The sequence below is a fragment of the Bacillus sp. FJAT-25509 genome, from assembly GCF_001420605.1.
Classification (GTDB): domain Bacteria; phylum Bacillota; class Bacilli; order Bacillales; family Bacillaceae_G; genus Gottfriedia.
Genome location: NZ_LJIZ01000019.1, coordinates 57672 through 173014, shown reverse-complemented (window position 1 = coordinate 173014; position 115343 = coordinate 57672). Strand labels below are relative to the sequence as shown.

General features: G+C 32.1%; 128 protein-coding genes and 3 pseudogenes (1 of these 131 only partly in view). 31 read left to right on the top strand and 100 right to left on the bottom strand.

The window, feature by feature from the left end; all coding sequences use genetic code 11:
• The 3 genes from argF to AN960_RS12830 form a co-directional block, all read right to left on the bottom strand.
• Positions 1–209: the start of an ornithine carbamoyltransferase gene (gene argF / locus AN960_RS12840; RefSeq protein WP_082459491.1), read on the bottom strand. 829 nt of this gene lie to the left of the window's left edge; only the first 209 of its 1038 coding nucleotides appear in the window; the start codon lies at positions 207–209; its stop codon lies beyond the left edge, outside the window.
• Between the two features lie 253 nt (positions 210–462).
• The gene (locus AN960_RS12835; RefSeq protein ID WP_056471992.1) at positions 463–906 is read right to left on the bottom strand and encodes a Dps family protein; all 444 of its coding nucleotides are present in this window, start codon (positions 904–906) and stop codon (positions 463–465) included.
• Between the two features lie 62 nt (positions 907–968).
• Complete coding sequence (locus AN960_RS12830) at positions 969–1742, bottom strand: nucleotidyltransferase domain-containing protein (protein ID WP_056471990.1); 774 nt, start codon at positions 1740–1742, stop codon at positions 969–971.
• A gap of 71 nt (positions 1743–1813) precedes the next feature.
• On the opposite strand from AN960_RS12830, the gene AN960_RS12825 reads away from it, so the two are divergent.
• Positions 1814–2098: a YciI family protein gene (locus AN960_RS12825; RefSeq protein WP_056471987.1), complete on the top strand. Its 285-nt coding sequence runs from the start codon at positions 1814–1816 to the stop codon at positions 2096–2098.
• A 238-nt stretch (positions 2099–2336) separates the two neighbouring features.
• Here AN960_RS12825 and AN960_RS12820 read toward each other — a convergent pair whose 3' ends face one another.
• From AN960_RS12820 to AN960_RS12775, 9 genes and pseudogenes are all read right to left on the bottom strand, one after another.
• Complete coding sequence (locus tag AN960_RS12820) at positions 2337–2945, bottom strand: YgaN family protein (protein ID WP_056471986.1); 609 nt, start codon at positions 2943–2945, stop codon at positions 2337–2339.
• 945 nt (positions 2946–3890) lie between these two features.
• Positions 3891–4244 carry a hypothetical protein gene (locus AN960_RS12805; RefSeq protein ID WP_056471978.1) on the bottom strand — a complete coding sequence of 118 codons (354 nt, stop codon included), beginning with the start codon at positions 4242–4244 and terminating at the stop codon, positions 3891–3893.
• 306 nt (positions 4245–4550) lie between these two features.
• Positions 4551–5015: a hypothetical protein gene (locus AN960_RS12800; protein ID WP_056471976.1), complete on the bottom strand. Its 465-nt coding sequence runs from the start codon at positions 5013–5015 to the stop codon at positions 4551–4553.
• Between the two features lie 123 nt (positions 5016–5138).
• The gene (gene plsY, locus AN960_RS12795) at positions 5139–5711 is read right to left on the bottom strand and encodes a glycerol-3-phosphate 1-O-acyltransferase PlsY (protein WP_056471973.1); all 573 of its coding nucleotides are present in this window, start codon (positions 5709–5711) and stop codon (positions 5139–5141) included.
• Between the two features lie 163 nt (positions 5712–5874).
• Complete coding sequence (locus tag AN960_RS25355; protein WP_082459498.1) at positions 5875–6234, bottom strand: SMI1/KNR4 family protein; 360 nt, start codon at positions 6232–6234, stop codon at positions 5875–5877.
• Between the two features lie 167 nt (positions 6235–6401).
• Positions 6402–7355, bottom strand: coding sequence for an aminoglycoside phosphotransferase family protein (locus tag AN960_RS12790; RefSeq protein ID WP_056471970.1), 954 nt, complete (start codon positions 7353–7355; stop codon positions 6402–6404).
• A 45-nt stretch (positions 7356–7400) separates the two neighbouring features.
• The gene (locus AN960_RS12785; RefSeq protein ID WP_056471969.1) at positions 7401–8663 is read right to left on the bottom strand and encodes an MFS transporter; all 1263 of its coding nucleotides are present in this window, start codon (positions 8661–8663) and stop codon (positions 7401–7403) included.
• A gap of 19 nt (positions 8664–8682) precedes the next feature.
• Positions 8683–9347: pseudogene (locus AN960_RS12780) on the bottom strand (HAD-IA family hydrolase).
• 71 nt (positions 9348–9418) lie between these two features.
• Entirely contained in the window at positions 9419–9964 is a 546-nt protein-coding gene (locus tag AN960_RS12775; RefSeq protein ID WP_056471966.1) for a GNAT family N-acetyltransferase, read from the bottom strand.
• Positions 9965–10317: 353 nt separating this feature from the next.
• Between AN960_RS12775 and AN960_RS12770 the strand changes: the two genes are divergently transcribed.
• A complete protein-coding gene (locus AN960_RS12770) occupies positions 10318–10929 on the top strand; it encodes a DedA family protein (RefSeq protein WP_056471963.1) in 612 nt (203 codons plus the stop codon).
• A 26-nt stretch (positions 10930–10955) separates the two neighbouring features.
• Here the strand turns inward: AN960_RS12770 and AN960_RS12765 are convergent, their stop codons facing one another.
• Positions 10956–13082: a heavy metal translocating P-type ATPase gene (locus AN960_RS12765; RefSeq protein WP_056471960.1), complete on the bottom strand. Its 2127-nt coding sequence runs from the start codon at positions 13080–13082 to the stop codon at positions 10956–10958.
• Positions 13083–13113: 31 nt separating this feature from the next.
• A complete protein-coding gene (locus AN960_RS12760) occupies positions 13114–13497 on the bottom strand; it encodes an ArsR/SmtB family transcription factor (RefSeq protein WP_056471958.1) in 384 nt (127 codons plus the stop codon).
• A 162-nt stretch (positions 13498–13659) separates the two neighbouring features.
• Between AN960_RS12760 and AN960_RS24485 the strand changes: the two genes are divergently transcribed.
• On the top strand, positions 13660–13824 hold the full coding sequence (locus AN960_RS24485; protein WP_156339677.1) for a hypothetical protein: 165 nt from the start codon (positions 13660–13662) through the stop codon (positions 13822–13824).
• Positions 13825–13908: 84 nt separating this feature from the next.
• Here AN960_RS24485 and AN960_RS12755 read toward each other — a convergent pair whose 3' ends face one another.
• From AN960_RS12755 to AN960_RS12740, 4 genes are all read right to left on the bottom strand, one after another.
• On the bottom strand, positions 13909–14424 hold the full coding sequence (locus AN960_RS12755) for a PCYCGC motif-containing (lipo)protein (protein ID WP_056471955.1): 516 nt from the start codon (positions 14422–14424) through the stop codon (positions 13909–13911).
• A 76-nt stretch (positions 14425–14500) separates the two neighbouring features.
• Positions 14501–14881, bottom strand: coding sequence for a hypothetical protein (locus AN960_RS12750; protein ID WP_056471953.1), 381 nt, complete (start codon positions 14879–14881; stop codon positions 14501–14503).
• Between the two features lie 32 nt (positions 14882–14913).
• Entirely contained in the window at positions 14914–15426 is a 513-nt protein-coding gene (locus tag AN960_RS12745; RefSeq protein ID WP_056471952.1) for a GNAT family N-acetyltransferase, read from the bottom strand.
• A gap of 58 nt (positions 15427–15484) precedes the next feature.
• Positions 15485–16192, bottom strand: coding sequence for a DNA alkylation repair protein (locus tag AN960_RS12740; RefSeq protein ID WP_056471951.1), 708 nt, complete (start codon positions 16190–16192; stop codon positions 15485–15487).
• Between the two features lie 88 nt (positions 16193–16280).
• Here AN960_RS12740 and AN960_RS12735 point away from each other — a divergent pair, with 88 nt between their 5' ends.
• Complete coding sequence (locus AN960_RS12735) at positions 16281–17066, top strand: carbonic anhydrase (protein WP_056471948.1); 786 nt, start codon at positions 16281–16283, stop codon at positions 17064–17066.
• A 290-nt stretch (positions 17067–17356) separates the two neighbouring features.
• On the opposite strand, the gene AN960_RS12730 is transcribed toward AN960_RS12735, so the two are convergent.
• Complete coding sequence (locus tag AN960_RS12730; RefSeq protein ID WP_056471945.1) at positions 17357–17920, bottom strand: beta-class carbonic anhydrase; 564 nt, start codon at positions 17918–17920, stop codon at positions 17357–17359.
• Between the two features lie 284 nt (positions 17921–18204).
• On the opposite strand from AN960_RS12730, the gene AN960_RS12725 reads away from it, so the two are divergent.
• Positions 18205–19029 (top strand): aldo/keto reductase, encoded by an 825-nt coding sequence (locus AN960_RS12725; protein WP_056471943.1) that lies wholly within the window; start codon positions 18205–18207, stop codon positions 19027–19029.
• Between the two features lie 149 nt (positions 19030–19178).
• On the opposite strand, the gene AN960_RS12720 is transcribed toward AN960_RS12725, so the two are convergent.
• On the bottom strand, positions 19179–19820 hold the full coding sequence (locus tag AN960_RS12720; RefSeq protein ID WP_056471940.1) for an alanyl-tRNA editing protein: 642 nt from the start codon (positions 19818–19820) through the stop codon (positions 19179–19181).
• Between the two features lie 145 nt (positions 19821–19965).
• Between AN960_RS12720 and AN960_RS12715 the strand changes: the two genes are divergently transcribed.
• Entirely contained in the window at positions 19966–20502 is a 537-nt protein-coding gene (locus tag AN960_RS12715; protein WP_056471937.1) for a DUF4269 domain-containing protein, read from the top strand.
• Between the two features lie 75 nt (positions 20503–20577).
• Here AN960_RS12715 and AN960_RS12710 read toward each other — a convergent pair whose 3' ends face one another.
• The 8 genes from AN960_RS12710 to AN960_RS12675 all read right to left on the bottom strand — a co-directional run bounded on the left by AN960_RS12710 (position 20578) and on the right by AN960_RS12675 (position 27144).
• Positions 20578–21039: a hypothetical protein gene (locus AN960_RS12710; RefSeq protein WP_056471935.1), complete on the bottom strand. Its 462-nt coding sequence runs from the start codon at positions 21037–21039 to the stop codon at positions 20578–20580.
• 201 nt (positions 21040–21240) lie between these two features.
• Complete coding sequence (locus AN960_RS12705; protein ID WP_056471932.1) at positions 21241–22629, bottom strand: sensor histidine kinase; 1389 nt, start codon at positions 22627–22629, stop codon at positions 21241–21243.
• Between the two features lie 14 nt (positions 22630–22643).
• Complete coding sequence (locus AN960_RS12700) at positions 22644–23312, bottom strand: response regulator transcription factor (protein ID WP_056471929.1); 669 nt, start codon at positions 23310–23312, stop codon at positions 22644–22646.
• Positions 23313–23720: 408 nt separating this feature from the next.
• Positions 23721–24284: a Gmad2 immunoglobulin-like domain-containing protein gene (locus AN960_RS12695; protein ID WP_056471925.1), complete on the bottom strand. Its 564-nt coding sequence runs from the start codon at positions 24282–24284 to the stop codon at positions 23721–23723.
• 137 nt (positions 24285–24421) lie between these two features.
• Positions 24422–25333, bottom strand: a complete 912-nt coding sequence (locus tag AN960_RS12690; protein WP_056471923.1) for an AEC family transporter — start codon at positions 25331–25333, stop codon at positions 24422–24424.
• Between the two features lie 42 nt (positions 25334–25375).
• Positions 25376–25720: an SHOCT domain-containing protein gene (locus AN960_RS12685; RefSeq protein ID WP_056471922.1), complete on the bottom strand. Its 345-nt coding sequence runs from the start codon at positions 25718–25720 to the stop codon at positions 25376–25378.
• Positions 25721–25982: 262 nt separating this feature from the next.
• Positions 25983–26432 (bottom strand): VOC family protein, encoded by a 450-nt coding sequence (locus tag AN960_RS12680; protein WP_056471919.1) that lies wholly within the window; start codon positions 26430–26432, stop codon positions 25983–25985.
• Positions 26433–26469: 37 nt separating this feature from the next.
• Complete coding sequence (locus AN960_RS12675) at positions 26470–27144, bottom strand: toxoflavin lyase-like VOC family protein (RefSeq protein ID WP_056471916.1); 675 nt, start codon at positions 27142–27144, stop codon at positions 26470–26472.
• A 147-nt stretch (positions 27145–27291) separates the two neighbouring features.
• Here AN960_RS12675 and AN960_RS12670 point away from each other — a divergent pair, with 147 nt between their 5' ends.
• On the top strand, positions 27292–27825 hold the full coding sequence (locus tag AN960_RS12670; protein WP_056471913.1) for a GNAT family N-acetyltransferase: 534 nt from the start codon (positions 27292–27294) through the stop codon (positions 27823–27825).
• A 48-nt stretch (positions 27826–27873) separates the two neighbouring features.
• Here AN960_RS12670 and AN960_RS12665 read toward each other — a convergent pair whose 3' ends face one another.
• Positions 27874–28623 carry an SDR family NAD(P)-dependent oxidoreductase gene (locus AN960_RS12665; RefSeq protein ID WP_056471909.1) on the bottom strand — a complete coding sequence of 250 codons (750 nt, stop codon included), beginning with the start codon at positions 28621–28623 and terminating at the stop codon, positions 27874–27876.
• A gap of 142 nt (positions 28624–28765) precedes the next feature.
• Here AN960_RS12665 and AN960_RS12660 point away from each other — a divergent pair, with 142 nt between their 5' ends.
• Complete coding sequence (locus tag AN960_RS12660) at positions 28766–29644, top strand: LysR family transcriptional regulator (protein WP_056471906.1); 879 nt, start codon at positions 28766–28768, stop codon at positions 29642–29644.
• Between the two features lie 133 nt (positions 29645–29777).
• On the opposite strand, the gene AN960_RS12655 is transcribed toward AN960_RS12660, so the two are convergent.
• On the bottom strand, positions 29778–31322 hold the full coding sequence (locus tag AN960_RS12655; RefSeq protein WP_082459489.1) for an FAD-dependent oxidoreductase: 1545 nt from the start codon (positions 31320–31322) through the stop codon (positions 29778–29780).
• 173 nt (positions 31323–31495) lie between these two features.
• On the opposite strand from AN960_RS12655, the gene hpt reads away from it, so the two are divergent.
• Positions 31496–32023 (top strand): hypoxanthine phosphoribosyltransferase, encoded by a 528-nt coding sequence (hpt, locus tag AN960_RS12650; RefSeq protein ID WP_056471903.1) that lies wholly within the window; start codon positions 31496–31498, stop codon positions 32021–32023.
• Positions 32024–32070: 47 nt separating this feature from the next.
• Here the strand turns inward: hpt and AN960_RS12645 are convergent, their stop codons facing one another.
• Positions 32071–32487, bottom strand: a complete 417-nt coding sequence (locus AN960_RS12645) for an NUDIX hydrolase (protein ID WP_056471900.1) — start codon at positions 32485–32487, stop codon at positions 32071–32073.
• A gap of 157 nt (positions 32488–32644) precedes the next feature.
• Here AN960_RS12645 and AN960_RS12640 point away from each other — a divergent pair, with 157 nt between their 5' ends.
• Complete coding sequence (locus tag AN960_RS12640; RefSeq protein WP_056471898.1) at positions 32645–33907, top strand: hypothetical protein; 1263 nt, start codon at positions 32645–32647, stop codon at positions 33905–33907.
• A 14-nt stretch (positions 33908–33921) separates the two neighbouring features.
• Here AN960_RS12640 and AN960_RS12635 read toward each other — a convergent pair whose 3' ends face one another.
• Positions 33922–34686 carry a 2-phosphosulfolactate phosphatase gene (locus AN960_RS12635; RefSeq protein ID WP_056471895.1) on the bottom strand — a complete coding sequence of 255 codons (765 nt, stop codon included), beginning with the start codon at positions 34684–34686 and terminating at the stop codon, positions 33922–33924.
• 338 nt (positions 34687–35024) lie between these two features.
• Positions 35025–35387, bottom strand: coding sequence for a VOC family protein (locus tag AN960_RS12630; RefSeq protein ID WP_056471892.1), 363 nt, complete (start codon positions 35385–35387; stop codon positions 35025–35027).
• Between the two features lie 146 nt (positions 35388–35533).
• On the opposite strand from AN960_RS12630, the gene AN960_RS12625 reads away from it, so the two are divergent.
• A complete protein-coding gene (locus AN960_RS12625) occupies positions 35534–36022 on the top strand; it encodes a GNAT family N-acetyltransferase (protein ID WP_056471888.1) in 489 nt (162 codons plus the stop codon).
• Positions 36023–36606: 584 nt separating this feature from the next.
• Here the strand turns inward: AN960_RS12625 and AN960_RS12620 are convergent.
• The 3 genes and pseudogenes from AN960_RS12620 to AN960_RS12610 all read right to left on the bottom strand — a co-directional run bounded on the left by AN960_RS12620 (position 36607) and on the right by AN960_RS12610 (position 38605).
• On the bottom strand, positions 36607–37566 hold the full coding sequence (locus tag AN960_RS12620; protein WP_056471885.1) for an RtcB family protein: 960 nt from the start codon (positions 37564–37566) through the stop codon (positions 36607–36609).
• A 284-nt stretch (positions 37567–37850) separates the two neighbouring features.
• Positions 37851–38066 (bottom strand): annotated as a pseudogene (locus AN960_RS12615) (RtcB family protein); the annotation flags it as partial.
• Between the two features lie 89 nt (positions 38067–38155).
• On the bottom strand, positions 38156–38605 hold the full coding sequence (locus tag AN960_RS12610) for a GNAT family N-acetyltransferase (protein WP_056471880.1): 450 nt from the start codon (positions 38603–38605) through the stop codon (positions 38156–38158).
• A 268-nt stretch (positions 38606–38873) separates the two neighbouring features.
• Here AN960_RS12610 and AN960_RS12605 point away from each other — a divergent pair, with 268 nt between their 5' ends.
• From AN960_RS12605 to AN960_RS12585, 6 genes are all read left to right on the top strand, one after another.
• The gene (locus AN960_RS12605; protein ID WP_056471877.1) at positions 38874–39425 is read left to right on the top strand and encodes a cysteine hydrolase family protein; all 552 of its coding nucleotides are present in this window, start codon (positions 38874–38876) and stop codon (positions 39423–39425) included.
• Complete coding sequence (locus AN960_RS12600) at positions 39422–40891, top strand: nicotinate phosphoribosyltransferase (RefSeq protein ID WP_056471875.1); 1470 nt, start codon at positions 39422–39424, stop codon at positions 40889–40891. The genes AN960_RS12605 and AN960_RS12600 overlap by 4 nt, the downstream gene beginning before the upstream one ends.
• Positions 40884–41513: a nicotinate (nicotinamide) nucleotide adenylyltransferase gene (gene nadD / locus AN960_RS12595; RefSeq protein ID WP_056471873.1), complete on the top strand. Its 630-nt coding sequence runs from the start codon at positions 40884–40886 to the stop codon at positions 41511–41513. The genes AN960_RS12600 and nadD overlap by 8 nt, the downstream gene beginning before the upstream one ends.
• Positions 41510–42331 (top strand): NAD(+) synthase, encoded by an 822-nt coding sequence (gene nadE, locus AN960_RS12590; protein ID WP_056471870.1) that lies wholly within the window; start codon positions 41510–41512, stop codon positions 42329–42331. The genes nadD and nadE overlap by 4 nt, the downstream gene beginning before the upstream one ends.
• 129 nt (positions 42332–42460) lie before the next feature.
• Positions 42461–42601 (top strand): lmo0937 family membrane protein, encoded by a 141-nt coding sequence (locus AN960_RS24480; protein WP_216600079.1) that lies wholly within the window; start codon positions 42461–42463, stop codon positions 42599–42601.
• A gap of 158 nt (positions 42602–42759) precedes the next feature.
• The gene (locus AN960_RS12585; protein ID WP_056471865.1) at positions 42760–44268 is read left to right on the top strand and encodes a flavin monoamine oxidase family protein; all 1509 of its coding nucleotides are present in this window, start codon (positions 42760–42762) and stop codon (positions 44266–44268) included.
• Positions 44269–44424: 156 nt separating this feature from the next.
• Here AN960_RS12585 and AN960_RS12580 read toward each other — a convergent pair whose 3' ends face one another.
• From AN960_RS12580 to AN960_RS24025, 8 genes are all read right to left on the bottom strand, one after another.
• Positions 44425–44838: a hypothetical protein gene (locus AN960_RS12580; protein ID WP_056471864.1), complete on the bottom strand. Its 414-nt coding sequence runs from the start codon at positions 44836–44838 to the stop codon at positions 44425–44427.
• A gap of 228 nt (positions 44839–45066) precedes the next feature.
• Positions 45067–45261 carry an excalibur calcium-binding domain-containing protein gene (locus AN960_RS24030; RefSeq protein WP_082459496.1) on the bottom strand — a complete coding sequence of 65 codons (195 nt, stop codon included), beginning with the start codon at positions 45259–45261 and terminating at the stop codon, positions 45067–45069.
• Positions 45262–45472: 211 nt separating this feature from the next.
• Positions 45473–46606 carry an IS200/IS605 family element RNA-guided endonuclease TnpB gene (gene tnpB, locus AN960_RS12575; RefSeq protein ID WP_056471861.1) on the bottom strand — a complete coding sequence of 378 codons (1134 nt, stop codon included), beginning with the start codon at positions 46604–46606 and terminating at the stop codon, positions 45473–45475.
• Positions 46607–46986: 380 nt separating this feature from the next.
• Positions 46987–47919 (bottom strand): DNA-3-methyladenine glycosylase family protein, encoded by a 933-nt coding sequence (locus tag AN960_RS12570; protein WP_056471859.1) that lies wholly within the window; start codon positions 47917–47919, stop codon positions 46987–46989.
• Positions 47920–48005: 86 nt separating this feature from the next.
• A complete protein-coding gene (locus AN960_RS12565; RefSeq protein ID WP_056471856.1) occupies positions 48006–48980 on the bottom strand; it encodes a DMT family transporter in 975 nt (324 codons plus the stop codon).
• A gap of 21 nt (positions 48981–49001) precedes the next feature.
• A complete protein-coding gene (locus tag AN960_RS12560) occupies positions 49002–49469 on the bottom strand; it encodes an NUDIX hydrolase (protein WP_056471853.1) in 468 nt (155 codons plus the stop codon).
• Positions 49470–49484: 15 nt separating this feature from the next.
• The gene (locus AN960_RS12555) at positions 49485–50420 is read right to left on the bottom strand and encodes a DUF1835 domain-containing protein (protein ID WP_056471849.1); all 936 of its coding nucleotides are present in this window, start codon (positions 50418–50420) and stop codon (positions 49485–49487) included.
• 258 nt (positions 50421–50678) lie between these two features.
• Positions 50679–50813 carry a YuzL family protein gene (locus AN960_RS24025; RefSeq protein ID WP_082459488.1) on the bottom strand — a complete coding sequence of 45 codons (135 nt, stop codon included), beginning with the start codon at positions 50811–50813 and terminating at the stop codon, positions 50679–50681.
• A gap of 103 nt (positions 50814–50916) precedes the next feature.
• On the opposite strand from AN960_RS24025, the gene AN960_RS12550 reads away from it, so the two are divergent.
• Positions 50917–51159 carry a YkuS family protein gene (locus tag AN960_RS12550; protein WP_056471845.1) on the top strand — a complete coding sequence of 81 codons (243 nt, stop codon included), beginning with the start codon at positions 50917–50919 and terminating at the stop codon, positions 51157–51159.
• Between the two features lie 196 nt (positions 51160–51355).
• On the opposite strand, the gene AN960_RS12545 is transcribed toward AN960_RS12550, so the two are convergent.
• The 3 genes from AN960_RS12545 to AN960_RS12530 form a co-directional block, all read right to left on the bottom strand.
• Positions 51356–51880, bottom strand: a complete 525-nt coding sequence (locus AN960_RS12545; protein ID WP_056471842.1) for a chromate transporter — start codon at positions 51878–51880, stop codon at positions 51356–51358.
• Positions 51880–52449: a chromate transporter gene (locus AN960_RS12540; protein ID WP_056471840.1), complete on the bottom strand. Its 570-nt coding sequence runs from the start codon at positions 52447–52449 to the stop codon at positions 51880–51882. Before AN960_RS12540 ends, AN960_RS12545 begins: the two co-directional genes overlap by 1 nt.
• A gap of 263 nt (positions 52450–52712) precedes the next feature.
• Complete coding sequence (locus tag AN960_RS12530) at positions 52713–53057, bottom strand: 2Fe-2S iron-sulfur cluster-binding protein (protein ID WP_056471833.1); 345 nt, start codon at positions 53055–53057, stop codon at positions 52713–52715.
• Between the two features lie 190 nt (positions 53058–53247).
• Here AN960_RS12530 and AN960_RS12525 point away from each other — a divergent pair, with 190 nt between their 5' ends.
• A complete protein-coding gene (locus tag AN960_RS12525; RefSeq protein ID WP_056471830.1) occupies positions 53248–54048 on the top strand; it encodes an aspartate dehydrogenase in 801 nt (266 codons plus the stop codon).
• 145 nt (positions 54049–54193) lie between these two features.
• On the opposite strand, the gene AN960_RS12520 is transcribed toward AN960_RS12525, so the two are convergent.
• The 7 genes from AN960_RS12520 to AN960_RS12490 all read right to left on the bottom strand — a co-directional run bounded on the left by AN960_RS12520 (position 54194) and on the right by AN960_RS12490 (position 60856).
• Positions 54194–54862, bottom strand: coding sequence for a GntR family transcriptional regulator (locus tag AN960_RS12520; RefSeq protein ID WP_056471828.1), 669 nt, complete (start codon positions 54860–54862; stop codon positions 54194–54196).
• A gap of 325 nt (positions 54863–55187) precedes the next feature.
• A complete protein-coding gene (locus tag AN960_RS12515) occupies positions 55188–55667 on the bottom strand; it encodes a GlcG/HbpS family heme-binding protein (protein ID WP_056471825.1) in 480 nt (159 codons plus the stop codon).
• A gap of 13 nt (positions 55668–55680) precedes the next feature.
• A complete protein-coding gene (locus AN960_RS12510; RefSeq protein ID WP_056471821.1) occupies positions 55681–57153 on the bottom strand; it encodes an aldehyde dehydrogenase family protein in 1473 nt (490 codons plus the stop codon).
• Between the two features lie 58 nt (positions 57154–57211).
• On the bottom strand, positions 57212–57940 hold the full coding sequence (locus AN960_RS12505) for an iron-containing redox enzyme family protein (RefSeq protein ID WP_056471818.1): 729 nt from the start codon (positions 57938–57940) through the stop codon (positions 57212–57214).
• Between the two features lie 218 nt (positions 57941–58158).
• On the bottom strand, positions 58159–59613 hold the full coding sequence (locus AN960_RS12500) for a hypothetical protein (protein WP_056471816.1): 1455 nt from the start codon (positions 59611–59613) through the stop codon (positions 58159–58161).
• Positions 59614–59640: 27 nt separating this feature from the next.
• Positions 59641–60411, bottom strand: a complete 771-nt coding sequence (locus AN960_RS12495) for a creatininase family protein (protein ID WP_056471813.1) — start codon at positions 60409–60411, stop codon at positions 59641–59643.
• A 112-nt stretch (positions 60412–60523) separates the two neighbouring features.
• Positions 60524–60856, bottom strand: a complete 333-nt coding sequence (locus AN960_RS12490) for a 2Fe-2S iron-sulfur cluster-binding protein (protein WP_056471809.1) — start codon at positions 60854–60856, stop codon at positions 60524–60526.
• Positions 60857–61137: 281 nt separating this feature from the next.
• Between AN960_RS12490 and AN960_RS12485 the strand changes: the two genes are divergently transcribed.
• A complete protein-coding gene (locus AN960_RS12485; protein WP_056471805.1) occupies positions 61138–61473 on the top strand; it encodes a hypothetical protein in 336 nt (111 codons plus the stop codon).
• Positions 61474–61562: 89 nt separating this feature from the next.
• On the opposite strand, the gene AN960_RS12480 is transcribed toward AN960_RS12485, so the two are convergent.
• Positions 61563–62939 carry a hypothetical protein gene (locus tag AN960_RS12480; RefSeq protein ID WP_056471804.1) on the bottom strand — a complete coding sequence of 459 codons (1377 nt, stop codon included), beginning with the start codon at positions 62937–62939 and terminating at the stop codon, positions 61563–61565.
• A gap of 442 nt (positions 62940–63381) precedes the next feature.
• On the opposite strand from AN960_RS12480, the gene AN960_RS24020 reads away from it, so the two are divergent.
• A complete protein-coding gene (locus tag AN960_RS24020) occupies positions 63382–63537 on the top strand; it encodes a DUF1540 domain-containing protein (RefSeq protein ID WP_069033300.1) in 156 nt (51 codons plus the stop codon).
• 128 nt (positions 63538–63665) lie between these two features.
• On the opposite strand, the gene AN960_RS12475 is transcribed toward AN960_RS24020, so the two are convergent.
• The 5 genes from AN960_RS12475 to AN960_RS12460 form a co-directional block, all read right to left on the bottom strand.
• Positions 63666–63992: an antibiotic biosynthesis monooxygenase family protein gene (locus tag AN960_RS12475; RefSeq protein ID WP_056471801.1), complete on the bottom strand. Its 327-nt coding sequence runs from the start codon at positions 63990–63992 to the stop codon at positions 63666–63668.
• A gap of 110 nt (positions 63993–64102) precedes the next feature.
• Positions 64103–64240: a hypothetical protein gene (locus AN960_RS24780; protein WP_172795413.1), complete on the bottom strand. Its 138-nt coding sequence runs from the start codon at positions 64238–64240 to the stop codon at positions 64103–64105.
• A 117-nt stretch (positions 64241–64357) separates the two neighbouring features.
• Positions 64358–65521 (bottom strand): MFS transporter, encoded by a 1164-nt coding sequence (locus AN960_RS12470; protein WP_056471798.1) that lies wholly within the window; start codon positions 65519–65521, stop codon positions 64358–64360.
• 125 nt (positions 65522–65646) lie between these two features.
• Positions 65647–66018 carry an ArsR/SmtB family transcription factor gene (locus AN960_RS12465; protein ID WP_056471797.1) on the bottom strand — a complete coding sequence of 124 codons (372 nt, stop codon included), beginning with the start codon at positions 66016–66018 and terminating at the stop codon, positions 65647–65649.
• Positions 66018–66443: an SRPBCC family protein gene (locus AN960_RS12460; protein WP_056471795.1), complete on the bottom strand. Its 426-nt coding sequence runs from the start codon at positions 66441–66443 to the stop codon at positions 66018–66020. The genes AN960_RS12465 and AN960_RS12460 overlap by 1 nt, the downstream gene beginning before the upstream one ends.
• Before the next feature lie 413 nt (positions 66444–66856).
• Here AN960_RS12460 and AN960_RS12455 point away from each other — a divergent pair, with 413 nt between their 5' ends.
• Positions 66857–68956, top strand: coding sequence for a TerD family protein (locus AN960_RS12455; RefSeq protein WP_056471792.1), 2100 nt, complete (start codon positions 66857–66859; stop codon positions 68954–68956).
• 37 nt (positions 68957–68993) lie between these two features.
• On the opposite strand, the gene AN960_RS12450 is transcribed toward AN960_RS12455, so the two are convergent.
• From AN960_RS12450 to AN960_RS12420, 6 genes are all read right to left on the bottom strand, one after another.
• Complete coding sequence (locus tag AN960_RS12450; RefSeq protein WP_056471790.1) at positions 68994–69467, bottom strand: GNAT family N-acetyltransferase; 474 nt, start codon at positions 69465–69467, stop codon at positions 68994–68996.
• A 128-nt stretch (positions 69468–69595) separates the two neighbouring features.
• Positions 69596–69886, bottom strand: coding sequence for a hypothetical protein (locus AN960_RS12445; RefSeq protein ID WP_056471787.1), 291 nt, complete (start codon positions 69884–69886; stop codon positions 69596–69598).
• A gap of 716 nt (positions 69887–70602) precedes the next feature.
• Complete coding sequence (locus AN960_RS12435; protein WP_056471781.1) at positions 70603–71808, bottom strand: CapA family protein; 1206 nt, start codon at positions 71806–71808, stop codon at positions 70603–70605.
• A 319-nt stretch (positions 71809–72127) separates the two neighbouring features.
• Positions 72128–73165 carry a TolB family protein gene (locus AN960_RS12430; protein WP_056471779.1) on the bottom strand — a complete coding sequence of 346 codons (1038 nt, stop codon included), beginning with the start codon at positions 73163–73165 and terminating at the stop codon, positions 72128–72130.
• 96 nt (positions 73166–73261) lie between these two features.
• Positions 73262–74719 carry a sensor histidine kinase gene (locus AN960_RS12425; RefSeq protein WP_056471776.1) on the bottom strand — a complete coding sequence of 486 codons (1458 nt, stop codon included), beginning with the start codon at positions 74717–74719 and terminating at the stop codon, positions 73262–73264.
• Positions 74716–75405, bottom strand: coding sequence for a response regulator transcription factor (locus tag AN960_RS12420; protein WP_056471774.1), 690 nt, complete (start codon positions 75403–75405; stop codon positions 74716–74718). The genes AN960_RS12425 and AN960_RS12420 overlap by 4 nt, the downstream gene beginning before the upstream one ends.
• A gap of 252 nt (positions 75406–75657) precedes the next feature.
• Between AN960_RS12420 and AN960_RS12415 the strand changes: the two genes are divergently transcribed.
• On the top strand, positions 75658–75990 hold the full coding sequence (locus AN960_RS12415) for a hypothetical protein (protein ID WP_056471771.1): 333 nt from the start codon (positions 75658–75660) through the stop codon (positions 75988–75990).
• 45 nt (positions 75991–76035) lie between these two features.
• Here the strand turns inward: AN960_RS12415 and AN960_RS12410 are convergent, their stop codons facing one another.
• A complete protein-coding gene (locus tag AN960_RS12410; protein ID WP_056471770.1) occupies positions 76036–76881 on the bottom strand; it encodes a class I SAM-dependent methyltransferase in 846 nt (281 codons plus the stop codon).
• A 67-nt stretch (positions 76882–76948) separates the two neighbouring features.
• Positions 76949–77668, bottom strand: a complete 720-nt coding sequence (locus AN960_RS12405) for a toast rack family protein (protein ID WP_056471767.1) — start codon at positions 77666–77668, stop codon at positions 76949–76951.
• A gap of 290 nt (positions 77669–77958) precedes the next feature.
• Here AN960_RS12405 and AN960_RS12400 point away from each other — a divergent pair, with 290 nt between their 5' ends.
• Complete coding sequence (locus tag AN960_RS12400; RefSeq protein ID WP_056471764.1) at positions 77959–79401, top strand: flavin monoamine oxidase family protein; 1443 nt, start codon at positions 77959–77961, stop codon at positions 79399–79401.
• A gap of 170 nt (positions 79402–79571) precedes the next feature.
• On the opposite strand, the gene AN960_RS12395 is transcribed toward AN960_RS12400, so the two are convergent.
• The 4 genes from AN960_RS12395 to AN960_RS12380 all read right to left on the bottom strand — a co-directional run bounded on the left by AN960_RS12395 (position 79572) and on the right by AN960_RS12380 (position 82245).
• Positions 79572–80075 carry a GNAT family N-acetyltransferase gene (locus tag AN960_RS12395; protein WP_056471761.1) on the bottom strand — a complete coding sequence of 168 codons (504 nt, stop codon included), beginning with the start codon at positions 80073–80075 and terminating at the stop codon, positions 79572–79574.
• Positions 80076–80098: 23 nt separating this feature from the next.
• Positions 80099–80668, bottom strand: a complete 570-nt coding sequence (locus tag AN960_RS12390; protein ID WP_056471759.1) for a nucleotidyltransferase domain-containing protein — start codon at positions 80666–80668, stop codon at positions 80099–80101.
• A gap of 61 nt (positions 80669–80729) precedes the next feature.
• The gene (locus AN960_RS12385) at positions 80730–80993 is read right to left on the bottom strand and encodes a hypothetical protein (RefSeq protein WP_056471757.1); all 264 of its coding nucleotides are present in this window, start codon (positions 80991–80993) and stop codon (positions 80730–80732) included.
• Position 80994: 1 nt separating this feature from the next.
• Positions 80995–82245 (bottom strand): helix-turn-helix domain-containing protein, encoded by a 1251-nt coding sequence (locus AN960_RS12380; protein WP_056471754.1) that lies wholly within the window; start codon positions 82243–82245, stop codon positions 80995–80997.
• A 427-nt stretch (positions 82246–82672) separates the two neighbouring features.
• Between AN960_RS12380 and AN960_RS12375 the strand changes: the two genes are divergently transcribed.
• Positions 82673–83170: a hypothetical protein gene (locus AN960_RS12375; RefSeq protein ID WP_056471751.1), complete on the top strand. Its 498-nt coding sequence runs from the start codon at positions 82673–82675 to the stop codon at positions 83168–83170.
• Positions 83171–83404: 234 nt separating this feature from the next.
• On the opposite strand, the gene AN960_RS12370 is transcribed toward AN960_RS12375, so the two are convergent.
• The 7 genes from AN960_RS12370 to AN960_RS12340 form a co-directional block, all read right to left on the bottom strand.
• Positions 83405–83866 carry a hypothetical protein gene (locus AN960_RS12370; RefSeq protein ID WP_056471748.1) on the bottom strand — a complete coding sequence of 154 codons (462 nt, stop codon included), beginning with the start codon at positions 83864–83866 and terminating at the stop codon, positions 83405–83407.
• A gap of 64 nt (positions 83867–83930) precedes the next feature.
• Positions 83931–84218: a hypothetical protein gene (locus AN960_RS12365; RefSeq protein ID WP_056471746.1), complete on the bottom strand. Its 288-nt coding sequence runs from the start codon at positions 84216–84218 to the stop codon at positions 83931–83933.
• A gap of 523 nt (positions 84219–84741) precedes the next feature.
• Positions 84742–84996, bottom strand: coding sequence for a hypothetical protein (locus AN960_RS12360; protein ID WP_056471743.1), 255 nt, complete (start codon positions 84994–84996; stop codon positions 84742–84744).
• Between the two features lie 518 nt (positions 84997–85514).
• Positions 85515–86903: a peptide MFS transporter gene (locus tag AN960_RS12355; RefSeq protein ID WP_056471740.1), complete on the bottom strand. Its 1389-nt coding sequence runs from the start codon at positions 86901–86903 to the stop codon at positions 85515–85517.
• A 525-nt stretch (positions 86904–87428) separates the two neighbouring features.
• Positions 87429–87974: a hypothetical protein gene (locus tag AN960_RS12350; protein WP_056471738.1), complete on the bottom strand. Its 546-nt coding sequence runs from the start codon at positions 87972–87974 to the stop codon at positions 87429–87431.
• A 344-nt stretch (positions 87975–88318) separates the two neighbouring features.
• Positions 88319–89038, bottom strand: a complete 720-nt coding sequence (locus AN960_RS12345; RefSeq protein ID WP_056471735.1) for a YebC/PmpR family DNA-binding transcriptional regulator — start codon at positions 89036–89038, stop codon at positions 88319–88321.
• Between the two features lie 179 nt (positions 89039–89217).
• Positions 89218–89670 (bottom strand): hypothetical protein, encoded by a 453-nt coding sequence (locus AN960_RS12340; RefSeq protein ID WP_056471733.1) that lies wholly within the window; start codon positions 89668–89670, stop codon positions 89218–89220.
• 216 nt (positions 89671–89886) lie between these two features.
• Here AN960_RS12340 and AN960_RS12335 point away from each other — a divergent pair, with 216 nt between their 5' ends.
• The gene (locus AN960_RS12335; protein ID WP_056472096.1) at positions 89887–90408 is read left to right on the top strand and encodes a cupin domain-containing protein; all 522 of its coding nucleotides are present in this window, start codon (positions 89887–89889) and stop codon (positions 90406–90408) included.
• A gap of 148 nt (positions 90409–90556) precedes the next feature.
• On the opposite strand, the gene AN960_RS12330 is transcribed toward AN960_RS12335, so the two are convergent.
• Complete coding sequence (locus AN960_RS12330; protein WP_056471730.1) at positions 90557–91084, bottom strand: SH3 domain-containing protein; 528 nt, start codon at positions 91082–91084, stop codon at positions 90557–90559.
• A 208-nt stretch (positions 91085–91292) separates the two neighbouring features.
• Between AN960_RS12330 and AN960_RS12325 the strand changes: the two are divergent.
• Positions 91293–92843, top strand: a pseudogene (locus AN960_RS12325) (catalase); the annotation flags it as partial.
• A 207-nt stretch (positions 92844–93050) separates the two neighbouring features.
• On the top strand, positions 93051–93485 hold the full coding sequence (locus AN960_RS12320; protein ID WP_056471725.1) for an SRPBCC domain-containing protein: 435 nt from the start codon (positions 93051–93053) through the stop codon (positions 93483–93485).
• Between the two features lie 374 nt (positions 93486–93859).
• Here the strand turns inward: AN960_RS12320 and pbfA are convergent, their stop codons facing one another.
• From pbfA to AN960_RS12290, 6 genes are read right to left on the bottom strand one after another with little or no spacing between them, the layout of a single operon-like run.
• Entirely contained in the window at positions 93860–95212 is a 1353-nt protein-coding gene (gene pbfA, locus AN960_RS12315) for a (R)-1-hydroxy-2-aminoethylphosphonate ammonia-lyase (protein ID WP_056471722.1), read from the bottom strand.
• Positions 95206–96018 carry a phosphonoacetaldehyde hydrolase gene (phnX, locus tag AN960_RS12310; RefSeq protein ID WP_056471720.1) on the bottom strand — a complete coding sequence of 271 codons (813 nt, stop codon included), beginning with the start codon at positions 96016–96018 and terminating at the stop codon, positions 95206–95208. The genes pbfA and phnX overlap by 7 nt, the downstream gene beginning before the upstream one ends.
• Positions 96015–97109, bottom strand: a complete 1095-nt coding sequence (locus AN960_RS12305; protein WP_056471718.1) for a 2-aminoethylphosphonate--pyruvate transaminase — start codon at positions 97107–97109, stop codon at positions 96015–96017. The genes phnX and AN960_RS12305 overlap by 4 nt, the downstream gene beginning before the upstream one ends.
• A gap of 21 nt (positions 97110–97130) precedes the next feature.
• Positions 97131–98123: an extracellular solute-binding protein gene (locus AN960_RS12300; RefSeq protein WP_056471715.1), complete on the bottom strand. Its 993-nt coding sequence runs from the start codon at positions 98121–98123 to the stop codon at positions 97131–97133.
• 40 nt (positions 98124–98163) lie between these two features.
• Positions 98164–99789 (bottom strand): ABC transporter permease subunit, encoded by a 1626-nt coding sequence (locus AN960_RS12295; RefSeq protein ID WP_056471713.1) that lies wholly within the window; start codon positions 99787–99789, stop codon positions 98164–98166.
• Positions 99782–100534 (bottom strand): ABC transporter ATP-binding protein, encoded by a 753-nt coding sequence (locus tag AN960_RS12290; RefSeq protein WP_056471709.1) that lies wholly within the window; start codon positions 100532–100534, stop codon positions 99782–99784. Before AN960_RS12290 ends, AN960_RS12295 begins: the two co-directional genes overlap by 8 nt.
• A gap of 219 nt (positions 100535–100753) precedes the next feature.
• Between AN960_RS12290 and AN960_RS12285 the strand changes: the two genes are divergently transcribed.
• Positions 100754–101515: a DeoR/GlpR family DNA-binding transcription regulator gene (locus AN960_RS12285; protein WP_056471706.1), complete on the top strand. Its 762-nt coding sequence runs from the start codon at positions 100754–100756 to the stop codon at positions 101513–101515.
• A gap of 221 nt (positions 101516–101736) precedes the next feature.
• On the opposite strand, the gene AN960_RS12280 is transcribed toward AN960_RS12285, so the two are convergent.
• The 5 genes from AN960_RS12280 to AN960_RS12260 all read right to left on the bottom strand — a co-directional run bounded on the left by AN960_RS12280 (position 101737) and on the right by AN960_RS12260 (position 105240).
• Positions 101737–102630: a WD40/YVTN/BNR-like repeat-containing protein gene (locus AN960_RS12280; protein WP_056471702.1), complete on the bottom strand. Its 894-nt coding sequence runs from the start codon at positions 102628–102630 to the stop codon at positions 101737–101739.
• Positions 102627–103094: a flavodoxin gene (locus AN960_RS12275; protein WP_056471699.1), complete on the bottom strand. Its 468-nt coding sequence runs from the start codon at positions 103092–103094 to the stop codon at positions 102627–102629. The genes AN960_RS12280 and AN960_RS12275 overlap by 4 nt, the downstream gene beginning before the upstream one ends.
• A 42-nt stretch (positions 103095–103136) precedes the next feature.
• Positions 103137–103532: a hypothetical protein gene (locus AN960_RS12270; protein ID WP_056471695.1), complete on the bottom strand. Its 396-nt coding sequence runs from the start codon at positions 103530–103532 to the stop codon at positions 103137–103139.
• A 442-nt stretch (positions 103533–103974) separates the two neighbouring features.
• On the bottom strand, positions 103975–104169 hold the full coding sequence (locus tag AN960_RS12265; protein ID WP_056471692.1) for a hypothetical protein: 195 nt from the start codon (positions 104167–104169) through the stop codon (positions 103975–103977).
• Between the two features lie 165 nt (positions 104170–104334).
• On the bottom strand, positions 104335–105240 hold the full coding sequence (locus tag AN960_RS12260; protein ID WP_056471690.1) for a phosphotransferase enzyme family protein: 906 nt from the start codon (positions 105238–105240) through the stop codon (positions 104335–104337).
• A 138-nt stretch (positions 105241–105378) separates the two neighbouring features.
• Between AN960_RS12260 and AN960_RS12255 the strand changes: the two genes are divergently transcribed.
• Complete coding sequence (locus AN960_RS12255) at positions 105379–105621, top strand: DUF2584 family protein (RefSeq protein ID WP_056471688.1); 243 nt, start codon at positions 105379–105381, stop codon at positions 105619–105621.
• Positions 105622–105809: 188 nt separating this feature from the next.
• Here AN960_RS12255 and AN960_RS12250 read toward each other — a convergent pair whose 3' ends face one another.
• Genes AN960_RS12250 through AN960_RS12240 form a run of 3 tightly spaced genes read right to left on the bottom strand, consistent with a single transcriptional unit; the run spans position 105810 to position 108072 of the window.
• Positions 105810–106406, bottom strand: a complete 597-nt coding sequence (locus AN960_RS12250; protein ID WP_056471685.1) for a GDSL-type esterase/lipase family protein — start codon at positions 106404–106406, stop codon at positions 105810–105812.
• 5 nt (positions 106407–106411) lie between these two features.
• Complete coding sequence (locus tag AN960_RS12245; protein ID WP_056471683.1) at positions 106412–107887, bottom strand: sodium:solute symporter family protein; 1476 nt, start codon at positions 107885–107887, stop codon at positions 106412–106414.
• Positions 107884–108072, bottom strand: coding sequence for a DUF3311 domain-containing protein (locus tag AN960_RS12240; RefSeq protein ID WP_056471680.1), 189 nt, complete (start codon positions 108070–108072; stop codon positions 107884–107886). The genes AN960_RS12245 and AN960_RS12240 overlap by 4 nt, the downstream gene beginning before the upstream one ends.
• A gap of 138 nt (positions 108073–108210) precedes the next feature.
• Between AN960_RS12240 and AN960_RS12235 the strand changes: the two genes are divergently transcribed.
• Complete coding sequence (locus AN960_RS12235) at positions 108211–109569, top strand: sigma-54 interaction domain-containing protein (protein ID WP_056471677.1); 1359 nt, start codon at positions 108211–108213, stop codon at positions 109567–109569.
• A gap of 79 nt (positions 109570–109648) precedes the next feature.
• Here the strand turns inward: AN960_RS12235 and AN960_RS12230 are convergent, their stop codons facing one another.
• The 6 genes from AN960_RS12230 to AN960_RS12205 all read right to left on the bottom strand — a co-directional run bounded on the left by AN960_RS12230 (position 109649) and on the right by AN960_RS12205 (position 115208).
• The gene (locus AN960_RS12230; RefSeq protein WP_056471674.1) at positions 109649–110743 is read right to left on the bottom strand and encodes a tartrate dehydrogenase; all 1095 of its coding nucleotides are present in this window, start codon (positions 110741–110743) and stop codon (positions 109649–109651) included.
• A 24-nt stretch (positions 110744–110767) separates the two neighbouring features.
• Complete coding sequence (locus AN960_RS12225) at positions 110768–112210, bottom strand: aldehyde dehydrogenase family protein (protein WP_056471671.1); 1443 nt, start codon at positions 112208–112210, stop codon at positions 110768–110770.
• Positions 112210–113295, bottom strand: coding sequence for an aromatic ring-hydroxylating oxygenase subunit alpha (locus AN960_RS12220; RefSeq protein WP_056471668.1), 1086 nt, complete (start codon positions 113293–113295; stop codon positions 112210–112212). The genes AN960_RS12225 and AN960_RS12220 overlap by 1 nt, the downstream gene beginning before the upstream one ends.
• 339 nt (positions 113296–113634) lie before the next feature.
• Positions 113635–114180, bottom strand: a complete 546-nt coding sequence (locus tag AN960_RS12215) for a 2'-5' RNA ligase family protein (protein WP_056471665.1) — start codon at positions 114178–114180, stop codon at positions 113635–113637.
• Between the two features lie 22 nt (positions 114181–114202).
• Entirely contained in the window at positions 114203–114703 is a 501-nt protein-coding gene (locus AN960_RS12210; RefSeq protein ID WP_056471663.1) for a GNAT family N-acetyltransferase, read from the bottom strand.
• A gap of 202 nt (positions 114704–114905) precedes the next feature.
• Entirely contained in the window at positions 114906–115208 is a 303-nt protein-coding gene (locus tag AN960_RS12205) for a hypothetical protein (RefSeq protein WP_056471657.1), read from the bottom strand.
• Between the last annotated feature and the right edge of the window lie 135 nt (positions 115209–115343).

The window sequence follows — 115343 nt, the reverse complement described above, 5'->3', positions numbered from 1 at the left end:
TCTCCCGCCTTTTGCATATTTTTCATTTCTAATGATTTTTCAAGTAAGAATAATAATTCACTTGATGAAAACTCACTTATTGTAAGAAAATTTTTACCTTTAAAATCCGACCATTTTACAGAACTAAAATTACCTTTTGTAACATTCCCTTTTGTCTTTTGAATATAACCATTTTTCTTTACATGGTTTTCTTTCAATACTTTACTCATAAATCCATCCCCTTTTTTTAGAAGCTCAGATTCTTATATAATGAATGATTATACACAAATATAAATAATTATACAATTGGTTTTTTAGTTTTTTTTGGTAATTTTTTTATTAATATTTTTAACACGCCATCAAAACCCGTATAACCACTTGTTTCACACTGGAAAACAAGATAAAAAAAACGGATAAAATAAAAAAAGGTGAACTAACCAATCATAATTAATGATTGGTTAATTCACCCATTTAAATATTTATTCATTTACCAAGAAATGACTTTAACATCCAAAGCATCTTTTCAATTTCAGCAATCTTACCTAGAAATAAGTCAGCTGTTTCTTGATCATCACTTTCTTCTGCAATTGAAATGACTTCACGTGATTCTTGTACAACTTTTTCATAGTCTTTAATTAGATCAGATACCATTTCTTCTGCAGAAAATGTATGATTTCCTTCTTTAATCGTAGCCGTTTCTAAGTATTCACGAAGTGTTGCAATTGGTTTTGCACCAATTGTTAAAATCCGTTCTCCTAAATCGTCTACCATTACTTTTGCATCGTCATAATACAATTCAAATTTTTCATGTAGCGTAAAGAAATTCGGTCCTTTTACATACCAATGATAGTTATGTAATTTTACATATAACACATTCCAATTCGCTAGTTGTTGATTTAATAAACTTTCTAAATTTGCCAACTTCATTCACACTCCAATTTCTTTGTTAACATACAAAGAAATTTTTCCCAAAAAGTGTGTAGTCTATTCTATTTTTCCCATGAATGTTCAATTGTCGTTCGAAATAATTCATTTAAGTTCCCGATATTCACCTTGTTCGATTCAGTAATCCCCTTAACATACTCTTCAAAAAACTGAATGTTATTTTCAATAAAATCGTTTAATACTTTTTTTCTAGGCTCTAAATCTAATTCATCACCTTGTTTTTTTCGGATTAATAACTTGCCTACTTCTTCTAAAAATTCCTGGTCTAGCCCTTCCATTTCTAGAAGTTCATCAAACATAATTGGTGGAATTTCATTGTATTTTTTGATCCACATACAAGCTAAAATTGGTCTTAATACATAAAAATACTTTTTAATCTTAACTTCTTCCCCTTGCAAATAATCACGATAATTCCCTTTAGCCATATGGAGATAATGGTAAATACACGCCTTTTTAGAAAGAATTTCATTCCCCATTTTTCTTAATACTTCTGAAATCGTTAAATCATCATGATATACAATTGGAGATCTTAACCATTCTAATAATGCCGGGTTTGATTTTGCAAAAAGATTAAGAGCCTTTTTTAAGTCCCAGCCACTAAAATCGAGTAAATCATTGATTGGATATTCAATTACGTCACGTCTTTGGTCAATGCTTAAATACCATTCTTTCTTATGTACATAGACAAAACGCACATCATAATCGCTGTCTTTAGATGGAAAACCCCACGCTCTACTACCAGACTCAACGGCAAATAGTATTTTTACGTCATGTTCGGCTTCTATTTGTTTTAGTCTTTCTATAATAATTTTCTGCATATGTATCACCCTTACAATTAATGATTACGTGCTATAGTATAACTATTATAAACGATAGGATGTGACTTTTAGTGGAAAACTTTATTTATGTTTTAAAACCAGTTCGATCAACTTTTTTACATGATTCAACGGAAGAAGAACGCAATATTGTATCGGAACATTTTCATTATCTACAGAACTTAAATAAAGAAAAGACTGTATCATTAGCTGGAAGAACCGAACAAGCTGAGTTTGGTATTGTCATCTTAAAAACAGAAAGCTTACTGCATGCTAAAGAAATCATGCAAAATGATCCGGCTGTTAAAAAGAACGTAATGACTGCTGAATTATATCCATTTTTAATCGCATTAAATTAAATACAAAAAGTGCATCGAAATTGACTAATTTAAGTCGTTCTCGATGCACTTATGGTTAAATTACTTAAAATTAGGCTCTGTTAATTTAAAATGTTGATTTATGAGTACTAAAAAAACTGTTTTCACCCAACAATCTTTTATTTTAATGCTTATTCAACAAATGCAGTGCTTTAGTTAAATAACGTAGTAACAAGAACCTCTAATTTTAGACCGTATTTATTTATTGTAATACTTCCACCTATTTAATAAACTCAGCTCTAAGTAAATAGACAACATCATAGTCTCTTATTTCATCAATATGTTTATTCACATCTCTATAAAAATCATCAGTAAGCGAATCCATACGATGTCCCTCTTTTTTATAACAGATGCTAGCTAAGACTATATTATTTTTAATAGGGTTGTTTTCTGTTTGGTTGCTTCCCGAAATACTCGTAACGCCTTCTAATCCATCTTTAAAAGTCGTTTCCAACTGATTAACTACATCTGTTGAACCATCACTATTAATACTGATATTAAACAGAGATTGATTTTGATTATTAGGTGTTTTAGAAGTTGTAAAGATAATTGAGCCATCCTCTTTAATCCCAGAAGTAATATGATCTATCTTATCTCCAACTAATTTACCAAATTCATATTTTTCAATCCAAACAGATAATTCCTTGTAATTACTGTTAACATTGAAGTCATAAACAAAAGATTTATCCGATGTTGTTGAAAGTATTGCCTTTTCTCTTTTTGTCAACTTAGCTTCAGAAATAGCATTGTTTGATTTTGGATTATTAGTACAAGCACTCATAGAAAATACTAGCAAAATTAATATTGTTGTGGATATAATCTTTTTCATTATTTCCTCCTATAACCATAGTAGCAATAATTATAACCCAAATATTGGTAAATTTGTTAAAAATCCTTATCCAACTTTCCTGCCATCGCCATTTTGTTGAATAAAAAAAATCGACTAAACAGCCGATCTTGTTGTTCAACTAATGCATCAGTTAGTTGAATAAGATTTTGAAATTATAATAGTTTCCAATTAATATCTTTTACATCATTTCTGTTTTATTTTAATAAATATCGGATGAAATCCTTGATGATTATAGGATAAAGAATAAGTAAATAAAATAACATCAAAAAGTAATTTGATTTAATAATTTCTTTAAAAGTCATTTTATTCTTGAATCCATTTAAAAAAGTTTTAACAAAATAAGTAATTGTAAATAACAACAAGATAACATCTATCAATATCGACCAAAGCATAATAACACCTCCGTTAATAGAACAAATCGTATTAGTTAAATTATAACTAACCTAACAGCTTTAGTAAGTTGTGGGATTTTTATCTTTTATATAAAAAAATCGACTAAACAGCCGATCATTTTGTACAACTAAAGCATCAGTTAGTTTAATAAGATTTTTTTTCTTCTTTCTTCCGTTTCCTCCTGTAGAAAAAACGCCATATATAAAAGATAGCCAAAAACGCCTGAAAAAGAATCCACTGATAATAATTTAGTTCACTATAATATATAATGATGATTCCTATAATAAACGTTGGTACAGCCAAATAAACCCACATTCTGTCTTCCTTGTTTTTAAACATATACTTCCACCCCTCGTTTATAACTTTCTTAAACTAACCTAACATTTACTTCAATAAAAAAACTGCAATTAAGCAGTTTGTGATCTTCAACTAATGCTTGCGTAAGTTGAATAAAAATATAATATATTTAAAAATAAAAGGTTTTCATTAAATGGATAATGTCAATTGAAGAAAGATGATTTTCATACCAATTCACTCTCTATATCCTCTTCCAATTACTTGCTGTGTTTCACCATCGAAAAACACAGTAATATCACCAAGTATTTCACTATTCTTTGTATGAAATGTTATCGCATAAACTTCTTTTCCATCGTAACTTTCATCCGTTAGATGTGCTATTTTCTTTGTAACCACTTTTCGCTCTACTATACCACCACCATCTGGCTTGCCATTTACTAATTCTGCTTTTTCTTTATCAGATAGGGTATGATAAACGATTGCTGATACTGAATATGAAGATGCTTTTTCTTCATTATCATTACCACAGCCAGACAAAATGATTACTGATAAAGCAACACTCAAGATTATATGAAAATATTTTTTCAATTTTATCACCCCAATTTAGTCAATATTCGTATCATATAAATCATCAATATACAGACTTTTCTTTACATTGCTCCATCTAGGAAGAAAAATAATCCACAAACTCCATATTGGATAATATTCCCACTAATAAATATTTCTCTTCTATACCTGAAATCCCTTTATTTCCCATTTCCTTATTAAACTAATCTGCCATTTAGCGCAATAAAAAAAATCGACCATCACAGCCGATCACGTTGTTCAACTATCGCATTCGTTAGTTGCATAAGCTAATCATTGATTAAATGATAGATACAACTTAGAAACTAATTACTTATTTAACATTTTTATATATTTAATCATTAAGACATTGAAATATATTTCTGTTCCAACAGAAGTGACTAAATCGAACCAGTTGGTCTCATTCAAAGAAATTGTTGGATCAATATAATGTAGAATTAAATAACCGACAATCATAATAACCGTAACTAAGACAAAAAATCGGAGTGTGAGTGGAAGATACAAACTAAAATAGCGAAAGACAAATCCCTTCCCATCTCCTCTTTGATTTATTTTATATGCTAAATAAATTCCAACTAGATTGATAACCAGAAAACTAATCATATCAATAATATCTAAGATGTTAAAAGTTTCAGTTAACAATAATAACGGATAAACTAGTAAAACTATTGCGAATAAAGAAATACCTATTATTTTATGGTATCTTTGTGACTTACTGGACATACTCTCTTCTTTTAAAGCTTGAACGAGCCCTTTTATATTCCAAACGTACATATGTAATCCCCTTTATAATGTCTAAAAAATCATATCCATTATAACACGGACATAAAAGCGAAGAGAGAGGTAGAACTAATTGAACTAACGCACCCGTTAGCTTAACAAATATACTCAATATTTTTAGACTATTTTGTTCTCTGACCCATTTAGAATTCTCTTTATATTTTGTCGATGAAGAATGATTATTGATACGCTTATTAGTAGCGAAAGTGTTATGAAAACTTTATCTTCAAATATTAGACTGTAAATAAATAATGCTATACTCGCCAACATTGAACTTAGTGATACATACTTAGTAAATAACAATGTTAGTAAAAACACAACAAAACCAACCAAAACACCTAAAGGTGTCAAAAATAAAAAAACTCCAGTTGTTGTCGCAACAGCTTTTCCACCTTTAAAATTAGCTAATACAGAAAATATGTGTCCTAATATAGCTAATAAACCACAAAAAATAGGGTTAATCGTAGAATTAAGTATTAGTGGAAGTAAACAAGCAAGTGTACCTTTTAATATATCAGCAATTGCAACAATTACTCCTGCTTTTATGCCTAAAACTCTATAAGCATTAGTTGCACCAAGATTTCCACTACCATAATCACGAATATCTTTCTTATAAAACACTTTACCGATTATTAAAGCAAATGAAATTGAGCCTATTAAGTAACTTAAAATCAGAGTTAGAATGTTCAAATTAGGTATTATCTCCTTACTTAGTTTGTTATTTTAGTATTTCTGTTTGTTGTATATTATTTCCTGCAATCCTTCTTGCACTAAACTGCCATTTAGCTGCATAAGAAAAACGATCCTTCGTTATTGAAGAATCGCATCATTTAGTTGAATAAGCATTATTACCTTAATCTTGTTGAAGTCCAACTTTTAGTACATATTGGTATAAATCTTCAAACTGGGTTTCCACTACTTTATTTATTTCGTGGTTATAGTATTTTACCTTTGGATTGCAGATGCCATTTTCAATCTCAAATCCGTAAAAATCACCAACTTCATTATCAGATACAGCAATAAACTTATGTGAATTTATAAGATTAATTTGGTTGTTTAGTTGAATTATGTTCCATTCACCGTTATTTACTGTAAATATATTAGTGAAGGCGAAATAACCGCCACCAAACGTCTTTACAAAAAGTTTATATTCATTTGGTAGTCTAATTGAATGGTGTTTTTCAGCCTTAGCAATTTGAGTATCAGTACAAATTTGGGCATTTTCTAATTCAAACTATATTGGTTTTTTTGCTTTGATTTCTTCTATTAACAATAAAAATTCATTAAACTCCACTTTGTCCACCTCATAATTAACCTATTGCATTGTGGAAAAACAATCAGCCCTTATTCAACTAATCTGTCAATTAGTTAAATAAGTTTTTAACAGATCTTAAAATTAAAAAATATATTTTCCAATTCTTTTAACGTAGTAGCTTTCATTGCTACTTCTGACTTTTCTTGATAGAAACTAATATTACTAAAACGATGTAGTAATAAATAAGTCATTAATTCTTTTTGTAAGACCTCGTTTAATTCGTTATTCGAATAGCCGTAGCTCTCTAGAAAAATTTTATTTAGTCCTTCAAAAGGATAAAACATAAACGCTATTGGTCCAAGTAAATCATATTTTGAGTTTCCAACAAAGCAATCAGCAAAATCAATTAAACCAGTAAACCTCCACATATCATCAACTTTATTCATGATTAAATTATATGGTGTGTATTCTCCGGTTAATAACACGATTTGTTCTTTTCCTTGCAATGTTTTTTCTTCAACATAGCTTGTTAATTGGTTAAATAATTCATCATTCATTTCGTTGTTTTTATGATGATTCTCTACTTGCTCCAATTGATTCGTAATAAATTGCTTCCAATGTTCATAATCATCTTGTTTTGTTGAGATGGTTGCGTCATGGATTTCTCTTATTATTTTTCCTAAATCAAACGCAATTTGCTTTTTCTCTTCAAAAGACAGTTCATCAAAAATATCAATTAATAGAGTCCCTTTTAGTTCACTCATTATTAAATAGCTCCAGCCTTCAAATTGACCAGTTGAAATTAATTTAGGAATATCTACGGAAAGTGTTCTGCCGTTTAAAAACTCGAGAACTTGCTTCTCCTTTATGAACTCATCATTCACATAAGAAGGATATAATTTAATTACAACTTCTCCATCTATACTAAAAACAATATTTCCACCGTACGAAAATCGCGTAAGCTTCTCATAATCGACCTTTTCTAACTCACAAATTTTACGAATCTTACCTTCCCAAAAACAGTTTTTCTCACGCATTATTTTATATTTATCTTTTGTTATTTTATAAAGATAGGTCATTCATTCTACCTCAATTATTTAATTATTTTTTTATTAATTTTCATTCTACGCTGAAAGATTCTGATTTAATACCGCTCTTTTTTTAATATTAAGTACAAATAAAGTTGCAACTAAACAAAATATTCCTGCTGCAATAAAGATTGATTGGTAGGCATTTAACCAAGAATAAACTAAACCTCCACCATATGCTGCAGCTCCAGCACCTAATTGATGAGCGGTATAAATCCATCCATAGATTACCCCTACCTTCTCTTTACCAAAATGATCCGTCGCTAGTTTAATAGTTGGAGGAACTGTAGCAATCCAATCCATTCCATAGAAAATGGCAAAAGCACTTAAATAAATGATTGAATTCGTTGATAAAGCAAAAGGAAGAATTAGTAATGATAATCCTCTTAAACCATAATACCAAAATAATAACCAACGATTATCAAAGCGATCGGAAATATATCCTGATAAAGTCGTTCCTATAATATTAAATATTCCCATGAACGCTAAAATACTAGCAGCCGTGACCTCTTTATATCCATAATCGATACAAAGTGAGATAAAATGCGTACCGATCAAACCACTAGTTGAAAAGCCACAGACAAAAAAACTTCCCGCTAATAACCAAAAAACTTTCGATTTAGCACCTAACTTGAACCCATCAAAAGCTGCCTTCACTGGATTAACATTTTTGGCTTGCTTCTTATTACTTTTTTCAGCACCTAAAGGGAAAACTCCAACATCTGCTGGATCATTTTTCATAAAAATCCAAAGTAAAACATAAATGAAAACACCAAAAGAAAATATAGTTAAAACGGCATTTCTCCATGAATAATTTTCAACGATATATGCCATCAATGGTAAAAAAACAAGCTGACCTGCTGCTGAACTAGACGTTAAAAGCCCTAGCGCTAAACCACGTTTTTTCTCAAACCAAGTAGTTGCAACATACGCATTTAACACGGTCAAAAATGCCCCCGCACTTAATCCAATAATGATTCCCCAAATGATAAATAAATGCCAAATTTGGGACATAATTGATGTTAGTAAAATAGCAACTAATAATGTTCCCATACCTACTAACAATACTTTTCTTACACTAAACTTTTGATATAAGCCGGCTATAAATGGTCCAGAGAATCCAACGAGAGTTATACAAATCGCAAATGCACCTGAAATTGATGCTCTACTCCAACCGAATTCCTTTTCAAAAGGAATCATCATCACTCCAGACATCGTATTTGTTACTGCTGCAATAATGACGGATAAGAACGTAACAATTAAAATAATCCAAGCATAATGTATTTTTCCACTCTTCAATCAAACTCCCCCTTCATTATTAGACCATTATCTTTAACTCATTTAATAACATTTTTTTCAATTGATCTACACTATTAATAATTGCATTCGCACCTGCATCAATTAATTCCAATTCACTTCCATATCCGTAAGTAATTCCAATCGCATCAATATTAGCGATTTTTGCTCCTTTTATATCGTGAAGTCGGTCCCCAACCATTACTGAATCTTCCTTAGAAAGGTCATTATTCTTTTCGAATATATACTCAATTATCTCGCCTTTATCAATTCTTGTGCCGTCTAGTTCACTTCCAACAATTTGAATAAAAAACTCATCGAGTTGAAAATGGCTCAATACTTTCGTTGCGAAAATAGTTGGTTTTGAAGTTGCTACATATAATCTTTTATTCTCTTTTTGCAAATCGCTTAGAAGCTCACGTATCCCATCATAAACATTATTTTCAATCATACCATTCTGCGAAAAGTATTCGCGATAAAAACGAACTGCATTTAATACTTCTTTTTCATTAAATTGACAAACTTCCGAAAATGATTGCTGAATAGGTGGTCCAATAAATTTTAAAAGCTCTGATTCGAATGGAATAGCTTTATTCATTTTCTGTAATGCATACTTTACCGAGTTTAAAATCCCTACCTTTGGGTCAATGTACCATCTAAATCGAACAAGATTGTATTATAAGTCATTATTTTCTTCCTCCATCATTATTCCCCCACAAAAAAGCGTTAGCATTTTTAGCTAACGCAAATTGATTCATTTACTTTTTCCATTCCTTTTTCAACATACTATAAACAGCTATATCATAATACTTTTCTCTAATTTGCTGTGCTTCTCTTTGGATACCTTCTTGTTTAAAATTTAAACGTTCAGGAATTGCCCTACTCTTCGCATTTTCAACAGCTGCCCTAATCACTACTCGATTAAGATTAAGCTCATCATAACAATATGAAACTAAACCTTCTACAGCACGAGTCATTATTCCTTTACCCTGTGTTTGTTCACTTAACCAATAACCTATTTCAGTTGTTTGATTCGACCAGTCTATATAATGTAATCCCAACATACCTACTAGTTCATTCTTATAAAAAATTCCCGCTTCAAAACCATTATTATCTGCAAACTTTTGTAACCACATAGGTATAATCGAGTTTTGATAATCCTCGATCAATGGAATATTTTCAGCCCAAACCAACCATTCTTTTAAGGAGTTTTGATTTTCCTTCAGCGCCTCTACTAATGTTGCTGCATACTTTGGTGTTAATAAATTGATTGATAAATCCTCACTTAATTGAACCTTAAACATGTCCATCCTCCTTTTTTTACAAAGACATTATTCCTAAATAGCTAATTACATTTCTTCAGATTTAGGAGAAGTATCGTAACAAAATCTAATTTCTGATTTTATATTAATCTACTTTAATTCTCTATCAACTGTTCTAAATCCTCTGACTTTCAAAAAAATTCTCCCTTACAATGCTAATACAGTGTTGACCAGACATAAAATCTACATTTTATTAGATATTTGTTTATTCTATTTATGGAGCAAGTTTCACAATTACTTGCCTAAATCACTAGTTACATAGTATATTCTTTCACAAGGAATATTAAAAACTTCTAATTATTCCTTAAAAATAAAATCAAACCTGAGGTAATTTCATGCAAAACTGGATTATTGAAACGATGGATTCATTTGGCTATTTAGGCATTTTTTTATTAATTGCATTAGAAAATATATTTCCTCCAATTCCTTCCGAAGTCATTTTAACGTTTGGCGGGTTCATGACTACAGAATCTTCACTATCTAAAATAGGGGTTATTTGCTTTTCAACTTTAGGATCAGTAATTGGAGCAATCATACTTTTTTGGATTGGTACTTTACTAGATGTAAAAACGTTAGAAAAAATCGTAGACCGCTGGGGGCATATTTTACGTTTAACTAAAAAGGATGTCCATAAAGCGGACGAATGGTTTTCAAAATACGGTGTTTGGACAGTCTTTTTCTGTAGACTCATTCCACTAATTCGTAGTTTAATTTCTATTCCAGCTGGAATGGCTCGAATGAAATTTTGGATCTTTTTGTTATTTACAACTTTAGGCTCATTAATATGGAATACAATTTTAGTTTTAGTTGGTGCATCAGTCGGTGCATCCTGGGAAAAGATTGTAGAGTATATGGATGTGTACTCGAGTATTATTTATGGAATTTTAGCGATTGGATTGGCCGTATTTATCTTCCTTTTTATCAAAAAAAGAAAAAACTCAGACTAATTTCGTTTAGTCTGAGTTTTTTAGCTTTATTTAAGTCTTAATACTCTCATCGAGTTCAATACTGCCAATACAGTAACACCAACGTCTGAAATGACTGCTTCCCACATTGTCGCTATTCCGATTACACCTAGTAATAAGAAAAATCCTTTCACCGCTAAAGCAAAAAAGATGTTTTGCCATACAATTTGTCTTGTACGTTTAGCGATTATAATTGCATCTACAATTTTTGAAGGTTCATCGGACATTAATACAACATCCGCAGCTTCGATCGCTGCATCGGAACCAATACCGCCCATCGCAATACCTATATCTGCTTGAGCTAAAACTGGTGCGTCATTAATACCGTCCCCAACAAATGCAATTTTTTCTTTCGATGATTTTATTTTTTCGATCAATTCAAGTTTTTCTACCTTCTGATGTGGAAGAAGCTCTGAATAAATATCATCTATTGCTAATTCTTTACCAATGCTTTTCGCAACTGAGTTAGAATCCCCGGTTAACATGATAGTCTTTTTAATTCCAACTTTTTTAAGCTCAAGTATAGCTTCTTTCGCATCATCTTTTAGTTGGTCTGCAATGACAATTGATCCGATATAATGCTTATTTTTTGCTAAATAAACTGTTGTGCCTACTTCTCTAGTTGGTTCATATAAAATTGAATGTCTTTCCATTAGTCTTGAATTACCTACTAACAGTGTGTCTTCATTAATCGTAACACTAATTCCATGTCCCGCAATTTCAGTATAGTTAGATAGCTTTGCTTCAACAATATCTTTACCATACTTTTGACGAATTGATAATGCGATTGGGTGAGTAGAATAAAACTCTCCATAAGCAGCTAATTCCAGTAACTCCTCTTTCGAATGACCACGTGTAGGTATAATCGAGCTTACTTGGAATTGCCCTTTCGTTAACGTTCCAGTTTTATCAAACACAATATACTTCAAATCATTTAATGCTTCTAAATAATTACTTCCTTTTACTAATACCCCGGATTTTGAAGCTGCTCCGATTCCTCCAAAAAATCCTAAAGGAATTGAAACAACTAGAGCACATGGACATGAAATAACTAGGAAAATTAATGCTCGATATACCCAATCGTAAAGTGTTTCACCAGGAATAATAATTGGTGGGATGATTGCAATAATAGCTGCTGTGATGACAACTATAGGTGTATAAACCTTTGCAAATTTTGTGATAAAGTTTTCAGTAGGTGCCTTTTTATTTGTTGCATTTTGAACAAGTTCCAATATTTTTGATACTGTCGATTCATTAAATTCCTTCGTGACTTCAATTTCAAGTAAACCTTGAACATTTATAAATCCACTTAATACTTCATCACCTTCAAATATTTCTCTTGGTAATGACTCTCCAGTTAATGCAGAAGTATCAACACTTGAATATCCACTTTTTACAATTCCATCTAACGGAACCCTTTCCCCAGGTTTGACGATGATTAGATCACCAATTTGAATTTTTTCAGGAGATACTTGTTCAGTTTTGTCACCATTTTTTAAATTCGCATAATCAGGACGTATATCCATTAACTTGGAAATCGAATTCCGTGATCGATTTACTGCAATACTTTGGAACAATTCACCTAGCTGATAAAATAGCATTACCGCAACAGCTTCAGGGTACTCTCCAATCATAAATGCACCAATTGTAGCTACTCCCATTAAAAAATTTTCATCAAATACTTGCCCTCTGAAAATATTTCGAATAGCTTTTAAAACAACGTCAGCACCCGCTATTAAATAGGCTGCTATAAAAATAATCAATTGATAGAGCATTGGTACATTAAGTAATTGGGCTAAAATTAATAAAGCAGTACCAATCCCTAATTTAGCAATAAGTTTTTTTGTTTCAGCATTCATTCCCTGTTGCTTCTCTTGCCCAAGTTTTGAATCCATTTTTGAAACAGGATTAATATGCGGTTCTAAAACACGAATCTTATCTTTAGCGCTTTCGATAACTGATTCTTTTTGTTCCTCACTCGTCGTAATTGTCATCGTTAATGTTGCAAAATTTACTGAACATGCATCAACGCCTTCAAGTGTGGAAACTCCTTTTTCAATCTTCATTGCACAATTGGCGCAATCAAGTCCTTCTAATTTTAATTCACTATTTACTTGCCTTTGCCCCCTACTCAACAAACTCAACTCCTCTCAAGAAACATCTATATTAATCCTCTAAAATATGTTCTAGTGCTTGATTGAAAATTTGTGTAACATGATCATCTGCTAACGAATAATAAACTACTTTACCTTCTTTACGATTTTTCACTAAATGCGCTTGTTTTAATACACGTAACTGATGTGATATAGATGATTGGGTCATTTCTAATAAATAAGCTAGGTCACATACACACATCTCAGATTGACTAAGTGCATGTAATATTCTCGTTCTCGTCTTATCTCCAAGAACTTTAAAAAGTTCTGCTACTCCTGTTAGTGTTTCAATATTCAACATACTTTCTTTTACTGAAAGAATTATATCCTCATGCATAACAGTTTGTTGACATGCTTCATCACATACTTCGTCAACTTTCTTCTTTTCTTCAATCATAAACTGTCCTCCTATGAATACATGAACAATCATTCATATGTTTTCTATATTTATATTATATGAGTGATTGTTCATATGTGTCAAAATATTATTTGTAAAATTTAAAGGAATATTACATATGATAAAGAAATGATTAGTAATGCATACAAAAGGAGAAAATTAATGACTCTAATCGGATATCTTTTTTGGGGAATTTGCTTAGTAGCCGTATTATTTATGTTTTTAATCGCAAAAAAATTAGGAACAACGCCTCCTTATAAAACAGAGCATCAAGTATTATATGAAGAAATTACGAAAATTGATCGATCTATCATGCAAGATAAATAATAGAAATAAAAAAGTCAGACAGTTACTAGAATTTCTCAGTAACTGTCTGACTTTTTATTTACGATCCCTTTTTTTCCTATATCCTTAACCCTGTTCTTTTGGCATTGGTGTATTTGTTGGTTTGGCATATCCATCTTTATATTTATTATCAATATATTTTCGAATTTCTAAAGGCGTTTTTCCTTCTTGCTGTAATTTCGCTGATTCAACTGCAATCTCCATACAGTTGACGCACGAAGTTGCATGGCTATCCCACACAATTGAATTATCTTCTTTTACTTCATGGATAAAGCAATCTAAATTACTTTTATGACCTACACTTTCACCGCAACCACAATAACATGGGATATTTTTAAGTAAAGTAGCATGTTGTGCTGCCACCATATAAATTTGTTGAATCTGTTGTTCTTTATCACTTAAAAACTTCGGTAGAGTTTCTTTATTAATTGTTTGTTCTCTAATATCACTTGTTTGAATATGTTTAGCATGATTTTCGTGGTTTTTCGTTGTATTCGTTTCAGCTTGTTGATTACTGCATCCTGTAAATAAAATGGAAATCATTAATGCTGAAAATACATTATGAATTGTTTTTCGTTTCATCCTTTCCCTCCAATAATTACACTTTTAATCTTATTCTAATAATTATTGGAGTGGAAAACAAATACTTGAACATTAACTATGAATAGATTATTGAATCAATTAACATTTGCAATAAACTTGTAAGTAAAAAGAAAAATCTAATCAAAAAACCAGCCCATGCAAAACGCCTATATTTTTCCCATCGTTCCTGATTATCATTACGTTTACAGACCCACATTAAAATCCAAAATCCAAGAGGTAAAATTGGTATTTCAATTCGATATTCATCAAAATTTAAATTAATACTAAAGACAAATAAACCGATAAGGATTGCAATAATAGCCTTCCATATTTCTGGCTTCAAATCATTTGTTCTATAGATCCAAATAAATAAAAATCCAAGAGTTATATAATTTACTAGCGTAATAATGATGGTAGAAACAAAGTGAAATTCATCAAAATGGATATTAAAGTCCATTAGATTTCTCCTTTTAGTTAATTTGATTATTTCTAATAATTATGACGATCTTTACGATAATATTTAGTTAATTCCTCATTTTCATCATCAATTGATTCTAAAATTAAATTAAATCCTTTTTTCTCAAGGATTTTTACTGAATAGATGTTTTTTGCTTCAACGGTAGCTACAATAAAATTTAACTTTCTGATTCCAAAACAATAATCTTCTATTAAACTAGCAATTTCAGAGCCGTAACCATTTCCCCATTCTTCTTCAGCTAATCGATAGCCTATTTCAAACTCATCTGAATCATTTTTTATGACTGCACATGTTCCAATCAATTGATTAGTCCCACTTTTACTAACTGCCATCACTTCAAAATCAGCATTTTTCTCCTCATACAATTGAAGAATCTTATTTAATTCAATTTCAGTTTCTTCTAATGTTTTGGGACGATTTGTTATGTATCTCATTACATTCACATTAGATTGAAGTTTGTGTAAATAATCTAAGTCGTCCATTTTAAGCTTTCTTAAATATAGTCTATTTGATTTTATAATCATGTTTATCTCCTGTTTCTTTCTAATAAAAAGTCACCATATTAATAGGTGACTAATCACATTAACAAATACATGTTTTTTTCTTTACTCCGAGCTTTCCCCTCGCCTCGACCTTTTCAATATAATCAGTTGCTAGAGGTACCTTACAAGCCGTATCTCCTACGTTCACGTGGACTTTTCCAATCTTTTGACCAACCATCATTGCTTCAACTGTAAGACTTGGTACATAACTTCCTACTGCAATTACAAACCCATTCATCGTATAACGAACTCTATTTTTTGAAGTATGTATATTATTTTCAATATAATTAAGTAATTTATGAACTTCTTCTTTATCAATCTCTTCATCTGGTGCAATTGATAAATAATGACTATAAGTGCTCCATCCACAATTTTCAATTAATTCATCATCTGACTTCAACCATTCTCTAGCTAATTCGATTGCATACTTGCTTTCTGCTGTAACAGCACCTACAATACTTTCAGCAATCATAGACCAGTGAGCTGCTTTCGCCCAATTTTGAAGCTGTTCCTTTGTCATTAACTTTGGATTAATTGATAAACCTGCCAAATACATTGCATCTGAATTTCCTGTATGAAAAAGTGATAATGCTAATTCTTGATCCTTTTTAACAGATTTAACAAGCTTTTTCAGATCACCAATTTTAACGCCAAATAAAGGTTCCTTTGCACCATGGCGCAAAAAAGTTTTTTTCGTTTGCTCAGTTCCCATTTCCTCTAATGATTTCATTACTTCTTCTAGCGTCATCATCTTCTCCCCCTTAATAAAGGTTTGTTCCGTAACATCGTTGTCTAAAATGTATCCTATCATACATATCATGAAAGGAAAGTATATAATGAACTATTTTTTTCTATTCATCATACTATTCAGTCTTACATTCTCAGCCTGTTCAAATAATCATAATGTGCATGAGGTTTATCTAAATAAATCAACAGTTTCAGCTGCAAGAAATGAAGACTGGTCTTACACAGGTAATACTGGACCTAATTATTGGAGTTCAATCAATAAAGATTATTCACTATGTTCCAATGGGAAACAACAATCTCCAGTTAATATTGATCAAACCATAAAAAAATCACTACCTTTAGGTATAAACTATCATAATGATCTTTTTAAAATAGAAAGATCGCAGTACACGGTAAATTTCATTCCAGTAAATCACTCCAACTCAATTAATTTAAATGGAACAAACTATACACTAAAACAATTTCATTTCCATACTCCAAGTGAGCATACTATAAATGGGAAACAAAGTGATTTAGAGATTCATTTTATAAATGAAAATAAAAAAAATTCCATAATTACCATCGGAGTACTTGTTGATATTGGTAGATTGAATAAAGAATTCCAAAAAATCCTTGATGTAAATCCTACGGATGAGGAACTTGGTCGAAAAGTTGTAAAATTAAATTTGCAGCCCTTCATTCCCTATACTAGTAAAAAATTTTCATACACTGGCTCATTTACAACTCCTCCATGTACTGAAGGGATTAAATGGATCGTCTTTAACAAACCAATACAATTTTCCGAAGAACAAGTCCACTCTTATCAAAATTATTTCAAACCAAATAGCCGTCCCGTTCAGCCATTAAATGGTAGAGATTTATTTGAATCTTGGTAAACATAACGGGTTCATGAGTCACTATAATTGCAAGATGATGAAAATTACTTACTCATAACAGGTTCATGAGTCACTATAAATGCAGCTTAATCAAATTTACTTCCTCATAGCGGGTTCATGAGTAACTATTATTGCAGGATGCTGTAAACAACTTACTCATAACATCCTGTAGTGGAAATCAACATCACTTTACTCCTTTACGGATATTTGGTAATTTAATTGACATGGTTGTTTTTCAACACCACAAAAAAAGTTATCCTACCTAAAGGATAACTTCTTTATTTAAATCGTTATTCAGCAGTTTTTTCATCTCGATGAACTACTTCTAATTTTCCTGTATGTGGGTCAATTACTAAACCATGAATTTCAACCTCTTTTGGAACAAGTGGATGGTTTTTAATAATTGAAACACTGTGATTAACACTGTCGTATACATTCGTAAAACCAGTTAACCATTTGTCTAAATCTAGACCTGAGAAGCCTAAAATTTCTATGTTTTCTTCTTTAATTCCTCGTTCAACCATTTTTTCTTTCATTCGTGTAGGATTTGTATTACCCATTCCACACTCATGGTGACCGATTACTAATACTTCTTTAGCTCCAAGTTCATAGATTGAAACTAGAATACTTCTCATAACTGAACCAAACGGATGCGCAATAACTGCACCAGCTGTTTTGATCATTTTCACGTCACCGTTTCTAATATCAAGAGCCTTTGGTAAAAGCTCAACTAGACGTGTATCCATACAAGTAACAACTACAACCTCTTTATTCGGAAACTTTGAAGCTATGTATTGCTCATATTCCTTATTCTCAACAAACTTCTTATTAAAATCTAAAATTTGATCTAACATATATTCCCCTCCAAACAAAAATAAAGAGCATTTTTCCTATACCTATATTGAAGGAAAAGCTCAAAATATACAACCATTTTGCACTCATTCATAGTATTATTCTAAAATTATGTTTTCATTTAAACCGTTTTATTTTTATTATTTAGTTCGATAAATACACGTTTTGAACAAATAACCAATCGAATAGCTTTTTTATTAAATTACCATTAATTGCTATCAATTTTTTTAATTTTGAAAGTTTATATTGTACACTAGACTTAGTCTTTAATAAGGAGGGAATTAAAATGAAGTTTGAACATTCTATTGCATTACATAATGGAGTTAAAATGCCTCAATTAGGTTTAGGTGTGTGGCGTGTGTCACCAGAAGATGGTGTAGATGCTGTACGAACAGCTATCGAAGTAGGTTATCGTCATATTGATACTGCAGCTGTCTATCAAAACGAAGAGCAAGTAGGTGAAGCAATTCGCCAATCTGGTGTTTCCCGTGATGAACTTTTTATTACAACAAAGGTTTGGAATGCTGATCAAGGTTATGATTCAACTTTAAAAGCTCATGAAGAAAGTCTAAAAAAATTAGGCTTGGACTATGTTGATCTTTATTTAATTCACTGGCCAGTAAAAGAAAAATATTTAGATACATATAAAGCATTAGAAAGACTTTACGATGAAAAGCTTGTGCCAGCAATTGGTGTTTCAAATTTCCATGTCCATCACTTAGAAGATATTGCCGCTCATCGCAATATTAAACCAATGGTCGATCAAGTCGAATTGCACCCAATGTTTCAACAAAACGAACTACATGAATATTGTCATAAATACGGCATTGCATTAGAAGCATGGAGCCCATTAATGCAAGGTGGCGAAGCTTTAACAAATACAGTTATAAAAGAGATTGCGGATCAATATGGAAAAACAACTGCCCAAGTCATCATCCGTTGGCACTTACAACGCAATGTAATCGTTATTCCTAAATCAATAACACCTTCACGAATTCAAGAAAACTTTGAAGTATTTAACTTCGAGCTATCATCAAATGATATGCAACAAATTGCTACACTAGATGTAAATAAACGTGTAGGTCCAGACCCTGATAATTTTGATTTCTAAGAGGCAAGATTAGGGTAGAGGAAATTTATAATAATGAAGATCGAAATGGCTACCAATCTTTTGAAAGGTAGCCATTTTTTTATCCCTTAGATTCCTATAGCAATAACTTAAAGTTCATTTTTACTAACCTTTAAGAACCTCTTTTTAGATCAAATTAAATAAATTTCGATCCGTTCTTTCCCTCCCCCTATATTGTTTCGTTTTAGCTTTATTCCTTTAATTTCTCCTGTGCGCTTAATATGTGTCCCACCGCACGAAACTTTACCAAAGCCTTTGATTTCCCAATATCTTCTTTGATTTTCTGGGTCATCAAACTCACTATTTATTTCCAAATCTGCATCAATCAGTTCTTTTGCTTTTGTTTCTAAAAGTGGGAAAGTTTCTGAGATTTTTCCATCCCAATAAAAATCAATTCTAGCTTTATCACTAGTAATATTTGCGCCAATTTTTTCAGGTTTATCATAGTTTTGATTCATTAGTTCTAAGATGATTTCCGCAGCGAAATGTAGCTTCATAATTCGATATCGCCTCTCCCAATCAATCGCAACCACTACTTCCTGTCCTTTTTGAAGATCATGATTTTCTGGTAAAGTGTATTTAATTTCTAATCCGTCCTTCTTAGCTTCAATCACCTCATAATTTCCAATTCTCCCTGAGTCCGATTGTTGCCCACCCGAAAAAGCATAAATAATGGTTTGGTTTATTGTGACCCTTTGATCATCTACTTCCGTAACAATCGCAGAGGTTTTTGTAAGATAAGGATCTTCCCAAAAAAGTTTGTTTACCGCCATCGTTTTACTCCTTTTTAGTTTTTGATTTTGAATTCTATTAACTTTTGTTTTCCTTTCATATGATGATTCCCCTTTTTATTTTTATAAACTACGTATTATACTAAATTAGCTCTAACTCAATTTATTTAATATGAAAGGAGTCTAAATGTTTCTTTCAATTGATTATTTAAAAAATGGTAGCCTTAAACAACGGCATGCATATGTAACATTATCACGATTAAATATTCTGAATGAACTTAAGGATTTTAATCCTGTACTGTGTGGAACGATTCCAATTGGGATTGACATAGAAGGATCGGATTTAGATATTATTACAGAGGCACATGACTTAAACTCATTTAAAAAACTATTGAAAAATAGTTATGAAAAGCAAAAACTATTTCGAATTTCACAATCACTTGTAAGAGGCATCCCAACTATTACTGCAAATTTTACTTATGAGGGATTTGAAATTGAAATTTTTGGACAACCAGTCCCATCTATTAAACAAAATGCTTATCTTCATTTAATAATTGAACAATTTATTTTAAACCAAAATCCTGCTATCAAAGATGAAATCATTAAACTTAAAAAAGAAGGCTATAAAACAGAACCAGCGTTTTGTAAAATTTTAGGTTTAGAAGGCGATCCTTATGATGAATTAATTAAATACGGGATTAGAATAGGAGCAATATTAGTGTAAGTATAAGATGCAATAATTAAGTAAAAAAAAGGAACAATTTCTATAAATTGTCCCTCTACTAGTTTCCACTTTTACTTACTTTGTGACAACTTCACTACTTTTGACTAATTCAATACGCACTTTTTTAAGCCTGTCTTTTTCATCAACATATGTACTTAATTTCCAGTTTGCTGCAAGTGTATGTTTAATTAGATTAATTGCTTCTTCAGATAAATGAATTCCTTGAATTGCAGTTCCAATATCTTCATAATCTTTTTCAACTACAATTCCAAATTTATATCTTAATAAAGTCATTAATGAGCCTTTTGTCAGAAATTTGATTTGGTAGCCATCATTAACGATTTTATTAAAATTCTCTTCATTACTTTTGTACAGATTTATTAATGTTTCCCAGTTAGGAAAACCATTACCATATTGATTTAAAAACTCGAAATTCTCTTCTTTTACAGCGTTTATTAACTGAATGTTTTCTACACCAGCATGACGTAGACTTTCAATCATAATTGCATTATTTATAGCAATACTAACAAAGCTCATCTCTGTTCTCCCTCCAAATTACAAGAATTTTCTTTTTATTCAACTTTATCATAAAATACCGGACTAAACTATTAAATTGATGAGATTTACACGGAGATAATGAGGATAGGAATGTTTTGTGAACACGAAAAAAATCACAAGATCCTTTAACAGAACTTGTGATTTTACTTCTTTTAGGAGAATTTAGAATCTCCATCTAAACTAAATCGTGTTTAATGTGATGAAAGCAGTTGTGCCTTCTCCATTTTTACTTTTAATTTCTAGATTGCCACCATAATTTTCAATTAAGTCTTTTGCTATTGATAATCCTAAACCATTACCACCGTTAGCTCGACTTCTCGCTTTATCCGCTCGATAAAATCGGTCAAATATATGATTGATATCTTCTTCTTTAATACCGATCCCGTTGTCTTTCACTTTGATTTCGATCTTGTTTGCAACTTGAGCTGTCGTTATATCGATAATGGTGTGTTCTTTACTATATTTAACTGCATTATCAAACAAAATAATTAATATTTGCATTAAATGCTCTCTTGCGATGTTTGCTTTATCGACAATTTGATTAGAAGTATGGAAGTGAATTTCCAAATCTTCATGCAACAGTTGATAATTGTTTATGATCTCATTTAATACTTCATTAATATTTGTTGGAGCATACTGTTCAATCTTTTCGCTATTTTTCTCTAGCTTCGTCAACTGTAGAAGCTCGTTCGTTAAAATAATCATTCTGTTTGCTTCATTAATACATGTGTTTAATGAGTTTTCTAAAACGGTTTCGTCTTTTTTCCCCCAGCGATTAACTAGTGATAAGTGACCATGAATGATTGCTAAAGGTGTTCTTAATTCATGAGAAGCATCTTCAACAAATCGCTTTTGTCTTGTAATTGAAGCCTCTAACTCATCCATCATTTTGTTAAAGAGTAGACCGAGTTCAGATAGCTCATCTTTTGTTTCTCCTACGTAAACACGCTCTTTTAATTGATTATTTTTAATTTTAATCATTGTTTGGTTTAAATTTTTAATAGGATTTAATATTTTTTTAGATAAGAAATAACCGCTTAAAATACTCAAAATTAACGAAATGGTTGTTCCCAAAATAAGAATCATGAAAGATTCTTTAATTAAAGTTGAAAAGATTTCTACATTCATTGCAACTTCTAATACACCGTCAAAATTCTTATAATGTAACACCTTACTATTAATTAAAATTTCTTGATTGTTTTTTCTATATTTTTGAATTTCACCGAAGTCTTTTTTATTAATATGAATTTTAGGCATTGTTCTTGAAACTGTAAATTTTTCTTTTCCATCTATATCTATTAATCGAATCATCTCGTTATTTTGAATAATTTTTTCAAAATATTGTTTGTTTTCTGCAAAAGAAGCCGCATTAGGTCGTTTTGTTTTATATTCTTCATCTAAATAAGCTGCCGTATCATTTAATCTTTTTTCAATTCGATGTTGCTGCTGATTCATTATAGACATTTGAATCAAAGCAGATTGAATAAGATTACATAAAGTAAATATGAAAAACATAAGCACGGCGATTGTAATTGTTATTTTCCATCTAATCGAAAGCTTATTTAACAAGGTAAGATCCACCTCTACATCCTCATTACATACCCAGTACCCCTTACAGTGTGAATATAGGTATTATTTTTATCATCAAGTTTTGTTCTTAAGTAGCTAATATAAACATCCACTACGTTTGTTTCAATTGTAGAGCCATAGCCCCATACAGTTTCTAATAAAATTTCTCTAGTTAATACACGATTTACATTGCTCATTAATAAATACAATAAATCGAACTCTTTTTTAGTTAAATCAATGATCGCTTCATCTTTTTTAACAACTCGAGCTGCAGAATCTAATGATAAATCTTTAAACTTTAAGCAGTGTAAATTTGTTGAGCGATCGATTCGTCTAAAGATTGCTCGCATATGAGCTAAAAGTTCTTCAATAACAAATGGTTTTGAAATATAATCATCTGCACCACTATCTAATCCAGAAATCCGATCAAAAACACTGTCTCGTGCTGTGATCATAATAATTGGCGTGTCTTTATGCGCTCTAATTCTTCTGCAAACTTCAATTCCACTTAAATTAGGAAGCATTAAATCAAGTAAGATTAAGTCAAATTCTTGGTCGATTGCTAGGTTTAAACCGTCTCTTCCATCATTTGAAATATGAACTTCATTTCCTTCATACTCTAATTCTAAACGTATAAAATTTGCTAATTCTTTCTCATCTTCTATAATTAATATTTTTTTCATTTATTTTATCCCTCATTTTTTTTATAATAACATCTATAAAATTATTATTTGTATTGTATAAGGATATCTGTTTAAGATGAAAATGGCTTTACGAATATTTTAAAATTCAATTAGAGTTTTATTAGAAATTTTTAATAGTTTAACTTAATAATCTCGATATTACTACCTATTGTGTACATTTTCTAATAATTTCACTTAAAAACGATTAAAATTTATTTAAGAATATATTTAATGCTTTCCAAAAGATAAGGTAAAAGTTTTATTAATTCCGCTTATTTTATGTAATTTTTAAAGTTAATTTCTTGAGATTTCAAAAAAAAATGGCTTTAGCATTTGCTAAAGTCATTTTCATACTAAAAAAAATATTTGTCAATGAAGTAAGTCTAATCAAATTAATTTCCACTTACCTTATTTGTAATTAGGAAACTGAATCGGAATATTTAGTATATGTTCAGGTTGGCCGTCTTTTGCACTTGCAACATATAGAGTAAGTACCCCATTTGGACTAGTAGGCTGGTCATAATTTATCACTAATTTAAAGTTCCCCCATTCTGGAGCACCCATATCAGCCATTGTGTGACCTTCCGCTAATACATTATGACCATCTTCTATTCGATAAAGAAAGGTTGCTTCAAAAACACTAGCCTTCCCTTCAACAATTAACACATTTTTACCTGTTGAGTCATTTACGACTGAAGTAACTTTAAATGCATCGTTTTCAACTGGTGTAAATACTTTTACTGGTGGCTTAGTTTCATCCTTTTTTGGCGGATTATTATTTCCTTTATCAGTATTATTGTCTTTATCTGGTGTAGTACCCTTATCAGTATTTTTATCCTTATCTGGTTTAGTGCCCTTATCAACATGTGATGACTGATCATCTTTTTTGCCATAACCGTAGTCACTTGATTGACAGCTTGTTAAACAGAATATGCTTAAAATTATAAGTCCAATAAATAAAAATCTTTTCATTCTATTAATCACCCCTAAATTAATTTATTGCCATAGATTAAATATTGTTCTGAATCAAACTATTTATTTTTAATAAAAGATGAAATGCATTTTTACCGAGGTGAACTTCTAGGAATAGGAATGAATTTTTAAACACATTAAAAGAACGTACTAGCAAGCTGTATTACGATTGGTAAAGTTAGACTACTTAATATAGTTGAGGTAATAACAGTTTGTGCTGCAAAACTTGCATGCGGACCTTTGAAGGATAGTAATGCGCTGTTTCTTGAACTTGGAAAGGCACTACCTATAAAGAGGGCTTTGGCAATTACGCCTTCAAAACCGAAAATTTTTATAAGAGCAAACGCAATAATCGGACCACCAATTAATCTTAAGAAGTTACTAATCGCTAAATTGTTCCAGCTAATTTCTTTCCCCGATTCAGCTAATTGAGCTCCAAGTGTAATTAACGCAAATGGGGCGAATGATTCAGTAATAGGATTTAAAATGGTAACTAATTCATGATTTAGTTTCACATGAGATATTTGAAGGATAAAACCAAGTGCTACACTATATATGATTGGTAGCTTAAGCATTTTCATAACTGCTTCTTTCATTTGGACCGAAGCCTCTGCATTATATGCACCAACAGTAAATGTCATTATATTTTGAAACAAAACGATTAAAACTCCAATACTCAATGCAAAAGGATCATTTTTAAATACTAACGCATTTACTGGTAATCCAAGATTTCCTGAATTATTTAAAGCGATGCTATTAGCAAATGTACCTTGCATAGATTTTTCAATTCCTCTCCATCTGCATATTAATGTTGAGATTAGGGACATGAAGACAAATTGGATAACCAAGTAAAATAAAACACCACCTGCAACTTTACCAGATAACGGACTATCGTATATTTTAATAAATACTGCTACTGGAAGAAATAAATAAACTAAGAGGGTTGTTAAAGTACGTAAGTGAAGTTTAAAAAGACGATTAAATATATAGCCTAATATAACATAAAAAAATAGAGGTAGCATAACTTCTAGTAGTAATTTTATGACCATTTCTTTTCCTTCTTTCAGATGATAAACCGCTTTTTATTTTTTCTACATATCTCGGTTAAAAACTTTTTCCTTTTGTTTCTGAAATTCATTTTCAGTGATCACCCCGTCATTTTTTAATTTATTTAATTTACGAAGTTTCACTTCAAAGTCCTCATTTTCTCTTGTAATATACTCTTCAACATTTACTTCATAATTTGATATACCACGATCACTAAAAACGTTATATCCATTAATAATCGTAATCATTAGAGCAATTCCAGTCCATAACAATCCGAACAAACCAGCTTGTGGTATTACAATTGTAAAACCGAGGATGATAAAAATAATGCCAACCATTAAACCAAAAAATGACTGCCCTTTACTTGGCTTAACTCGAATTTTTCTCAAATTTCCACCTCTTTTCATTTTAAAATTACTTTCAGAATGAAATAGAAGCTTTGACCTTTAAATCTGATAAAATATTATTTTGCTTTCGAAATACTATATTCGACAAATTATGTTTAAATACCTATTGCCAAAATAAAAAACCACCTAATTAGGTGATTTTTTAATTTTTTTTATTAACTTATTTACACAATTTTATATTCAACCTGTCAGGTTTGTATAAAATGATTTCACACTACTTTTCATACAAAAATCAAAAGAGTTATTATGAATATTTTTCTTTCCATTCGCTTAAATAGAGAACTTCATTTGTTTTTACAGATTCTCCATCAAGAAGTGAAATAAATTCTAAACTATTTCCATCAAGATCTCGAAAATAAACACTTGCTGCTGGCATCCAAGTATGTACAACTGGTTCAATTGGATTTAGTCCGAAAAAGTTTTCAGTTGGTTGAATCCCTCTCTCTTTTAGCCATTCAATACTATTCTCTAGTTCATGTAGACTTACTCCAAAAGCAAAGTGACCTTTGTGAAATTCCTTACCTTTTTCTACTTCCCATAGACCGAGCATTTGTTTGTCCTCACCAATTAAAAAGAAAGCTACTCTTCTTTCTTCAATTTTATGAGCAAGCCTAATACCTAGTTTTTCGTAAAACATAATGGATTCTTCTAAATTTCTCACTTCTAAATGAGTTTCATATATACTTTTAATCATCACTTTTTCCCCTCTCATCAAATGAATTAATTTTGGATTACTTTATCCTATTAATCTTTATTTCCCCACGATCACTTACTTTAATTATCTTCTCATTATCGACTGTAATGACGACCGGAAAAATTTCAGCCTGCTTATTTGAAAATAACCATTTTCTATTTGGCGGTCCTAAAAGAATGTAACAACCTTTTGCCCCCATAAAATTCAAACTATTTACCATTTCTTTATTATTTCTTACTAAGATACCATTAGAGATTAATTGCTTACCTACTGGAAATACATCAAGTGTAGTTAGGTTTATCTCATTAATATTTATGATTGATTGAATAGAGAATGGTTTAGCACTCTTCGGTGAAATAGAGTGCCTCGAAATAAACTCCACAATATTTCCAGAAGGATCTTCAAAATAAAATGAATGCGCATCTAAAAATTCAAAGTAAATTTCATCAAGTCCATCTTCTATTGTTAATTTTACAAAAGATTGGGCCCATCTCTTTGCTTCTTGAAAGTGATTTGATGAAATATTGAAAGCGAAGTGATAGAAGGGATTAGTGTCTTCATTTGTTTCTACAAACTCTAATAAACTTTCTCCTACTTCAATTGTGAAGCTATTACTCTTCATGCTTAGGCAGTTGAATTTTAAGTGGTTAATATAAAATTCTTTCGTTTTATTTAGTTGGCCAGTTTGTAAAACTACTTTATTGATTAACATATCAATCACCTACTTATTCATTTAAGTATTTATATTTTAGCACTAAGTTCTTTGGTTTTGAAAAATTCTGAATTTTTACCTCTCAAGATTATCTCCAAGATGATATGATTTAATTAACTTTAACTCCAAATAGAAGGAGGTTTGTACGTGATTTTCAAAAAAAATAATCTTACTATTCGTCAATTAAATGAAAGTGATGTTCAACTACTTGCAAAATGGCTTTCGAATCCTAAAGTTCTTCAATATTATGAAGGTCGTGATAATCCATTCAACGCTGAAAAAGTTAAAAGTATTTTTTTTACGAAAGATCCCTCTATTCAAATGTGTATTATAGTTTATGAAAATATTGATATAGGCTATATACAATTTTATAAGTTAGACGAAGAATCAAAAATTGATTATGGATATGAAAATACAAGTGAAGTTATTTACGGAATGGATCAATTTATTGGAGAAACTGATTTTTGGAATCGTGGGATTGGGAGTTTACTTGTCTCATCGTTGGTGGATTTCTTAGTTAATAATCAAAACGCAAAGAAAGTAGTAGTAGATCCACAAACATGGAATGAACGCGCGATTAAATGCTACGAAAAATGTGGATTTAAAAAAATCCGATTACTTCCGAAACATGAGTTACATGAAGGCGAATATAGAGATTGTTATGTGATGGAGTACAATTAAATTAGAATAAAAGGCTGCCTAAATATAATTAGACAGCCTTAATTTTATTTATTTGAAAGATGCATACCCTTCGTCTGCCATTACTACACTACCGTTAATTGCACTTGCTTCTTCTAAAGAAAGTAAGTAAACTGTGTCAGCAATTTGCTCTGGCCCTGTTAATTTATTGCCCATTACTTTTGCTTTCATCATATCAATAATTCCTTTGTCTTTATATCCTTGAATGATTGGTGTATCAACTGCGCCAGGTGCAACTGCAACAACTCGTATACCATATTCAGCTAATTCAAGAGCTGCTGATTTCGTCATCATAATTACAGCACCCTTCGTTGCATGATAAGCAAAAGTACCATGTGAAGCTAAAAATCCAAATACAGATGCTGTGTTTATAATCACACCTTTAATCCCTAACTCTTTCATTTTACGTGAAGCAGCCATAATACCATATGCAACACCGTGTTGATTAACGGCAATCGTCTTGTTATAAACGTCTAAATTCATATCAACTAATGGTGAATTCGCACCAATCCCTGCATTATTAAACATCACATCGATACGGCCAAATGTTTCAACTGTTTTTTTAATTAAGCCCTCAACATCCTCAAATTTAGAAACATCCGTTTTTACGAATATTGCTTCTCCACCTTCAGCTTTAATTAGATCAACTACTTCATTTCCTAGTTCTTCATTGAAGTCTGCAACAACAACTTGGTCGCCTTTTCGTGCAAATTTTAAAGCTGTTTCTTTCCCGATACCACTAGCTCCACCTGTGATTACTGCTACTCTTTTTGTTGTCATTATGTTTTCCCCCTTAAGATCTAATAAATGATTTATATATGTGTAGAACTTTATTACAACTTAATTGTATCAACGTTTTATATTAAATAAAATTTAGTTATACTTACTAATAATTCACTTAAACTTAATATAGGAGAAAAACATGAATCTTGAACAATTACAATATATTATTGAGGTTTCAAAATCGGGATCACTAACTTTGGCAGCCCAAAAATCACATATCACTTTATCTGCAATTAGCCAATCCATCTCATTGTTGGAGAACGAACTAGGTGTATCCCTTTTCACACGTTCTAGAGGTCAAAGTGCTATACCTACTTGTGAAGGAAAAGTAATTATTGAGAAAGCAACCGAAATTTTAATGAAAGTAAATGAGTTAAAAGAAGAAGCAAATGATTTTAAAAATACTTTATCAGGTGAACTTAGAATTGCAACGATTCCTGGTCCAACTCACCTACTTATTAATACTGTTTCTCGTTTTAAACAAGATTTTCCAAATGTAAAAATAGAAATTTTTGAAAGGGGACCAAATGAAATTATCGAAAGTATTCAGTCCCACAAAATTGACATTGGGTTAATAGTATCCGAGGATTTAATCCCTAAAAACAGTGGATTAATATATGAAAGATTACTCGAAGGTAAAATGGTCGTAGGGGTTAGCTCAACTTCACCTTTATCTTCTCTAAAATCGCTCTCCCCCGAAAAACTGCAACAAGAAACGCTAATTCTTTATGACGATCCAATTATCAAAAATTTCGTAGAAGAATACATTTCTAAATTTGGGAAGACAAATATTTTATTTACGACGAATAATACTGTCGCTATTGAAAACGCGGTAATGAGCGGTTTAGGCTTAACAATCGGTTTAGACTTTTCATTTTTGAAAAATAATGGCCTTGTTCCAATTGAAATTAAATTACCTAATCCTTTACCTGTTCATTATGGTTGGGTTCGACACGATGGAAAATTTTCATCGCAAGCCGCTAAAACATTTTTGAACAGATTATCTTTAGAAATTTAAGGTTCGGTTGTTTTATGGGTTTAAAACAGTATGAGTAGCAATGTGAATCTAATCAATCTTCTAATTGACCACTGGCAAATAATAAGGGATCTCTCACTTTTTGAGAAATCCCTCATAATCAACTATTTTAAAGTTATTGAACAAAAACTTGTTTTAAAGGTTGATCGGCTGGCCCTTCTAATACTTCACCATAAATTGAAAATCTTGAGCCATGGCAAGGACAATCCCATGATTTTTCACCATTATTCCACTCGACTTCACAACCCAAATGAGTACAAGTTGTGTCTACACAATGAACTTTACCATTTACATCTTTATATGCTCCAACTCTTTTCCCATCTAGTGTTACTACTGAGCCCTCATCATTGTATAACTCTTCTATTTTTCTAGAAACAGGTTCTAATTTTCCTTCAATTAAGTGTTTAGCTACATCTATGTTTTGCATTAAGAAATGTTTGATACTTGGATCTGCTTGAAATCTCGAAGGAGTGAATACATCAGCATCAACAGCTTCTTTTCCTAAAACTAAATTACTAATTAACTGGGCAGAGACTGTTCCAGTTGTCATACCCCATTTACGGAAACCTGTGGCAACGTAAATGTTTTGATGTTTTGATGATGATGATAGTCTCCCAATGTATGGCATTTTATCTAAAGTGATTAAATCTTGGGCAGACCATCTGAATTTAACATCTTCAATTCCAAAGGTTTCTTCACCAAAGAGCTTTAAATTTTCATAAAAACTCATTGTACGAGTTTCAACACCAGTTTTATGACTTTCCCCACCAATTAGTACTAATTCTTCATTATTATATTTAAATGATCTTAGTGATCTTTTTGGATTTTCCGCACTTATGTACATGCCTCCTGGATAAGCTGTTTTTACTTTTGCAGCTAGGGCATAGGAACGATCAGCATGTAATTTCGTAAAAAACATTTGATTCCCATCGTAAAAAGGAAAATGGGATGCACTAACAACATGCTTACATTTAATTTTTCTTCCACTTTGAGTGACTACAACTGGACAGTTGCCGGTTTCAACATCAATGACTACAGTTTCTTCATAAATCTTTAATCCATTTTCAATTGAGGCTTTTAATAAATGAATCAAGTATTTTAATGGATGAAACTGTGCCTGATCCCTCATTGTAATCGAATATTTTGTATCAAAAGGTAATAATGTTTTTACTGCTCCAAATGAGTCAATTCCTAACTTTTCGTAAGCTTTTAACTCATTTTCTAGATTTCTTACATAATCATCTGAAGTCGTATAAATTGTTGCATCTTGGGTCTCATAATTACATTCTATCTGGTTATCATTCGTATATTTCCGAATAAAATCCATTGCATTTTTAGTAGAATGATAAAAGATTTTTGTCTTTTCTAATCCAAAATGTTGAATTAGTTCATCATAAATTAAATCATGCTGAGCCGTTACTTTTGCTGTCGTATGACCAGTTGTTCCATTTATAATTTTATTCGCTTCAAGTAAAGCAACCTTCATTCCCGCTTGCGTTAAAAAATATGCGGTTGAAATTCCCGTTATTCCGGCACCAACGATTACTGCATCAAACTCTTCGCCATCGTTATATGGTTCAAAAGTAGGGATATTTAGTCCACTTCTCCATATTGGCTTTGAGTGTTTCGGCAAGCCATTATAATCAATCTTTTCATTCATCTTTGAATACCTCCATTTTGGTTATGTGGTTATTATTACCAAATTGATGAATGTTCATTAATCTAACTTTTTAATACTACAAATTAGTAAATATTGTTAAAATGGAGATAATGATGAATGCTCATCTAACAAAGTAAAAAAATAGTTAATAATTAGTAAAGAGGGTAATGTACATGGCTTATAGAATTAAAGACACTTTAATTTCCGAAACAGATTTAAGAAATAGAGTAAAATCACTTGCTAAACAAATTGAACATGACTTTAATAACGAACCCCTTATCCTTGTAGTTGTATTAAAAGGATCTTTTGTATTTGCAGCTGATTTAGTTCGTGAAATGAAGAGTAATATTAATGTAGACTTTATTTCTGTCTCCAGTTATAGTAACCAAACTGAATCAACTGGAAAAGTCCGACTTCTAAAGGATTTAGATGAGAATATCACAGATAAAAACGTGGTGGTAATTGAAGATATCATTGATAGTGGTCTAACTTTACACTTTTTACGCGATCATCTTCAAATGCATAAGCCAAAATCGATTAAGATTTGTACTTTATTAGATAAACCTGAAAGAAGAAAAATCGATTTACCGGTTGATTATGTAGGTTTTGTCATTCCAGATGAGTTTATCGTTGGTTATGGAATTGATTATGCGCAGCAGTATCGAAATCTACCGTATATCGCAACTGTAGAAGAATATTAATTTTAAAAAAACATGCCGATTGATTTTTAATCAAACGGCTTTTTAATTTATTCCTTGTTAACTTTTTTATTAATTAAGTTTATTATTAAGTTTCGATCCTCCGGAAAACTAAGCTCTAATTCAAGAATTTCCTCTGTTGATTTCCAAGCAATTTCATATATTAATTGATCAGGGTCTTGGATCTTAGCATAACCTCCAATAATTCTAACCTCAAAATAATGTACTTCTACTTGAAAACCATACGAGATATCTTCTTTAATAAACAATTGCTCCATTACTTCAACTTCATATCCTGTTTCTTCGAGAACCTCTCTTTTACAACACTCATCAAGCGACTCATTTTTTTCTAAACCGCCTGATGGAACAGCCCAAAGCTTTTTTTCATCAGGTTTTCCTTGAAGAACCATTAAAATCTGCCCTTTACGATTAATACAAATACCCGCTGCCCCAATCCATTTCTCCATGAAAAGCCACCTCTTTTAGTTACTTTATATAACTTAGCTATTCAATCATTTAATGTATTATCCGGCCTGAAAATGATTGACTTAACAATTTCGCCCTTTTGATATTTATATAATTTCTTGGGAAAAATAAATCAAAATAATTAAACGGGGTGAATTTATGAATCGCAAATTTCTACTCTCTTTCTTGATCGTTGTTTGTTTAATTTTTCCGAACTTTAGTTACGCCGAAACGACTACTAACTCATTAAAAATTGCGTTTATTCGCGATGGATATGTTTGGATAAAATTAAATAATAAAGAGGAAAAAATAACAAAAGCAAAAGGGGTTTATTCGAATCAACCCGAGTGGTCATTTAATGGAAATTACTTAATGTACCAAAAAGAAATACCAACTGGTCCTACAGCATCTTATCCTACTCGCTCAGAAATATGGATTTATAATATGAAAACAAAAAAAGAACAAAGGATTATTTCCGATGGTGAGAATCCTAAATGGTCCCCTACTAAAAATATTTTTGCTTTTCTAGATAGTGGTGTGTTGAATGTCTCTGATTTTAAAAATTTTTACAATATTGCACTAGGTGTGGATGATTATAATTGGATTCCAAATGGTAAGGGCTTTATAGCTTCATCACCCGCAGCACTAAATCCGGGCGGTTGGACAAATCCAGTTTTATATAAAATCACCTTACCAAAGGATTTAAAAAATATTACTAGCGTAACAAACAATGTTAAACAATTTTTTGTTGTTCCAAAAACTCTAACAAAAGGCAATACTTCCATTCCGTCTATAAATGCGTCAACATTTCAATTTTCACCTGATCAAAAATGGATCTCTTTTATTGTTAATCCAACAGCTTCTTGGTCTATGGATAGTGACATGCTTTGTATCATTTCTTCAGATGGAAAGGTTTTTGAAGTTCAAGCTGAAATTATTTTACATTTAGATAATCCAAAATGGGCTCAAACTAAAAATATATTAGGATACATTGCAGGTGGGGGCAGATTAGTTTTCGGATACAAAAATAAAAAGATGAATATTACTGAAATGCCAGCATTTACATCCACAAATATAACACCACCACATTTTGCTGAATTAGGATTTACATGGTGTGATGATACATCGATCGTTGTTTCAAGAGTAAAAGAAAGTGAGTGGTCAAATGATGAAAAGAAACGACCTAAACCATCATTAAATGTGATTAATCTTACTACTCATAAACAATTAAAAATAACTAGTCCACCAATTGGAAAAGGAGATTATAACCCAGTCTACTCTAAGTCTTCCAATAAAATAACATGGACTAGAAAAGGCGAATTAGATGTTGTCGGTAATGTATGGATCGCCAATTTGGATGGTAGTAAACCTAAAATTTTATTAAAAAATGTTAGTTCATATTCTATTTTTGAGCGTAAATAAAGGATGAATTAGTTTCATCCTTTTTCTATTTCAAGACCATTAACGAAGCAATCATTTTGTAAAACTGGAACTACTTTAAAACGGTTTAACTGACTACAATGCGTAACATCATCTTCAAAGCCCCTCTTTCTTAACTCTCTTCCACTTCCACATTCCCAAATCAATTCTTTAATTTTATGTTTCGAATGAAGAAACGCACCAATACAGACTTCCGCTTCAGGTGATTTCGTTCCTTCTAACTCTGCTAAAATTGCTCCTGCTCCTAAATAATCTTCAATTGAAGGTCGAAGTGCGTCCTCATTTTCATGTAAATCATTCCAAACCTCACCGCACGGAATGACTGTTATATTAACATTGTTTTCGTTTTTTAGGCGATTAGCCAAACTTGCAACCGAAGATGCATTAAGTAAAGAACCAATTAATAACGCGGGCACCTTTGAAGCGATCCATGAACAAAATGCCCCATTTAATGAACATAAAACGAATTTATTATTGGCATGACTTTTAGTAAATGAGACCGGGGAGAGAGTTGCTTTCCCTAAACTAGCCGCTTCATTTCTTCCTAAAATATACTCCGCTCCGATCTTTTTAGCATAAGCTTTCCCATCTAAATTTGGTGGATATGGGTAGACGATTGCGTTTTGAACTACTGCTGAAACAACAGTCGATGAAAAACTAAGAACATCAACAATAATTGTGATATCCCCTCTTTCCGCTGCTTCCCTAGCCCCCCTTTTTCCCCACTCGACACGGCATTCATAATTAGATTGATTGAACATTTATCCACCCCCTTTATTAACTTTTAAAATCGTCATCCATAGAAAAAGCAATACTCTTTATTAGTATTGCATCAGTGAGAAGACAAAGTTAAACAAATTGATTTCCCGACTGATTGCAAGCGCTTGTCATTCGAGGCACAAAGTCTGGTGAGAAGCGGAGTTACCCTAGACGGTAATGAGCACTGCTCAACTGGCAAAGTAACGAAGAAAGCGAGCGTTTGTCGGGCAGTCTGAAACGTTTAACGATATGTAACTTCTGTAAAGACTAAACTATTTTTAGTAGTATTCATCGGCTCATTAGGATAATAGAACGCTAAGTTATTTACTTTCTTACTTTTTTATTCAGGAAAAGAGCACACACCTAAACGATTTCCTTCTAAATCTTTAAATTCAAACCATTTAAACGTTCCATCTTCATTCAATTGCTCTAATTCTACATCGTGTTCTTTTAAATGACTATAAGCTTGTTCGATATTTGGAGTATAAAAATTAAAACTCATATGCGTATTCAGATTTTCTACTTGATTTGTTTTTCTCACAAGCGTTAATGGTGTTTCCCCAATATTTAATGCAGCATATCCATTTATCGGATCGTTCCATCTAATCGTAAAACCCAATACCGAGCAATACCAATCTACTGCTTTCTCAAAATCAGTTACTTGCAGAAAAACTGTATCAATTCTTTTAAAATGCTCTGACATAGCTAAGTCCTCCTTTTTTACTACCTACTATTTATTCAACATTTGTAAACTATTTCCTTTTATAATTTCATGCTTAAAATAAAGGGATTTCATTATAAATAGTCAATTATTTATAAATATTGAAACTAAACATTGGAGGAGAAATTTTGATTAAAATCGTTAAGGTAAAAAAAGAAGAGGAATCAAAATTACACAATTTAATGCAATTTTATATTTATGAATTCACTAAATATCTTCCTGAAATTAAACTTGGAGAAAATGGATTTTTTCATAAGTTTAACTTGGAAAAATACTGGCAGGAACAAGATTATCACGCTTTTTTTGTGTTGTATAAAGAAGAATTAATCGGCTTCGCTTTAATTGAAACTACATCAGAATCCACTTCAAATTGTATAGAAGAGTTTTTTATAATTGAAAAATATAAAGGGCATGGTTTTGGCAAAAAAGTAGCAATAGAACTTTTCAATCTGTTTCCTGGAAAATGGAGTATCTCACAAATTGAAAAAAATGAACCTGCTAAAGCTTTTTGGAGAAATGTAATTCATTATTATACAAAAGGAAACTTTACTGAAAGAGTAGATGAGAATAAAAAGACAATTCAAGAGTTTGATACGTATGAAATTATAGAAAATTAATTTAAGTGGTTTATGAGGTAGTACATAGGATATATGTTGATTTTTACTTCCTCATAACGGTTTCACGAGGTAGTATATTGGCTTAATGTTGATTTTTACTTCCTCATAACGGGTTCATGAGGTAGCATATTAGCTGAATGCTGATTTTTACTTCCTCATAACGGGTTCATGGGGTAGTATATTGGCTTAATATTGATATGTACTTCCTCCTAACGGGTTTATGAGGTAGTACATAGGATATATGTTGATATTTACTTCCTCATAACGGGTTCATGAGGTAGTATATTGGCTTAATGTTGATTTTTACTTCCTCATAACGGGTTCATGAGGTAGCATATTAGCTGAATGCTGATTTTTACTTCCTCATAACGGGTTCATGATAGTATATTGGCTTAATGTTGATTTTTACTACCTCATAACGGGTTCATGAGGTAGTATATTGGCTTAATGTTGATTTTTACTTCCTCATAGCGGGTTCATGGGGTAGTATATTGGCTAAATATTGAAAATCACTTACTCATAAATAGTACATTACCAATTTAAAGCCACCATATAGGTGGCTTTATTTTGTAATATAGTTAGAATTAATTTGCTTTGAAATTATAAAGTGGTTTAATGACTTTAATAACATCAATCGCATCCTTAGTATTTTCAATGATTTCTTTCATTTCCTTATATGCCATTGGACTTTCATCTAGTGTACTCTCTAAAACTGAAGTACTCCAAACATCCTTCATTGTTTCTTTAAACTCATCAAGTGAAAGAGTTGCCTTTGCCTTTGTGCGACTGAGAATTCGACCTGCACCATGAGGAGCCGAGTAATTCCAATCTGGATTTCCTTTTCCGATTGCAATCAAACTACCATCTCGCATGTTGATCGGAATCAATACTTTCTCACCTTTTTGAGCAGAAATTGCCCCTTTACGCAGAATCATATTTTCGATATCAATATAATTATGAACAGTTGTAAATTGTTCAACCACTGTTAAATTCATATTCTTTATGATTTCATCCATCATTGCCTTACGGTTCCATAAGGCATATTCTTGGGCAATCGCCATATCGTGCATATATCGATCAAACCAAACTCCTTCTAAATACGCTAGATCCTTTGGAATATATAGCGAAGGAAGGTTTTTTAATGCAGCTTCAATTTCTTTTTCACGTCCTTCATCTCTTAATTGCTGAATGACTTTTGAACGATTTTCGGACTGGCTCTTTAATAATTCATACGCCTTTTTCTGATAAAATTCCGCTACAACTTTACCTAAATTTCGGCTTCCGGAATGTATAACAAAATAAATATTTCCGTCCTCATCAGAATTGCACTCAATAAAATGATTTCCACCACCAAGTGAGCCCAAGCTAAGCTTTGTTCTTGTTTCATTTAATTCTTTAAAGCAGTACAGCTGTGAAAAATCAATTTTCTTCACAAAATCATGCTTATTATTTCGAATTGAAAACCCTGATGGAACATGTTTACGAATGACAGCATCTAGTTTTTGAAAATCGATATCTTTTTGTGAAACTCTTATTGTTTCCATTCCGCAACCTATATCGTACGTTAACCTCTAATTTCCTAGAGAGTGGACTATACCTTCTCTACAGTCATCGGAGTATGCAGCTCCTTATGTAGGCTCGCCGTGTTAACTATTCCATCCGAGATTAGCAAGTAGAATAATTCTGCACAATCGTCTGCTAACAACGTGCAAGTCTCTGAACCATTTGATTATGTCACCATAACCTCTGGCTGCTGATTGCCCTCGACTATATTTTACGTTAGGGTTTCCAGCAATTGAGCGAGTTTTTTAACGTTGGAGCCGTTTTAGTTAACCCCAACGAGATTTGGAACGATTTTATCTTGAATCGTCATTGTCGTTCCAATCGTGCATCCCTTACCTGCATGAGTATCTGGCATAATTCTAATTTTAGAACTTTTCACGAACTCTTGATTACATAGTTCAATAATTTGCCCAATTGCTCCTTGTTCCACATTATCTGTAAATATTTTAGCTTCATTAAATGAGCCTTTAACTGTAAGCATTGTCTTCTCCTTCAAGTTAGTTTTATTTTAAGGCCTGACTTTATTAAACTATTTTAAAGCATTTGATAATAGTTCTTAAAGATTCTATTTTATTGATTTTCTAAATTTAATGAATACGAAAGAAATTCTTGATCAACTTGATAGCCATTTTTTTCATATAATGCTTGTGCCGATTTATTATCAATCGCAGTTTGTAAATCCAATGCTTTTGCGTTCGATTCGATTGCAAATTTCTTTGCTGCATTTAACAGCAATTGAGCTACTCCTTTTTGCCTTGCTGTTTCGGTTACATATAAATCATTTAAAATCCATAACTTTTTCATTGATACTGAAGAAAATGAAGGATATAACTGAGTAAATCCTATAGATTGATTTTCTTCTTTCACAAGAAAAATAACAGAATCTTGTGTTTTAATTCTCTCGGTTATAAAATCAATCGCTCCAATTAAATTACTTTCTTGTTTATAAAACATTCTGTACTGATCAAATAAATTCGCTACTTCTGAAATATGCTCTAATTTTGCACGAACTACTTCCATCATGTCACCTCTTCTAACTGTTAATTAATCTATCTAGTTAGTTCGGTACATTTCATTAATTTCCTCTAATCAATACAAAGGTTATAAAACCTACGAAAAATAGTAATTTTTAATTGTAAAGTTAATAATATAAAAATGATCTATTAAATTTCCAAAATTTAGGTTTTCATCTGAATTAACTTATAATAATATTGTAGATGAAAAACTAATTTAATTTTTTCTATTATGTGAAAAAATTAACATTCTTATTATTTGGGGTGATTAATAAATGGATAAAAAAGCGCTCATTATTATTGATTATACGAATGACTTTGTAGCTGATGCTGGTTCATTAACTTGTGGTAAACCTGCGCAAGTTATTGAGCAAAGCATTCTTCAATTAACTAAAAATTTCATAGAAAATCAAGATTATGTTGTATTTGCAGTAGACGTCCATGATGAGAATGATCCGTTTCATCCCGAAACAAAATTATTCCCACCTCATAATATTAGACATACTAAAGGAAGAGATTTATATGGTGGATTAATGGGCTTATACAATTCATCAAAGGGCAATTCAACTGTTCAATGGCTCGATAAAACTCGTTACTCCGCTTTTGCCGGAACAGACCTTGAGATAAAACTAAATGAAAGAGGCATAAACGAACTTCATTTAATAGGAGTTTGCACTGATATTTGTGTATTACATACCGCGGTCGATGCTTATAATAAGGGGTATAAAATAGTCGTTCACCAGCAGGCTGTTGCAAGCTTTAATGCAGCTGGGCATGAATGGGCTTTAAGTCATTTCAAAAATACTTTAGGGGCGGAAATAAGATGAATTACAACTTTCAAGATGATAGCCTTGCACTTCATACAGACCTTTATCAAATTAATATGGCCGAAACTTATTGGGGAGACAATATTCACAATAAAAATGCCATTTTTGAACTTTATTTTCGTAAACTCCCATTTGGAAATGGATATGCAATCTTTGCAGGTTTAGAAAAAATAATCAGTTATCTGCAGAATTTTAAATTTAGTAGTTCAGATCTTGACTATTTAAAAGAAGAACTAGGATATAAGGATGAATATATTCAATTTTTGTCTGGTGTAAAATTCACAGGTTCAATTAGATCAATTCAAGAAGGCGAATTAGTATTTGGGAATGAACCAATTTTAAGAGTTGAGGCCCCACTTCTAGAGGCGCAATTAATTGAAACTGCGTTATTAAACATCGTTAATTATCAAACATTAATTGCTACGAAAGCTTCACGAATTAAACATATCGTTGGTACTGATACGTTAATGGAATTTGGAACAAGACGTGCTCAAGAATTTGATGCTGCCATTTGGGGAGCAAGAGCCGCTTATATTGGTGGATTCCATGCGACTAGTAATGTTCGTGCTGGTAAACTATTTAACATTCCTGTTTCAGGTACACATGCACATGCGCTCGTGCAAGCATATCGAGATGAATACATAGCTTTCAAAAAATATGCGGATCGTCATTATAACTGTACATTCCTAGTTGATACATACGATACACTAAAAAGTGGAGTGCCTAATGCGATTAAAGTCGCAAAAGAACTAGGTGATAAAATTAACTTTGCAGCCATCAGACTAGATAGTGGTGACTTAGCCTATTTATCGAAAGAAGCTAGAAAAATGCTCGATGAAGCTGGTTTCGTAAATACAAAAATTGTTGCTTCGAATGATTTAGATGAATATACAATTTTAAATTTAAAATCGCAAGGAGCAAAAATTGATTCTTGGGGAATAGGAACAAAACTTATTACAGCATATGATCAACCGGCCCTTGGAGCTGTTTATAAATTAGTAAGTATTGAAGATGAAAATGGGAAAATGATCGATACAATAAAAATTTCTCAAAACCCTGAAAAAGTAACAACTCCTGGACTAAAGAAATTGTATCGAATTATTAATACAGTGAACCATCACGCTGAGGCTGATTATATTGCCCTTGAAGATGAAGATCCAGGGTCTGAGGAAAAAATAAAGTTATTCCACCCAATCCATCCATATATCAGTAAGTTTGTAACTAATTTTGAAGCTAGAGAACTTCATCACCAAATCTTTACTAAAGGTGAATTAGTCTACAAAGTTCCTGCAATTAAAGACATTCAGGATTTTGCTGAAAACAACTTAAGTGTACTTTGGGAAGAATACAAACGTGCATTAAACCCTGAAGAATATCCAGTAGACTTAAGTCAAAAATGTTGGGATAACAAAATGGAAAAAATAGCAGAAGCTAGAAAGAAAACAGAGGAAATGAAAAATGGCTAAAATTGGGATTTATGGCAGTTCGTTTGATCCGATTACAAACGTTCATTTATGGACTGCAAGTACGATTGCTCATCGTTGTCAATTAGACAAAGTTATCTTTTTACCATGCTCTTCAAAAAGAAGAGATAAACAATTACATAATACTGATGAACATCGTTGGAATATGTTAAAACTGGCAATTCAAAACAACTCAAAGTTTATTGCAGACGATTATGAAATGAGTAAAGAGGCTTGGGAAGTTTTCACTTACTATACAATGAACCATTTTAAAGCGAAATACAGTGAAGATGAAGTTTATTTCATAATGGGAGCTGATCTCCTAGAAGATATTGCAGAAGGAAAATGGAAATACGGGGACCAATTAGTTTCCGAAAATAAATTCATTGTAATGGCTCGTGATGGAATTGATATGTTAAAAACCATCTCTCGTTCTCCCTTATTAAGAAACAATGATAACGGTTCAAGATTTCATCTAATTGATAAAGGATTAGCGATGGAAATTAGTTCAACATATATCCGAGAAGAGTTTGCAAAAGGTGGCGAGCCAAGATATTTATTACCTGAGGATTGCTACGCTTATATAAAAAAATACAATCTGTATCAAAAGGAGAATGAAGATTGAACAGTTTACAAAAAGAAATTGTCGAAGAAATGAAAGTAAAGCCAGTTATCGATCCTAAAGAGGAAGTAAGAATAAGTGTTGATTTCCTAAAAAGCTATCTTAAAAAACACCCTTTTTTAAATGGATTTGTATTAGGTATTTCAGGTGGTCAAGATTCAACTTTAACTGGTAAGCTTGCACAAATCGCAATAGATGAATTAAATAGTGAGCAATCAGAAAAAAACTATCTATTTATCGCAATTCGATTACCATATGGCGTTCAAATGGACGAAGAGGACTGCCAGGAAGCGTTAAAGTTTATCCAACCAACTAAGACCTACACAGTGAATATTAAAGCTGCTGTAGATGCTAGTGTTAACACATTAAAAGATATTGGCGTAGACCTTACTGATTTTGCAAAAGGTAATGAAAAGGCTCGTGAAAGAATGAAAGCTCAATATAGCATTGCTGCTATGAATGGGTGTGTTGTCTTAGGCACTGACCATTCCGCTGAGGCTGTTACTGGTTTTTACACTAAATATGGCGATGGTGGTTCAGACCTTTGTCCGATCTTCCGTCTAAATAAACGACAAGGAAAGATGCTGCTAAAAGAATTAAATTGTCCACCAAAGCTTTATGAAAAAGTTCCGACTGCTGACCTTGAAGAGGATCGTCCTCAATTAGCAGATGAAGTCGCACTTGGTGTTACATACGATGATATCGATGATTACTTAGAAGGCAAAGAAATTAATAGTGACTCTCAAGCAAAAATCGAATCATGGTTTAATAAATCAAGACATAAGAGACAAATGCCTTACACTGTTTTTGATAAATTTTAATACATTTCAGACAGCCCGAAAAAGCTACCTATTTTGGTAGCTTTTTCACTTTTGTGCTCAATAAATGGATATGAAAGTTAAAATTGGACAACGTAATAATACAGTCATCAAGAAAGGAATGTTCATATTATGTGGATTTTATTTTTTATTCTTTTAATCTTATGGGTATTAGGTTTTTTTACTTTCCATATCGCAGGCGGTCTAATTCATATTCTATTAATTATCGCAATTATTGTATTTATCGTTAACCTATTTAGACGTAAAAAGTAGCAAATTTTTAGGGGAATTTTCTACAAACCGAGAGCTTTGATTTTTCAAGCTCTTTTTCTTATGCCATTTCTATTCCTAATCCTGCTTTTAACCTCTTCTATATTCTTCTATTTTTGAATAAACTTCTATGAATGTCATAAATATAGAGGAGCGAAATTATGCCAGTTAGTATGGAGCCTCCTATATCAATGGAAATAATGCTTCAAACAATTCGTACAGGACTACCAAAAACACTTGAGCCTAAAAATATTATTATTGTAGGTGCTGGGATATCAGGTTTAGTAGCTGCTTCACTTTTAAAAGGAGCAGGACATGAAGTAACAGTTCTCGAAGGAAATGATCGAATTGGTGGTCGTATTTTTACTAATCGTAATTTTTATGCAGGACAGTATATGGAAAATGGTGCAATGCGATTACCATCTATTCACTTGCTTGTTTTAGAATATATTAAGAAATTTAACCTCCCTTTAGAAGAATTCATTAATAGTACTCCAAACGATATTATATACGTAAACAATGTAAGAACCATTCAAAAGCTGTATGAAGAAAATCCCGACATTCTTAACTTCCCTACTTCACCATCTGAAAAAGGTAAAACAGCTGAATATTTGGCTCAATACGCCATGCAACCTGTAACTGACTTTATTAAAAAGAATCCAAAAAAGAATTGGGAAATCGTTATTAAATTACTTGATCGTTATTCAATGGAATATTATTTAAAATACAATCCATATGGTAGAACATTATCAGTTGGAGCCATTGATATGATTAAGGTTATGCTTGGGATGGAAGGCTTTCCTGAGCTTTCATTCACTGCCTTACTTCGAGAAGTAATGATTCTATTTACTCCTGGACTAAAATTTTATGAAATAAAAGGTGGAAATGATCACTTACCGTATTCATTCCTACCTGAATTAAAAGAAAATATTTTTTTAAATCAAAAAATGAAAAAAATTGAACAACACGATTCTTCTGTAACGATTCATACAGAGGATACACAAACCTCGCAGGCATATACTGTAACTGGAGACTTAGCCATCATTACCATACCTTTTTCTTTACTAAACTTCGTTGAAATCATTCCACGCGATTTATTTTCTTATAACAAATATAAAGCAATTCGACAATTACATTATGTTCCTTCGACTAAAATTGGATTACAATTTAAAACTAGATTTTGGGAGAAAACAGGTAATATTGGTGGAAAAATGATTTCTGATTTACCTGTTCGTTATTCCTATTTCCCAAGCCAATCCGTTGGCTCAGAGGGCCCAGGCGTCATATTAGCTAGCTATACATGGGAAGATAATGCATCAATTTGGGATAGCTTAACTGAAAAAGAACAAATAGAGAATGCGCTAGAAGATTTATCCAGAATTTACGGTAAAGAAATATATAATGAGTTTATTACTGGTAATACATTTAGTTGGTCAGAAAATCCTTTTTCAGGTGGAGCTTTTGCTATTTTCAAACCTGACCAGCAAACAGAGATTGCTCCATATATTTCAACTCCAGAAGGACTAATCCATTTCGCTGGTGATCACACTTCTACAGCGCCAGGTTGGATTCAAGGCGCAATCGAATCTGGAATAAGGGTGGCTTATGAGGTTAACGATTTACCTAAATCAACGGCAAATGAGAATTTTGAGGCACATAATCAAGGGTAACCATCAGAGTTTTGGATTTCTAACCTTAGAAAGTGAGCATTATGGCTTTATGTACAAAATACTATGGCCAATTAATTGAACCACTTATACCAAACGCAATTCAAGAAAAACATAAAACCCACAAGGAACATAACCTTGTGGGATTTCATTATAATTTTATCCAATTTTCAAATAACCTACTGAAGGAACGAAAGAATATCCTTGATTTATAACCATATCTGTTATTTCTGTCGTTTCAGTATCTCTGACTTGATGAAACAATTTATATTTTATTGATTTTACTTTCTTTCCTCTTAAGACATTATTTAAATAAATTAACTCAATTTCTAAAAAAGGTATTCTGTACTTTAAATTATTCGTGATTCTATTTGTGATTAGTTCATTAAACTCAATATCGGCATTATTAACAGAATTTATTTTCATATCCCCTACTAATTTATTCTGTTTATCAGTAAACTCACTAATAATATATTCGATTTCCACTTTTGATAGGGAACGAGTTTCTTTTAATGGCAATGTAACTTGATTTGTTTTTTCTTTACTAAATAGTCGTTTAAAAAATTTAATCATAGTCCCGTCCTCTTCAATTTTTCTTATTTATATTTTGTCATGATTAAACAAGATTGTAAAAATAATTTTTTAGGCACTAATACTATTCTATTATTAAACCGAAAATCCTTTGTAGAATTGCTGCTCTTTTAAAATTTTTAAGACAAAACTTAATAATTCCAAGACTCAGGGATTTAATTCGAAAATAACAGACCTAATCAGATAAAAAACACCTAGTAATAGGTGTTTTTACTCTGTTTCACACGCATAATTATCATGATCACGATCCAGTTGTGCTTGGTACGCTTTATTCCCTTTTGGTACTCCATTTGGATAGATTTTTCTTAAGTCCGTGCAATTTTTAAAATACTGTTTATTATTTTTAGACGAATTATTCGTTTTTGTTTGATTGGTTTTATTTTTGCTCCAAAAACCAACACCCAGCTGCTTAGCAGTTGCTTGTAAGCTTCTTAGCTCTGCTTCATAGGAATAATTACCATAATCTTGAACTACTCACCACTTAACACCTTTACTGGTTGTTTGAAGTGGGAGATTCTTGGGAACTGAGCATACTTGCAAGTGTTATTTCTTTGCCAGCAGAGGTTTCTCATATTTGCCAAGCTATCCCCGTAGATTCCTACGGTTCTATGGTTATTTATGCCAAAGCCAATGCTCGTAAGCCTTCAGCTAGGATATTTTTACTGGCATTTATATCTCGATCGTGATGTTGATGGCAAATAGGACAGGTCCATTCCCTGATTGCAAGAGATTTCTTGCAATCTTGGTACCCACAATCAGAACATATTTGGCTGGATGGAAACCATTTACTTACTTTCATGATTGTTTTACCATACCATGTAGCTTTGTATTCTAATTTAGATACAAATGCAGACCATGATACATCAGAGATAGATTTGGCTAATTTGTGATTACGTAACATTCCCTTAATTTTCAAGGTTTCAATACAGATTATATCGTGGTTTTTGATGATTTCTGTACTCAACTTGTTAAGGAAATCGTCACGTTGATTCAATACTCTTTCGTGTAATCTAGCGACTTTTCGTTTTTGTTTCTGATAGTTTTTTGCATCAAAAAGATTAACCCCATTCTTTTTAGCATGTAACGCACGTCTTGAAAGTTTCCGCTGTTCACGTTTTAGTTTCTTTTCCATTTTGGCAGTAAATTTATTGTTGTCAATTTTTCTTCCGTCAGACAAAATGGCAAAATCAGTAATGCCTAAGTCGATACCAATCGATGATTCAGCTTTCACCAGTGGTAGTACGTCTACTTCTGCAAGAATGGATACAAAGTATTTACCACTCGGAGTACGTCTAACGGTCGCATTTAAAACACGACCATGTACTTCACGACTTTTAGCAAAGCGAACAAGACCAAGTTTAGGGAGTTTTATTTTGTTTTCGACAACGGCAATATTTCCATTCGTTTCTTTTGTTGTATAGGATTGAACTTGATTCTTTTTAGACTTAAAGCGTGGTGCGTTATTCTGCTTGTTGAAGAATCGTGAATAAGAATCGCTAAGGCTTTTCAGTGAGGATTGAAGAGCAATGCTGTCAACTTCTTTTAGCCATATTAACTCTTTTTTCAACTGTGTTAATTCAGCAGAACAAGAATTGTATGTTAATCTTTTGCCAGTTTCTTTGTATGCATCTTTCCATTGACCTAAAAAGCGATTGAATATAAAACGACTACATCCGATTGTTTTAACAATTAGGGTTTCCTGTTCTTTAGTTGGATAGATATGGAATTTATATGCTTTATTGACTAGCATTGTTTTCACCTCACTTCATTACAACTAACACAAGATGGTAATATATTAAGAATACAGATTATCGCTATCTAAAATAATTGTAACCTCAGCCCTTATCTTACTTAAGACTGAATAGATCATTGAGATATGAAACGGGCAACAAAAAAAGCCTTTAAGCATACGCCTAACCGACATTCAACTACCACCTATTACTGGTGATGTTATCACACCTGCACGTAATTGAGGAAGGAGTCTTCTTTCGGAAAATGATAAAATAAGTCTTTTCATGCTTTTCCCCCAATTATTCTTGTTACAACATTATTTTAACAATAAATACCAATCATGTATCGAAATTTAGGGGGATTTTTCAATTTTAGTGAACTTTACTTTGTATTATGTATTTAGGAATATAATGATCTCCATAAATAAAACGTTACGTAAGCCTCCCAGCCCTTCCATTTTGTAGCCATCTTCTTAATTTCTTCAATTGAAGGTTTTTTCTCTAATGATAGTTGATTTTTTAATGCATTATGTATTCCTACATCGGCAATTGGAAACGCAGATTTCTCTTGTAAACATTTCATCAAAACGTAATCAGCAGTCCAGTTCCCAACTCCTCTAATTTCTAATAACTTATTTAACTTTTTCTCGTATGAAATTAAACGATTGAGAGATTCTTTTGAAATGAATCCTTCTGTCATTAATTTTGCAATCCCAATCACATATTCCGCTTTTCGTGTTGTAAATTTCAGACTAGTTAAATCAGAAACTTCAAGTTTGGATATTACATCTGGAGTTGGAAATAGCCAAAAAATTTCATCATTCCATCTAAAGCTTTCTCCATATTTTTCAACAAAGCTTCTTTTCAGAGAAAACGCAAATGACAGATTGATTTGTTGCCCCATAATTGCCCATGTAAATGCTTCAAATAAATCCGGAATTCCAATTATGCGAAGGCCAAAATGCTGTTCAATTAGCAACTGTAGCATTTGATTCTCTTTACTTAATTGATAGAATTCGGTTAGGTCTCTGTTTAAATCAAATAATTCCCATATAAAGGCTGCTGAAGCTACTTTTATTTCTTCATTTGGATTTTGGTCTGGAAATTCAATTAATAATTGGTTATGTGCACTACTTACTTTTAGTAAAATTAATCTATTTTCTATTTTAATAAGTTTAAAAAAATATTCCCCATTAACTTGATGGACTACCTCATTTTTTGATCTTGCCAAAAATACTAAGCATTCTTTAAAACTAAAATCTTTTGGTGTTAAGATGGATACTGAATTCTTATTTTTATCTAATACAAGTGATTCATTGAATTCTTTATACATATTAATCACCTCTTTCCACTAGGTTAGTCATTCAAAAAGTATATACTTGAAGTTTTTTCGTTAGTTGAATTTCATTGAATAACGTTTCATAAATTAACAGTTTCCCTATCTTGCTGTACGGACTTACCCCTCTGTGATAGATAACTATGTAAAATCATGCCAATCATTATAATAACCATTCCAAACCAAGAAATAATTGATGGAGATGCTGATGATAAGAAGATCATTTCACCAATTACCGTGAATAATACTTCCATGGATTGGGTTGCTTCTACTGCACCTAATTTTTGCATATTTCCCCTTACTAAATCAGTAGCTTGAAAAAATAATACAGTAGCAATTACTCCCGATGAGATCGCTACCATTAATGATTGTGATACTTGGTTTTGACTTGGTAGTCCTACAGTATATAAACCATAGATTGATAGGATGATCCAAAACGGTAAACTTGCTAAAGTCATTCCTAAAACGCGTTGATATACATCCAGCTTACCATCACATATTTCCATCATTTTCCGATTGCCAAGTGGGTATGCAAATGAGGCAATAATAACTGGTAAAATACCTGTTAAAACTGTTGAAATAGCTATTTTTGTAGCTAACTCAACTTGCATTAATAAAATACCAAATATGATTAGTAAAGACATTCCCAATCCTTTAAAAGGAATTTTCCCACGTACCTTTCGGGTTCCATTTGATGTTTGAACTGATATGAAGAAAAATGGTGCTAATAGAGACCCAGATAAAATCGTTATCTGCCATGAACTAGCTATTAGCCATCCTGGAGAATAAACTGCTGCAAGACATATTGGTGCATAAAATAAACCGAATCCAATTGTTGACCATATAATCCAACTTTTTAATTTCCCTCTCATTTCTTTCAATAAATCATAAAAATTTCTTCTAGCTATTACAATGATCAATAAAAAAGGAACCATAAAAAAGTATCTTAAAGATGCGCTCCAAATCCAACTTCCACCGGATAATTCCATCGAGCGGTTTAAAATAAATGTGATTGAAAAGAAAAATGCCGCTAATACTCCTAATAAAATCGGGCGCATATTACCACCTCTATAACGTTTTCAATTATCTTTTACGATAAAATGATTTTCGGTTGAAACTTCCTTTAGTTTATTTCGCAAAAATTCAGGGTATAATTCAATTTCTTCCAGATTCTCTATCCTTACCCATTTAAAAATTAATCGATTACCTTCCTTACCGTAAAATGATCCATTCATTGTACTAGTAAGCTTATTCTCTGATTTTATTTTATAGTAAAGACCAACTTCGTGAATATCATTTCCTTTATAAGAAAAGAAATTTTCTACTGTCCACATCATCCGATCAATTTCAACTTCAATTCCTAATTCTTCAATAAACTCCCTTTTTAAGCTTAAATGTGATTCCTCATTGAATTGTATTCGCCCACCAGGTAAAGACCAAATTGTGTCAGTTGCTAGTCTATGAATTAAGACATGACCATTTTCAATCCAAATACCCGCAACCCTTAAATTAAATACTCTGTTCTCTGATTTAAATACAACATCCATGATTAATACCTGACCTTACATATTTTGATTAGAGGATTTTTCAACTAAATGTACTCCTCCAACCCACCAGTCTATTCCAACTAAATTCATTCGATTTGTTCTTCCCGTTAGTACGTCTAATCCCCATCTAGTTAAACCAATTTTTGCTTTAGGGTTATGTTGTTTATAACTTGGTAATTCACTGTCACTACTTATTAATGGGTAATCACCTTTCATTAATTCATTTAGAATGGCTGCAAAATATAAATCGCTTAATCCATCATTTGTTCTTTGTCTTACGAGCTTATTAAATAGTTCTGCAAAAGAGTTGATACCTTCATTGATCATTGATAATGCTAAAAATTCTATTTCATTTAATCCATTTTGTTGAGAAGGAAAATATGTCATATGACTTAATAATGCGTGCTTTAAAAACGGAAGCGCATGACATTTTTGAATAAATTCATTCAGTTCATCTAGATTATCTGAACAATAAGCTTTCCATCCAGCACATGCTTCTTCTATTTGTACGTTTGTAATTTCCTGTCTAGTTGGAAGTAATTCAATTAATTGTTCTGTTGATAATTGACCTAATCCGTGAAATGGTACAATGCCTTCATATTCATTTATACTAACCATCGAAATTTTTTGAAATCCTAGTGCCGATAATTCCGATAATAAATAGAGGATCGTCACCTGATCGTATCGATCATGTTCGAACCATAGAACAACTTCCTCAGAACGAGATAGTTCATTTAATAATTGATATTGGCTTTTGCAATTTTCAATAAAAAAACTCAAAGGAATTTGTAGTTTTTGTTCAAAGAATTCTGCTCTTCTTTTATATGTTTCTTCTAAAGTCCAATCTTGATGAAGTGGTCCAAAATCATACATTTCTCTCCATACGACCATATTACCATTTAAAGATTTTAGTTTTCCTCCAACAACATCACCATTTACAATATGATTCATCTATTCATCTACTCTCCCCAATAGTTTAATTAAAAAGAAAATACATTACTTTATAATTGATGTAATGTATGATAACAAGATCATTTAATTAAGTTCTTAATTCTTCTTACCAATCGTAGATTCCTCTTATCTATTTTATTTTTTATCAAAATAAAAAACCACCTATAAATAGGTGGCGAGACATCTTCTTATTAAATAGTTTTTTTAGTCAGATTAGTTTGAATGTCATTGCAACATTTGAATTCTGACCAATAGTCTTTATTTAATCTCTCTTTTTTGTTTTTTTCTACTAGAAGACATCTCAACACCAGTTTCAGATGTTGTAGTCCCTTGACCTTGTACATTTGGTGATCCTAAGCCTACTCTAGATGGATCTTTTTTAGTTTTTCCCATATTAATCACCTCCATCTTTACTTTTTCTAAACTTAAACTTCTTTATTCAAAGAATATTTTTCCTGTAAATTGCCAATCTTATATATCTGAGGAGGTGTTTTTTATGGCTAGAATCGGAGTAGAACAATCTTTAACGAATGTCCAAGAAGCATTACGTTCAGCGGGACATGATGTTGTTGAATTAAAACAGGAATCAGATGCAAATGGTTGCGATTGCTGCGTAGTAACAGGACTTGATTCAAATGTAATGGGAATGCAAAATGTAGCTACACAAGGATCAGTAATCGAGGCAAGTGGCTTAACAGCTGATGAAGTTTGTCAACAAGTTGAAAGTAGATTACAATAACAAATTACAACAAAAGTTATATCTTAAACATTCTAAAAAACTCGCCAATTGGCGAACTTTAAAGTGATGACAAAAAGCGCAGTTGCACTTTTACATAATTCCAAAATATGCAACTACTTCGAGTCCCCTTCGTCGCTTTAAATTTTAGCTTTCTAATGTGCAAAAAAGGGTAAGCCTTGCTCACCCTTTTTTCAAATTATAAATTTAATCCACCGTACAACAAAGCTCCCATTACAATAAAAGCCGGATGAAGCTTTACTTTCTCCATTAATATGTAACTGATCACTGCTAAAAACAAAAACTGTCCAATACCAATTTGAAAATATGAATCATGAAATGAATTATAAGCCATAACGCCAAGTAAAACTGCGATTGTTGGCTTAACGTAAAGAGTCATTCGCTTTACTTGGATCGAATGACGATATTTATACAAAATTCCCATTAAAGTCAGCATGAGGATTAATGACGGTGCAACTGTAGCGAATACAGCCAAAAATGAACCTAGTATACCACCTTCATGGAATCCGATATACCCTGCCATTTTCGTAGCAATCGGTCCAGGTAGAGAATTCCCCATAGCAAGAGCCTCATTAAATTCTTGATGCGTAAGCCATCCTCTTGTGACGACTTCTTTTTGAATAAGAGGAATTGTTGCGGGGCCTCCTCCATACCCTAAAATATTAGCAACAAAAAACGCCCAGAAAATGTTCCAATATATCATTATGCAGACAGTCCTTTTGATTTTTTACCTTCAACTGATTTGGCTGGCTTAACGACCGCAAATAACAGAAGCCCACCAATAATAAATCCTGGATGTATATGAAAATATTGCATTAAAACAAGTCCTACTAAAATATGTCCGATTGTAATAGGCCATTTTAGCCCCTTACCGGAAGCTTCTACAAATTGCCAAGTTAGCACAGCAAGCATGACTCCAACTACTGGGACAATTGCTTTAGTCATTCCTTGCACCCATTTTAGATCTTTAAAAGTTACTAGAGTGGTCAATAAAACAACCATTAAAATAATGGTCGGCAGAATCGTTGCAATTATTGCATTGATCATTCCAATTTTACCGCCTACTTTAAACCCAATGTATCCAGCCATTTTTGTATTAATAGGCCCTGGCAGTGTGTTTCCAATAGCGAGCACATCTCCGAATTCTTCATCAGTCATCCATTTAAAACGTTCAACCACTTCTTTATGTACTAAAGGAATGGTCGATGGTCCACCTCCGTATCCAAGCATGCTGCTCCTAAAAAAGGCGATAAAGATATTTAACTGTTTCATAAAATCCATCCCTTTAGTTTATCTTTCTTTTAGTTTGCAATAAGACAAGAGCACTTCACACAATTGCCACATGTTTTTTTCTTAACTGGATTAGGTTGATTGACCATGTTCATTAAAAGCGAGGACTCCACATTACAAAACGAGCATGTCTCACCAGTTTGAGTTCTTTGAATTCGAGGCATTTCTACTAACTTTAAGGCTTCTTCCATATGTTTGTCGCATACTAACAACATATCATTCACTCCCGCTCTTAAAATTGGATTTTATGGTGTAGATGTCACTTTCTTTTTCGGATGATCTAATTTTCGTTTTTTTACTTCATCTGTTACTTCTTCGTTCCATGAAATCGTTACATCTTCGTCAGTGATGAAAGCTTGGCATCCTAAACGAAACCCTTTGCTTAACCATTCTTCACCAAGCTTTCGACGCTCCTGCACTTTTATATGATCAACAGTCCCCTCTTCAATTTTACAAACGCAGGATCCACAAACGCCTCCACCACATCGATTTGGCAGTTCCCCATCAAATCGAAGAGACATACGTAAAATATTGGAGTTTTCCGGTACTTCTAATACTTTTCCACTAGTAGCAAAATTCAGTTTCGGCATAATTCAAATCCTCCTCTTTACCTCTTTGGTATACAATATACCATATTTATAATTTTCTGACAATATAAAAATTTCATATAATAAGCTATTTTTCTTAATTTATATTACTCTATTTGTTTTTATATACCGGTCTGATATAATATTTTGTATACCAAATACGTCTTAATTTTCAAAAAACGGGGTGATCAATGTGCTTACTATTGGTTTAATTGGATATGGAGCAATCGGACAAGATATCGTCAAATATATAAACGAAGGCAAGGCTGGAGATGTATTATTAAAAGCGGTTCTCGTACGAAGTAAGGATCAATACAAATCGCATATAAGCGATTTATTTTACGACAATGAAGAGGATTTTTTCGGATTGGGATTGGATATTATTATTGAAGCTGCAGGTCATGAAGCTGTCTATAAGTATGGGAAAAGGGCGCTATCTTCTAGTAGTGATTTTATCATCGCTTCTGTAGGTGCCCTAGCAGATGATGCATTATTAGCAGAACTAGAAACTGCTGCAAAACTTACTAATAGCAAGATTATCATCCCTTCTGCGGCAATTGCCGGATTGGTTCGTGTTGCTGCTTCAATGTTACAGAGCGTTGATGAAGTAAAACTTGTAACGAGAAAACCACCGAGTGCTTGGCGAGGAACAATTGCAGAAGAAAAGGTAGATTTAAACACAGTTAAAGAGCCCTTTTGCATTTATAGTGGCGTTGCTAGAGAATCTTCTAAGCTTTTTCCGGAAAGCACAAATGTTTCAGCAACCTTAAGTCTTGCTGGAATCGGATTTGATAAAACAAAAGTTCAAGTTTATGTAGACCCAAGCATAACCAGCAATACACACCAAATTTTCGTAAAGGGATATTTTGGTGAAATGGAAGTGAAGGTGCAAAATATTCCTTCATCTACTAATCCGAAGACGGGATATATTGTAGCAATGAGTATTTGTAATACTTTAAAAAATAGAACGTCTTCTATCGTTATTGGGACCTAGTATTTTCCTTTTACTATTTGTGAAATACGAAACTAAAATAAAAAGCCCCCTTAGTTTAGTCAGTCTAACTAAAGGGGTTTTATTATTTTTTAGAAAAATGATTTTTTCCAGACAAGAAAAGAGATGAAAACATCCACAAACTATTTTATGTCGTTTTTTCTTTTCTTTTTTCTATGTAGTTCATATACGCACGTCTAGAATTTTCGATATGAATTTTCGTTAAATACTCCGACATTTCTATTTCTTTATTTCGTACTGCTTTCATTATTTCAATATGTTCCCTCAATGATTCCTTACGTCTCCCAGGTGTTTCGTACCCCATATTAGCAGACATATGGATATAATCTGTTAAGCCTGATAAAATTTCAAATAGCTTCGGACTTCTTGCTGCCTTATATAGTAGGAGATTCATTTCGATATGCTCGTTCTCAAATGTCTCGTCAGAGTGTTCCTCAATATAAAGAAGCTCTTCGATTTTTTGATCAAACTCTTGTTGAATTTCGTCCGTCATTTTTTTAGCAGCTAATTTTGCTGCTAACACTTCTAGCGAAGATAAAATTGTAAATACTTCCATAATGTCTTCATCAGAAATATTCGAAACGATGACACCTTTACGTGGAACCGTTTTTACAAACCCTTGTGATTCTAAGCGGAATAAAGCTTCTCTAATAGGTGTACGACTAATGTTTAGCTTAACAGCAAGTTCCCGTTCAATTAAGCGATCACCTGGCTTATAATGCCCTTCTAAAATCAATTCTTTTAAATATCTATACGCATGTTCCCGGATTGAAAGAAAATTAGTTTCCATCTCCATTCCATTCACCTGCCTCCCATTTCTTGCCTATTTTAAAATAGTGTATCATCATTTTGTTAAAAGTAAATCGATATTTCTATTATAGTATCTTTTAAATAAGTAATCGAGTAGATAGGTGGTAAAAAATTCCACTTAACCATTTATACGGGTCTTTGCTTTATAGTCCTTTTATCTCTTATACCTATATTTTGATAAGTAGATTTTCTCATAGCTAACTAGTTTTATTGCCTACAAATATGAACTTTAATCCCAGTTATTTTACTATGCGAATGTCTGTAAACCAAAAAAGGCGATGTAGGAACAACACCTAACCGCCTCCAAAGTATTATTTTTTAATGTCCGCATCAGTAACAACTTCATAACCGTCATTTGAAAGGAACTCTTGCAATGCTAGTAAAGCAGCTGTTCCTACCGCTGTATCTTGCTCTCCATTTCCACCGCTGATCCCCACGCCACCAATGACTTCTCCATTCACTACAATTGGAAAACCGCCGACAAAGATTGCAAATTTTCCATTAAGCATATGTTGGATTCCAAATGCTTCATTGCCCGGTAGAGCTGGGCCGTTTGGTTCTGTATTAAATAAATGAGTCGAGCGTTTATGCCCTGCTGCCGTATATGCTTTAGCAATAGCAATTTCAGGACCCGTAATACGAGCACCATTCATTCGTTCAAGTGCAATGACATATCCTCCGTCATCTACAATAGCAATCGTCTCTGGAACGTTGATATCCTCAGATTTCTTCTTAGCAGCTTCAATCATTACCTTTGCTTCATCTAGTTCTAATTTTAAAATTTTTTTCATTTATACCCCTCCTTTAGTAACCGATATAGACTGTTTTTATTTGTGTAAAGAATTCAAGTCCAACTCTGCCAGACTCACGGAATGTAGAAGTACTAGAGCGTTTTACTCCACCAAATGGTGCATTCATCAAATTACCTGTCGTTGTACGATTTACTTTAACTGTCCCTGCTTGAACATCTTTTGTAAATTGATGAGCGAGTTTCAAATTATTCGTAACAATCGATGCAGATAATCCATATTCAACATCATTAGCAATTAATATGGCTTCTTCATAGCTTTCTACTTCAATTACAGCAACTACTGGGCCGAAAATTTCTTCTTTAGCAATGCGCATACCAGGTTTTACATTCGTAAAGATCGCAGGTTCAATATAGTAGCCGTTTTCGTATTTTCCGTACGTAAGCTGTTGACCTCCATACTCAAGTGTAGCCCCTTCTTCTTTACCAATTCCTATATACTTCAAAACGTTATTTAACTGCTTTTCGTTTGCTAGTGGTCCAATAATGACACTTTCGTCAAAGCCGTCGCCAATTTTTAAAGCACTTGTTTTATCTACTAATTTCTGAACAAATTGTTCCTTTACTTCCTTCATAACAATTACACGACTAGTGCCTGTACATGCTTGACCAGTAAGGTGAAAGCCCCCATTCACAGTTAAGTTAACTGCTAAGTCAACATCTGCGTCATCCATTACAATTAGAGGATTTTTTCCACCAAGCTCCATTTGTGTTCTTGTAGTAAAGGATGTGTTTTTATGAATATGTTCCCCAGCACTAGTAGAACCAGTGAAAGTAACGCCTCGTATAGCGGGATGTTTAACTAATATATCCCCGATATCGGATGAACTTCCTGTTACAAAATTGATTACTCCTTTTGGTATACCAGCTTCATGTAGCGCCTCAACGAGTCGAAATGCAATTAAAGGTGTATCAGATGAAGGCTTGAAAACAACTGTATTTCCAGTTATTAATGCCGGAGCAATCTTTCTCGATGGAATGGATAATGGGAAATTCCACGGTGTAATGACAGAAATAACACCAAGTGGCTCCCTTTCTGTTGTGACTCTCATATTTGGATCATCATTTGGGAACGTTTCCCCCGTAAAACTTTGTCCCTCTATTGCATAATAACGAAGCGTTTCCGCTGAGCGAAGCACCTCCTGTTTGGCCGCACTTTTCACTTTTCCTTCTTCTCGTGTTAATTCCTCTGCTAGTTGTTCCACTCTCTGTTCAAGTATTGCTGCCGCCTTATTTAAAATGGCAGCACGTTTAGAAGGTGGAGTTTGTGCCCACGCAGGAAATGCCTGGTGAGCTGCATCAATTGCTTGTTTCACGTCTTGTTCTGTCGATGCTTGAAATGTACCAACAATATCTTCTTTATTAGAAGGGTTAACGCTTTGGAACGTTTTATTATTTACAGACTCGACCCAACTTCCAGATATGTAATTTTTATAAGTTTCTAGTTTAGTAGTTAGCAACTTTATCATCCTTTCTGAACAAGATGGCAGTTCCCTAGACGGAAACTGCCATTTTATTTTCTAATTATTATGCTTGTACTAAAGCACCTAAATCTTTTTCAAGATATTCTCTCCATAATCCATCCATATACATGCGACGCATTTTTGCACCAGTACGAACTACTTCTAAGCAACGTTGTTGTAGCTCAGGAGTATCAGCATGGTCAAGTACAATTTTGTATCCACGCTCTCCGTGAATTTCATCTGATACGATGTGTAAGTCGAAGAATTCAATCTCCTCATCTGTAAAGTTGTACTTCTCACGTAATGCTGGAGTTTGCTTACGATAAATGTCTGGTACTTGAGATTCAAGTCCTACAACTAACGCTGCAGTTGCTACTACGAAGTTTTCACGTGCTGCTACCGCAAAACACCAGCTTTGTAAACCTAACGTTGTTGGAGCCATGTTATTAGGATCCAATACACGCTCACGAGTTGTTCCACAAGCTTCTGCAAATCGAATTAATAAGTCTGTATGACGATCGCCAGCGATTTCTTCTTCATACATGTTTTGTAATGTGAAATCTTTTGCATCTTCATATTTTGGTAAGTTTGGAGTGTTATGGTAGATATAAGCTAAGTAATCTGCAAAAGGTCCAACATAATGGTAGTGATTTTCAGCCCAGCGAGCGAAGTGACTACGCTCTAATTTTCCTTCAGCCCATGCTACAGTAAAAGGTGCTTTTTGGCTGTGGTTCCCTTTAATCGCTTCTTCTAATTCCTTACGAAACTCATCTTTAGATAATAATCTAGTCATCCAAACTCCTCCTCCAATATGTTTATGTAGTTTAATAGTTTTGTTAAACAATCGAAGTATACCAAATCACTGAAAACACTGATAAAAACTACTTAAATCGAGTGATTATTCGTATTTTGTATTTGGTATACCAACTAACCTTATAGTAACCCATTGTTTTTTGTTTGTAAATACATTTTAATTAAATTTTCTAATTTTTCTAAATTCAAGAAATTGCTCTACCATATAACGAGAGCGACAATGGTAGAGACTATTAAGCCTGTAGCAACAGGAAGTAAGTTTTTCCTAGCTAACTCTAAAACATTCACACCACAAAAACTAGCAACCGCTACCAATGATGACCACGCAATTAACGTTCCACCACCTGTCCACACAGATCCCATTTGACCGATTGCTCCTAGCGTTCCAGGTTCCATACCAACTCCAGGGGCTAATGCTCCTGATAAAGCTCCAACTAGCGGTAATCCAGAAAAGCCTGAACCTTCTAACCCAGTAATCGCTCCAGTAATTAATAGACCAAATGCCGTTAAAACCGAATTATGTGGAATGATTGATTGACCAGCCTGAACTAAATCAACTAAGAACGCTGGCTTTGCTACATTTTCTCCTAAGGAAAAAATGGTACCACTAAAATCCGAACTGCCTAAGAAGAAGAATGCTGCAATCGGAATAACTGGTCCCATTGCACGAAATGCAAATACGAATCCTTCTGTAATATGCTCACTAATTTTATCAAGAGCTTGTAAACGACGAAACGCTACACATGTTACGACTAACAACATAGTCGCAACACCACCGATAAATGCTGCACCGTCTCCTCCTTCAAAACCACTCATTTTACCATTACCGATTTTCGTTGAAAACATAAATATGATAACTGCTAGTAGAGATAGTGGGACTAATACAGCAAAGATTTTCCCCCATTTTTCACGTTCTCTTTCATCCACAGTAGCTTCTGTTGTAGCAGCTATTTCATTTGCGGAAGAGTTTTTGTTTGCAAGTGATTGTAAATGTCGCAATGAAGCTTCACTTTCTGATTTACCGATCGATTTGCGTTCAGTAAAGTACGTAATCGCGATTGCCACTCCCCCTGTAATTAAAGAGAGAATCATGACCTTACCTGATACAGCTGATGTTGGAATACCTGCAGATTTTGCAGTAAGCATAGGAGCAATCTGCATAATATAGTCCGAAGATAATGCCATACCTTGTCCTGCAATCGAAACAACCATGGCACAAGCAATTGGCGACAAACCAGCACGAATAGCCGCAGGTACTAATAACGTACAAATAAGCGGAACGGCAGGAGTCGGCCAGAAGAATAAAGAAATGACGTATGTGACGACTAATAGAACAGCAAAAGCAATATGTCCGTTTTTCATTACCTTTTGCATCGGAGCTATCATTCTTTCATCTGCACCAGTATCTTTTAAGGAATGTAATAAAGCCACCATAAAAGTGATGATTAAAAAAATCGTAAATAACTCCTTTGCTGCTACAAGATTTGCATTGAACAACGCTTGAAATCCACCAACCACTGATCCTTTATAAGCAACAGAAACAAGAAAGGTTCCAATGATGGTAGGCAATACAACCCCTTTTCGAAATAGCATAGTCACAATTACAACAAGTGTCATGATACCATAAAGCCAGTGAGCAACAGTTAAATCCATAAACCCCACCCTCTCATTTATAGGTACTTACAACTTACATTCTTCTTCTAGATGTAATAGCTTTTGGAGTTCGTTTGAAAGGTTTTCGAGTGCTTCACCTACAATCTTTTCCCCTATTTCATAACTTGCTTTCGTTGCATCCCCAATGCAACCATTAGTCGTCATCTCTTCGTATCGATAAAACCCTTGAATAGCTTTACCAGGTCGTAGCTGCTTCCATCTACCTTCGTTTTGGATACTTCCTTTAGTAATTTTATTTGGTCTAATTAAGTGAGGAGCCAAGTAAAGTGCTTCTGACACTTCTCGTTCACAGCTGTGACCGAACAATGGCGAGTGAATAGATTCTGAGATTGAAAGTTTGGCAGATGCTGTCGTTTTAGCATAATAGATTTCTGAACCTAGCTCTTCTGACAAAATGGTGCAAGCAACATTTAAAGTTGACTGATTGCCGCCGTGAGAGTTTAATAATAAAAATTTTTGAATACCATGATGTTTAAGAGAAACAATCATATCTTTTAAAATGGCTATAAGCGTAGTCGGTTGCAATGAAATGGTTCCTGGAAAGTTCAAATGATGGTGCGAGACTCCCATATTGACAGTAGGCGTTACCATTACATGAGGATACATTTTTTCAGCTAATTTCTCAGCCATTTTCTCAGCTAGTACAGCATCACAACTTTCAACCATGTGAGGGCCATGCTGTTCGTGTGCACCAATTGGAATGATTGCTAGTTTTACAGTATGTAATGCATCCTTTACTTCTTCCCAAGTCATCTCAGTTAACAAATATGATTTCATATTTTCACCCCCTTTCATAGTTGTATCCGCTTACAAAAACTTTCTACTTTCGTCTATGAAATCAACATTTAAATTAAAGAGGTATTTTGTATACCTAGATGAGGCAAAAAAATTACTGTGCATTTACTGGCTTTGCAACTTTAGGGATTGGGGCGTTTATATTTTCTTGTGAAATGACAATATCATCTTTGATCGTTAACTGACAGCATAATCGAATACCTTCTTCAACCTTTTCACCTAGCATTTTCTGCTCTTTCCAGTTTGGCGGATCAAGCTTTTCTGCTCCTTCTAGCACTCTACATGCACATTTTGTACATTTTCCCATCCCGCACCCATATTTCAGTTTTGGGAATTGACGGATGCCTGCCAACACTACTAAATTCGCGTGATCACGCACTTCTTGCTCAATTATTTCTCCTTCTACATGCAAGCGTACTTTTGGCATATGTATCCCTCCAATACAATTTTCTTAAAATTTAAAAAATTTAATCTGATTATAATTCGAATTTTTTAGAAAGTAAATACTATTATTAATTTGGAAATCTTTAACATTAATTGTTATGTCTATTCAAAAAAACCTTTTAATTGTAACCGCTCATTTTTTTATTAAAAATTCAGAAAATTATATTGATTAATATTTTTTTCTGTATTACACTATGAATAGAAATTTGGTATACAAAATACCTTGTGCTCAATACTACATAATTAGATGAGGAGTGTGCAAAGATGGGTAAGTATATTGTTTTGACGAATAAAGACACGTTTCAAACTATTGTAGATAACGAGGGATTAAAGGCAATCGAAACATACCACTTCTACTTTTTTAACGAACTAAAAGCTAAATACACAATTGCCGAAGTGTTAGATGACAATATTAAAATTAAACTTTACGAAAAGTATGAAGGAAAAGAATACGTGAATGATATTCGCGTAAAGTTCTTTGAGACATTTGAAACGATTGAAGCGGCGCATGAAGAGTTATACGAAATAGTAAAAGCTCAAGGAAACAGCGAGGACTCACAGCATTCCAAATTAGTGAAGTCGGACGTACTAACTGTATAGATTACATAGAAATAGCACTGATCCAGTGCTATTTCTTAATTTTACAAATAAAAAAAGACAACTATCATAATGTTGTCCTTTCGATTCCTCTAAATAAGCCACTCTAAACCAAACAAATAAAACATAACAATGAGTAAATAACTAATTGTATATGGAATATTCCAATTCGAAACTTTAAAGGAGCTTTCTTTAACGATGCTCGACATTAATCCGATCGTCGCATTATATGGCCCTACTAAAAACGCAGAAATAGCTCCGGCAAGTAATGACACTGTTAAAATATACGGTGAAATACCTAGGCTATGTGGATCAAGCGCTTCTGCCATTAACGTCAAAGTTACTGCAGGATGTAACCCTGTAAACGCAAATGCTAACGGAATTAATGGTAATAGAATTAAAAACACTTCTGGTCCAACAATATCTTTAAAATGAGTGACTGCTATATTTACTGTTTCATTTATATTCGTATCTTTTACAACGGAAATAAAAAAGCCAGCTGACAAAAAGATAAAAAATTGGTCTTTCATTTTAAAGGAATAGGAATGAAAATATTCCTTAAAACTATGTAAAAATGCTTTTTGTTGCTTAATGAGAAGAGACCAACCAAGAGCAAACGGAATGACTAAAAATGATACGATAATAACAAAAGAATACGAAAAGAGATGTTCTAAAAGTGAGATGATGAGATTGAATATAATAATAGCTATGAAAATATGAAACACTCTTCCTTGAGTAACCACACCTTCTAGTGAAGCAGCAGTTTCATCTTTTACTAAATCATTTCTATGTCCTTTCGTAACATTTTTCCGTGAATTCCTTGAAGCCAATACCCAATCTAACACAACCCCCAATATACTTAACGGTAATACATATGGCAAAATAGATATCCATCTTACCCCAGTTACGCCAATTACGATCCCTACGATTGGTGTAATTGGAGCCCATAGTAGAGGCATCGCAAAGCCATGGGTAATGGCTCTACTCATAAATCGATCTTCTTTTTTTATCGAAAAAAGACTTAAGGATGGTTGAATAGAATAGTAAGTCATTGGTAGAGTGGCCAAATTCATAAACATACTTAAAAAATAAGATATTCCCGATGTCATGATGTATAATTGACCGGATGTTTTTACTTTTTTCTGTATGATCGCTTGAATCCCTTTTGCATACCCTCCAAGTTTAACTGGAAAACCTAATATTGGGATTAATGCAAACAAGGTAAGTAAATCCAACATTGGACCGAATGAAAGAATAAATTCTTTTAAACTGGCATTAGTTCTCCAAAGAAGAATGCATCCTATTAGTAAGAAAATACTTCCTATTGTTCTAACGAGCAATTTAACAGTAAACATCGTATAAAGAACTATTAAGACACATAAAGAAGAAATAACTAATTGTAAATCCAAATGAAATAAAGAGGAAAATAAATATAAAAAGATTACTAATCCAAACACATACTTCAACATCGTATCACCATCCTCCCCTTAAACTTGGTATACCAAAAGAGTTTAATTAGTATATTTTACAAGAAATTATACCATAAATACCTAGTTTTGGTATACAATTTTATCTTTTTCCATTTTTCATTTGGAAAGTTAGGTATAAGTTAAAGAGGAATACATGTTGAACTTTGACTTTGGAAATTACAAAATTTAAATAAATAATTGTTTAAAAAGATGAGTACCAATCTTTTTATGGTTTTAAAAATTATTATATTCAAATTCCAATTTGTTTAACCAAGTTTAAGGAGTTCACAAAATATAAAAAAACCTTACCGTATTTCGATAAGGTTTTAGCTTTGCCTTTTAAAGTTTCTCACTTGAATTAATAAACATTAAAAAAAGAAATTATGGATGTATCAATCCCTTTATTAATGTGAATGATAAAAATTAAGGGAGGTGTCTTATAATGGCAAAAGATGTACTTTGCGAAGTTGATAACTGTAAATTTTGGGCTTCTGGAAACAAATGTAGTGCAGATTCCATTTATGTTGTGAGCCATAAAGGGAAACAAGCTAAAAACAATGCTGAAACAGATTGTAAAACATTTGAAGCTGGAATGTAATTGTCCTTAAGGGTAACCTATTTAGAAGGTTGCCCTTTCTTATTTATAGTATTGATAATAACTATCATTTTCATTCAAATTTATTCCAATTATTTAATATTTTTTACATCTACACCACCAATTACTGACTACATTTCAAAAAAATTATCCCTTTCAACTTTACTCACTCTTAATGCGAAGGATTCATACCAGTCTTTTTTTCCACGTTCTTGAGCAACCTTGTGAGCTGCGTGCTCTTTCCATGTCTTAATAGCATCCAAGGAGTCCCAATAAGAAACCGTTATCCCCATTTCATGATCACGTGCGCTTTCAACTCCTAGGAATCCTTGTTGACTCGATGCTAATTCAATCATTTTTTCAGACATCTTACTATACCCATTATCTCCATCCGTTCTTTTAGAACAAAAAATAACTGCATAATATGGAGGTTTTGGCGTTTTTGCAAATGAACTCATTTTTATCCCTCCTTCTTCTAATAATCATATTTGATGAAAGAGTTAAATAACATAGTCAATTCAAAAAATGCAAATAAAAAAAGCGATACCAATTGTATCGCTTTCAAATCTTACTCAAAAAAATAAGGATTTCCGCTTATGTTATTTCTCATTTCTTCTGTTACTTGATAATCCTCTTGTTGGTAATTTTGATCTAATGCTTCTTCATTAATTCCGCTGCCATCAAAATGTGCTGGTTTATTTTCCATACAAATCACCTTCTAATTAAGATTAGTTTTATGCCGCAAAACTATATTTTTAGAATGTCCAATTCTGAAAAATAAATTAGAAAAAACGATGCAATAAAAATCGCATCGTTTCATTTTTTATATTAATTTACTCTCATTCACTTTATTTGTTAGAGCAAAAGAATAAATCGCAGAAAATAAAGCAAAAATAACAATAATTCCTCCTACTAATGCGTTCATTGTTACTGCATACTGAGTAATTAGGATTCCACCTAAACTCGAACCTAATGCAATTCCCGTATGAGAAAAAGAATTGTTTAATCCAACTTGAATATCAGCCGAATCTTTTGCCACTCTCGCTAGACTATCTTGAACTGCTGGACTAATTGACCAAGATACAGTTCCCCAAAGAACAACTATAATAAATAAACTAATAATTGAACTAGGAGCGAATGTTAAAGTTAAAATAGAAATAGCTAATAACCCTAAATTAAACACTAATGTCTTACTTCCACCAAATTTATCAGTAGACCAACCACCTAACCATCCACCTAAAATTCCTGCCATTCCAAATACTAGTAAAACAATACTAATCATATTAGTAGATAATCCCATCGTTTTCATTAAATATGGTGTAAAGTAAGTATAAATTGTAAAATGTCCTGTTAATTGTAAAAAAGAAATTAGTTGAATCGATAAAATACGTTTATTTTTAAGTGTTGCTACTTGCTTGATCAATGGGATTGTTGGCTGACCTTTAACTTTCGGTAAGAATTTATAAATCCCTAACATAGCCAATAAGCTTAATATACCGACTAAAACAAATGTCATTCTCCAACCGAAGTTTTCACCGATAACTGTACCCAAAGGGACACCAAAAACTAGAGATGAACTGATCCCCATAAAAATAACTCCAATTGCTCTACCTCTAATTTCAGGCGAAACGATGTTTGTTGCAGTCGTTATTGAAACGACAATTACAACCGAGCAACTTGCTGCAAGTATAATACGTGCGATTAATAATACAGCGAAATTCGGACTAATGATGGAAAGAATATTTCCAAAGAAAAATACTGTTAATGCGATTAATAGTAATTTTTTACGTTCTATTTTTGAAGTGATCGCTATAAAAATAGGAGCTCCAAATGCAAATACTACTGAAAAAATTGAAACTAGCTGACCAACCGCACCAACTGAAACATGTAAATCCCCTGCAATCATTGACAGTAAACCAGTAATAATAAACTCAACGGTTCCTGCGACAAAGGTTGCAATAGCTAAAATATATATACCTTTATGCATTGCTTAACTCCTCAAGTATGAAACTATTTTTTCATAATAATTTTTTGCCACATTAGTTTATTATATAGGTATAACTAAAAATGTCTATGCAAAAAAAACGAACCTACTTTAGATTCGTTTTGACATTACTCTTCATTATTATCTTTATTTGATTTAACTAGTTTTATACTTTGATCTTCTTTATTTTCAACTAGATGTTGTAAGATTGATAATTTATTTGCCCAAAATTGCTCGTAATATGCTAACCATTGTTTAATCTCTAAAAATGCTTCTGGCTCTAATCTGTATCTTCTTTCTCTTCCAACTTTTCTTCCACTTATTAATTCAGCTTCTGAAAGTATATGGAGATGTTTTGCAATTGCTGTTCGACTCATCGGAAAATTACTTGATATCTCTGAAATCGGCAATTCTTTATTAGCTAATAATTTAAGTACTTCTCTTCTAGTAGGATCGGCTATCGCTTGAAATACGTCATATTTTTGTGCAGAACTGGACACTAGTTTTCAACAACCTTTTTAAGCTTCTGAACAATACCAACCCAACCACCATTCATATTGTCGCGGACAACACCACTTTTTTGGTTTGGTTTTGGAAGAATTTCATCAGCAGTTTTCCATCCACTATGGATTAGCGTAAATTCAGTTTGATCCCCTAAATCTTTTAAAATAAATGATACTACCCATCCATCAACATCCCAAGTAAACGATACTCGATTTGGTTCATCAATTTCTAAAACTTTACAAGGTGATGGACCAAATGGACCTTGCAAATGAAACTCGTGACCTACTACTGGTTTAAAGTCATTTGGCATGAACCATGCAGATATACCTTCTGATGTTGATACGACCTCCCAGACTTTTTGAATAGGTGCATTATATATTAGAGTTTGTTTAATATCTTCAACTTGATTTTGTACGCCCATTTCAATCCTTCTTTCAAGTTAATATAAAACCTTTTGGTTATATTTGAAATTATATACAACCATTTGGTTTTATGTCAATCTAATTTTGCGTACTTATTTTTTCCTTAAGTTACTAAATTATGATGAATAGGTAAACTATTTTACATTACGGTATTTTCCTTCATCACCGATAATATGTTTTCTGTTGCAAAACGCTTTCATAAATACTAAACTAATAAAACAGGCTATGACTCAGCTTCCTTCTACATTCCTGTTAGAATTTATCTAGCGAGTCTCTTTCCTGTATTCCTTATCAGAATTGATAAGGTTACGAGGCTATATTGAATCTTCCTTCTATTAGGTTTGTACTTTAAGTACTTTTTCTAGATTCAATAATTTCCTCGTTTTTTTATTATAAAATTTGGAGGCCATACATGAATCAAACAAACATCCTTTTCCGAAGAAAAAATTCCCTCTATATCGAAAAACAAGAAAACAACCTCCCAAAGCCATTACTTGCAACAGCCTTGAAGCAACTAGAAGCGTTCGGTTATACTTTTTCACTTGAGCTTATTGAAATTTTACAAACATGGAACGATCAAGAATTTATAGCTTGGTTTATAGATTTCAAGGAAACGATCAGTAATGAATTAGGCTATAATGTTGACCACATTCCTTTTTACAAAAACTTTCCTAATGACGTAATGAAAATTGATGAAGCAGAGTTATATATGAATAGCTTATTGTATTATATATTCGGAGTTCAACCACTTACTCTAATTAAAAAACGACCACCTCTTAGAAATAAAAAAAATCTAAAAATAATTAATCTAGCAAAACAAGATGATTTAATTCAAATTATTAAAAGATTAATTGATAGTACTGGTTCTTTTAAGTCCCAAGACATTGAGGATATTCAATATGTACTGCTAACTCAAAATAAACCACTAAACTTATTACCAGAACTATTCTTATCAAAAGAAAAAATGGCTATAGTCCTCAAACTATTGTATCAATCTAAAAAAATAAGCGAAAATGAAATCGCAAATTATTTAAAAACGGCAACAGATATTTTACGCTTTTGTGCTGCATTAAGTGAAGGCGATCCTTCTTTAAGCATGAATACTAAATTTATATCATTTAGTAGAAAAGAGCGTAAATTAATCCTTTCATTATTAAATGAAATCCCTCACGCAATTGAGGATATGGTTAAAAGACGAAACGTATGGATAAGAATTGGAGAAAAACTACATCCTGGTGAATATTCGAAGCGTTTTCCACATACTGAAAATTTATTCAATATCCTTAGAAACGAAAAAAAAGTAAGTACATACCAAAGTAAAATCACTGAATACTTAAGTAAAAAAAATCTCACTAAATTAACAAGTGAATTAATCAAACGTCCTGGTGAGTTTGCTAGAAAACTAGATTTTGTTTTACGTTCATTTACTGAAGAAAATGATCAGCAATATATTGTTTCACAGTTTTCAATCGTTTGTAAGGATGTTTCAACTCCGGTTCTATTAAGTCTATGGAATCATTTTAATAAACGAAATGATGAGAGAAGAATTCGCACTTTTTTTCCTAAAGGAAATATTGCGAAACTCTATGCTATTGAAAATAAAATAACAAAACTTAGTGAAGTTATAATCGATGATGTTTTAAATGTTGTTAAAAAAACTTTATACGCACGTTTTTCTGTTAAAGAATCTCTTGGCAAAGTATGGATCGATGAATCATATCACAACTTTACCTTGCCAAATGGATTGCGCTCAGCAAGTAAATCACTTAGAACAATTCCTCGAGGCTCCACTATTCCGATTGGTGAAGGAGATATAATTAGATTCTTTCTTTATTGGAAAGAAGGAGATGTAAATGGCGTACATACTGGAACTGTCGATATTGATTTAAGTGCAGTATTTTACGATGATAATTTTAATTATATAAGTGATATCTCTTACTATGAACTAAAAAATAAACAGCTTAAATGCTATCACAGTGGTGATTTCACAAGTGCTCCTAAAGGGGCTAGTGAGTTCATAGACTGCCATATTCCTACTCTTAAAAATAATGGGATTCGTTATGTTGTATTAAGTGTAAATAGTTATTCAGATCATTCATTTTGTAATTTACCTAGCTGTTTTGCTGGATGGATGCTACGAGACGATTTCAAGTCTGGTAAAGTCTTTGAACCTAATACTGTTATGGATCGCTTCGATCTAGCGAATGATCAAAAAATAAGTATTCCACTAATTTTTGACACTTTTGAACAGAAAGTTATTTGGTGTGATTTAGGTTTACAAGACAATATTGATTACTATAACAACGCAAAAAGTAATTCGAATAGTTTAGCAATACTAACTGAAGCTATGTCTGAAAAGAATAGTATTTCACTTTATGAACTATTAGAGTTACATTCAGTTGCTCGTGGTGAGCTTGTAACAAATAAAGATGAAGCAGATACCGTGTTTTCATTTAATGAAGAAGTTACACCATACCGTTATGATTTAATAATAAGTGAGTTTATGAGCTAAAAATTACCCCAGACAATTTAATAGAGTCTGGGGCTATTTAGTTTCCACTGATCATTGTTATAAATTCAGCACGCTCAGTATAAAACTCATTCTCCACTTTAAAACCAAAATTTTCATACAGCCGAATCGCTCTTTTATTAAACTTAGCAACTGTTAATCTATATGTAGAAAGATTAGTCGTCTCATGTATTTTTTCAAGAATAAACCTGAAAATTCCACTCCCAAAACCTTTCCCCGTTAAATCTGGTCTAACTCCTAATCCGATGTCAATCATCCTTCTTTCATAAACACCAAACTCGTTCCCTTTTGGTACTTGAGCTGACTGACCAATACAATAAAAGCCGATTAAGTTCTCATCTTGGTCAATAACTGCTAAATACTGATTATTTAATAGTTCCTCTAGTCCCTCTTGACTTAATTCATTATTATAAAAATCGTAAGGGGGAGCATAACTCCAATTAAGTATTTCAGTAGCGTAAGATTCTGTCATTTTACTAATGTATAATTCCATGATTTCTCCTCATTTTTGTATTTGTTAAAACTGCAAATATAAAAAGCATTACTCATTTTAAATAGAGTAATGCTAGATTTAAATTAAAGTCTATCTAAACTTAAACTACCTGATCGAGCATAATAAATTTACGAAACTACCCTATTTCTAACAAAGAAGAATACTCCGATATTAATTAATAAAATTCCAAAAAATGCTGCTAATAATAACTGAATACCCAAAATCAGGCTTGCATTATCACTAGAATTAAGGATCCACCAAATACTCGCAATGCCTAAGATGAATAGGTTAATATTAAATGCAATCGACATTGTAGCTAATACATTGTGTGTTTTATTTTGCATTTTAACCTCTACCCACACAGATAAAATCAAGGATACGAAAATAATACTAAGGAATTCAATAAACTGTAGATTCATTTCTTATTCCTCCTAAATTTTATTTGGCAATCAACTTACTATTAGGTTATTCTTTTGATTCGTTAAAAAAGAAGAAATTCCTTCCAAAATATAGCATTATCATTTTAAATAAGGACTTTTACCTATAACTTTTGGTTAAAAATCCATCGTATTTAAAAAAGCAACCCTTTAATGGATTGCTCAGGTTGTTGAAAAACAAAGTTGTAATTAAATAACCAGATTTTCGTAAAAGGAGTAGAGTGAGGTTGATTTCCACTACGGGATGCTCGCTTTCCATGGGGCGAGACCTGAGCCTCCTCGTCACGTTCGTTCCTGTGGGCTCTCAGCCTTCCCGCATTTCCCATAGGAGTCGAGCAACCCTCCGTTCCGATCAACTTATTCAAAAAAAATGGTTACACTAAAAACCTACTTTAATATCCTTTACTTAGAGTAGCATAACAACTTGTTAAACAGTTTACAGGTCAATTAAGTAAGAACATCAACGTATAATAATAATCATTTGAACTTGTTAATCTAAAATTTAGCAATTAAATATTTTTAACTTCTCTAAAATAAACAATTACTAGAGTTTGTTGTTATTATAAAACCACTCAAAAATTTAACATTAGATCAGAAAAAATTATATTAGCATTAAGATTCACTTAAAGTACGTTTGACCATTTTATAATTCAACACGCAAAAAGCAATCCTTTAAAGGATTGCTCTCTCTTATCTTATTATTTTTCGTATTGAGTCCAACTAGATCCGTGAATCTTATTTGAAGCGTCAATGATTTTTTTCTTAACTCTTTGTTCTTCAGAGCCTTTTAGAAATAATGGTTGGTAATTATTTCGGCTAGATACTGATGAAATTGAGAATGGTACAACTTTTATTTCTTTTTGATTTGTGAGTTTTCCATTATTTAGATGAAAAGTTTGTTGGAAAACAAATGTATCTTTATCTTTTGGATTTTTATTTCCGCCGAACATAAAATTTCCTAAACTATATACGATAAATTTCCCTTTATACTCTTCAATTCCTTGAACAACATGTGGGTGGTGGCCGAGTATTAAATCCGCTCCATGGTCGATTGCATAATGGGCTAAATTTTTTTGAGTACTATTCGGTACGTAATCTCGCTCGATTCCCCAATGGAAATGGATTAGAATAATTTTCACACCATTTTTTCTTAGATTTTGTATATCATTATTAATTTTAATCCTTAATTCAGGTGAATCATTCCAGCCTTCATAGCCTAGTGCAGCAACTTTAACACCTTTAATCGTTGTTACATATTGGTCGTTATAGCCAAAATAACCTATTTTTTCTTTTTTCAAATTGTTAATCGTATCTTCAAAACCTTTTTGCAAATAATCATGACTATGGTTGTTTGCTAAATTTACCGCTTCAATACCACTTAAAGTTAATATTTTGGCATAAGAAGGATTACCTTTAAAGCGAAATGTTTTAGTTGCTCTTATTTTTGCATTCGTTAAAGTCGTTTCTAAATTTACAGTTGATAAATCATCTTGTTTAAAGATATTATTTAGCCCTTTTGTAAAATAAGCTAATCCATTTTTATTTGCTTCTGCTGGAAAAGAATTAATATATTGAAAATCCTCATCTGATCCAAGTGTAAAATCGCCAGCGGCACTAATTTTAATAGTCGTTTCTACATTTTCTGGTTTTGCCGTATTGTTATTTTCTGGCTTTTGAATTGGTGGCTTTTGAACTGGCTTTTTAATCGATTTTGTTTCATCTACTACTTTATTTTTAGCTTTATTTTTAGTGTCACTTTTTACTAAATTGCTTTCTTCATAAACTTTCTTATAAACAAAATAACTAAATCCTGATATACAGCCAAATAGAAATAAGATCAAAATCCATATAAATATTTTTTTACTATTTCTTTTTTCAGTATTTTTATCCTTCCGACTCCTCATATGTTTTTATATCTCCTTTTAATATCTTTGCTAGAAATATATTTTCGATTATTAGTAAAAAAATCTATTTCTTTTTAGTACGGATACCTGAGCCTCCCCTACTACATTTAGACAAAGATTTTACACAAAATATTGATAAAGAAAACGCGACGAATGACGAGCAAAACGAAGGCAGAGGCGTAGTTGCACTTATACTTTATTCCTAAAATTGGTTACCACTTTGAGTACGACTCTTTGCTGCCAATTTATACTTCCTAAAGTGAAAAAAGAGAAAGTGAGTTTTTCTCTCACTTTCTTATAGAAGAAACTAATTCGTTTCTTAATTTTTCAACGTTAATACATATGTCACAAACTCATTTAGATTATCTTTTAACATCACTTTAGAAACCAATATTTTTTTACCAGATGGACTCCAAGTTATTGGCCCAGCAATCTCGTCTAAATCAGTCGATAATTGTGTTATCTTTCTAGATTTGACATCGATCACGTATAATCCTCTTTCTCCCTTATCTTCCGAAATTACGGAAAAAGCTAATGTTTTGGAGTTTGGCGACCAACCTGCACCGAAAATTTGAGTTCCAGTAGCTAAAGATACGGTTTTTCTTCCATTTTCATCGGTTATAAACAACTCTCTTTTCGTTGCTGCAATTTTTCTTACAATAGCGAATTGCTTTTGATCTTGAGATGGAATAACCCATTCAACTTTTTGCTCGTTGTATTTTTTCCTTATTAAATTAACTTTATCAGAATTAGGATCAATCCTTTTTACTCGCCCATTTAGATTAGCTGAATACATTTGGTTAAATATCGTTGAATAAATGATTGTTTGATTATCGATCCATCGTCCTTCTGTCGCAAATGCATAAATGGCATCCGGCTCCGACACTTTAACCTTTTCAGTTCCTTCAGAATTGATAATATAACCTGTACCAGAATTTCCATCCTCTGTTTGCTTATAGAAAATATGCTTTTTATCGGGTGAAATAACGGCCCCTACTTGATCATGCTCCTCACTTGCTAATACTTGCGATTTATTCGTGTTCAGATCATACGAGAATAAATTAATGTGATAAGTATAATCACCATTATCTGTCATAACTGATTTTGGTAATTTCATATTTTTTTGTTCAGTTAAAATCGTATGACCATCCAACCAATCCGTCCCACGAATACCTTCATAGCGATCTATTTTCTCAAGGGCTAACTCGTTTGTTACAACCTCTTCATTTCCTGTTAATACAGTAATTTTTTTATGTTTTTTTTCAATTACTATATCTTCATTTTGGCTTTGGCAACCTGAAATTAATAGAAATGTACTAACTAGAAAAAACACTTTAATCATACACTTGTTAAACATCACATCACTCCCCTACATTCGTACAAATTTATGATACGTATAGGATGTTTCAATTTTTAACATATCATGTTTCCAATTTGTAAAATTTGTAAACTTTTACTTTGCCAACGGAAATGTAATGATAAAACTTGACCCGCTACCTTCTATAGATTCAACACGAATCGTACCATTTTGCTTTTCAATTAAATCCTTTGTTAAGGCAAGCCCTAAACCCGATCCTCCAGATTGACGAGAACGATCCTTATTTACAGTAAAAAATGGTTCAAATATTTTATCCACTAATTCCGAAGATATCCCAATACCCGTATCAGATATTTTAATAACTAAATAATTATTTTCAATTTTATTTGAAACGTTGATCTCACCATTTGTTTTATTATATTTAATGGCATTATCTAAAAAATTCATAATAATTAATGTAAAGCTTTCTTTATCAATAAGGATCGTCGCATGTTCAAAATTTGTACGGATCGATAAGCCAAACTTAGTCATTTTCCCTTTCATTCTTAAACAGATATCTTCTAAAAGGGAATATACATCGACTTTTTCTTTTACAATTTCAAAGTCATACTTCTCAAGTTCTGCTAGCTTTAATATTTTTTCTACCATATCGTAAAGACGAAGTGATTCTTTCCCTATATTGCTAATTGCTTCTTCTAATAATTTTGGGTCATCCGAATACATGTCTAATAAATCAATATAAGCCCTAATTACAGTCAGTGGGGTTTTAAACTCATGAGTAATCGATCCAATAAATTGCTTTTGTTGTTTTTCTAAAACTTTTAGCTTTTCAACAGCTAATTGGAGATTTTCTTTTTCTTGTTGAATGCCTTTTATATTATTTTGAATTTCATTACTCATGTAGAAGATTGCTTGGCTTAAATAGCCCAACTCATCTTTTCGACTTAAAGTAGAACGGTCTGGATAGTTTCCTAATTTAATTTCCTCCGTTACTTTTCTGAGTTTTAAAATACTCATAACAAGAGAATTAAAAAAGAAATATCCAATAATAAAACTAAGAATTGTAGTGATTAAACCAATTTTAATAAATAGTTTAGTTGTATTATCATAAAACTTCTGATTATTAATTAATGAATAATCGAACTGAACAACTCCAATTTGATTATTAGCATTATAAATCGGTGCAAAATAAGATAATATTTCACCGCTCTCTTGGTATGCAATTTTACCTTTTAACGCATAACTTAAAGTATCTCCTACATCTCTTGTAGATTCTAAAGGAAGCGAATCTCCAACAACTTTTCCAGACATATTAAAAATTGTGACATGAAGACTACTAATGATCCCAATCTGTCTAGCAATTTCCCGACCATATCGTTTAAAAAAATCTTGAGGATCTTCTGATGTTTGACTTAAATAAACTTGCTTTACATATACATTTGCTAATTTACTTTGTCTAGCAAGTGTTTCTTCAGTTTGATTTTGCTGGTTTTGTTTGATACCTTGTAAGACTAATATACTTAATACAATGACCGTTCCGATTAAAAGCATGGCTAAAAATAAGCTCGACTTAACTTTAATACTCAGTTTCATTTATTTTCACTAGATATCTTATATCCGACTCCAAAAACAGTTTGAATTAAATGTTGATAAGAATTACCTAGCTTTTTACGTAAACGTTGTATATGAATATCGACCGTTCTTGTTCCACCGATATACTCCATTCCCCATACTAAATCTAATAATTCGTCTCTGCTAAAAATTCGATCCATATTTGAAATTAATAAAACAAGAAGGTCGAATTCTTTAGGAGTTAATTCTAGACTTGTTCCATCAACTGTAACTTTTCTTTGAGCAGGAATTACTTGTAGCTTATTAATTGAAATGCTCTTTTTTTCATCTGGAGTTGATTGTTTTTTTAATCTTCGGAGTAAAGATCTAGTTCTAGCAAGTAATTCTCTAATATCAAATGGTTTTGTTATATAATCATCCGCTCCAAACTCTAATCCTAAAACTCGATCAATAATATCATCCTTAGCTGTAAGTAAAATAATTCCAAGCCCTTCTTTATTTCCTATTTGTTTACATAGGTCCAAACCGTTCATTACAGGCATCATAATATCCGATATTAAAATATCTGGATTAAAATCTGGAATCTTATCTAATGCTTCTTTTCCGTTAAATGCGTTTTCTACGATAAAACCTTCTCTACGAAATGCGTAAGTTAATGGATCTACAATACTTTTTTCATCATCTACAATTAATACTTTCCCTTGCAATTACCTCACCTAAATTCATAATTTATGTTTTTTCTCTTTAACTAAACTTTATTAATATTTTCCTTAGGAAAAATTATAGATGGCTCATTACTGAATTACTAAACGTTTTTTATGTAAATACAAAAAATTTACATCTTTGAAACATCTTGTTCTCTTTTTTTCGTTTTCTTATCATTTAATTAGTTTGGACAATATTCTAGTACTTTATCTGAAATCATACATTAAGTACTGAGGACAAATGGGAGGGATTTCATGGAACATCCACATGTTCGAAATATGCAAAATAAGTGTAAAAAATATAAGTACTGCCATGTAGTCTTTCAAACCAACGAAAGAGCTTTATTAGAGGGTATTTTATTAGATAGCGACACGAATAGTGCGAGCTTGCTTGTCCCAGAAGACCTCGCCGCACCTGAATCGCGTTATTTTGAAGTAAGACAAAGCGGTCGAGAAACTTTTAGCCCTAGATACCGCATCTATAAAAAGATCACTGTACCACTTACTTCAGTTTCAGCAATCTACTTGTATCCGTATTACTACCCAAGTTATCCTTATATTTATCAAAGAAATTATCATCCTCAATAGTAAAAAAAGCATCTAGTAAAAATAGATGCTTTTTTTTTAAAAGTTTTATTCCGCTACAAATGCAAATATCGATAAAGGTTTGATTTCATTGGAAGAAATAGACTCTTCTAGCATTTTTACTTCTGATCGAATTAGTCCATTTAATTTACTAGGCATATTCTCAATATTATTGAGTTCAATATCGATATCTGCCAAAGTCTTATTAATCTCCCATCTAGCATCCTGTAATTTTGGAGAGAATATAGATGTTTCATTCATTATGTTCCAGCCTGAAGCTTCACAAATATTTTTAATATTATTTGGATTAAAAAGGGTGCGAATGTTTGATTCACTATTTTGTTTTAATGCCTCGTACTGAGCTTGAATTAAAATAGATAGTAAATGCGGGTACTGCTCAATTGAGCTAATTCTTGTATCCCATTCTGCAAAGCATAATTTTTTACCCCATTTTTTAATCTTTTTTAAGACTGCAATAAATTCTTCATGTGATTTTAAGTACCATGAACAGTGAGACATAACAATATAATCAAACTCATTTTCATGAAAATTAACAGTTGGTGATAATATGTCAATTTCAAACTCCATCTTTAATTGTTTACCTAAATTGGAATGTAATAGGAAGTCTGCGGAATCTCCTAATGAAATTGGACTGCCGTATGTTGGTGGGCCAATATCGATTCCATGAACAAATCCATTTTCCCCGACTGTATATGCTAAAACGGCAGTCGTATCTCCTTGACCACAACCTATTTCTAATACTTTACTTCCTTCTTCTATATTCCAAAACTCAACTAATTTAAAACGATGTTCTGTTTGAATTCTTTGTATATCAGACATCCCCTTACCTGATGCCATACAATCAATAACTGATTCAACTGCATCTTTTAGCATTGAATCCCTCCTTAGAGATAAAAATTTCATGAAACTTTTTTTCTATAACTTTTAAATTGATTTTATATTAATCTAATTTAAAGTTTACCTCTCCTACACCTAAATCCATATTTATTGTTATTTTAACATTAGCGTTTTCGTACGCTTCATTAACATAAACACCGTTACCTTTCGAAATTAAATCGATTACATTTGCCTTGCCAATTCCCTTACTTAAATTGATTTTTACACCCACATCGGAAGGTAGCACGATGGTCGTTTTCCCAACCCCAGTTTCAATATTTGCTTCGAAACTTTTATTCCAGTTTCCACCTAAATTTACATTAAGCTCTCCGACACCAGACTCAATATCCAATTCATCTAAATTCAGGCCACGTAAATCAAGATTAGTTTTTGCTGCGCCTGTATTAACATCTAAATCAATCGGAAGTTTATTCGAAAGCTTCAAATTCCATTCATTCTTTAATTTACCAATTTTCACTTTTGGAAAATGCTTTTTAGATTGATCAATACTTACTTCTCCTGTGGAGTCTTTAAGCTTATATGATACATCTGGAGTCAAATATTTATTGTTATATTCGATCGTTCCATCTACCCAATTTTTTGTACCTTTTGAAACGTTCATTACTCCTGCACCTAAATCTAAACTGACATCCAATTTTTTAGCTCGATCTTTATGAATAGAAACAGTTTCTTCTTTTACCTTTTCATTGTTAAAAATTGAACAACTAGTAAGAACGAATACCGAGGAAATCATTAATAAAGCAGAAATAAATAATTTTTTCATTTTTTTAACCTCCAATTAAAAACTTCTAATAATCACATTTTATGGAAATTAAAAAATCTAGATAACATCCTGCAGTATCAATCCGTCTACGACCAAAGTATGAAAGTAAATTAAGGACGAGATATCCAATAATAACTATTAGATTTTTTGACAGAATTCTCCTTTAATTTTTTAAAAAAAGATTAATAATACCAACTGAAACTAGCTATTACTTCAAATTCAAATCAATTACATACGATTTCTTCTATGTGAATAAAATGAAATGAAGGAAATGTAAAGGAGGAGAATCTATGACAAGTTCTCCACTAACAACTGAACAAATGATTTCAATCATTCGAAACGGCCTTAGAAAAACTCAATTCTCAAAAAAAGTAGTTATTGCAGGCGCTGGAATGGCCGGTTTGACCGCGGCTTCATTATTAAAGGATGCAGGACATCATGTCACAATGATCGAGGCAAATGATCGAATTGGAGGTCGTGCTTATACTTTGCGTGAGCCATTTAGTGATGGGCTTTATTTAAATGCTGGTCCATTACGAATCCCAAATGTCCATCATTTAACTTTAGAGTATATTAGAAAATTCCATTTGCCAGTAAATGAGTTTATTAATGAAACGCCAAACGATATCATTTATGCAAATGGAATAAAAACGAATCAAGCTAACTATAAAAGCAATCCCGACATATTAAATTATCCAGTAGCACCAAACGAAAAAGGAAAAACTTCAGATGTGTTATTAGATCAAGCATTACAGCCATTTATCAATTTTATTAATCAAAATCCATTAACTAATTGGGAAATAGTCGAAAAAAATTATGGTAATATTTCATTTGGTTCTTTTTTAAATTCGTACTTTTCAGTTGGTGCAGTTGATATGATCGGTGTGCTCCTTGATTTTGAAGCATTTATGGGAATGTCCTTTTTAGAAGTTTTAAGGGAACAGGTCACTTTTAAAACAGCAACGAAATTTTATGAAATAACAGGAGGAATGGATCTATTACCAAAAGCGTTTCTTCCTCAATTAAAGGATAATATTCTATTAAATCAAAAACTGACGAAAATTATTCAAAATGGTAATTCACTAACAATCCAAACAACTGACAATAAAACCTCAAACCAATACACTATAAACGCAGATCTTGCCATCATAGCTATCCCATTTTCACTTTTAAGATTTGTGGAAATTGAACCTTTCCATTCGATTTCTTATTACAAACGAAAAGCAATTCGCGAAATAAACTACATGTCTGCAACGAAAATTGGAATTGAATTTAAAAGTAGATTTTGGGAGAAATATGGTCAATTCGGTGGTATGTCCACAACCGATTTACCTACCAGACTTTCACTCTATCCTAGTACTGGAATTGGTACCACAGGACCAGCTGTTGTCAAGGCAAGCTATACGTGGGCAGATGAGGCGCTAACATTGAGTGCCTTAACTGAAGAAGAGCGTATTCATTATGCTTTACGGGACTTGTCTAAGATTTGGGGCAACCAAGTTTATTCTGAATATGTAACTGGAACGTCCTTTAACTGGAGCCAGAATCCATTTTCTATTGGTGCCTTTACATTTTTTGAACCTGGGCAAGAGGAAGAACTAAATTCTTATATAAGTAGTCCTGAAGGAAGGTTACACTTTGCAGGGGAGCATACTTCTCGTTCCCACGCCTGGATACAAGGTGCTATTGAATCTGGAATACGGGCTGCATATGAGATTAATAATCTATACTAAACTACTTAAAAGTAAAGACCGGGCAATCACTGCCCGGTCCGATCTTAAACTAACAAATATTTTTCTGTTATACTTAGTTTTAATTATTTATCTAATGAATTAGTTCACACCATAGGTTTTGTATAAGCTCCGTTCAACTTGCCCAAACACAACATGATTACTAACTATTATTATTGAATCAGACCATCTGGCCTAAATCGACACATCATAATTTCATCAACCAATCGGCCATTCGCTTTTATATTCCCTCTTTTGACACCTTCAACTCTAAACCCAAACTTTTCATATAACGCCTGTGCCCTAGGGTTTGTTTCTAATACTCCTAGTTCTACTCTTTCTAGCATTAGCCAATGATCTGCCAAATCTAATACTTTCGTAAGCAAAGCTTTTCCAATTCCTTTATTATGATGATTACCATCAGTCGCGATAAATAAATCTCCTACATGAGACCTGCGACCAGTTCTTTGCGCTAAACCAACTAACCCTACTACATCTCCATTACATTCTGCGACAAATTCAAATTCGTTTGCTTGTAAGTTTCTAATTCGATTTTCCATCATGTCTACTCGCATACTAGGCAAAAATATCATATAAGGAAAAACATTTTCTTGGGTGCATATACGATGAAGTGCCTTGGCATCATTTATTTCTACTGGTCTAATCAATACTTCCATCTATGCTCACTCCTACAACTTTTTTATATTAAATCTTCAAGCCATTCATGATTAGGATGATGGATCATGATTGCTTCACGTAACCATGCTTTTTTGTAAAAGGACAAATAATCTTTCACGTTTTTAAAGTCCTGATGATCCTTTTCTCTTGTATTTCTAACTTTATATAAAAGCACTATTTCTGGACTCAAGTAAGGAATACCTTTATTTGTAACACGATAAAATGAGTCAAGCTTACAAGTAATCGATTCATCTCTTCTAAACTTCCAATCATTGAACTCGATTTCATTTAATAGAACTTCTAATTCATCGTTTGTTTTATCATTTTTACCATGTATTTCATGAATAGGCAGTTCTAAATATTCATTCTCCCAAAATGATAATTTCCCTTTAATGACTTTATTAAACGTCCAATTATGTAAATACTCTTTAAGATATAGTTGATCATTACGCGCAATGGCGATTTCAATATCATGATGATTTCTCGTTTGTTTTTCTAAGTAAAGGTCAATCGCCCACCCACCAGCTATATACCAACCTTTATTAAAATCCTTCATTTGTTTATAAATTTTATAGCATTGTTCAAGAGACATAGCTTCCCTCCTTCCTAATTAAAAAAGTACCACACTAAATGTATGATACTTATTAATGGTTTTATTTAGTTCTTATAAATAATTGTCTTTCAACTTTAGGATGAATTGGCTCATCTACATAAGAACGATTTGTTCGATCATATGGTTGAAACCCTTTATCTGTAGACTCACTTTGATCAATATCATTAGAATAAAATTGTGTTCCTGGATTATCTGAAACAATTGAGGTCTGCGAACCATCAGAAACTAAATTAGGACCATAATTAATAGATAGTACAGTGAACAAACACAATATGGTTATAATGTTGGATAATCTTTTCATCATGTTATTTCCTGCTTTCGATAATTTTTAATAGAGTGCTATTGTATTCTTTATATAACATGTTTTGTTTTTCTAATGATTCGTGTTTTTCATAGTAATCTGTAACAACATCATAGTATTTGATTAATTTTTCATGATCATTGGTTTGAACCCATAATGGCAGGCCAACTTCACGTAAATATGTCACTAAATTTGCCTCGTCCTTTTTTGCCTCTAGTAATAAAACCTTCATTCGAATATAGGATGCACTATTTTTATCCTTTATTTTGGAGAGATTCTTACATAACAACTTAGTAGCAGTCTCGTAATCATTAATGATCATCATATTATTCGCTATATTTGATATGACTAAAAAATACTCTTCAGTATCCTCCTGTATATTAGATAAATAGTCTTGATAATACTTTATTGCCTTTTTATGTTGATTTGAATGGTAATATAAATAGCCTAAATTATGTAAAGCACTCATATGTATTGTTTTATCACTTAATATGACAGAAGAATCTAGTATTTCAATTAGAAATTGCTCGGCTCGATCTAAAAACTTGCTCTTTATTAATTGAAGTGAAAGTAACATTTTTGCATCAAGAATCCGCTTAATATTATTATTTTGTAAAAAAATAGGAATTGCTTTATTACAAAAATACATAGATAAGGAAGTCTGATTTATAAAGCTATATACTAAAGCTCTATAGAAGCAATATTCCTGGAAATCGATCTCAAGGTTTGGTGTAATTTCTTGTACCTCATCCATTATTAGAAGAGAGTCATTATATCTTTTTTCTTTTATGTAATATATTGATAGTGTAAACAAATATTTTATCGTTTCATATTGGGAAAATTTCTTCTTTTTTGCCTCAAGTTGTTTCCATTTTTTCTTTGCCATTTTAAGATCTTCAATAAAAATATAATATCTCCAAATTGTAATACAAAAGTCATTTGATATATTAGTATAATTTATACTTTCCTCTTTACCAATCAATTCTTCAAACACCATTTTACTAGAATCATAGTCAGCTCGTTCAATCGAGTTCCATAATCGTTTAAGTTGACCAGTCACCTCATCTATATTATTATTTTCATCTATTTCAACTTGCATTCTCTTTAAAAGCAATTCAATCGTTTCTATACCAGCCTCTTTTGTACCGTTTTCAATTTTACTTAAATGCGAAACAGAACATATTCCTTCACATAATTTCTCCTGGGTCCATCCTAATTTTTTTCGATGATGAAAGATCATCATGCCATAATCCATAATAATATCTCCTGTTCACCTTTATTTAAAATAGATATATATATGACTAGTAACTAATAATTTCCTATATTAATATTTTTAATCTTCTCTTAATAATTAAATTCTATTAGATTTTCCGACACATTAATATACTTTTTCGATTTTTTTCAGACAAATTATATTCAAAAAATTTTCCCAATACAAAAAAATCAAACTGAATGGTATGATTTTAGTACAAGCAGTTAAACGATACTAACGACTAATAACTTCATTAGTATTATTTAAATGCACCCCCATTTAATAACCAGTTTTAAAGCAAGATGTAATCATTACATCTTGCGATTTTTTTGATTAAAGCCATTTTTATCTCAATAAATAATTTAAATATAGTTTTATAAAATTCAAGCTAGTAATCTTCCAAATTAATTAATACTTGTAGAGGTCCCATATGACTAAAAAACCACTCACCTTATATTTGGTAATTTTTGGAATAATTGTCATTATTATATTAACATTAAAACTATCGATTGAAAAAGAAAAACAGAAGAGATTGGACGATGAAGCGTCTACAGAATTAATAATTGAACAAAATGTTCAAAACTCTGTAAGAAACTATATTACAGCTTTAAAGTGGAAAGATGTTGAGATTTATAACTCTGTTGTAGTAGATTCATTAAAAATCAGCAATCATTCTTACTACTTTACTAAGATCATGTCTAACGTAATTGATGCAAAATTCATCGGTGATAATTTATCTGTCATCCATTTAAAAAAGAAAGATCATAAAGCTACCGTACATATAAAATACGAAATAACATTTGTTGACGGGATAAAACCTGATGGAAATTATAAAAACGGTAGAAATATATGTAATGTAACATTGGATCTTGTTAAATTAAAAAATAAATGGGTCATTTCAAGTATTTATGATTTAAATGTTATCTAAATAAAAATATGTTCTCAATAAAGACCGTGATCAATGAAGAAATCCACTAGGTGATTAATTTTCCTTGTGGTTTTTTTATGTATAATCTTCATTTTTGTTCGCTTTTCGTAAATCTTTTTAAAAAATTAATACAAAAAAGGGGGTCTCAAAAGTACTCTGACTTTGAGACCTCCTTTTTAAGTCATCTGTAGATTCTTCCCAAATCAATTAGCCTAATTACTAAAACAAAACGGATTAAATTGTATCCAAATCTTTCAGCAACAACTCTTTACTTTCTTCAAACTTTACATCATTTACATATTCATATGCTTTAGCTTTAGCAGCTAAGCTTTCTGGAGACTGATTTAGTTTTGCATAAGCTCTTGATAAAGCTTCATATGCATATGCTATGTAGAACGGCTCAACTTCATTTTCTAAACTAACTTTGACACATTTTTTTGCGTAATCTAAAGCCATTTCTCCTTGCCCTATAACAGCATACACTCGTGATAATTGCCAATATCCAATCGAAATGTTTCTTGGTGTATGGCTCTCAACCTTTGTCCAATGCCAAAAAGAGCTATGACATAAATGAACCATTTCTTCTGATTCACTTTCAGATCTATTTTCTAATTCAAGTAGATCCCAGACTTTATTAAAACATGAAGCAGCAAGCTCCCTATGAGTGAAGCTATTTTGTTTAATCGTCTCTTCCATAATTTACTCCTCCATAAATAAAATCAAGAATTATTACCCCAAAATCTAGGAATGCAAAATAATTTTAATCACATACCGAGTTTGAGCCAGCATCACAGGTAGCTGCGGATTCAAAGCCTGTTGAGCTATTTTTAATTTGAATAACCTCATTTCTTCGTTGCTCTTCTAGCTTCAATCCTTTTTCGCCAACGGATTGTTCATAATAATTTATTTCTTGTTCTTGTCGCTCATCGGCATTAGCATTAAAGCTCATTAAAATACCTACTGGAGTTGCTAAAACTAACAAAAATACACCAATTCTTAGAGCCGTGTACTTAAATGCCTTGTACCCGTTTTTTAATAATTTATCCATATGTATAGATCTCCTCAAATTGAAATGATATTCGATAATTCTTTAGCAAATCTTGACTAACAATACTATTCTCTGTACTATTCATATTTTCCTGTCTGCCACTTATGGATCATAAAAATTCTATGAGCAAATGCTTATTTCAAAAAACAAAAAACGCGTTCATACAGATGAAAATTAATTCATCTATATGAACGCGTTGATCTTACTTCATTGTGTTTATTGTTTTCTATTCACCTAAATCTAAATTGTGGTAAACACGTTGAACATCTTCTGTTATTTTATGAAAAACGTTGAAACACCAGTATTTTCAATCGTTGTTTTCCTGTCTGAATCGCTACATTTATCATAAGCTGAGCGCCTACATAAATCTATATTAAAATTATGATTATCATAATTAAATAGATACTTTGTATGTATCTGCCACCAAATAAATGTATGTCGATCATGTTGCTCAACTAACGCATTGCGTTAGTTGTATTAATTAATTTAAATTGGAAATTTGTTATTTACTATTTATAAGTACTTATATTGTCATAATAGCTAACCAAATAAAAAATAATCCAAATAATATAGTTATCACCTTTACAATATGCCAAGGTAAGAATCTAATAATTATATAAACCAATTCAACTAAAATGCTACTCCCTTCTCTACCCTTTTTGTTTCCTTTTTTAATTACATCATGTTTAGACTTATTAAACAGAATGCCTAATATTACAAAAAAACCTCCAAATATAAACGGTATATACGCACCTGTATCAATAATATTTTTAATCAAAATAGTACTCCCAACATGTATACTTCATCAAAAATTATAACATTTCTTTTGCAACTAAACTGCCATTTACTTTAAGTGTAAACCTTCACAATTTCACCTTAATTGTATCTTAATTATAAAATTTCTTTTCAAGCAAAAAATCCTTAATACTTTCGCATTTTGCCATTATAAATTTATAATTGTCATATAAAAAAACAGCTTGCTAAGATTTTGTTATCCAGCAAGCTGTTTTTTATATACTTTAATTAATTGGTTTTCATATTACTATATGCTCATCTATTTCACTTACATGAAAATCTTCTTTTGTTGGTATATTTTCATTTTTCAAAACGGGTCATTATTTCCAACTCGCAGTCTTATTTTTTTCAAATTAACTTTTTTGTAAACAAAATAGTTTTTTTTTGTAATTCAACAACTGTTCGCGAACATTAATGTTAGTAACAAAAAAGCCTATATTTATGGTTTTTTTGTTACTTTTGAATGAACCTCAAAATCCATTCTTGTTGGTAACCATATCTTTACTCTAACATTTTTGCTAATTTTGGTGAGATAGCAAGTAAGATTAAACCTATTCCAACAGCTACAGCACCGATATACATGAATACTTCAAGCATACCTAAACTTGTTGTCAAAGCTGCTAATTGACCAGCTAATGTGTTTGCTACGAAGCTTGATAAGGTCCATACACCCATTAAAAGTGAAGCATATTTTAATGGAGCGTATTTACTTACTGCAGATAATCCAACTGGTGATAATACTAGTTCACCTAAAGTATGGAAGAAATAAGTCATAACCATGAAAATGATGTTAGCTTTTACAGTAATGTGATTTGGATCTGAACCAGTTTTCATAACAGCAAGAATTACGAAAATGAACCCACAGCCTAATAGAATAATACCCATTGCCATTTTAGCAGGAATGCTAATGTTTTTACCAGAACGTGCTAATTTAATCCAGAAAGAAGAAAGGATTGGTGCAAGTATAATGATAAAAAATGGGTTAATTGATGCGAACCATTCTGTTGGAACAGTAAAGCTTCCAATTTGTCTGTTAATAAATTTATCAGTATAAAGTGTTAAAGATGAACCTGCTTGTTCAAATCCTGCCCAAAAGAAAACAACAAAGCAAGTTAAGATAACAATAACAAGCGTCCTTTGTTTTTCTTTTTTCGTTAAAGGAATTTTTTTATCAATTGCTGTTGCATTTTCTTTTAGAACCTTAACATTAGGTTTTGTACCTTTATCCCCTAAAAATTTATTACCAAGTACATTAAATAATACTTGTCCAAAAATCATACCAATTGCTGCAGCTAAGAAGCCATATTTATATCCAAATGTTGTTACTCCACCAGAATGTGTAGCAAATAAGTTTGAAGATAAATAACCAACCACTAGTGGAGCAAAGAAAGAACCAACGTTAACTCCCATGTAGAAAATTGTGAATGCTGCATCACGACGATTATCGTCTTTATCGTATAATTCACCAACAAGAGTAGAAATATTTGGTTTAAAGAATCCATTACCAATAATTAATAGTGTTAATCCAATATATAAACCGGTAGCACTATTAATTCCGAAAAGAACGATATTTCCAGTTGCCATTATGATACCACCAATTGTAATAGCGGTACGTTTTGCAATAAAGTTATCTGTTAACCAACCACCTATGATTGGTGTGAAATATACTAAACCTGTAAATAATCCATACAGACTAAGTGCGAAACTTTCTTTAAATCCTAGACCACCTTGGATGGCAGTACTTGTTAAATATAGTACTAAAAGGGCACGCATACCATAATAACTAAAGCGCTCCCATGCTTCTGTAGCGAATAACAAATACAATCCTGGTGGATGTTTCTTTTTCGCATTTGGTTGATTTGCTGTTTTTGTCTCAGTTGCTACGCTCATTCCTATTCCTCCCCATGTTGTTAATCTTTGTGCAGATAATCGTAGTTAATTCCTATACTATTCTGTCAATTTCTTATAAATCAAAAACTCGACAAAATTCGACAAATGATAAATAAAAAAAGTAGCCCTATAATAGAGGCTTGAAACTAGAAAACTAAATTATTCATATCCTATAACATTATGTAGATTTGAGTTCTGTAATAGAATAGCACAAAATAATCAGTATTTGTAAAAAAAACACCAAGTCTGAAAATTCGAAATAGTAAACTGATTAAATTTTAGGTAATTCACACTATATTCAAAGGGTGTTAAATTACTTACCTAACGATAAATACCTAAAAATATTATTAATCAATTTTTCTAAAAGTACAAGCCTATTTATAAAAGTAGAAATATTTTGTATATTAGAATATGCACCTATTTGTGAACCTTTTCACTTAAACTAATCTGCCATTTTGTTGAATAAGATAATCAACAATCTACTTTAACAGAGCCTACATAAAAAAAGACAGCCGTTAAGCTATCTCATTGATGTTTATTCAAATATGCTATGTAATTATCAACTCTTTCTGCATTGCCATTTCCAGCCTTTGCACTATTGAATACAACAATCTTTCCTTGGTTGTAATTAAGCTTATTGTCTAAATCGTGCATTATTCGATGAGTATACAATAAAGCTTTTACGTCTTTTTTATCATTTGCTAATTTCATTAGCTCGTTTGCTAAATTTAAATCATCGTATAAGTCGCTATTTTTATCTGTTTTACTGAGCAATTTTTCAAAATATGTAGATACAGCATTTAAATCATCTTTTTTATCTTCCCAAGCTGAAGATTTTGGATTTTGAAATTGTTGGTAATTTAACCAGCCAGTTAAATTATTCAATATATCGTGTGTCCTTGCAATATCTGCTCCTGATTTTGTAATTGAAGGAATTTTTTCTGCATCAAATTTTAAATTTACAACATGATATTCCTTTTTGAAAGCAATAATTTTAACTACTTTCCAAGATGCAAATGAAACAGCAATCAAACCTGCAATCAACAGGCCAATTTTCAAGTATTTATTCATTTCAATAGCTCCTTTAAAATTATTATTATTATTAATATTATTTTAATGGAAGCAAATTTCCTGTCAGGATAGCTAAACAAAAAAAATACGGAACTCCCAAATTAATGAAAGTTCCGTTTATTTAAGTTGTTATAATATATCTTTCTTTTTCAAACCTTTAATCATGGCTGTAAAAATCGGGTTGATTTTTACTTAGCTACTCGTAATTGAACGATGCTCCTTTTCATTAGAAAAAAGCTTTGCTATAGTTTATCTCAATTGATTATGATTAATTAAACAAAAATATGCTCAACTTTAGGTGAGTTAACTCAGCAGAAATGTTGTTATATCAACATTTTAAGCTTCTATTCACCTAAGTCCACATTGTGGTAAACTCGTTGAACATCTTCTATATCTTCAAGAACGTCTAACATTTTTTCGAACTTTGCAAGACCATCTTCTGGAAGAGTTACATCACTTTGCGCTAACATTGTTAATTCAGCTACTGTAAACTCAGTAATACCTACGTTTTTAAACGCTTCTTGAATTGCATAGAATTGATCTTGATCAGCATAAACAATAACAGCATCATCTTCTTCTAAAATATCGCGAACATCAACATCCGCTTCCATTAAGATTTCAAGCACTTCATCAGAAGTTTTACCTTCAAGTCCAATTACAGCCGTTGCATCGAACATATATGATACTGAACCTGTTACCCCAAGGTTACCACCGTTTTTGCTAAATGCAGCACGAACCTCTGCAGCTGTACGGTTTACATTATTAGTAAGCGCATCAACAATTACCATTGATCCATTTGGTCCGAAACCTTCGTAACGAAGTTCATCAAAACTTTCTTCAGAACCACCTTTTGCTTTTTCAATCGCACGATCAACAATATGCTTTGGTACACTATAAGTTTTCGCACGCTCTAGTACAACTTTTAAAGCTTGGTTTGATTCTGGATCCGGCTCACCTTGCTTCGCTGCTACATATATTTCACGTCCAAACTTTGCATAAATACGACTAGTATTTGCATCTTTTGAAGCTTTCTTCTCTTTAATATTGTTCCATTTACGACCCATCTTGTTCCACTCTCTTTCAACTTTAAATCTACGATTAATTTACTATGTATTTGACTTTCGCCAAACATTTACCATTTAATATTATACCTCATTTACACTTTTTTTCGAAATTAATCGTAACTAAAAATTAGTGGAAATAAAAAAACATTACTTCTTATTTTGAAGTAATGCCCTAATTTTTATATAACCTTTACTTTTATCAAATAAGTAAAATAATTATTCCCCTTCCAAATACCTTTTACTTCATATATTCTTTCCCCTTTTTTAGATCCAAGTTGGAAAGAGTAACTTCCGTAATTATCTAAATTATGGTCATAAATATATGTTTTTTTAGTCCCACTACGCTCTAATATTTCCACATTTTCGGGTTGTTCCGAAAAATAAATCTTTAGAAGCTCTCCTTCGAATGCTGGAATAGCTACTTCTTCTTTAAGATTTTTATATGTACCATTTGTTACTTTATCTTTATCTAATAATTTTCCCCACGAATAATTTGCTATTTTATAAGGGATTGTTTTATCTGCTAACTCAAATTTAACTTCCGGTTTTTCATCTTTAGACAAAATAGTTTGGTTAATAATGATCGAAATCGTAAAGATTGCCACTAAATATATGATCCCTTTTTTAAACATCGAACTTCCGCTCCATATTTTTTCATTTATTAAGTTTAATGTAATCTATTTCTATTAAATTGTATATTGGGAAAATTCTGTACTTTTCGTGAATGTTCCATCAATTAATTTATACTATTCACTTTATTAAAATAAGATAATTTTCAACATATTTATCATAGAAATAACAAAAATTAAGGTAATATGGTGGGAGAAGTAAAAGAAAGGATTGATATAATGTTTAACAATAATCCAGAATATTGGATCTCTAAACTTGAACTAGAAGCACATCCAGAAGGGGGATATTACAAATCTACCTATCAATCAAAGGAGCAAATATCTGATCGTGAATTAACCGTAAATTATGATGATCATAGATTACTTTATACTAGTATATATTTTTTGCTACAATCACATGATATTTCTCATTTTCACAGATTAAAGTCTGACGAATTATGGTATTTCCATGCAGGCAGTTCATTAACGATTCATGTTATTCATGAGAATGGTCAATACGAAGAAATAAAATTAGGACTTAATTTAGAAAGTGGAGAAGTGCCTCAATATTTAGTACCTAAAAATTCAATTTTCGGTTCATCAGTTATGGAAGAAAATACTTTTTCCTTAGTTGGCTGCATGGTTTCACCTGGATTTGATTTTAAAGACTTTGAATTATTTACTCAAGAGCAATTACATAATAAATACCCTGAACATAAAGAGATTATTAATAAATTAGCTTATAAGGTTCTTCCTTATTAGGTCTAAAAAAAGAAAGTGAGCTAAAAGCTCACTTTCTTTTTTTGGGGGAATAGGGAAACAACTAACTCAGAGTTAAGGTAATCTTTTTTAATCGTATTGTTACGATATCGTCATTTTGATTTTAATTGTTGGTTCTAGCTATTTCTGGTTATTTCATATTTAAATAACTAGTACTCACGAATCCTTTTTTACCATTGTAAGAAACAATTGCCCAATTATAATCAATTTGAGTTTTCCCTTCAGTTTGATAGCCAAGGAAGCTGACTTTTGCACCTTTAGGAATTACCGTAAGAATTTTATTTTTTGTACTAGGACCGCTACGTAAATTTAAATTAGATTTTGTTGTAACAGTAGTTGGTACTTTTTGTAAGTATTTAGTACTTACATAAGCTATACCATTTTTAGTAGTTGTTGTTTTAATTTGTGCCCAGCTAGCATTATAGTATTTTACAATCTCAATTTGATCTTTCTTTCTTAAAGTGTCTACTACTTTTGAACTTGTATTTGGAGCACTTCGTACGTTTAATACACTTGCAGTTACCTCATATACACTAATCGGAGCATTTAAAACCGCTGCACTAACATTTGTCGGCTGTGCTACTACACCATTTGAAAATAATAATGCACCGGATAAGGCCATCGTTGATACAAAAGCTTTTAATAATTTTTTCTTCATTATAAATTCCCCCTCTCGCTTTACATCTCAATAATATTGAATTAATGTTTCAAAATTAGTCATGAGATGTATCCAAATTGTAAACTTTTCAATTATACTGATCGGATACATCTAACAGGAAAAATTTGCATATGCTTCCAATTTTGTGGACATTCTAAATTTTGTATTTGTATGAATGGAGGCAATTATGGATAATCAAGCGAACCATGAAGAAATATTGACGAATCGGCAAGGCCATCCAATAACTGATAATCAAAATGTAAGAACTGTTGGTAATCGAGGACCAACAACTTTAGAAAACTATGACTTTCTTGAAAAAATCTCTCATTTTGACCGTGAACGAATTCCAGAACGTGTTGTGCATGCTCGTGGAGCCGGAGCGCAAGGATATTTTGAGGCATATGGAAAAGTAGGCGATAACGCAATTTCTAAGTATACTAGAGCAAAATTATTTCAAGAAAAGGGAAAAAAAACACCTGTGTATGTTCGATTTTCCACAGTTGTAGGTGGTGGACATTCTCCTGAAACTTTACGTGACCCACGTGGTTTCGCTACAAAGTTTTATACTGAAGATGGGAATTGGGATTTAGTCGGTAATAATTTGAAAATCTTTTTTATTCGTGATCCTTTAAAGTTTCCAGATATGGTTCACTCATTTAAACCGGATCCAGTAACAAACCTTCCTGATCCTGAAAGAATGTTTGACTTTCTTCATCTAACACCAGAATCTACTCATATGGTTACATTTCTCTTTTCACCATGGGGAATTCCAGCTAACTATCGACAAATGCAAGGGTCCGGTGTTAATACATATAAGTGGGTAAACAAAGATGGCGAGGCAGTTCTCATTAAATACCATTGGGAACCGCTAAAACATGGAATAAAAAATCTATCGCAACATGAAGCAGATGAAATCCAATCTACAAATTATAATCATGCAACTCAAGACCTATACGAGGCGATTGAGAAAGGCGATTATCCAGAATGGGAATTATGTGTCCAAATCATGAGTGATGATGAGCATCCAGAGCTTGATTTTGATCCACTTGATCCTACAAAACTATGGGATCCAGAAAAGTTTCCTTTTTTACCAGTTGGAAAAATGGTATTAAACAAAAATCCAGAAAACTATTTTGCAGAAGTTGAACAAATTGCATTTGGGACTGGTGTAATAGTTGATGGACTTGATTTTTCAGATGATAAATTACTTCAAGGTCGTACTTTTTCGTACTCAGATACACAACGATATCGAGTTGGAACAAATTACTTACAACTACCAGTTAATTCACCAAAAAATCATGTAGCAACAAATCAACGTGATGGACAAATGGAATATAAAGTTGACGCAGCGCCAGGTCAAAACCCACATGTAAACTATGAACCTTCATCACTAGGTGGATTAAAAGAAGCACCAAAGGATGGAAAAGATCATGAACCTGCGTACAATAATAAGTTAGTACGACAAAAAATAGATCGACCTAACGACTTTATCCAAGCTGGTAATACTTACCGTGCTTTCGACGAAACTGAAAAAAGTGAACTAATTTCAAATTTAGTAAATGCACTAAAAGTATGTAAGCCTCATATTCAAGAAGCGATGGTCGGTTATTTTACAAAAGCTGATGAAGAATACGGACGCAGAGTGCGCGAAGGTTTAGAAAAAGCGAATCGTAATCGAACTGAACACACTAGTACTGAAGCAGCTGATGCAGCGTCTGACAAAGCCAAAAATATGGGACATGAATCGGATCGATATTAAAAGTATAAATTGGGATAGGCAGTCGCCTATCCTTTTTAGCATATTAGTTTATTATCAAAAATACGAACAAAATATTAGATATAGTTAAAAGATTATTATCTGAATATTACGACTCAATATTCACAATTAAAAGATAACAGTTTAAAATAAGTTTGTAAGGACAATGATGATACATATGAAATTATTTGAAAGTGAGCTGATACTTAAATGAATAATGTGACTAAGTTTAATATTTTCAAACCAGCAAAAGACATATTTGAAGCATTTGTTGATCCAACTAAAATAGGTAACTTTTGGTTTTCTTCTAGCTCTGAACGATGGGAAGAAGGAAAAGTCATTACTTTAAAATACGATCTTTACAATGCAGAAGGCAAAATAAAGATCATCGAAGTTGATGAAAATAAAAAGATTGTGTTTGCTTGGGGACCTACAGAAGAAGGAAATATCGTAACGATCACATTAAATGAACAGGATCAAGATAACACAATTATTGAAGTGGTGGAAGAAGGCTTTAGTGAAAGCAACCCAGAATATGTTCATCATTTAATCGATAATAAAGAAGGCTGGGTATTCATGCTTAGCTGTTTAAAATGTTATTTAGAATTTGGTGTAACTAAGTTAAGAGGCGGATTAGTGAAATAATTTTAAAGTAATACGGTATTCTATGGGGGGATCTCATCAGTTAGGTTAACTAACTCTTGGGTGCCCCCTTTTTAATTGTAAATAGAATGTAAGTTGAAATACGTAGTGGAGGTATTTCAGCTTACATTTTTAATTGAAGTTTCTCCAATTTTATTTGCGATTCTCGTATTTTAATTGCAGTTCGCTGTTTATTTGAATCATTTCACCATTTATTTGCACCGTTGGACACGTTATTTGCAGCTCTATTAAACTTATTTGCAGCGCCAGAATTTATTTACGATACTCAGACTTTAATAGTCTCTACTCTTTTTTGTTTTTTAATTAAAAAGTGTAGCTAAAACTCTTAAGAAGAATATTAGCTACACTTATACAATTTAACTAAATTTTTTCAAGCCTTCTTCAAGAAGTCCAACTGCAAACTCTAGTTCACTTTTTGTAACAATTAAAGGTGGATGCCAAGTGATGCAATTGCCTCCGGATAGCTTAAATGAAAGCCCATTATTTAAACAGAAATATAGAATTTTTTCGGCTAATTCATCGTTTTTTTCCTTTGTATCACGAGACTTGACTAACTCAATAGAGATTAACAATCCGGCAACTCGAATATCTCCAATCTGTTCATACTGTTCATAAAGTTGAACTAGCTTAGTTTTTACGAATCCGGATTGTACTCGACAATTCTCTTCCAAGTTGTAGTCATCTATATACTCAATTGTTGAACAAATCGCTGCACAGCCTAATGCTGGTTTCTCAAAAGTATAATGTCCAAGCGATATTTCTTCGGCAACATCGTATTTTGTGCGAGTTAGTACAGCCGCTTGAGGTATAACTGCTCCACCTAATCCTTTTCCAAGAACTAAAATGTCAGGCTCGATTTCAAAGTTTTGATGAACATAAAATGCTCCACTTCTCATTAAGGCTGTCGGTACTTCATCAAATATTAATAGGATGCCATGTCGATCACATATTTCTCTTAATCTCTTAAAATAAGACTTTGGAGGGATATGTGTATCAGTTGCCCGAATTGGTTCTAATAAGATTGCTCCAATTTCTCCTTCATGCTCAATCATATATTCAATATGGTCTAAGCAAAAATTTGCTACGTCTTCATGTGAGTCACTTTTTAATAGATTACGATATCCATTAAAGGGAATTGCTTTTAATGTACCGGGCATAAGAGGGCCTATATCCTTTTTAAAAACATATTCCCCTCCAACTGCAATCGCATCTAATCCAGCACCATGGAATGATTCCCACATCGAAATGACTTTATGACGCCCAGTCACCTTTCGCGCAATTTTAAGAGCTAATCCGACAGCTGCACTTCCAGATGGAGTAAATAGAACCTTGTAATCTTTTGAAGTTGTTTTATTTACTAATGCGTTAGCTGCCTTAATGACAATCTCAGATGTAAATCTTCTTGGAATAAATGGGAGTTCATCAACTTGCCTTTTGATTGCTTCAACTACATATGGATTTTTATAGCCAACTTGATGTGAACTATTTCCATGAAAGTCTAAATATTTCTTCCCATTCACATCAATTAGATAACTTCCTATAGCGTCGACTATCCCATTAAGACAGGGCGTAGACATTGATTGTCTTACAAATACCCTCTCATCCTCTTGAATGACTTCTCTACTAATTTGATTTAATTGGTCCATCCATTCCGTGCGAAGAGGGCTTAAGTTAATGTCACCTTCTCTTTTCAAATGAGTGCTTAACATGTTACTTTCTTACCACCTACAATTAAATTATTAATTTTTTCAATTAACATAGGTAATTCACTCATCGATTTAATTGTGAAGTCTGCTCCATTTTCTCTAAATGATTGTTCAGTTTTTGAAATAATCGCTTCTTTCTCACTATCTGTTAAGCTATTAAACTCTTCTAAACTAAGTCCCATTTCTGAACTTCCGATAATGACGCCGACAGACCAAACACCTGCATTAATCCCTTCTTTAATATCCGAAATTGTATCGCCTACTTTCACAACTTTCCATGGAGCAGTTAGCTTTAATGCTTCCATGTTTCGGTAAATCATATAAGGGTAAGGTCGACCAAATGAATTTGTTTCGTCAGGTGTAATATAGAAGTCTAGATAATAGCCTTTCGTCTCAGCATTTGGAACGACTACATCCATCATTTTATTTGTGTAACCAGTTGTTGAACCTATTTTAAGACCTTTATTCCTTAATTCCTGTACTACTTCGACGACTCCAGGAATCGGATCTGCATAATCAGATAGTGAAGCCATTAGAGCTGGCTCAAAGTTTGCATAAAGTATATTCACATCTTGTTCATTGAATGGTCTCTCATATTTCTCGATCCAAAGATTAGAAATTCTAGGCATTGAAAGCATTTCACGAATATGATCGATTTTTAACATCCCCATTGGTGCTCGTGCTTCTTCCATCGTTACTTCAATTCCTGCATTTTTAAAAATATCGATAAACACATTTACTGGTGCAAAACATCCGAAATCTACTGTTGTTCCTGCCCAATCTAAAATGATTCCTTCAACTTTATTCATTTTGTCACCACTCCCATATATTCTTCGATAATATTACATAAACTTTGGATGTCTTCTTCATAAATTTCTCCAATATTTCCTACACGGAATGTATCAGCATCAGTTAGTTTACCAGGATAGATAACATATCCTTTTTCCTTTATGAAGTAATAGAATTTTTCAAAGCTAAACTGTTCACTTGGAAATAAGAAGGTAGTAATAATTGGTGATTGGTTTTCCTCTGTAATATAAGCATGAATGCCAACTTCTTTCAGTCTTTTTCTTAACAAGCTGTTATTATTTTGATAACGAGCAAATCTAGCAGAAATGCCACCTTCTTCAATTAATTCATCAATCGCTTTTGAAAATGCTGCAACAACATGTGTCGGAGAAGTGAATCTCCATTTTCCATCCTTGTCCATTTCCTTCCATTGATCGAATAAATCTAAAGATAAACTTCGAGCGACTCCCTCACATTGAACAAGCTTATCTAGTTTTGCTATAACAAACCCAAATCCTGGTACACCTTGAATACATTTATTCGCACTACTAATTAAGTAATCAATTTCCAGTTGTTGTACGTCAATTTCAATACCACCAAAGCTACTCATCGCATCAATAATAAGCGTCTTACTATATTCTTTTGAAAGTTCGGCCACCATTTCAATTGGATTTAAAATACCAGTTGTTGTTTCGCAATGAACCATTACGATGTGAGTAATGGTTTGATCTTTTTCAATAATGTCCCTTAACTCTTCTTCTTTAGGTAGTTCATCATATGCAATGCTATATTGAACGAAATTAAGTCCAATATACTTAGCCATTTTTACAATTCGTTCACCATAAGCTCCGTTCGTTACAATCAATACTTTGTCATTTTTCGAGATAGTTGAACTAATAACTGATTCAACTGCAAACGTACCACTACCTTGCATTAAAACAACTGTATATTCTTCTTCTGATGCATTTGCTAACTCTAAAAGTTGAGTTCTAATTTTTTGAGTAATGTCTTTATAATCTTGATCCCAAGTACATCGGTCAAAGAGCATTTCTTCTTTGACCGTACTTGTAGTTGTTAATGGACCTGGTGTTAGTAATTTATAGTTTTTCATAGTCTTTCATCCCCTTGGTAATTATTTTGCTGCATTAAAGAACTGTTGGTGCTCTTCTAATAATTTAACTGTTAATGGTTGGCTAAATTTCATAGAATGAGCTGGTTTATGCTCGTCGCTAACAGTTTCACCTTTGTATAAAGCAACTGGGTAATTTTTGATTAAATCTTTACGAGCATCTTTAATAATTACTTCCGCCATTTTCATCGCTAATTCATTTGATTTCTTATCTTTTTTAACAACTGCAACTGATTCAGTAAGTGAGAAGTTTCCTTCTGTTGGATCTACATAGTCAATTGGTAATCCTGATTTTTTATCTAATACTGCTTGGTGACGTAATCCGATACCCGCTGCAACCTCACCAGCTTCTACTTTCTTAATTGGACCTGAACCTGAGCTCTCTAAATGTGGACCACAGTTTGCGATTAAATCATGTAAAATTGTCTTACCTTCTACTTCTCCATACTGAGTTATAATTGCTTGAATTAATAACCATCCAGTTGAAGAATCCATAATATTTGGAATTGATACTAAGCCTTTAAATTCTGGTTTTGCTAAATCTTTAATTGAAGTCGGCATTGGTAAGCCTTTTTCTTTCATTACTTTTGTATTTACAAAGATTGATCCTGTATTAGCTAAAATTGGTGTATAAAATGTAGGGTATTTCTCAAGTGAATTTGTTTTAAACGTTAAGTCTTCAAACATATTGTGTTTTTCTTGAGCACTATCTAAGAAATATGAACTCATTGTTACTAAGTTCGCTTCGATTTTGTCACCTTCTGCCATTAGTTTTCCACCTAATTCAGAAGTTCCAAAAGTTTGGAACACATACTTTCCTTCATAACCTGCTTTCTTTAAAGCAGTTTCCATTGATGTAATGGCTTCTTCATCACCATTCGTATAAATAACAACTTTTCCTGAGGCATTTGTTTTTGAACTATTACATGCAGTTAATGAAAAAACTAAACATAAGGCTAACAACGACAACATAATTCCTTTAAATTTCTTAAACATAAAATAACCCCACTTATTTTTATTTTTTATAAATGATTGATTATCCCTGAATAACACTTTTTCGTTGGAAATAGTCACAGATAAATTTGACGATTAAATTCGTGAAAAAGATTAATAGAGATAATACAAATATTTCATCGTATTTTTGGAAATGCTGAAGTTCTTTAATTTTGCTTGCAACCAATGAAGTTTCAGCAGTTATTAAGAAAATGATCCCACTTACCGTTACCATTGAATTGATAAAATAGTAACTAATCATTTCAAAAACTGTTGATTTAGAGTTTGGTAAAACAACTCTGTAAATTGTTTTAAACCATGAATCCCCCATTAATTCTCCAGTAGTCTCCCAACCAGGATTCATTTTTGATAATGAGTTTTTCGCTAATAGATATGGTGTAGTAAAGAAATGAACAATATTGCAAAGAATGATAATTGCAAATGTTCCTTTTAAACTACTATTATTGAAAAATAGTAAATACGATAAACCTAAAACCATTCCTGGAACAGTATTTGTTAGCATCGAAATTAAATCAATAACTAACTTAGATTTACTTTTTATAGCTGTTCGCACATTTAATAGTGCCGAACTATATGCAACAAGAGTTCCTAGTATTGCTGTTACAACTGAAACATATAGCGAGTTTTTATAAACTCCAATTAAATCACTAGATTGAAAAGCATCTACGAAATGTTGTATCGTAAAAGTTAATTTAAATGGATAACTAATAAAAAATGGAATGATGAACATTACTGCAAATACTGACAGGATTCCAACTAAAATGATTGTAGAAATGATCCCGAAACAAATATCTCGTACTTTGTTGGAAAGCATTTCAACGTTTGTAAACTTGTCGTAATGAAAATTGAATTTTTCAAGATAGTTTAGTAATAAAACGCCAAATACAGCTGGAACTAGCATTAATACTGCAATAACTGCACCATTATTAAAATTAGGAATTGATCCAAGCATAACTTGATATAACTGCGTAGCTACAACGTAATATGTACCACCTACTGAAGCTGGAATACCGTAATCTGTAAAGCTTAAAATAAAGGAAAGAACAAAAGCTCCACCAAGCGTTCCAAGTAATGGGCGAATAATTGTATTTTTGAAGCTTCTAAATGGACCGTCACCCATCAATTCAGAAACAACCATAAATTTCTTATCAATATATTTAAAAGAATTATTAATTAATAGGAATGCCGCTGGTAATGTATAAATGACGTATCCAATTAGCAATCCATTAAACCCATAAATTTCAAATAGGTTTTTTCCTAGTAGTTTTGTTATTAAACCTTGTTGACCAAACGAATAAATGATCGCAAATCCATAAGTGATCGTTGGAAGCAACATTGGTATGAGAATAACGATTTTCATAAATCCTTTTAAAGGTTGAATCATTTTCGTACAGTTAATTGAATATGCCAGAATAAAGGCTAAGACTGTACTAATACAAGCTGTAATTGTAGAAACCTTTATACTATTTCCAATTGCTTGTATTAACGTTTTGTCTGACAAGATTGTTAAATAGTTATTTATCCCAAAACCATGATCCGTTTCGAACGAGCGATAAAATAATATGATTAATGGTAGTAATAGAAATGAGACAAATAATAGTAATATTGCTAAATAAATAACTCGCATTTCCGGTTTAACTTTATGCATATTTCTCACCAAATAAGTTGTAAATATTATGTCTCTTAATTTGAAGCTGCTTTAATATAAACTCTTCAACAAATTGATTACTTGGTTGGTTTATGATTTCACTTGGCGTTCCAAATTGTGAAATTTCACCTTCATTGATAATTAAAATTTTATCTGATAAAGTTAAAGCTTCTTCTGGATCATGTGTAACGATAATCGTAGTTAATTTAAATTCTCTTGCGATCGATTTAATTCGCTCTTTAATTGATTCTTTTATGACACCATCTAGTGCACTTAACGGTTCATCTAATAATAAAATTTTTGGCTTCGTTACTAACGTTCTAGCAAGTGCAACTCTTTGTTTCTGCCCTCCAGATAGCTCTCCTATTTTCTTATTTAAATGGGGTTTTAATTCTAAGAAGTCAATATATTCCTTTAATTCTTGATCCGATACAAGACCTTTCTTATTTCTTAATCCATAAACAATGTTTTCATATGAATTCAAGTTAGGAAAAAGTGCATAATCTTGGAAAACAATATTGAATCCTCTATTTTTCATTGGTGTTTTTGTAATATCTACATCATTGAATATTATTTGACCTTGATCCATTTGCGTTAGACCGAGAATTAAATTTAATAAAGTAGTTTTACCACTTCCACTTGGTCCTAATAATGAGACGATTTCTCCAGTTTTAATTTCAAGATTTATATCTGTTAATACGACTTTTTTATCAAACTGTTTGCTAATATTTTGTAGTTTCAGCAAGCCGTGTTCCCCCCCTTAAGTACAACCTTAGTATAAAATTCATATGTAAATTCAATTAGCATTTTAAGTAAATAATATGTAAATTATCAGTAACTTTTGCATAACTTATGCACATTTTTACATTTAATTAACCAAACATTTGCATTACTACTATTGATAATCTGCATTCGTTTCATTAAACTGAAAGCAAGTCTTAATAAATACTGAATGGGTGAGGTTATGTTTCCACTTGAAAGACAAAATAAAATAATCGATTTATTAAAAACAAATAATGTTTTAAAAATAACTGAGCTAACTGAAGCTCTAAATATATCTACTGATACTTTACGAAGAGATTTAAATCTACTTGAAAAACAAGGTAAAATAGAGAAAATATATGGTGGTGCGAAAATAGCTGAGTCGAAGTTTTTTGAATCATCAATGGAAGAAAGAATGGTAAGTCACTTAGAGGAAAAAGAAAAGATTGCAAAGAAATGCACTGAACATATTGAAGATGGAGATTGTATCTATTTAGATAGCGGCTCTACTACACTCCAAATTGCAAAATATATTAAAGATAAAAAGAATTTAACAGTCGTTACGAATTCGATCCCAATCATCAATGAGCTAATGAATAGCTCAATTGAATTGATCATAATCGGTGGTAAAATTAGACGAAATGAACAATCGGTTGTTACGTACGATTACTTATTTAATTTTAATGAATTAAATATTCTAAAGACGTTTATATGTGCGAGTGGAATTACAATTGAAAAAGGAATTTCCGATTATAATTTAGAAGAGGCTATTACAAGGAAGAAAATAATTGAGTTATCCAACCTTAATTATGTAGCAGCTGACAGCACAAAATTTGGGAAGAACGTCACTGTTCATATAGCACCGCTTGAAAAAATTGATTATATCATTACGGATTCTCATATAAATAAAAGTTTTATTTCTAAATTTAATAAGACAAATACAAATCTGGTAATTGCAGAATAAATAAAAGCAGGAAGGTTCTCAGTTTTAAGAGAACCCTCCTACTTTCATTTATACGATAAGTAGTGTTGAAAACCAAACCCGCTAATTCCAAATGACTAACACCGCTAAGATACCCACAGTTACATATATTAACAACCTTCAGATCTTAATACTGTTCAAATAAAAAAGGGCCTCCATCTGTCAGCCTCTGTGACTAATGGAACCCCCATATTCTACCTTTTTCAACATACTCTCTTAGAATCTTTTTCAAAAAATCTAGTTTCATATTGTCCAGCTACGATGTAATTTTCATTTTCATTGCAGATTCTCCAGCCATGACCTTTTACGTAATCGCATGGAACAATTAATTGATTTTCTAAGTATACCCTTGAAACGGTGCTATAGCCTGAATCATTTTGACTGGAGGTTGTGTACACGATTCCATTATGCGCACTAATATCTAAATAACTTCCATTGCTTTTTGTACTGTAGCATTGATTCCAACGACAATTTTCTTTGTATAGACTTTTGATCGGTAAGTATTCTACAACTCCATCTCTTCCCCTACATGAACCACTGACTGTAACGAATAGTCCATTATTTACTAGCATCGATGAAATCATTTTATCAGACTCCGCTTTCACTCTTATGAATTTATATGTGCGTAAGTCTAACATCCAAATTCCACCATCAGTTGGATGAATTTTTGTACCAATAAATAACATACTGCCATGTAAGCATAAAGAGCGTATGGATGGTGGTTTACTTACTTTAAATGGAGAAATGATTTTCCAAGTTTCACCAAAGTTTGTTGATATGTAAATTACTTTATCTCCATGTGCTACGACCAGTCCGTTCGAATTACAACATACACTCCATATACTTGCTTTTGTAGGAAACTGCTTGATGATCCAGTCTTTACCTTCATTTAGACTCTTAATAAACAGCCCGTTATCTCCAACACCATATACAATTCGTCCTACACTTTTCAGATCACGAATTTGATTTTTTATTAATGGAAAGTTGTAAGTCCTGTTTCCATCATAATCGATGATCATTCCATTATTTACAGTAGCTATAATCGTACTACCATTTTCAGTTCTTGTTACTGCTGTAGAACTGAACATGTTATTCATACAGTTCCCTCAAATTGATCTTCAAACTGGCTAATATAGTTAATTGCAAATGTAACACAACGATCAATGTCTTCTTCCGTTTCCGGTGCTAATTCTACTTTTAATCCTTCCTCTATTATTTCAGCACCACATTCTTTTAATCTCTCTTCTAATAGATCTACTGCAGCGCAAAACTTAGGATAAGCATGATCGCCCGATCCAAATACAGCAGCTTTTTTACCAGTTAAATTTAAGGTTTCAATGTCATCGTAAAAATCTTCAACTTCATATGGAAGCTCTCCGTCTCCCCACGTATAAGCCCCTAGTATGATTCCATCAAATTCTAATAATTTCTGGGTATTGATATTTTCAATTTCTTTCATCTCTATATCATGGCCCATTGTATCTATACTTGATTTAATTAACTCAGCTATTTCCTCTGTGTTACCTGACATACTTGCAAAAGCGATTAAAATTTTAGCCATTCTGCTCTCTCCTCTTCCATGCGTTTTATTTATGACCATTATTTAAACAGCATCTTTATTTGTGAAGAATTTGTTCTTTAATTCTTTTAAACTACGTAATTCATTTGCAATTGTAAGAAATGACTCTCGATCATTCACATCAAGTGCTTCGTTAATTTTAAAATTCAAATGATTTATTTTAAGATCTATATCCCAGATGGAACAAAGTACACCACTTTCGTATAAGCTTTGTATGTCTTCAACATGCAAGTAAAATTCAAAATCATTGTTGTTATCAACTAAATAATGCCATCCTAAGCAATCAACATATTTTCTCTCACTAGTCATCGTCCATAAATCGCCCTCACTAAATTCAATTACGTGTTGATGCTTTTGACCTGGACAACAACATGTTACTTGCTGATGAAATGACTCTAAAATAATGAAATGTTTATCCATCAACTGCCTCCTTAATGGCTCTTTCATACCCATCCTGATTATTTATTTTTAATAAGAGAATCAATCATTGTTTGATATTGATAATCATTTTCAATTGTAATTTTATATGATAATGATTATCAGTGTCAATTATATTTTTAATTCTTTTTCTTTATGACTGATTTATAAATCTGTATTTACAAGAGAAAACGAGCGTATCCAAAATGATTTTAAGGGCAAATGCTTCCCTTTCCGGTATTTTTTTAGTGACATAAAATCTTCATCCCCAACAAAAAAAGAGCCTTGCCTAATTGGCAAGACTCATAGTTATTAAACAGCATACTAAAAAACGCGCGTCGCAGCACTCTTATACATATGAGAATAAGAACGGAATTTTTAAAATGCAACCATATACTGTCTCAATTACTTTACTAAATTGACATAATGGCTTCAATAAAACACTTTATCTTCGCTGATTCGAACCCCTTACATAAAGGATAATAATCGCAAAAATAATCATTCCACAAACAATAAAAGGCATTAAGCCTGAACTGTAAACCATATATACTCGAATATGACGTATTGCATTTATAACTATAAAAAGCACCATACATAACCATAAAATAACAATAAGAGCCGCATTCTTATTTCTTCGCATAAACATCAGCCCCTTTCAATAAAGCAACTACAAAAAATACTGTTTGTTTTATTATATAGTCGAATTAACGAATCAATGACCATACGTTTATGAGTATATGTAAAAGTTTAAAAAAATTAAAAGGATAGCTAGGTTATTATAACTAGAGCTATCCTATGGCTTCCATTATTGATAAATCGAAAAATCTATAATATCTGCATATGGCACATCATTTTTAATCTTATTTTCTAAATCAATAAGTGTATATTTTTGCCACTCTTCTAATCGATTCATATCCCATATGTGGACAAATAAATGGTGCAAAAATATTTCTCTCAATTTAAGAAAAATCGGGATTTGTTTTACTATGTCATTATGAAGAAAGTTTTCTAGTTTATATCCTTTAAAGAAGTTCACCATAAATGTCTCAATAAACTGATCACTTATTTTATTAAAAGAGTTCTGTTGCCAATACGCATGATAAAAAGCTGTAGCAATATCCTGTGCGAACCAATTAAATGCACAATCATCAAAATCAATCGAAAAGAGAGTATTACCGACTAAAATTATATTCCCTTGATGAAAATCATTATGAATCATTCCAAATGTATCGGATGTCACACTAAATTCTGAGAGCTTTTCCATGTGTTTATCATAAATCCCTTTCATATTAGGAACTAACTGATCTCTAATGCCAAAAACATCAATACGATTCGGTGACCAGATAGGACGATGAACTTCACTTAATTTATACTTCTTGGCTAAAGAATGTATCTTCCCCAATTTTTTACCCCATTGTTCAAACAGGTGTTTATTCCAATGGTTAGGGTTTGTCACATCAATTTGTTCGCCATCAATATACTCAAAATAAGTTATGACTCTTCCATCTTCTTCTCTTAAATTACGATCCGCTCTTGGGACATTTACTCCTTGCATATGTAAAAAATTTATAAAATCAATTTCCTGTAACACCATTTCTTTTGTTTTTCCTAATTTAGACTGCCTAACCACCCTATTATAGTCTTTATCATAAAATACATCATTTTGAAGCCCTCCGCCTAACCGAACTTGATTACTTTGCTTCCTTTTCATTAAAAGTCCCTACTATCTTATAAAATTTTATACAATCCCATTTTTGTGTTCAGAACAAAAATATATTAAGATATTTTTAAGTGTTTAATCTTTTCTATATAAAATATTCTACTATTCAATTTAAGGAGTTTTCAAAATATGAGTATGCCATTTGAATTTAATTGGTTAATTGTAACGAACGATCACGCCGTTAGACACGAAAACAATCTATTCACGCTAGAGCAAAACGGATACCATTTATATCCCATTGACACACCAATCAACGTCACCCGAAAGAGTGATGAAAAACCTTTTGGAGTAGCTGTTATTGAGAAAATCGAATGGAGAAATAACAATACATATATGCTTTATGAACTAAAAGCAATTGATACAGTTAATTAAAAAGAAACCACTACTTATATTAGAACCTAAAACGACTGTCAAAAATACAGTCCTTTTTTTAGTAAAAATAAAAAAAATTTGAATTAACAGCTAAGAAAAAGATTGTAGTTTGCGCAAATATGTACATTATTTTGTAGGTTCAAATAAACGGATAGCTTTAATTCGCTATCCGTTCATTTGAAACCTTATTAATAATCATTATTTAACTGTATAATCGTTTGATATGCTTGTTTTGCTAATGCATTATGTCCAAATTCGTTTGGATGTACTCCATCAGTGCCTTCAAAAAACTTTGATTTTAGATTCTGGTGATGTTGAAATGGAATTCGAAAATCAATAAGTTTAAATTGATTTACTTTTACCATTTGCTCGATTCGATTGGCTAGCTCTTGTGCCTTCAACACGAATGTTTCAAAACCAGAAATCGGTTCCCATACTTCTTCATGATTGATAAGATCTATGTGAATTGGTGGATGGATTGCTACAATAGGTTGAATTCCATTGTGAATTGCTTGCTTTACCATCGAATAAATATTTGAAAGTATATATTTTATTTCAACTTCCCACCACAAATCATTCCCACCTGCACAAATAATAACATGTGATGGATTGTTTAATACGACATCATGGTAAAATCGTGACAACATTCCAGTACTTGTATCACCTGAAATTCCTTTATTAATAATCTCGACTGATAATTCGTTTTGAAGGATAGTTGGCCATGCATCAACTTTTGATATTCCTAAACCCTCTGTAAGACTATCACCTATACATACAATTTTCATCTTTCTCACCATTGTTCTTTTATAGCTTTTTGACCTACTCTTGGTCTTATTTTTACTAAGTAAACAATTCCACTAACTCCAAACATAAAGATGATATTAATCGTAAATGCAATAAATCCTGAATCAAAATCTTTTAAAAATTGAGGTGCATGTGGGAATAATGTCCCAAATGTTGTATTTTTTATTGTTACGTATGCAACTGTAGTAAGGCCAGATAGTATCCCTGCTACTGCTCCAATTTTTGTAACCGGATTACGTTTTAAAAACGTAACAATTAATGCAGGGAACAATTGTAAGACAAAACTATATGCCATCAATAAAAGAGAAAGCATTGTCTTACCACCATAGAACGTAAAGACTAATGCTATTAAAGCTATGATCGGAACTAAGATTCTTGTAAGTCCCGCTAATTTCGCTTCACTTGTATCAGGTTTTATTACTTTATAAATATTTTTAGAAAGTAATGTTGAAGCCGTTAATAATAACAACGAACTAGGAACTAACGCTGCAAGTAGACCAGCTGAACCAATTACACCAATAAACCAAGGTGGAAGTGTCGCTTTAGCAATTTCGAATAAAACTAAATCAGTTCGTCCTCCTGGAATATGTGGCATTTGTAAAAGTGCAGTAAAGCCAATAAAAAGAATAAAAACCATCAGAATTTGATAAAGAGGTATTAGTGCTGCATTTTTACGTAATGTTTTTGAATCTTTTGATGATAAACTCGCACCGAAAACATGTGGCCACATATATTGACCGAGCGCAATAATTAAACAAACTGACACATACCAAGAAATACTATAGCCAGCCTTAGGTAGTAATAGGAAACCAGGCTTAGCAGCATCTAACGTTCTAAACATCGGTTCTACACCACCATAATAATGGAAAGGTAAATAGATCCCTAAAAACAAAATCGTTATGAGCATCAAAATATCTTTTAATATAGCAGTGAATGCTGAACCATGAATTCCTGAGATATAAACAAAGATTGTCACAACAATTACACCAATCCATACTGCTAAATTTGGAGAAATAGCTCCGTATGAAGCTTCAGATACAATAATTTTTATACCATTTAGTTGAAGTACCATATATGGAATAATGGAAACTACTCCAACTATTGCAACGATCAGTCCTAAAGATTTACTATTATATTTTTTAACAAAGAAATCTGGTTGAGTTAATAAATTATGTTTTTTCGCATAACGCCAAATATGAGGTAAAATCCAAAATGGAATAATATAAGTAACAGCACAGAAAATATAGATTACTGGTCCCCCCATTGAATAGGAGGCACTACTAGCACCTAGGAATATAAAAGTTGTAAACATTTCACCAGCCATTAGGACAAACATAATAATACTACCAAAATTTCGATCTCCCACTACCCATGATTCCAATTTCATTTCTCTTCCTCTTTGGGCACGTATACCTAAAAAAAGTGCTAACAGAAACGTAATTCCAATTAATAGAATGCTCATTGATTTTCCTCCTGCTTCTCTAAAATTGCATTACTAATAAAAAGGCAGACAGATGTAATGACTAACCAACTCGCTGACCAAAATACAATAAACGGTAATCCTAATATGTAAGGCTCCACCCGATTCACAATAGTTAATGATCCTATGAAAGCAAAGATAGTTAAAAAAATTGCAAAATATTTCATTCTATTTCCCCCTTACCTCTCAATCGGTTGATTTTTTACAAAATTCTGTTAATAATTCGTAGACTTATGTTAAACTCGTTTTATAAAATAGTAAAATATTAGCCTCTTATTGTAAGCGCTTAAAAAGGAGCATACATTATGAACAGTTATTCTAATCTTTCAGAAATACTAGAATTCGATAAAGAAGTGTTGTTAAACATTTTAAATTATTCTTCTGATGAAATTTATATTTTAAACCGAAATCTTGAAATCATTTATGTTAATAAAATGTGTGAACAACATTATGGTCTACGTCAAAACGAAATTATAGGAAAACATAATGATATTTTTTTGGAAAAAGGGTATTGGACCCCATCCATCATTCCAATTGTTTTAGAGAAAAATAATACCGTCACAATTAACCAAACCACACATACTGGTAAGGAATTAGTCACAACTGCCATTCCAATATTCAATCCGATTAATAAAAAATTGGATTTCATTTTCATTACATCTCGTGAAAAAAACTATATATCTATTATTCATAATAACATTCATGAAATGGTTGATTCGAGAGAACAATTTAATTCAAATGGATTTTTAACAATTGATGATGAAATGACAAATATCATTGATTTTTGTAAAAAGGTTGCTCCCGTTGATACAAATATTTTAATTCAAGGTGAATCTGGAACTGGAAAAGGTGTGCTAGCGAAATATATTCATGATTTAAGTAATCGGAAAAACGGTCCTTTTCTTGCCATTAATTGTGCAGCAATCCCTGAAGACCTATTGGAATCTGAGCTATTCGGTTATGCTACTGGTGCATTTACTGGAGCCTTAAAGAATGGAAAAATCGGCTTACTCGAAACGGCAAATGAAGGAACAATTTTTTTAGACGAAATCGGTGAAATTTCCTTAAAATTTCAAGCGAAACTACTCCAAGTATTACAAGATCGTAGCTTTTTTTCAGTAGGAGGCAGAGAATTAAAAAAAGCAGACGTTCGTATAATAACGGCAACGAACCGTAATCTTTTGGAAATGGTAAAATCAAAACAGTTTAGAGAAGATTTATTTTACCGATTAAATGTAATTGATATTCAAATTCCGCCACTTAGAAACAGAAAAAAAGATATTTCCTTATTAGCTAATCATTTCTTAACTGAGTTCAATCATAAATACAAAGTTAACCGGTCGTTTTCATCAAATGTAAAAAATACTTTTGAAGCCTTTCAATGGCCAGGTAATATTAGGCAACTTGAAAATATTATTGAAAGACTCGTTATTACTAGCGAATCTGTCATCCGATTATCTGACTTGCCATCACAATTAATTCCTGATGATTGTAAAATCACAATCCATGAAGAAAATTCATTAGAAAATATTTTAGAAGAAACTGAGAAAAAAATGATTATCGAATCTTACAAGATTCATAAAAGCTCTCGTAAAGTTGCAAAGGATCTTGGTTTAAGTCAAACAAAAGCGAACAAATTAATCCAAAAGTATTGTAAGGTCTAGTAGACTTTGAAAGATTAAATTAAAAGGGAGATACTTCTGTAGTATTTCCCTTTTTATTATTGGAAGCCAATACGACTAATTAATTTTTTTGAGTCTGTAAAACATTCAGTTTTGAAGCTACCAATTCGACGATATAACTCCCTACTTCTGATGTTGACGATGATCCACCTAAATCAGGCGTTAAGAATTTTTTTTCAATTAATAATTCCTCAATTGCAGTAAGAATTACCTTACCATACTGTTCATACCCTAAATAATCAAGCAATTGGCTAGCTGACCAAATTGCTGCGAGTGGATTAGAAATCTGTTTTCCTGATATATCTGGTGCTGAACCATGAATCGGTTCAAACATTGAAGGATATTCTCTCTCGGGATTTATGTTTGCTCCAGCTGCAAGACCCAAACCTCCTGCGATGGCTGCACCTAAATCTGTTAAAATATCACCAAATAAATTAGAAGTCACTACTACTTCAAACCGTTTCGGGTCTTTAATCATAAGCATAGCAGCTGCATCAACAAGATAAGAGTATGTTTTTACTGAAGGATATTCTTTGCTCACTTCTTCAAATATTTGATCCCAAAATACCATAGAATAGTTTAAAGCATTACCTTTACTAATACTTGTTAATGTTTTTCCTTGTTTAAGGGCTACTTCAAATGCATAACGTATAATGCGCTCAGTACCTTTGCGTGAGAAAACACTATTTTGTAAAACTACTTCATGTTCTTTTCCTTTATATAGCCAATCACCTGCTCCTGCATATTCGCCTTCTGTATTCTCTCGGATAAATAACATATTAATGTCTTCGGTTACCATATTACTTAGAGGACACGGTGCTCCTTTTAATAGGGTTACAGGACGTATATTTACGTATTGATCAAAGCTTTTACGAATTTTTAATAACAAGTCCCACAATGAGACATGATCAGGTACACCAGGAAATCCGACAGCTCCTAAATAAATTGCTTCAAACTCTTTTAATCTTTCAATTCCATCATCATCCATCATTTTTCCGAATTGAGCATAGTATTCACATCCCCAAGGAAAAGATGTAAATTCGAATTTAAATGAATCATCGAAACTAGCAATTTTATTTAATACTTTCACACCTTCATTAATCACTTCTGGACCTATTCCATCCCCTGGAATAACTGCTATTTTATGAATTTTCATATCAGATTTCCCACCTTATTAACATCAGTTTTGATTCCAGACAATTAGCTTCAATTCCGTCATTTCTTCTACTGCAAACTTTATCCCTTCTCTTCCAGTACCACTTTCCTTTACACCACCATATGGCATATTATCAACCCGAAATGTTGGAATATCGTTAATGATGACCGCACCTACATGAAGTTCATTTGAAGCAAGTAATGCATTCGATACACTATCCGTATAAATCCCAGCCTGTAATCCATAGCGTGAATCGTTTACATGAGAGATAGCTTCCTGAATTGATTTCACTTTGTTAACCGTTACAATTGGAGCGAAAACTTCCTGACATGAAACTTTTAAACTAGAAGTACCATCAGCAATTATTGTAGGCTCTAATATATTCCCTTGTGTTTTACCACCTGTAAGTATATTTGCATTGCTTTGTTTTGCATCATTAATCCAACCTAACGCCCGATCTAATTCATCAGGTGAAATTAATGATGAAAGATAGGTTTCATGGTCGAATGGATTACCTAGTTTTAGTTTTTTAGTTGCTTCTACGAATTTGTTCGTAAACTCTTCGTAAATCTCTTCATGAACAAAAATTCTCTGTAAAGAAATACATACTTGTCCTTGATTTGAAAAGGCTCCCATTACACATCGATCAATAATTTTATCAACGTTGGTATTTTTATCAATAATAACTGCGGCGTTTGATCCAAGTTCAAGCGTTGTTTTTTTTAACTTCGCTTTATTTCTAATGTTAATCCCAACACTTGTACTACCTGTAAATGTAACCATGTTTACACGTGCATCTTCAACAATCGTGTCACCAACTGTACGTCCTGGTCCCGTTACAACATTTAATACACCGTCTGGTAAACCAGCTTGTTTGAATAACTTAGCTATAAATAGTGCCGAAAGTGGCGTTTGAGATGCCGGTTTTAAAACGACGGTATTACCAGATGCAATAGCTGGACCAACTTTATGAGCTACTAGATTCATAGGAAAATTAAACGGAGTAATCGCTCCAATTACACCAATCGGATTTCTTACTGTATATCCTACTCTTCCTATACCACCAGAAGCAGCATCGAATGGAATTGTTTCTCCATGAATTCGTTTTGCTTCCTCCGCGGCAAATTTATATGTTTCTATTGTTCTTGTTACTTCTCCCATTGAAAACATTATTGGTTTAGCTGTTTCCTTTGTAATTATTTCAGCAGCTTCATTAAAATTTTCTTTTAATAACTGAACGACATTTTCAAGAATTTGTGCTCTCTCAAACGCTGGTATTCTAGCAAACTCATCTTTTGACAGATAGGCTACTTCGATTGCCTTTTTCGTTTGTTCTTCTGTAGCAACAGCAATCTCTGAAATTACTTCTCTTGAAAATGGAGAATACAAATTAGAATACTCTGTTGTTTGTACTTCTTCACCATTAATGAATAAATATTGTTTCATTGGACCTACTTTGTTGATCATCATTCTTCCTCCAGTGCTTTTAGGACAGTCTCATGGAACTGAACAATTGCTTGCTCTGAAGAAGAATAGAAGCCTTTATTAAATGCTCGTGAGCGGAATCCTACTTGTTCAAGTTCAACCAATTCAACATCTTCATTACGTACTACTTCAGCAAATTCAACTAAGTCTTTTTCTTCCTGTGTTAAATTTTCATCTCTAAAGTAGTATGTGTAAACTCCAAGTGTTGTCTCATGATCGATTGGAATCATTTGGATTGTGGCAATATTTCCTGGGCCTGGATAAATCGTCATCATTAAATTCGGCCATAACCAATAGAATGTACCACCTTGCATTTCTACTTCATTAAAATCTAATGAACCCATTTTCTTATTTGCTTTCACAACAGATCCTTGAACAGAATAATTCTGACATGTAATAATTTGATAGTCTTTCATATCTAAAGTAGCCACAAAGCTTGGATGAGCTACATGACAGTGATCACATTCTAAATAATTATCAATAAATGCTTTCCAGTTTGCTTTAATAATTCTAGATCTACTGCTCGTTCTTTTTAATTCACTTAAAAAAGTAAACTTGCTTAGCTTTTCAAAAAAATCTCCATAAGTCTCAATTAATGATGTAGCATCGTCATCTAAATTAACGAAAATAAACGCCTCAGCAATTTCCATCCTTACAGCTCGTAAACAAGCATTTGATACACAAGCCAAATCTTCTCCTTTAAAATTAGGAGCTTTATTTAATTTACCATCTAAATGAAAAGTCCATCCGTGGTAACCACATTGTAGAATTTTTTTATTTCCACTTTCATTCTTCTCTAGCTTAGTTGCTCGATGTGGACAAACATTATAAAAAGCTTGAATAACCCCATTCTTGTCACGTGTTACAATAATCGGTTCACCTGCTACTTCTGCTGTAAAGAAATCTCCTATATTTTCTAGCTGGCTAACATGTCCAACTAACTGCCAAGACTTTGAAAAGATCTTTTCTTGCTCTTGCTCTAAAACCTTTGGATCAGTGTATAAATCATAAGTTAGCGTTCTCTCGAAATTTTCAGTCGTTGCATTTTGTACTTTGTTAAAAGTCATTTGTTTTAACCCCTCTCATTTCCCTATTTTCTACCCCTGTATCTTTTATATTGCAATATCCATGCCAAAATTTAAAAATACCTATAAATCAACATTTAATGATTCAAAACGACTCGAGCTAATAAAATAATCGAATTGAAAACAACTCGAATGAGTTGTTTCCAATTCGATTATTTGAGTTTTTTCACTCACTCATCGAACGATTATGAGTAAGACTATTTAAAAATAAGCATCTGTTGTCGTTAATAGTTGATTTTCGGGCAAAAGAAAACCACCTTTTATAAAGGTATTAATAGAGCCAAAAATAAAAAACTCGTTATTTTTTACGAGTTTTTCAGCTTATCTTATTGGGTTTAAAGACTTCGAATAGATAATTGGAGCATTATTTTTACTAACCATCTCAATAATACCAATTTCCTGTATTTTCCCTACAATCGTATCATTTCGATATAAACAATAATTATATGCTTCAACCAGTTTATCCGGTGACAATCTATTAGCTAAGGTACAATGTGGGATCCACTTTCCAGGTAGATAAATAGACTTTGGATTATCATGAAATTGTTTAAACTGAATATGAAAGTTCTCATGAAACTCAATCAAATTTTTAGTAACATTTGGTGAAAAATACAATATGCCAGTATTTAAAAAAGAACCAATTGAATTAAAACTAATATCTATTTCTGGCTTATTTTCATAAAAATCATCTAATTGTTCAATAAACCTTAGCTTATCTAAACGATGATAACTGGCTAAAGTAATATGAGGTTTACGATCTACTACTTCATCAGCATAGAAAGAAATCGATTTTTCTCTTAACTCTGTCCAAATATCCTTAATAATTTGTTCGGTTTCTGCATCAAATAACGCTACAACTCCGTACATCATCTCTTCCTTCTTTCTAAACTTATACTAGATCCATATGCAGAATAAAGAGCTCACCTTTTCTCCCCATTACTCTATTTCCTTTATCAATAAATCCGCTTTTTAAATAAACATGCTGTGCAGCAATATTTTTATGATTCACACCCAAAATAATTTCATCTCGCTTGGGGAAATTCGCTTTTACAAAAGAAGGCAATAAATTCAAAGATTGTTTCGCAATCCCTTTTCCTTGAAAATTTGAATCAACAGAATAAGCCCTTAATAGAATTGCATTTTTATTATCACTATATTGTCTAACTCCATCCCAACCATGCAAAACAAAAAATCCTGCAACATCATTATTACTCAAAATTAAAATCGCATGACGATCAGCCTCTAATATACACTTTTCTATATTATCTATAGGAAGACCAGTAAATTTTAGATGCTCATCAGCTAGAAAATAGTTTTTTAATTGATCATCATATTTGTCATTATAAAATTGTAAAGAAATAGTATTTGTCGGTAATAAAGAATTAGGCATGAAAATATCCTCCAATAAAAATATAATTATAAGAATAGTACAACAATTACAATCGTATTTCTACAGTGTTTTTTTAACTAAATTATTACAATTCTTAATCAACTATATTGAATTGATGGAGGGATAAATAATAATATGTACTCATTTAATAAACAAAAAACCACCTCTCTAGTGGTTTTTCCTCGATAGTTTTCTTTAAAACTTATATTTGCTCAAATGGTTCTGGATACCTTTGCTGAAAATATGATAATAAATCGCTTTTCTTAAGAAGGAGATTTAAACAAATTTGCTGGCTTATCGCAGATTTAAATACAAGTTTATTGCAAAACTGACACTTTTCCTTTTCAATAAATGCATGTTTAATAGACAAAGGGAAAATCGTCTTTTGTTTTCCAGCTAATAATATGTAACCTTGATGATTAACGGAAAAGCTTATTTTATAACCGTCGTACCCTCCAAGCTTACTAATTACCACGTTTTGAATATCTAAGTCTTGAATCACCATGTGAAATAGCACCTCCGTTTTCAACAAAATATATGACGAAATGCTATTTTTATGACTCATTATCGTTAAATATTTTCATAAAAAAATAAAAACTACCCAAAAAGTAGTTTTTTATCACGATTTCTTTATTAATTT

Bases quoted from the DNA above. Each gene is read 5' to 3' on its own strand.
- AN960_RS12530 (WP_056471833.1), bottom strand. From the start codon at position 53,057: ATGCCGAAACTGAATTTTGCTACTAGTGGAAAAGTATTAGAAGTACCG.
- AN960_RS12430 (WP_056471779.1), bottom strand. From the start codon at position 73,165: ATGTTTAACAAGTGTATGATTAAAGTGTTTTTTCTAGTTAGTACATTT.
- AN960_RS12690 (WP_056471923.1), bottom strand. From the start codon at position 25,333: ATGGTCATAAAATTACTACTAGAAGTTATGCTACCTCTATTTTTTTAT.
- AN960_RS12380 (WP_056471754.1), bottom strand. From the start codon at position 82,245: ATGGATTATGGCATGATGATCTTTCATCATCGAAAAAAATTAGGATGG.
- AN960_RS12245 (WP_056471683.1), bottom strand. From the start codon at position 107,887: ATGAGCATTCTATTAATTGGAATTACGTTTCTGTTAGCACTTTTTTTA.
- AN960_RS12270 (WP_056471695.1), bottom strand. From the start codon at position 103,532: ATGGATAAACATTTCATTATTTTAGAGTCATTTCATCAGCAAGTAACA.
- AN960_RS12820 (WP_056471986.1), bottom strand. From the start codon at position 2,945: ATGAAAAAGATTATATCCACAACAATATTAATTTTGCTAGTATTTTCT.
- AN960_RS12715 (WP_056471937.1), top strand. From the start codon at position 19,966: ATGTTTCTTTCAATTGATTATTTAAAAAATGGTAGCCTTAAACAACGG.
- AN960_RS12490 (WP_056471809.1), bottom strand. From the start codon at position 60,856: ATGCCAAAAGTACGCTTGCATGTAGAAGGAGAAATAATTGAGCAAGAA.
- AN960_RS12760 (WP_056471958.1), bottom strand. From the start codon at position 13,497: ATGATTGAAGAAAAGAAGAAAGTTGACGAAGTATGTGATGAAGCATGT.
- AN960_RS12485 (WP_056471805.1), top strand. From the start codon at position 61,138: ATGGGTAAGTATATTGTTTTGACGAATAAAGACACGTTTCAAACTATT.
- AN960_RS12565 (WP_056471856.1), bottom strand. From the start codon at position 48,980: ATGCGCCCGATTTTATTAGGAGTATTAGCGGCATTTTTCTTTTCAATC.
- pbfA (WP_056471722.1), bottom strand. From the start codon at position 95,212: ATGTTAAGCACTCATTTGAAAAGAGAAGGTGACATTAACTTAAGCCCT.
- AN960_RS12260 (WP_056471690.1), bottom strand. From the start codon at position 105,240: ATGAAAAGGAAGCAAAGTAATCAAGTTCGGTTAGGCGGAGGGCTTCAA.
- AN960_RS12660 (WP_056471906.1), top strand. From the start codon at position 28,766: ATGAATCTTGAACAATTACAATATATTATTGAGGTTTCAAAATCGGGA.
- hpt (WP_056471903.1), top strand. From the start codon at position 31,496: ATGGCTTATAGAATTAAAGACACTTTAATTTCCGAAACAGATTTAAGA.
- AN960_RS24025 (WP_082459488.1), bottom strand. From the start codon at position 50,813: ATGGGAAAAACTAAAAAAGATCCATCTAGAGTAGGCTTAGGATCACCA.
- AN960_RS12205 (WP_056471657.1), bottom strand. From the start codon at position 115,208: ATGGTGATTCAAGACTTAGATATTCAAAACGTGGTAATTAGTAAGCTT.
- AN960_RS12480 (WP_056471804.1), bottom strand. From the start codon at position 62,939: ATGTTGAAGTATGTGTTTGGATTAGTAATCTTTTTATATTTATTTTCC.
- AN960_RS12445 (WP_056471787.1), bottom strand. From the start codon at position 69,886: ATGAATCTACAGTTTATTGAATTCCTTAGTATTATTTTCGTATCCTTG.
- AN960_RS12600 (WP_056471875.1), top strand. From the start codon at position 39,422: ATGAATTACAACTTTCAAGATGATAGCCTTGCACTTCATACAGACCTT.
- AN960_RS12280 (WP_056471702.1), bottom strand. From the start codon at position 102,630: ATGAATAACATGTTCAGTTCTACAGCAGTAACAAGAACTGAAAATGGT.
- AN960_RS12545 (WP_056471842.1), bottom strand. From the start codon at position 51,880: ATGATATATTGGAACATTTTCTGGGCGTTTTTTGTTGCTAATATTTTA.
- AN960_RS12460 (WP_056471795.1), bottom strand. From the start codon at position 66,443: ATGGGCGTACAAAATCAAGTTGAAGATATTAAACAAACTCTAATATAT.
- AN960_RS12520 (WP_056471828.1), bottom strand. From the start codon at position 54,862: ATGGAGATGGAAACTAATTTTCTTTCAATCCGGGAACATGCGTATAGA.
- AN960_RS24485 (WP_156339677.1), top strand. From the start codon at position 13,660: ATGACTCTAATCGGATATCTTTTTTGGGGAATTTGCTTAGTAGCCGTA.
- AN960_RS12365 (WP_056471746.1), bottom strand. From the start codon at position 84,218: ATGGATAAATTATTAAAAAACGGGTACAAGGCATTTAAGTACACGGCT.
- AN960_RS24020 (WP_069033300.1), top strand. From the start codon at position 63,382: ATGGCAAAAGATGTACTTTGCGAAGTTGATAACTGTAAATTTTGGGCT.
- AN960_RS12470 (WP_056471798.1), bottom strand. From the start codon at position 65,521: ATGCATAAAGGTATATATATTTTAGCTATTGCAACCTTTGTCGCAGGA.
- AN960_RS12355 (WP_056471740.1), bottom strand. From the start codon at position 86,903: ATGAGCGTAGCAACTGAGACAAAAACAGCAAATCAACCAAATGCGAAA.
- AN960_RS12230 (WP_056471674.1), bottom strand. From the start codon at position 110,743: ATGAAAATTCATAAAATAGCAGTTATTCCAGGGGATGGAATAGGTCCA.
- AN960_RS12560 (WP_056471853.1), bottom strand. From the start codon at position 49,469: ATGGATGTTGTATTTAAATCAGAGAACAGAGTATTTAATTTAAGGGTT.
- tnpB (WP_056471861.1), bottom strand. From the start codon at position 46,606: ATGCTAGTCAATAAAGCATATAAATTCCATATCTATCCAACTAAAGAA.
- AN960_RS12555 (WP_056471849.1), bottom strand. From the start codon at position 50,420: ATGAATCATATTGTAAATGGTGATGTTGTTGGAGGAAAACTAAAATCT.
- AN960_RS12455 (WP_056471792.1), top strand. From the start codon at position 66,857: ATGAATCAAACAAACATCCTTTTCCGAAGAAAAAATTCCCTCTATATC.
- AN960_RS12800 (WP_056471976.1), bottom strand. From the start codon at position 5,015: ATGTACGTTTGGAATATAAAAGGGCTCGTTCAAGCTTTAAAAGAAGAG.
- AN960_RS12425 (WP_056471776.1), bottom strand. From the start codon at position 74,719: ATGAAACTGAGTATTAAAGTTAAGTCGAGCTTATTTTTAGCCATGCTT.
- AN960_RS12700 (WP_056471929.1), bottom strand. From the start codon at position 23,312: ATGAAAAAAATATTAATTATAGAAGATGAGAAAGAATTAGCAAATTTT.
- AN960_RS12675 (WP_056471916.1), bottom strand. From the start codon at position 27,144: ATGTTAATCAATAAAGTAGTTTTACAAACTGGCCAACTAAATAAAACG.
- AN960_RS12620 (WP_056471885.1), bottom strand. From the start codon at position 37,566: ATGGAAACAATAAGAGTTTCACAAAAAGATATCGATTTTCAAAAACTA.
- AN960_RS12745 (WP_056471952.1), bottom strand. From the start codon at position 15,426: ATGATTATAAAATCAAATAGACTATATTTAAGAAAGCTTAAAATGGAC.
- phnX (WP_056471720.1), bottom strand. From the start codon at position 96,018: ATGAATAAAGTTGAAGGAATCATTTTAGATTGGGCAGGAACAACAGTA.
- AN960_RS12250 (WP_056471685.1), bottom strand. From the start codon at position 106,406: ATGAAAATTGTATGTATAGGTGATAGTCTTACAGAGGGTTTAGGAATA.
- AN960_RS12395 (WP_056471761.1), bottom strand. From the start codon at position 80,075: ATGGAAGTATTGATTAGACCAGTAGAAATAAATGATGCCAAGGCACTT.
- AN960_RS12320 (WP_056471725.1), top strand. From the start codon at position 93,051: ATGAATAATGTGACTAAGTTTAATATTTTCAAACCAGCAAAAGACATA.
- AN960_RS12370 (WP_056471748.1), bottom strand. From the start codon at position 83,866: ATGGAAGAGACGATTAAACAAAATAGCTTCACTCATAGGGAGCTTGCT.
- AN960_RS12275 (WP_056471699.1), bottom strand. From the start codon at position 103,094: ATGGCTAAAATTTTAATCGCTTTTGCAAGTATGTCAGGTAACACAGAG.
- AN960_RS12510 (WP_056471821.1), bottom strand. From the start codon at position 57,153: ATGATAAAGTTGCTAACTACTAAACTAGAAACTTATAAAAATTACATA.
- AN960_RS24780 (WP_172795413.1), bottom strand. From the start codon at position 64,240: ATGGAAAATAAACCAGCACATTTTGATGGCAGCGGAATTAATGAAGAA.
- AN960_RS12695 (WP_056471925.1), bottom strand. From the start codon at position 24,284: ATGAAAAGATTTTTATTTATTGGACTTATAATTTTAAGCATATTCTGT.
- AN960_RS12645 (WP_056471900.1), bottom strand. From the start codon at position 32,487: ATGGAGAAATGGATTGGGGCAGCGGGTATTTGTATTAATCGTAAAGGG.
- AN960_RS12720 (WP_056471940.1), bottom strand. From the start codon at position 19,820: ATGGCGGTAAACAAACTTTTTTGGGAAGATCCTTATCTTACAAAAACC.
- AN960_RS12475 (WP_056471801.1), bottom strand. From the start codon at position 63,992: ATGAGTTCATTTGCAAAAACGCCAAAACCTCCATATTATGCAGTTATT.
- AN960_RS12265 (WP_056471692.1), bottom strand. From the start codon at position 104,169: ATGCGAAGAAATAAGAATGCGGCTCTTATTGTTATTTTATGGTTATGT.
- AN960_RS12580 (WP_056471864.1), bottom strand. From the start codon at position 44,838: ATGATTAAATTTTTTAAACGACTATTTAGTAAAGAAAAAACAAATCAA.
- AN960_RS12300 (WP_056471715.1), bottom strand. From the start codon at position 98,123: ATGTTTAAGAAATTTAAAGGAATTATGTTGTCGTTGTTAGCCTTATGT.
- AN960_RS12305 (WP_056471718.1), bottom strand. From the start codon at position 97,109: ATGAAAAACTATAAATTACTAACACCAGGTCCATTAACAACTACAAGT.
- AN960_RS12775 (WP_056471966.1), bottom strand. From the start codon at position 9,964: ATGTTTAAGGTTCAATTAAGTGAGGATTTATCAATCAATTTATTAACA.
- AN960_RS12830 (WP_056471990.1), bottom strand. From the start codon at position 1,742: ATGCAGAAAATTATTATAGAAAGACTAAAACAAATAGAAGCCGAACAT.
- AN960_RS12330 (WP_056471730.1), bottom strand. From the start codon at position 91,084: ATGAAGAAAAAATTATTAAAAGCTTTTGTATCAACGATGGCCTTATCC.
- AN960_RS12655 (WP_082459489.1), bottom strand. From the start codon at position 31,322: ATGAATGAAAAGATTGATTATAATGGCTTGCCGAAACACTCAAAGCCA.
- AN960_RS12450 (WP_056471790.1), bottom strand. From the start codon at position 69,467: ATGGAATTATACATTAGTAAAATGACAGAATCTTACGCTACTGAAATA.
- AN960_RS12350 (WP_056471738.1), bottom strand. From the start codon at position 87,974: ATGAATAAATACTTGAAAATTGGCCTGTTGATTGCAGGTTTGATTGCT.
- AN960_RS12735 (WP_056471948.1), top strand. From the start codon at position 16,281: ATGAACTATTTTTTTCTATTCATCATACTATTCAGTCTTACATTCTCA.
- AN960_RS12550 (WP_056471845.1), top strand. From the start codon at position 50,917: ATGGCTAGAATCGGAGTAGAACAATCTTTAACGAATGTCCAAGAAGCA.
- AN960_RS12220 (WP_056471668.1), bottom strand. From the start codon at position 113,295: ATGACTTTTAACAAAGTACAAAATGCAACGACTGAAAATTTCGAGAGA.
- AN960_RS12215 (WP_056471665.1), bottom strand. From the start codon at position 114,180: ATGTACGGAGTTGTAGCGTTATTTGATGCAGAAACCGAACAAATTATT.
- AN960_RS24480 (WP_216600079.1), top strand. From the start codon at position 42,461: ATGTGGATTTTATTTTTTATTCTTTTAATCTTATGGGTATTAGGTTTT.
- AN960_RS12405 (WP_056471767.1), bottom strand. From the start codon at position 77,668: ATGAAAAAATTATTTATTTCTGCTTTATTAATGATTTCCTCGGTATTC.
- AN960_RS12610 (WP_056471880.1), bottom strand. From the start codon at position 38,605: ATGGAAGTAGTTCGTGCAAAATTAGAGCATATTTCAGAAGTAGCGAAT.
- AN960_RS12740 (WP_056471951.1), bottom strand. From the start codon at position 16,192: ATGACGCTAGAAGAAGTAATGAAATCATTAGAGGAAATGGGAACTGAG.
- AN960_RS12285 (WP_056471706.1), top strand. From the start codon at position 100,754: ATGTTTCCACTTGAAAGACAAAATAAAATAATCGATTTATTAAAAACA.
- AN960_RS12665 (WP_056471909.1), bottom strand. From the start codon at position 28,623: ATGACAACAAAAAGAGTAGCAGTAATCACAGGTGGAGCTAGTGGTATC.
- AN960_RS12335 (WP_056472096.1), top strand. From the start codon at position 89,887: ATGTTTAACAATAATCCAGAATATTGGATCTCTAAACTTGAACTAGAA.
- AN960_RS12390 (WP_056471759.1), bottom strand. From the start codon at position 80,668: ATGTCTCTTGAACAATGCTATAAAATTTATAAACAAATGAAGGATTTT.
- AN960_RS12790 (WP_056471970.1), bottom strand. From the start codon at position 7,355: ATGACCTATCTTTATAAAATAACAAAAGATAAATATAAAATAATGCGT.
- AN960_RS12415 (WP_056471771.1), top strand. From the start codon at position 75,658: ATGGAACATCCACATGTTCGAAATATGCAAAATAAGTGTAAAAAATAT.
- AN960_RS12515 (WP_056471825.1), bottom strand. From the start codon at position 55,667: ATGAAAAAAATTTTAAAATTAGAACTAGATGAAGCAAAGGTAATGATT.
- AN960_RS12435 (WP_056471781.1), bottom strand. From the start codon at position 71,808: ATGAGGAGTCGGAAGGATAAAAATACTGAAAAAAGAAATAGTAAAAAA.
- AN960_RS12210 (WP_056471663.1), bottom strand. From the start codon at position 114,703: ATGCCTAATTCTTTATTACCGACAAATACTATTTCTTTACAATTTTAT.
- AN960_RS12410 (WP_056471770.1), bottom strand. From the start codon at position 76,881: ATGCTAAAAGATGCAGTTGAATCAGTTATTGATTGTATGGCATCAGGT.
- AN960_RS12340 (WP_056471733.1), bottom strand. From the start codon at position 89,670: ATGTTTAAAAAAGGGATCATATATTTAGTGGCAATCTTTACGATTTCG.
- AN960_RS12730 (WP_056471945.1), bottom strand. From the start codon at position 17,920: ATGTTAGATCAAATTTTAGATTTTAATAAGAAGTTTGTTGAGAATAAG.
- nadD (WP_056471873.1), top strand. From the start codon at position 40,884: ATGGCTAAAATTGGGATTTATGGCAGTTCGTTTGATCCGATTACAAAC.
- AN960_RS12750 (WP_056471953.1), bottom strand. From the start codon at position 14,881: ATGGACTTTAATATCCATTTTGATGAATTTCACTTTGTTTCTACCATC.
- AN960_RS12630 (WP_056471892.1), bottom strand. From the start codon at position 35,387: ATGTCAGAGCATTTTAAAAGAATTGATACAGTTTTTCTGCAAGTAACT.
- AN960_RS12295 (WP_056471713.1), bottom strand. From the start codon at position 99,789: ATGCATAAAGTTAAACCGGAAATGCGAGTTATTTATTTAGCAATATTA.
- AN960_RS12505 (WP_056471818.1), bottom strand. From the start codon at position 57,940: ATGACTAGATTATTATCTAAAGATGAGTTTCGTAAGGAATTAGAAGAA.
- AN960_RS12570 (WP_056471859.1), bottom strand. From the start codon at position 47,919: ATGTATAAAGAATTCAATGAATCACTTGTATTAGATAAAAATAAGAAT.
- AN960_RS12225 (WP_056471671.1), bottom strand. From the start codon at position 112,210: ATGATCAACAAAGTAGGTCCAATGAAACAATATTTATTCATTAATGGT.
- AN960_RS12585 (WP_056471865.1), top strand. From the start codon at position 42,760: ATGCCAGTTAGTATGGAGCCTCCTATATCAATGGAAATAATGCTTCAA.
- AN960_RS12400 (WP_056471764.1), top strand. From the start codon at position 77,959: ATGACAAGTTCTCCACTAACAACTGAACAAATGATTTCAATCATTCGA.
- AN960_RS12240 (WP_056471680.1), bottom strand. From the start codon at position 108,072: ATGAAATATTTTGCAATTTTTTTAACTATCTTTGCTTTCATAGGATCA.
- AN960_RS12640 (WP_056471898.1), top strand. From the start codon at position 32,645: ATGAATCGCAAATTTCTACTCTCTTTCTTGATCGTTGTTTGTTTAATT.
- AN960_RS12710 (WP_056471935.1), bottom strand. From the start codon at position 21,039: ATGAGCTTTGTTAGTATTGCTATAAATAATGCAATTATGATTGAAAGT.
- AN960_RS12680 (WP_056471919.1), bottom strand. From the start codon at position 26,432: ATGATTAAAAGTATATATGAAACTCATTTAGAAGTGAGAAATTTAGAA.
- AN960_RS12375 (WP_056471751.1), top strand. From the start codon at position 82,673: ATGACTAAAAAACCACTCACCTTATATTTGGTAATTTTTGGAATAATT.
- AN960_RS12345 (WP_056471735.1), bottom strand. From the start codon at position 89,038: ATGGGTCGTAAATGGAACAATATTAAAGAGAAGAAAGCTTCAAAAGAT.
- AN960_RS12385 (WP_056471757.1), bottom strand. From the start codon at position 80,993: ATGATGAAAAGATTATCCAACATTATAACCATATTGTGTTTGTTCACT.
- AN960_RS12235 (WP_056471677.1), top strand. From the start codon at position 108,211: ATGAACAGTTATTCTAATCTTTCAGAAATACTAGAATTCGATAAAGAA.
- AN960_RS12605 (WP_056471877.1), top strand. From the start codon at position 38,874: ATGGATAAAAAAGCGCTCATTATTATTGATTATACGAATGACTTTGTA.
- AN960_RS12755 (WP_056471955.1), bottom strand. From the start codon at position 14,424: ATGAAACGAAAAACAATTCATAATGTATTTTCAGCATTAATGATTTCC.
- AN960_RS12835 (WP_056471992.1), bottom strand. From the start codon at position 906: ATGAAGTTGGCAAATTTAGAAAGTTTATTAAATCAACAACTAGCGAAT.
- AN960_RS12725 (WP_056471943.1), top strand. From the start codon at position 18,205: ATGAAGTTTGAACATTCTATTGCATTACATAATGGAGTTAAAATGCCT.
- AN960_RS12770 (WP_056471963.1), top strand. From the start codon at position 10,318: ATGCAAAACTGGATTATTGAAACGATGGATTCATTTGGCTATTTAGGC.
- AN960_RS12500 (WP_056471816.1), bottom strand. From the start codon at position 59,613: ATGGATTTAACTGTTGCTCACTGGCTTTATGGTATCATGACACTTGTT.
- AN960_RS12255 (WP_056471688.1), top strand. From the start codon at position 105,379: ATGAGTATGCCATTTGAATTTAATTGGTTAATTGTAACGAACGATCAC.
- AN960_RS12495 (WP_056471813.1), bottom strand. From the start codon at position 60,411: ATGAAATCATATTTGTTAACTGAGATGACTTGGGAAGAAGTAAAGGAT.
- AN960_RS12540 (WP_056471840.1), bottom strand. From the start codon at position 52,449: ATGAAACAGTTAAATATCTTTATCGCCTTTTTTAGGAGCAGCATGCTT.
- AN960_RS12635 (WP_056471895.1), bottom strand. From the start codon at position 34,686: ATGTTCAATCAATCTAATTATGAATGCCGTGTCGAGTGGGGAAAAAGG.